Below are 115,343 nucleotides of genomic sequence, written 5' to 3'. Positions count from 1 at the left end.
TATTGACGACGTAATTCTTTCATAACACCTTTTCCTACCACATGATTGGGCAGACAGCCAAATGGTTGCAGACAAATGATATTGTTGACATTATTTTCCAATAGATCAATCATCTCACCGGTCAAGAACCAGCCTTCTCCCGTATGATTACCAATGGAAACAATCTCGCTCGCTTGCTCCGCAAGCTGATGGATCGAATGGATACCATCAAAACGCGTTGACGCCCTCAGTGCTTTATCCATCGGTTTTTGGAGCCTTTCAATCGCCATGATCGCAAAATCAGCGATCATTTTACTTTTCTTCGCCATCCCCAAATGCTCGTAGCGCCAAATCTGATTGTAGAGGGAATAATTCATGAAGCCGACAATATCTGGTACGACCGCTTCCGCTCCTTCTGCTTCTAACAGGCGAACGACATCGTTATTGGCAGTCGGTGAATACTTCACTAAAATCTCTCCCACGACACCGACACGCGGCTTCTTGATATCTCTTATCGGCACTTGATCAAAGGCTTGAATGATTTTTTTCATATTTCGATTAAACAGACTGAAGGAGCCATTACGAACGTTTTTGGCAATTTTTTCCAGCCATTCTTGATGGAGCCGATCGACAGCCCCTGCTTCTTGCTCATACGGACGGGTGCGATAAACGACCCGTTCAAAGAGATCTCCGTATAAAAATGCCACCGCCAAACGCTTCATCATCGGTAAGGTAAAGCGAAAGCCCGGATTTGATTCAACCCCGGTGTTGCCCATCGAAATAGATACCACCGGCACTTGTGGAAATCCTGCATCGTTCAGTGCTTTACGTAACAAAGGAATATAGTTCGTTGCACGACATCCGCCGCCCGTCTGAGTCATCAAAACACTGGTATTTTCAACATCATATTTTCCGCTTTGCAATGCTTCTACTAGCTGTCCAATGGAAATGATCGCCGGATAGCACGCATCATTATTGACAAAGCGTAAACCGACATTAACCGCCTCACGATCTTCACTAGGTAGACAGACCACTTGATACCCAGAAGCTTGCAAAGCAACATCGACTAACCCGCTTTGATGGATGGGACTCAACATCGGCAATAAGAGCGTGTGCTGCTTGCGCATCTCTTTGGTAAAAATGATCTTTGCCGGTTCCTCGTATTGCTTTTTAGGTACAAAGTGCTGTTTGTCCCGTTCGTTGACTGCTGCTTTCAAGGAACGCAACCGAATCCGAATTGCCCCAAGGTTCGCTCCCTCATCGATTTTCAACACCGTATATAACTTCCCATACTGCGCCATAATCTCTTCGACTTGATCAGTAGTGACTGCGTCGATCCCGCAACCGAATGAGTTTAATTGAACCAGTTCTAATTGTTTGTTTTTCGCGACCACTCGAGCTGCCGCATACAATCGCGAATGATAGACCCATTGATCCACAACCCGCAGATCGCCGACATTTGCTAAATGAGCAATACTATCCTCGGTCAATACATGGAAGCCTTCTTGGGTAATGACTTCTGCAATCCCATGGTTGATTTCAGGGTCCAAATGATACGGTCTTCCAGATAAAACGATCCCTTTTTGATTGGTCGTCATCAGCATACGTAGCGTTTCTTCTCCCCGTTGCGCAATATCTGCCTTGAACTGGTCCAGCTCCTCGAAACCGCTGCGTAGGGCTTGGGCAATTTCTTCTTCTACAAAACCAAAATCTTGAAAAGTACTCGTTAAAGTTTTGACCATTGAGGCTTCATCCGCCAAATTCAAAAACGGACAGCGGTAGTCAACCGCCCCTTCACGAATCGCATCGACGTTGTTACGAATCACTTCTGGATAGCTTTGCACAATCGGACAGTTAAAATGATTCTCAGCGGCAGTGTTCTCTAATCGCTCAAAAATGACCCCTGGATAAAATATCAACGGTACGTTTTGATCAATCAGTGCTTGGATGTGTCCATGGGCTAGTTTGGCTGGGTAACAAACCGTATCACTAGGAATCGTTTCGATCCCTTGCTCATATAGTTCTTTGTTGGAACGTGGCGACAAGGTTACTCGAAACCCTAACTTGGTGAAAAAGGTATGCCAAAGCGGATAATTTTCATAAAGATTCAATACTCTTGGTAGGCCGATTTCACCATGGACGGCCTCTTTTTTACGCAAGGAACGGTACTTAAACAAGCGGCGATATTTTTCATCCACAAGATTGACTTTGCGGTCTTCTTTCTTGATTTTGATTCGCGCACCACGTTCGCAGCGATTTCCGGTAATAAATTTTCGACCGTCAGAAAAGAGGGTCACCGTCAACAAGCAATTGTTTTCGCATAGACCGCAATTCGTAAATTCTTTTTCTGCTTGGAAATCGGCCATTTCTGCAGGAGACAACAATGTACTAACATCGTCAAGGGCTGCTTCTTCTAAAGCGATCAAAGCGGCACCATATGCCCCCATCAAACCGGCGATCGATGGTCGAACGACTTCACGGCCGCTGATCAATTCAAAAGCGCGCAGAACCGCTTCGTTATAGAAAGTCCCTCCTTGGCAGACGATTTTCTCGCCGAGGTCTTCAGGTCGCCGAACCTTGATCACTTTATAGATGGCATTTTTTATGACCGAGTAAGACAAGCCGGCTGAAATGTCGCCAACAGAAGCCCCTTCTTTTTGGACCTGTTTCACTTTTGAGTTCATAAAGACGGTACAACGCGAACCAAGGTCAACCGGTGCTTGGGCTTTTGTCGCTGCCAACGCAAATTCTTTGACATCCTGATTCATAGATTTGGCAAAAGTCTCAATGAAGGAGCCGCATCCTGAGGAACAGGCTTCATTCAATTGAATCGAAGATAACGCGCCATCTTTGACCGTCATCGCCTTCATGTCTTGCCCACCAATATCTAGGATAAAATCAACCCCCGGCTGGAAATGTTCGGCAGCTTTGTAATGGGCCATCGTTTCCACTTCACCGATATCGACTTTCAGTGCATGTTTGATCAAATGCTCGCCGTAACCTGTGATCGTTGACTTTGCGATGTAAACGTCAGAAGGCATCTGACGATAAAGCTCTTGTAAAACCGCCATCGTTGTCGCTAACGGTTCGCCTTCATTATTGCCATAAAAAGAAAACAATAATTCCCCTGCATCATTGATCAAAACCACTTTCGTTGTGGTTGATCCTGCATCGATGCCTAGATATGTAGCGCCTGTATGCTCAGACAACGCTTTTTCTGTGGCCACCGCTTGAGCATGGCGAGCACGAAAAGCAGTCAATTCCTCCTCGTCTTTAAACAATGGGGCTAATGTATCAGTTGGCGCGAGTTTGCCATCTTCTCCGTTGGCTAAGCGGGCCAATAGCACGGAAAGCTGTTGCTCTTCTTCTGCATACAGTGCGGCCCCCATCGCTACAAACAGTTCTGGGTTCTCGGGAAAAATGATATCTGCTTCTTGCAGGTTCAACGTATCGATAAATCGTTGACGCAGTTCCGACATAAACGTCAGTGGACCGCCTAAGAAGGCTACCTTGCCTTTGATTTTACGACCAGCAGCTAAGCCAGCAATCGTTTGATTGACCACCGCTTGAAAAATACTCGCCGCAATGTCCGCTTTTGCCGCTCCTTCATTGATCAGCGGCTGCACATCGGTTTTGGCAAAGACCCCGCAGCGTGAGGCAATCGGATAAAGGGTTTGATAATCTTTGGCTAGTTCATTGACCCCATTGGCATCCGTTTTCAATAAAACCGCCATCTGATCAATAAACGCACCCGTTCCACCGGCACAACTGCCGTTCATTCGCTGCTCCAATGCCCCTTCAAAAAAGGTGATCTTCGCATCTTCGCCGCCTAACTCGATAGCCACATCGGTTTCGGGAATCACTGTCTCAACTGTTTTGGTACAAGCGATGACCTCTTGGACAAATGGGATCCGCAAAACTTCCGCCAGACCCATCCCACCCGATCCGGTAATCGCCAGCGCCAGCTGCTGATCTTCGATCACTTCTTGCGCTTCTCTAATGATTTTTTCCGCTGCCTTCTGGATGTCTGCATAGTGTCGTTCATATCTTGAAAAACACGTTTGATTGCCTTCATCTAACAGAACCATCTTGACTGTTGTCGACCCGACATCGATGCCCGCTTTATATTTTTTCATTTGTTGCCTCCATCTAAACAACACTTTGTTGATTATCTAACAAGCCGTTTGTTATAATACTTATGTTCATTGTAATTCTTTTGATTGATAATTCAACAAACAATTCTAAGGAAGGTGTGGGATAAACAACAATTACCCGTTTTTTGTTGTTTATTTTGAAAGGAAATTCACAATATGAAAAAATTGGATTTACGTGTCAAACGAACCAATAAGTACATTATTGAAGCTTTTATCCGCTTAGTGGAAGAAAAAGGCTTCGAGCAAGTGACTGTCCAAAATATCGCCGATGAAGCCATGATCAACCGTGCAACCTTTTATGCCCATTACAAAGACAAACAAGACTTGTATGAAAAGATATTTGACTTGGCTGTCGAATCATTTACCGCGATTCTTGATTTTGAAGATTTTGTTCAAGGCAATCGCATCAAAATCCGCAAAATCGAAGCGGCCATGACCGAACTTTTTTTACACATTCAAAACAATCGTTCCTTTTATTTGACGATCATGGATGCCTCTGCCATTGAGATCATCCGTAAAAAGTTGGGCCTGATTTTGACTGAACGTTACCAAGAGATCTTTTCAACGTTGAGAATCACCGAAGGAGACATTGAAGTGCCCTTAGACTTCATCATTGACTATATGACCTCGATATTTGTTGGTACCTTGCATTGGTGGCTAACGGCAGAAACAACGATGACACCCGACCATCTAGCAAAACTTGTCATCAAACTGGTGGCAAACGGCCACCTGACTGTCTTGGGGATTGAGATTGAGGAATAGCTGCCAAACCCACTTTACTGGTTTGCCCAAAGAGAAGGGGGTCGCTCCCTTTTTGCGAAGAGCATTCATTTTAACAACGTTTAACCGTTTATTTTTTTCTAGAATCATGGAAAAACCCGTCCAGATCGCTTGATCACATGGACGGGTTTCTTACCGATTATTTACGTTCTTTTTGACAGATTTGCGTTCAATCAATTCGAAAGGAATGATTTCTGAGGTGATTTTTTTCCCGTTAAGAATACAGTCAAGCAGCTTTAAACAAGCGCGTTTCCCCATCTCATGAAAAGGCTGGGAAATGGTGGTCAGCGGTGGACTGACCATTGCGGCAATCCGAGAATTATCATAACCGACTACCGAAAGATCATCGGGGACGACGATCTTGTTTTCATAACAAATAGAGATAATCCCTAGTGCTGTTTCATCACTCGCACAAAACACAGCTGTAATCGGTTCTTTCCTCTCCAAATACCCGCTCATTGCACGTCTTCCAGATTGAAAACTAAAGTAGCCATAATCAATAAATTGTTTATTTACGGGAATCTGATTCTTCTCTAGGGCGTCGACATACCCTTTGATCCTAGGCACACTCGTATTTTCATCATCATAGCTTAATCCTGCCAAGCCAATATTGTAGTGCCCCTGTTTGATCAGATAATCAACAGCGGTAAAAGATGCCAAATAGTCATCCACTTTTATCGAAGGAATTTTTTTGTTTGTATCAGTACTAGAAACTAGAACAATCGGGATATTCAAGCTTTCGATCGGTGCTAAATCGTATTTAGACAAAAAAATGGAAAACACAATAATACCATCGACTCGACGTTCAGCCATAAGATCTAAACTTTTCTGAAACCCTTCTCCACCAACACCTGCATGAGTCACGATCACACTAAACCCTCTAGCGTGTGCTTCTTCTTCAATCCCCTCGATGATTTTTACATAAAAAGAGGTGTCGGAGTTCGGCATAATGATCCCCACCGTCTTTGTCGTTTTCGTTACAAGACTGATAGCAGTTTCATTCTTACGGTATCCTAACTTTTTGACTGCCGAAAGAACACGTTCTTCAACTTCTTTGCTATATCCGCCAATATTATTCAGCACTCTCGACACAGTGGCAATTGAAACGCCTGTTTCTCGAGCAATATCTTTGATAGTTGCCGCCATATCAAAACTCCTTTTATCTGCTTTCATTGCCTTTTCTTTCGATCGAATAGAAAAAGGCTTGTTCCTTCCATACTTGGCCGACAATTTCAGCCAAGTGTCTCTTCCATTCTAACAAATATTGAGAAAAAAACGATAGTTAGAAGAAGTAAAAACGACTTCTAGCTATCGTTAATCGGAGGAAAACGATGGAAATTGGTTCTAAGATACCTGCTTATTCACCCGTGATCCCAGACTTGTCGATACTTTCAACAAACCATTTCTGAACAAAAACATAGAAGAAGATCAATGGAAAAATACTCAGAATCGTTCCCGAATAGGCTACCGCCTCTGTATAACTAAGATTGGGATTGACTCCTGGATCACCTAGATTCGAGGTATTGTTGACGACATTGTTAAATTGACTTTCCAATGAATTGAGTAACATTGGAGTTGTTTGAATGTTTCCTTCTAAATAGAAAGAAGTCAACAAGGTTTCATTCCAGTACAACGCAAACGCATAGATCCCCACAATCACAAATGCAGGTCTCACCATCGGTAAGGCGATCTTATAAAAGGTTTTAAAGGCACCCGCTCCATCCAAAAAGGCTGCTTCTTCTAATGCAGTTGGGATCATTTTGAAAAACTGATAAAAGATCAAAATGAATAAAGCGGCTTGTTCTCCTTGACCCATAAGAGCTGGAAAAATCAGCGCCCCCATATTTCCGCTTAATCCTAACGTCGTAAAGAGTTGATAGCGAGGAATAAAAAACAACACCTTCGGCGCAAGATACGTAAAAAGCAACAATGAAAAGATCAGAAATTTTCCAGGTACTTGAAAACGGGCTAACCCGTATGCAATCAAAGCAGAAGAAAGCATCAGACAAACGGTCGATACTCCTGCAACAAGTACCGTAGTGAAATAGCTCCCTGGCAAACGTAACGCCCGCCACGTAAGCCGAAAATTTTCTAGATAAAATTCTGAAGGAATCCATTCGATCGAGTGATCAGCCAAATCTAAATTTGACATCAATCCTACAGTTATCATATTGATCAGCGGGAAGATAAAGACAAAACTAAGCACGATCAAGATTGCATAAATGACGATTTTTCCTAATAAGCCGTTTGTAAAATTGGTTCCCAGTAACAGTTTTTTCATTCTATGGGTATTTCCTCTTCGTCGTATCATCATTCTTAACCCGCCTTACTTTTCTTGCGTTCTTTTATGACCATATACAAAATACCAATCATTATGAATTGGAACAACGTATATAAAATAGCAATCGCTGACGCATAGCCTTCTCTTCTCGCTCCATCGTAGGTCGATTCCAGAATGATCGAAACAATCGGATTTGCTTCAAAATTCGCTAAAAAAACCACAATAAAGACGACCGCTACATTGATCAGTGGAAAAATGATTGGTAAGGTGATTTTCCAAAAACTGACCCAAGAAGAAGCACCATCGATTGATGCGGCCTCATAAATGCTCGGGTTGACATTTTGGAGGGATGCTAGAAAAATCAATACCGGAACTGCACAATACCACAATAGTTGCGCAATCATTTCAAATAATTCTGCAACCAGCAGGACAACGGCTTGTGAAGGAATAAATAAATCTAAGATATTGAGAATCACTAGATTCTCAACGATCCCTGTACCACCATACTCACTGATCATAGTCATCAATTTGCCACTTAAGATAATGATTGGTAGAAAAAAGACTAAGCGAAAGAACCAATTGCCGTGAATTTTTTGATTCAAAAGCATGGCAATAATCACCGATAAAGCGATAATCACAGGAACTTGAAACAAGGTAGCAACAAAAAAATCTTGTAAGGCAATCACGAAGTCAATATCCTGAAACAAAATTCGGTCATAGTTCTCCCAACCGACCCAATTATAACGCCAGCCAGAACGAATGCCATAGGAGACATTATGAAAGCTAAAGAAGATCGTTCGAGTAAGCGGATAGGCCACTAATGTCAGAAACCCAATGATCCATGGACTAACAAAAAGCAGCCCTGTTAATTTCTTTTTCTTTTGCATGGATAATTTCACCGTACAACGACCCCCTTTCCTTCTACTATGACTTCTCCTGTTTCAAAGGTTGTCTCATTATAGTTGATTGTTAGTGTCTTTTGATTTGCATAGGTTACTTGAACGACTCCGTCGGCTAAGAGTTGATGATCGACCATCTCACTCCCTCTGACAACTGACAAAGCTTCATCCATCGCTTCATAATAAAACATGATTCGCTCTGATAAATACTCATATTCCGAAACAGTGATCGCACTCGCCCCAGTATTTTTCATTTTGTATGCAGGCTCTCCCGTCAAGACAAATGTGGGATAAACACCAAATTCGATCAGCCGCAAAAGAGTATCTTGATCATGGGAAACACTATTAAGATACGTAGAATACATCTCTACTTGGCCACTTAAAATCAGCTGCAATAAAGGAATCGTTTCATCAATAAACACAAAACCGGAAGAGTAGATGGGTGTATCATAATACTCATCAAGATAAGGGAAAAGATACGCATTTGGTTGATAGATATTCGTTGCTATTTCAGCTGCTTCCAACCGCTCAAGCAGCTGTTTGACACTGGTCATCGTCACAAGACTACTATGGATCTGACGTTCTTCAAAAAAAGTAAATACATTGTGATCAAAACCAGCCAAAGCCAGACTTACTCCCGCAAGATCAGCGAGTGTCGTTAAATCATTTTCTAAAGATGAAGCATAGAAGTACGGACTGTTCATATAATTGAGGGTTGCCTTTTCAGGATCAAAAAATTGAAAGTCATTCCGATTTAATTTGTATGTTTGCTGATTGCTTGCATTGTGATACGTTTTTGTATAGTCGACGTAAAAATTGAAATCTACCTCGTGTTCATGAAAGTAAGCCAGTAACGCTTGGAAATCATCGTCATTGTTCAGATTTTTTTGTGGGCCAATGCCATACGTCCAACGGTCTTGCAGAAACGCTTTGGCAGTGACGGTTAATTGCTCGATGCCATTTTCTAGTAATTGTTCCGTGATAGCTTTTGCTTGAAGAGGATCTGTCAAGGTTATTTCCTCAATCCCCAAATTCCCCATCTTTACTTCATTCATCAAAAAATCGATTTTTAAAGGCAGCGATTGTTCGGGCGTTTCTTTCTCTTTGGTTTTTCCAAGCTGTTCAATAAAGCTGCGATAACTCTTTGCCAGCCCAACATAATTTGCCTCATCTTCTCGCAAGAAAACATAGCGTTGCACGACATCATACTCGTTGGGAAGCTCTTGAAAACCTAGGATATGCTGATCTTCATTGATCCGACTTTGAAATTGAGAATAGGCGGTTCGATACGTATAAGTAAAATAGGATTGATAGAAATGTGTATCCGTATTTTTGGGTCGATAGTTATACGTGGCATAGCTTTCTCCGTTTTCAGAAATGACTAAAACACCGGCACTATTCTCTTCTTTGATCACACCATAAAGAGGCAATGTCAAAAGTTCAATTGGTTTTGAAGGATAGGCACCGCCTCGAGGATTGTCCTCATATCCTTGATCTAAACCATAGACTGGTGCCGAATACCCCACCAATGACCGCGGTGTCTCATCAAGGCGAATGGTTGCTCCAGGACCATCGGGTATGACCAAATACCCCGTTTCTTCCCCTTCTGTACTAGCAAAAAAAGGATACATGATCAATTGGTTCAATGAAATATTATTGTTTCCCGGCTGCCAAAGGTTTTCATTGTATTCTTCAATACTCTCCTTCGGAATATGAACAAGAAGATCCCCGCCTTGAATAGTGACCCTCATTTCAAAACGAATCTTTTGTGAAGTAAAATCAATTGCAACAACAAAGCCATCCTCATGAAATTGGTATTCCCTCGTGACCCCTGAGTCCATCAGGGTACGCCGTCCCGGTGTGGCTCGGTCATAGGTAACGATCGAAACACCGGACTTGATATAATTGATGATTTCTTGACTATACTGCATCTCAACATAGTCTGCTTGGTAATCATAAGACGCCCACTGCTCACCATTCACCTTATCAAAGACAAGAATTGCTGCCGTCTCCTCCTCGACATACAACACGAGTTGTTCATTTTCAGCCGCTAATCGAAAAGTGTCTGGAATTTCTGATGGTGCCTCATACCTCCCCTCAGAAACGTTTGCTGCGGTATTGACAGTCACCGCCTGAAAATCATTCATCAGCGGCTCGATCGTAGGTCTTACCTCTTGCGAATCGAACAACCAAAATCCCAGTAAAACAATCACTGGTAAAAATAGTATATAAGTCAGCCATTTCTTATTCATCGGGCACTCACCTCAGTTATCACGTCTAGAATAAAGTTGATTAGCTGGCTGCCTAATGTATAAAGGACAAACACACACAATCCAATAATCAACATGGTAAAAATACTTTTGAAGATAATCGTAAAGGTCTCGCCAACTTCATAGTTGTGTAGATCTTTGATCACAAAAAATTTTAAAAATAAGACCCAAAGACCTGCAATCGCTTGTGGGAGATAAAAAAAGACGCTTTGTTCTAAAGTAAGACCATTACTCAGCAAAATCACCACTGGGAAAACAAACAATATTGGTGTCATCGCATAAGCTGTCCCATTGACACTTTGAAGAAACGTGCCTTCCCCATCATTGATCGAGCAAATCAAGTAATTCGATACCATCCATAACAAGACGACAAAAATGAAGGTTGCTAGCTCATACAAAAGATAAGGATTATCTGCTACAAAGATCACATTCGTCCATTGATGGTACATGAGAAACAAACCGATGTAGAGAAGAAAGAGAATCATAGAGAAGAACACGGATACCCGTTTGCGACGCTTGATCGTATAGATCCCATCAAAAATTGCTTGATGAAACTCGAAAATAAACAAAAAATTATCGACGAATTTATACTTTTTCAGCCATTGAAGCTTATGAGTGAGTGAAATAGAACGCCGACTAAATTTCTTCACCAATCGCCATAAACTCCACAATATCAATCCAACCATCATCAAGACAAACAACGTATTTAAATTGGCACTCAACCAGTCTTGTCGAATCTCCCAAAAAGCCGCTGATATTCCTGGTGTAAACTCAGCACTCATAAATTCTTGGTACGCCAACTGTGCTTCACCTTCTCGCAAGTAAGCGTTACCCAATCCGATCCGTGCATTATCAAACACTGAATTATAATTCAAGGTATATTCCCAAAGTTCTTGACTGACTCGGTACTCTCCTTGTTGATAACTACTCATGGCTTGATGGACCGCTTCGGTGAAACGAGTGCGTTCATACTTCACTAGCGAAGCGGCTCCTTGATCGACGACGATCAGCTCATTTTCGGACGTTGCTGCAATACTCGTAGGTCGGCTTAAAATCCCGAAACGACTAGAGATCACATCATTCCCTCCAAATACGAAGAGCAACTGCCCTTGAGAATCGTACTCATAGATCCAACCATCTGAAGAAACTGCATAAACACTGTCCTGCTGACCGACCCAAATACTTTCCATATTAAACTCACCTAACAAATTGTCTGGAAAATAATTGGTCCCTGCAACGTTAAACTTTTTGATCGCACCATTTGCCAACGAAGAGGTCACCGTGTAAACAAATCCTTTTTGGTCAATACTCACATCCGCGATAATGTTTGGAAAGACAGTTTCCATCGCTTGTTGCTGCGTTTCTGTTAAAAAGAAGGAACGGATTTGATCTAAGAGGGGGACATTTAAGGGATTGGCACCAAAAAAAGTCACGAACTCTCCTGCACGATTCAGCATAATCAAGCCATTACTTGATTCAGAACTTCGAACATAGATGTTCCCTCGCATATCCACCGCAAGATGCGTCGGTAAGAAAGGATAGCCTTCATTGAATACAGGTGCATCTGGCGTACCAATTTCTTGTAATAATTCATGGCTCTCTTTGTCATATGAGAAAATTTTATTTTGGCTCGTATCTACTGCATAAATAATATCTTCTGTCACGAAAGTACTATGTACTTCCACTAATTCTTCACTCTCTAGAAATCCTTGATAGGACAACGTTTTATCAAGAATGATGACTTGATTCAGCCCCGTATCAGAAATATAAACATTGTCTTCATTATCAACAAAAACATGATTTGGTTCGACAAATGAATGACCATCAAACGCTGTGATTTCTTTTGCAGGTGTATAGGCTGTTTGGGTCCGCAAAAAATAATTTTCACTATCCGTCGTAAAAGTAAAATATGGAACCTCTTGGGCAACGGCTTTATTCGGTAAAATAGTTGCGAAGACCATAACAAATAAAATAAGCATCGTCATCTTTTTCATATCACTTGATCCCCGTATGCGCCATTGAATTCATGACTTTATTTTGTAAAATGATAAACAACAATAAATTAGGGACAAACATAATCAGTCCACCAACCGCTTCGACACCCGCACTTGCGACGACATTTCCCGTTTGCGAAGATAGGGTCGACATATAAAACGGAAGCGTACGGATAGTTTCACTATCCATAAAAATCGCTGAAGCTTCTACGTTGCCCCATACGGACTGAAACGTCAACAACGAAACAGTGATCAGTGCTGGTTTGATCATCGGCATGATAATACTCCAATAAATTCGGGCGAAGCTTGCTCCATCCATTTTAGCTGCTTCGATCAAAGAATCTGGGATCTGATCGATAAATTGCTTCAATAAAAACAAGCCGACAGGCATTGCCAACATTGGGATAATATGTGCCCAAATCGAGTTGTATAAGCCCAATTGAACAATGATCAGAAATCGGGGGATCGCCACCGCAACCGGAACGAACATCAGCGCCAAAGTATTGATTTTATTGAAGGTCTCCTTACCTTTAAAATGCAGTTTAGACAATGCAAAGGCAGCAGAGGAACTGATCAACAACGTCAAGACAATCAACGTGAACGCTACGAATAAACTATTGAATAAATAGCGGCTCATTGGTATGCCTGACTGATTGGAAAAATTGGTCAGTAGTTGAAAGTTTTCTAATGTGGGTTGTCGAACAAAAAAAGTCGGCGGATAAGCAAATAACTCGGTAAAAGGTTTAAATGCATGATTCACAATAAAGATCACTGGTAACCCCATGATCAATGAGACGAAGACCAAAAGTACATGTATTTTTAGTTGATCCTTATGAAATCGCTGCGGATTCACTTTGACGGGACTGGACATCTTTTCACCACTCTCTAAATAATAATTTTAGTTTTCACTAAACAGCTTATAGCTGACACGATTAAATAGAATCACAATAAGTAATAGCACAACTGTAACAGCTGAGGCATAGCCTAACTCATACCGGGTAAAGCCAAAATCTTGGGCATGATCGACGATCAACCAGCCGGAATATTGAGGTGGTGGATTGCCACCACTCAAAGCTGCCGCCAAGCCAGCTGTGTTAAACGTGCCAACGATGGCCATGACTGCGCCAAATAGCATTTGTGGCTTCATGGAAGGAATGGTAATAAAGAAGACTTCCTGCCATCTATTTTTCACTCCATCAATACTTCCTGCTTCATAAAGTGAGCGATCGATATTCAATAACCCGCCTAGCATAGCTAAAAAGCCGACCCCCATGCTACTCCAGATCCCGATAAAAATCATAATGACAAATAAAATCGTTGGCTGTTGTAAAAATTGAATCGGCTCTCGCACAATGCCCCACTCTAAGAGCCAATGATTCAAGTAGCCGGTCTCATCACCACTGAATAAAACCCGCCAAACTGTCCCCATCATGATGGAGCCTGTAATCGAAGGTGAGTAAATGATCACTGTATAAATGGTCCGCATTCGATGGGTAACTTGCGAAATATTCCAGGCGAGAAAAAAAGCGAGCATATAGCCGACAGGCCCAACAATCACACCATACAAAATCGTATTCATCAGCGCATTTTGTAAAAAGATCGTATCTCCCATAATCAAATCAATGTAATTTTGAAACCCGATGAATTCTGGAAATTGAACAGTATTGAAATAGGTAAAGGACAAAAGAAATGCGACGATGACTGGCAATAAAATTAACAAGCCAAATAATAGCGCATAAGGCGAAAGAAAGAGAAACGATGAATTCAGCAGACGATCTAGCCAGCGATACTCTTTTTTGGCTGTCTTTTGATTTGATTTAGTTATCCCCATCATGACTTGGTATCCACCTTTCAATTGTTTCTAGTACGGGAACATTAAAAGGCCGAACCAAGACGTCTTCTTGGATATACCCAAACTCCCTCAATTTTCTTTCCAACTCTTTGTCGATTATCCTGACCGCATGATCGATGGCGATCCGCGGATTCTCTCCATCGAGAACTACTTTGTTCCAAGCATTGCTAAGCTCTCTTTCTACAATATAATCACCGGGAACTCTCCCTGTTGTTTGAATCCATTGCCATTGCTCTAAAATCACTTGCTTTGATTCTTGCGGCCAAGCACTTGCTTTGAATCCTTCTAGGTTGGCTGGCAAATAGAGAAATTGGTGTCCCAGAGTCGCCTGCAGATCATAGGAGAACGTCGCCTGTGTTTGGCTGCTGTTCCACCATTGTAAGAAAGACCAGCTTTCTGCTTTTTTCTCACTATCGCTAAAAATAATCGACGCAGAACCATAGGTAGGATCCCATCGTTCGATCTCTCCACTGTCATTTTCGATCCCAGGAATTGGGATCATCCCCCACTGACCGGCAATTTCAGGCGCTGCATGCTTCAATTGCACATAGAGATTAGCATCGCCGATCCCAATAGGAGTTTTCCCATCACGAAAACTCTGATAGAATTGCGCAGTAGTCAAGGGCATGTTGTAGACTGTAAAAAGACTGGTCATAAAATCAAACGCTTCATAGGAACCACCTAAATGAATCTCCGTCTGACTCCCAGTGTCATCGAACAACCGCCCGCCATACTGATAAATAAACGGCGTGGTCGTGTCGAATCCTTTATGTGAACTGTCGGATCCTAAAGGGATATAAATATTCATATCGTATCTTTGTAATAATGGAATGATGCTGATCATTTCTTCCCATGTTTGCGGTGGTTCTTCTCCGATCATCTCCAACAGATCCTTACGGTAATAAAGTAACTTGACTGTCTGTGTTTCTGGAATCGCATAGACTCCTTCGTCATAGATATATTGCGTAAAGGAATTTGGGTTGTATTCAGCGGTAAGCTGCTCAAATCCTTCCAGCTCACTTAGATCTTCGATGATTCCTCGCAGTCCCAACTCAAAAGGCATCCCATGACTGACACTTAAGGCCGCATCCGGCACACTTCCTGCAGCATTGTTTAAGATGATTCGTTGTTCATCAGGCAACAAGGATAAATTCACTTGGATGCCCGTTTTAGGTGTAAATTCTTCATCAACAAGTCGCTGAATGATCTCTAAATTTAAACGCGATTGATTGACCCAAACCTCTATTGCTTCTCCCTCAGTTTCATTTATTTGACGATATCTTGGATTGATAAACGTATAAGCAAATGCCTTTACGCTTTCCAAAGCTGTGGTAAAAATCCCTACTCGCTCCCTTGGCAGTTCGACATTCGCATCATGGATAAAAATTCGATCCATTGATAAGGGACTAGCAATTAAAGTTGGTAAGACAGATTGGATCCTTCCGTAGGCCGAGGAGTAGCCTTGATTAAAACGGGTTAAATAATGAGGCAATGTATCCGGCTGTTCATAGAAACTCTCGACCATAGCGATTGCAACCGCTAATTCTGTCAAAATCGGTAATTTTTCATTGCCTAATAAATCGATCAACACTTCTCTTTGTGCGTTCAATCCATCTAGGATCTCTGCTAATGATGTTTTGAGTTCTGGGAAATAGGTTTCGATCCGCCAGTCTCTCTGACGATCAACCAATCCACCCGTCAAGCGCACCACTTCCGCATCGATGCCATCCATCTTTGCCAGTAATGCCAACAATTCATGGTATGGTGCTGCAACAAGCGTGCTGTCAATGACAAGCGATAGCGTATGTTGTCCCTCTTCTAAATAAAATAAAAAGGCGTTTCCCTCATCATCACTCAGTGTTTCATGGATCCACTTATTTGAATAATCAAAGGAATAAGTACTCAATTCTTCAAACGGAACTTCGCCATTTAACTCGATTCGTCTTCTAGCAGGCATTCCGTTATTCATGTTTTGTAAGTATTTGAAGGTGATTTGGTAAAAGCCACTCTCTTCCACAGTCAAAACATACGACACTTGGTCCCCAGGCTCAGAAAAAGAAGCACCATCTAAAACATTCAATAATCGGGTTTGATAGTCATAGGGACTTAATGCTGGGTTACGAAGATATTGACCGCGGATACTTCTTCGACTTTTAGTCACAGGATTTTCTGTCTCGATCGTCAATAATTGTTGATCATTTTGTTTTGATGCGCCTTCGTGCACGACAAGATATTCCTCATAGGAAAGGATGGATCGTTGCGTGTTCTTGATAATGATATCTCCTAGTAAAATAGCTCCTTCAATCAATTCGAAGGAAAGCGTGTTCTCACCTTCTGTTAGTTCAAACTTCAACGGATCAGCAAAGAAATGATTTGGGTCTTTCAATGGTTGTTGGTCCCATTCCCCAGCTAGCTCTGATCGCACCTGAAGCTGATCGCCATAACGATCAAATTGAATTGCAGATTCCTCGTGCGCTTGTTGCCATTGCAAGGGCAACGTTAAGGCGTTCATCTCATTAAACTGAGTCGTATCGTTGATTTCGAAGGACAGTTCTGGGTTTAAAAATGTCTGCTCTTCTACACGGTAATCCAGCCAAACCTCATACAAACCCCCAACAGGCGCATTGATGGTCAACTCGATTTTATCTCCAGCTTGAAGATTCGTGACATATCCCTCATAGTTCTTACTCTGAGAAGGAGGCACCAATTCACCACCCAGGCGCTCTTGCGCTAAGTTAACTGACTCCTCAGTAGGTATTTCAAGCCCTTCTCGTAATCGTTCCATCGCTACCGCATAGTAATGATCTGCTTCGTGGGAAAAAGCCATTAATTCTTCCGTACTCCTTAGATCACTCCGACTTACTTCCTTTTCTTGTTCGGTATCATTTCTAGAAAAAAGAACGGATGCCAATACGATCACTGTTGTGATGCCGATTGACCAGGCTATTTGAAACATACTTCTTTTTTTCTTTGTCATAGAATCCCAACCTATCACTCATTTTTTGATGTAAGGAAACCTTGTTATGGTTCAAATGACCATAACAAGGTAGGTACTGATAGAAGTGATCAACGATTGTATTGTCGTAAGTATTCTTCGATCTGTTCATTGATTCTGCGGTCCCATTCGCTAGCGATGTCACTATAGCGAACTCCTTCATCCTTGATTTGATGCATGATTTCCCAAGGATCAACATCCCCTTGGACATTAGAGAAACCAGGCATTTGTCTCGGATAAGCGACAGGGTTAGATAATTGTTGCTGGAAGGCTTCTTCTTTAAAAGCGGCGAAATTGTAGTTAGCTAATCCACTCTCTTCATCGAACCCTTTTACCAATGGATGATTCGCTAACACCGTTGGATTAGTCGTAATTGGCCATCCTTGAATGAAGTCCATCAAACGATCCTCAGCTCGTAATGGTGCATCTTCTGGAAGACCTGAGTATTCATCGATCAAGGCCCATCTTGAAAGTAAGCCTTCCTCGCCATAAGTTAGCCACTTCAACAGCTCAAACGCCGCCTGAGCCTTCACCGGATCATCTTCTAACTGACTAGAGATACTAAAAGTATCATAGTAACCAGGAATGTATGTTTCGCCACGAGGAGCAGTTGGCATTGGATAAATATCGATCTCCATGTCTCGTGTTTCAATCAATTCAGAGACATCGCCGCTTAATGCCCACAACCAACCACTTTCTAAGACTTGCAAGCCATCACCAAATGCCCAACTCAAGTTGCCGACTTTTGCAACTCGTTCTTCTTCACTGAGATCATAAAAATGCAATCCTTCGATCGCTTCACGGGCAAATCGCTCATAGTACTCGCCAAAGTTTGTCGCACTAGCTAAATCCCATCGTTCTGTTTCAATATTGAACCCTTTCCACCCATTGGGAATATCATCAAAATAATTAGGTCCTATTTCCCCAAACCCAACAACGCCGGGAAAGATCGGGCTATTGGCTGTCAAAACTGCAATTTCACTTCGAAGCTCTTCATACTCTTCATAACTCCAGTTATAATCTGGAATCGAGAGATTATTTTCTCTCAAAAGACGTGTATTCACTAATACATATTGGGAAACAGACTGCCAAGCCAAGCCATAGATTTCTTCACCATCATGGGTACGTAAAAACTCCATCGCATTATCAGAGATCCATTGCGCTTCATCATCTGCTTCTAAATAAGGTGTTAAATCAAGCGTAAACTCACGATCATAAACTTCAGCAGACATCGGCGAAAAGTAAATGTCTGGTAAGTCATTGTCTTGCGCACGGGCATTCAGCATTTCCAATTGTTCAAAGTTTCCCTTCTCGCCATTGGCAAATTGCGCATCGCGAATAACGTTGATATTTGGATACTTCTCCATAAATTTCTCAATATTTAACCACATTGGATTTTCGCTATTTTCTTCCCCATAATAGCGGCTGGCAAAAACCAGATCGATCTCCTCTTCTTGCCATGCCAAATCCCCTTCTTCATCAGATGTAACATGGTTTCCAGATTCTGTGGTATCTGGATCATTGGAATTACTACAAGCTCCTAAAAGGAATAAACTTGAGAACAAACAGACCGACCTTACTATTTTGCTTTTTTTCATACAAAACACTCCTCATTTATATTTTTGTCTTTTATTTTTCTTATGGAAATGGAGGTACTTTCCTTAAGGACTTAAAAAATCACTTTTAGTTAAACGTTTACGTAAGTAATACGTAAACGTTTAACTATTATTCATTACTTGCTTCATTTGCTTCCAATCTACTTCTAACTTTGCAATGCACGCTCTTAAACGATAGAGATTAGAACGTTATTGCCTTTTTCTCCTGATTCTTCTGTTTATCAGGATGCCGAAGTATGTGATTACCTGTCATCCTCTTTCTTTTGATCAATAATCTACCCAAGCGAGGATGAAGCAAGAACTTTTAGCTCTTCTTTTAGTCCTCAACTGACGATAGAAAAGCCTCTCTCACCTATGAAAGCGCTTAATATATAAATCAATAGTACCATATGATAACAGATACTCAATATAAAACTTATAATTTGTATAAATAACCCACCTATTTCGTTTAACATATCAGATTATTTTCGTCTAAAAGAGCCTTAAATAATTAAAAAAATATATTTTTAAGACAATTTTAATGAAATAGAAAAAAACTGATTAATAATAATATAACATAACATTCTATAGACGACCTGAACGATTAATTAATCAAACCATTTAACTCCTGCTGCTTGCTGGTTTTCTATTTCAGGCAACAAAAAAAAGCATTGATGCTTGCATCATGCTTTTTTCTCATTTTCTTCTGCTCATTAAAAACTATTTATTGTTGAAGAGGATATTAGTGATTCTTTGAACGCCATTTGATCGTGTCTTTCGTCTTGCGCTGTTTCGTTACTTTGATTCCTTTTGGAGCCACACGAATCGCATAATCTTCCTTTTTCACCACATCATAGACATGCTCTGCAACTTCCGTTACTTTTTCTTTTAGATTCAATTTAAATTTCATGTGTTTTCATCTCCCGAATGCTTTACTAATAGCCTATCGCAAATAAAAAAAATCTTCAACTTATAGCCCTTCATAAAAAAGGATTTTTAGGGTTTTCGTTCCTCTTTATTGGACAAGCGATTTAGACGCAACCAATGCTTCGTAATGCTGAACTGTTTTTCTAGGTTTAGAAGAAAATTTGTTGAACAAACGGAACGATCCTTTCTTCTCCCCTTCACCGTTCCCCATTTCTGGCAATACAGCATTATTGACATAGCTTTGGTTTGAAGGATGTTTGCAGAAACTTATCTTTTTCATATGCTCCTCGTTTCTTATCAAATGAGACTGAGTTTGATCGACAGATTGTCTCCAGTTAGACGCACTTATTTTCTATTTTCAATAAAAAAGTGTCAGTAGAAAATCCAACGATTTCCCACCAACACAAAATAGTGTAGTTTCCAACTACCACAAAGTTCGATTAATAAATTAAATAGTCAGAAGCACCAGCTTGCTTGATCTCGATCACTAGCTTATGAGGCAAGCAAATGCTCGTCTGTCCATTGCGATAGATCCAGCTGGTTTTGACAGCAATTTGGTCGGGGCTATTGTCTTCACGCACTCGGATAGCACCATCTTTGATCTCGACGATATTGTACTGACCTTCTGCTGGATAATACGTTTTTTCCATCGCATCGATTTCTTCCAAGTTAAAACGGTCAACTTCTTCCCCATTGATTCGCACGATCGCATAACGATCCCCAGTATCACTTTGGGCTTGCGCTTCAAATAGAAAAAGCGGTAAAAAAGAGCCAACAACTAATAGAACAAACAACAGATAATCATAGGGCTTTAAAAGTTTTAAAAATGGCTGGATCGTCTTTTTCATCACATGTACGCCTTTCACTGTTCATTCACTGTTCCTTTTTAGAAGGTAATCGCTCTTCGAAAAAAGCAGTTAGATCAATGATCTCTTCCTCTGTGAAGGTTTCTTGCTCCCATTGGTCAAGAATTTGTTCTTGCAAAGCCAAATCCATTTCCCAAAAATGATCTATCTTCTTGAAATACTTTGGGTCAAAGGAACGAAACACGGGGTAGATCATCAAAAATTCTTCAAAGGTAAGATCCCAGTCCTCAGTATAATCTTTAACGACCCCTTCTGACAAGGCTTTTTCCGTTGGATCGCCATTTTCTTTGATTAAACCAGCTTCGTAAAAATGGCGATAGATGGCCTCTTTGGTGATCTCTGGATGAAATTTTTTACTGTGACGATAGGCTTCTTCAATCAATGACGGATAGATGATCTCCATTTTCCCCCTGCTTTCTGGACGGCGTCATAAGACGGCGTTAATTCTTTTCGATTGGGTGCTGTGCTTTGTATTCTGCTAAAGATACATGGTGGCTGCGCTTGAAGGTTCCTGTTGTCCCATCAAACGAAATCGCTGGGGATTTGACGCCATGGTGGGTCCGACGCTTATTCTTTTTTGCTTTTGATGTTTTTCTTGCAGGTACTGCCATGTCATTTCCAACTTTCTGTCACTTTTTCATTATGCACGCAGCTGCAATGCATTTTTTCGTTTGTTTCGTTTAAATTCATGAATGATTTTTAATGCGCGTTTCCTTGTTTTGATGTTCGGGCTCTTTAAACGTCGATACGCACTAGACAAGTCCGTTTTTTCCATGTTGACTCCTTTCTGTTACCAGCTTGCTTTTGTAACGCCGGGAATTTCTCCGAGGTGTGCATGCTTACGGAAATTGATCCGTGACATGCCGAATTTATTCATGTAGCCCCGAGGACGACCATCGATCATATCCCGTTTCTTCAAACGAGTCGGATTCGAATCCTTCGGTAGTTTGGCCAATGCTTGGGTATCTCCTTGCGCTTTTAATTCTTGACGCACTGCTCGGTATTGTTCGATCAGTTGTACTTGCTTGTTGTATTTTGCCATTTTTGATTTTTTTGCCATTCAGTTATTGTCCTTCCTATTTCTTGATTTCACGAAAAATCGCTCTGCGCCGCAACTTTGGTGAATATTTTTTTAATTCTAAACGTTCCGGCGTATTGCGCTGGTTCTTATTGGTCAAATAAAGTCTTTCCCCTGTCTCCACACATGCCAAAATAATATTGTTTCTCATAATAACCAGCTCCTTCCTCTTGCGTCACACCAAAAAAGATTAAAGTGTAACGATTACGTTTTGTATCATATCACACTCAAACATAGTAAGCAAGCAAAACTATTTCTTCTTTTTGTTATTTAACACGTGAAGAAAACGTCATATGAATTTGTTTTCAATCGTTGCTGTCATTGGCGGCAAGGTAACAGGAACCTGTAGCTTTTGATCGCGCAAAAAAACCACCTGATCTTTAAGGAATCACTGGTCGGGCTTTTCAAGCAGCCCATGTCGTGATCCTTTATCAGGTGATTTCTTTCGGTTAATTTACTGATTTGTTCTCATGTGATGCAAGCCATTCACTGATCGCCTGCAAGCGTTCTATCCGCAAGTTCGGCAAGCCATTGCGTGATAAACCATGAGAGGATTGAGGAAACAGTATCAGCTTCGTATCGACGCCTTTACGCTGCAACGCCATGTAAAACTGCTGTCCTTGTTCTTGCGGACATCGCAAATCATTTTCCCCATGGAGGACTAGCGTAGGTGTCTTGACTTGGCTGGCATAGGCCAAAGGCGACATCTTCCAAAGTCCTTCGGTCCCATCAAGTTCCCGCAACAATTGGAATTTGACAAAGGCAGGTCCAATGTCGCTCGTCCCATAAAAGCTGATCCAATTTGAGATCGAGCGTTGCGTAACTGCCGCACAAAAACGATCGGTATGACCAACGATCCAGTTGGTCATAAAGCCACCATAGCTGCCACCAGCTACATGGATCGTGTTCGTATCGATTTCTGGATGGTTTGCCACCACGGCATCAACCCCCAACAGCAAGTCTTGATAATCTTTATTGCCATAATCACCTAAAATCGATTTGACAAACGCCTGACCGTACCCTTGCCCGCCACGAGGGTTCAACAAGATGACCCCATAGCCGTTAGCGGCATGGACTTGCATCTCGTGGAAAAATGTTTCGCCGTAGCAGACTTGCGGACCGCCATGGATGTACAAAATTGCTGGATGACTTTCTTGTGTTTCGGTCGGGGGCAAATACCAGCCTTGAATTTGCCACCCATCTGCTCCTTCGTACCAAAACGCTTCGGGTTTACTGATCGCTAACTGTGACATAATTGCTTGGTTGGGATCGTATAGATCAGTTACTTCGCCACTTGCTAAGTCAATCAAGCCTAAGCGACTAGGGATCGTTGTGGTCGCATAAGCAACAGCAAGTTTGGATTCCGAATAGATCGCCGCATCAAGGATATCCATTTTTTCATCAAGCAGTTTGGTCCATTCTCCTTGGATCGAGGCGCGGTACAATTGTAGCTTGCCATGCTCCGTTACGGGTACAAGGAATGTGTCATCCGTCAACCAGGTGATCGCTACGCCGCGATTTTTTTGTTGAAAATCACGGATGATCGCATTGCCAAAAGCAACATCTAACTCCTTGGAAAGATTTTTGACTGCTTTCGTTTTTAAATCGATCAAAAATAAATCATCCAAGGTCACAAATCCGTAAGAGAGGTCATTGCCTAATAATAGCAGCTGATCATTGCGCGCTGCAGCAAAAGTATACGTTCCTTCTGGCAGAATGTTTTCTAAACTTTCTGTCTTTTTCGTCTGGCTATTTAGGAGACAAACCTTCGATCCATAGTCCCACTCGTCTTCTTCCTCTTTGTCAAAAGTGAAAAACAAAGTCTCTTGATCATCCGCTAAGCCAGAGAACACAAAGGGATACTTATGCTCAAAAATCAGTTCCGTTTCTTGTGTCGCGATCGTTTTTTTGATGATCGAATGTTTTTTTTCTTTTAAAAAGCCGACGCCATCCGCCAAATAATTGACTTTCGTAGTAGCTTTTACTTGTGGAAATTCCTTTTGCTTGTCCGTCTTTTCTTTGTCGTCTTGATTCTCTGAAACCGTCTCCTCTTGTGCCAGCTGGTAATAGATAGCCGTTGCGTCTTGCTTCCAAAAATAGTCGCCCAGACCTTTTTCAGTGACAAGTGCTTGGGGCTTGCCGCCGGACACTGGCATCGTCCATAACGTACTTTCACCTTTCTTTGGATCGGTCGTCACAAAACTGAGCCATTGCTCATCTGGCGAGACCTTTAGGCTGTTGTGGGTCGTCGCTTCGGTGCCCCACTCACGCCGTTCGTTGGTCTTTGGGTCAATACTATAAATCGCTGAATCATACGTATTGGTCTCTTGGTTGACTGCTGTTTCCAAGTAAAAAACCTGATTTTGCCCCACTGCAGGCTGCGCAATCGTTTTCAGTTCAAACAGTTTCTCATTCGTTATTTTTTCCATTCATTTCCCTCCAAATATACGTATTTTCGCAGTAACTATCTACTAGTATATCAAAAGAAACGAATTTTTCTGCATTTTTTAATAGTGAAATCCTCGCAAATTCGCTACTTCTTCAAAACCAGCCGACTTCCCTGTCTGCCTTAAGATCTCTTGCCCATTTTCTAAAAGGGTTAAGGTGATTTCCGTACTGGCGCTTTCGCGAATGATCCGATTCATTTGTCCAATAGAAGGTGCTAACAACGAATGGCCTTCTTTCGTCAAAACTTCGATCGTCAGCAGCCACTGTTTTTGTTTGAGATGGATCACTAAACGGTCTTCCGTGCGTTTGACATCATGAATCTTTGCACCATGATAAGTAGCAAAACGATATTCTTGGCTGCCGACTTGCAGAACACAAATCGTTCCCAAAAAAGCAAAACCAGCAAAGGGAATGTCGGCTGCGGAGAAAAAGAACCGAACATCTGGCGCATCAAAGCTGTTGCACTGAACCCAAATATAAGCTGCTGGAAAGGAGGTTCCCCAATCTTTTTCCAAATAACCGATCCCGTTCGTAAAATCGATTGGTTCTTCGTTCCAGTACAGCGTACCTTCTAAGGTATGACTCATGCTCAAGACCCCGTGGTAGCACTCCATAAATGACAGATACGAAAAAGGACCCATGATACTCGGCGCATAACGTGTCCGCTGAATCGGTTTGTGGTCGTTATACTTTACTGACCCTTGTACTTGAAGTTCGTTATTTTTTAAAGAGACTTGGATGCCTGCTTCACTAAAGATATTGTCACCAATCGTTACTTTACGCTCCTCTTCTGACACTTGAAAGTCAGTTTCTGGAAAGGAAAAGTAATGCGCACCCTCATGATTGATCACTTGAATGAATACTTCTTTGGTCCCGTCTTTTTGAATCGAAAAACCAGGAATAAAAGCATAGACTTCTTCACCGATTTGGTGTTTATGGTACCAGCCTTCAAAAAAAGCGGTCTGCTTGTCGTGGCCGTGAAAGAACTGATCTGTTGTCAACATCTTGATTTCCCTCCGTTTCTTTTTTAGTGTAGCATGAAGCAGAAAGATTCCTCAGGATAATGCTTTTTCTATGTAAAAAAAGCCAGAAACAAGTAAGACACTTGTTTCTGGTTTTGCTTATTGCTCTTTCATCACTCGACGGGTCCACCAGAGAAAAATAAGAAACCCTACAACTAACAGTGTCTAAAATCCGCCGGTCATCCACGATCGCTCACCAATGTGATAAAATACCAAAGCTTTTTGCAGGCAACCAAGCAACACAAATACCCCCAGTAGAAAAACGATCGGATAAAAAGCTTTTTCTTTGAGTGATACAACAAAAACGATCGCCGCTACCAGCAAACTGCCAACCAATACTACATCAAATGGAAATGCGATCGTCAGGAGCCACCAGTTTGGGGTCAGCAGATTGATCAGCAGTGAAAGACCAATCCAGCCACTCACAACGAGCCACAGGGAGCCGAAACGAATCACTTTGCTTGTGCCCTTCTTTTGATAGATGGTTTTGCTGATGATCGCAAAAATCCCGATGATCGCTAACACAGTTACCAATCCTGTCAAAAGATAATCCAGAAGGTTAAGAACCAGTGGTCCTTGATTTGTAAAATCAGCTATAAATTTGATTCCCCAACTGATGCCAACCGCTAGATACGCCAATTTGAGGCGCTCTTTGAGATTACTCTTTGGCGTGTTTGCCAATAGTTCATCTGCCACCCCTTTCGGATCATTGCCAAAATAGTGTTGCGCCTCTTCCCCATGAGTTTGTGCTTCTAATAAATCCATTGCAATCGCGTATACCTGCTCTGTGACTTTATGCTCATCGTAAAAAAGGCTGGAAAGTAAGAGGTAGCTTCGAAAATCATCAAAAAATTGGCGATTTTTCTCATTGAATTGTTGCTCGATCAGATTGGTTTGCTTTCGCCAATAGGTCGTCTCTTGTTTATTTGCCATGTTTCCTCACTCCTTAAATAATCCTTCGACTTTCTTCATTAGGTTCGTCCATTGTTCTCTAAATTGTGCCAAATAGTCTATGCCTTTCGGGGTGATCGAGAAATACTTGCGATCAGGTCCTTCAGGTGACTTTTTCATCTCAGAGGTAATAAGTTCTTGTTTTTCCAACTTCTGCAGCAAAGGATAGATCGTGCCGCCAACGATCGTTTCAAAGCCTCTTTGCTTCAGTTCCTGTACCAGTTCATAACCATAAATCTCTTTTTGAGCAATCACTTGCAAAACACACCCTTCCAAAACCCCTTTTAGCAATTGCGTCTCTTTCACGATTTCCCTCCTTTGGTTCCCTTTATCTAGTTTGTTATACAAACTAGTGTTGTACCTAGTATACGTGTTTGCCACTAGTTTGTAAAGCATACTAGCAGTGGAAATAAAAACGGCCTTTTAAATAAGACCGTTTTTGACAAACCCGATGCTTTTTTCTAGATGACAATATCGATATCCTCGGGTAAGAGGCTCTTGTAAAAATATACTTTATTCCGCTTTGATTCTAAAACCATTAGAATAATTTTTTCGGTGCAGTCTTTCAATACCTGTTTAAATACTGCTTCCCCTTCAGTATTCTCAGTGGCTCCTTTTTCTTCATCGTATCCTCTACATGAGAGAAGTGCAAGATCAAAATGATAGGTTCTGAGCTGGTTGACTGCTGTAACTGAATTAACGGTAAACTTTTTGTTCGTTACCGTCCCGCCAACGATGGTCACCTCAGCAGCAGTATGTTCCGATAGTAGTGCGGCAGTTAGCACACTATTGGTTACCACTCGTAACCCATGAATTTTTTTCAGGTAAGGGATCAGGTGCAAAGCTGTGGTCGAACTGTCCACGAAAATGGTCATATCGTCCTCAATATACGTCACTGCACGTTCTGCAATTCTGCGTTTTTCTTCATCATTGACATAATTCCCCACTTTTGTCAGATAAGCCGCATCGACCTTCTCTGAATCGATCAGCACAGCACCACCTCGGGTACGTCTGATTTGTTCTTCGTTTTCCAGTTCAATCAGATCGCGTTTGACCGTAGCATCACTATAATGTAAGAATTCAACTAATTCCCCCAGAGAAGCAAATTTCGTTTCATTTAAATACATCATGATTTTCTGCTTACGCTCATCTTTTGCTTTCCCCATACATTAAACTCCTTTAAAAAAGAGATTCCCACCAATTTAATCCTGTACCAATCAATCATTTCATTTATTATCTCTGATAAAAACGTGCTTTGTCAACCGTATTCAGCAGGGTCAACTTATGGCGTACAACAGCTTTCACATCTTTTATTGGTTGTACATATACTTGATTTGGTTCATACATAGCAGGGTTTTCCGTCAATACTTTTCTGACTGAATCAAAAAATACGGATTTCAAATCAGAACTAAGATTTACTTTACATACGCCATATTTTACAGACTCTCGCACTTCATGATCTGGGTTTCCTGACCCACCATGCAATACAAATGGTAAAGCAATACGATCGTTCAACTTTTTCAATAAATCGATGTTCAACTTAGGGGTGATATTTTTTGGATACAACCCATGAGCCGTTCCAATTGCAATGGCAAGGGTGTCAATGCCGGTAGCACGTACAAAGTCTTCGGCTTGGTCGACATCTGTGTAAATAATTTCTGCAGCTCCCCCTTCTGCGGAACCGTTGTTCCCAATCGTACCAATTTCTGCTTCAACGCTGACACCAACCATATGTGCCAGTTCAACAACTTCTTTCGTGATTTTTTTATTTTCTTCGTAATCGGCTAATGATGCATCGATCATCACCGAGGTATAGCCATTACGGATCGCCCGCATGACATCGTAGATTGATCCCCCGTGATCCAAATGAATAACGACTGGTACCTTACTTTTTAATGCGTACTCCCGCACTGTCGCTATGAAACAATCTCCTAAGTATTCGATCTCATCAGGATGAATTTCTAAAATGACTGGTGCATCCTGTGCCTCAACTTCTTCCATGATTGCTTTTAACATATCAAAACTGCAAATATTAAATGCTGGAACAGCAAATTTATGTTCTTTTGCTACAGCAAGTAATTCTTTCATTGTCATTAACATTGTGACATTCCTCTTTTCTTTTGATTCGTTTCGCTTCAACTTATAAATAGTTTCTAAATCAGTTTTCCTTCATCGGTTGGTTGGCGTTCCATTTCAGTTCTAGATTTTTTCAAAAACCCTAACATCAATGCTGTAACCACCGTTCCAGAAACGATTGCCACGACATACATCAACGGATTGTTCAATACATTGGGAATCGGTAAGATCCAGATACCACCATGTGGAGCTAATGAAGTTACGCCGACACCCATTGATATTGCAGCAGCGGTTGCTGAACCTGCCATCAAACTAGGTATTACTCGTAATGGGTCAGCGACAGCAAATGGAATCGCACCTTCAGTAATATAAGATAATCCCAAAACCCAGCAAGACTGAGCAGAAGTTCGTTCTTCTTGAGTAAATTTTTGCTTAAACAAGATAGAAGCCAAGGCAATGCCTAGAGGAGGTGTCATCCCGGCAGCCATACAAGCCGCAATTGGTGCATTAACTCCTGCCGACATCAAACCAATACTAAAGGTTGAAATCGATTTATTGATGGGACCGCCCATATCAGCTGCCATCATAATGCCTATCAGTAAGCCGAATACCACACCACTCGTAGAACCAAGTCCATTAAGCCAATTCGTCAAAGCATCCAATACATAAGAGATTGGTTTATCAATGAAATAAAACATGGCAAAGCCAGTCACAGCAACTGAGATCAAAGGAACAATAATCAACTGATAGAGTGCCGCAAATGATTTTGCTACTGTTACTTTATTCGCTAAATAATCCGTAGCATACCCAGCGAGTAAACCACCAACCATCCCACCTAAAAAACCAGATCCTCCACTTGCCGCCATCGTTCCCGCAACCAAACCAGCGGCAAAGCCCGGTCTACCGGCAACGGAAGTGGCAATTCCTGCTGCAAGTGCAGGAACCATCAATGCAAAAGCCGTATTCCCACCAATCGTGCTTAAAACTTCGGCAATTTGATTGTATGATGGATCGCTAGGATCAGCTGCATTGATCCCAAAAGCAAAACTAAACGCAATTAAAATTCCACCAGCAATAACCAAAGGCAACATGTAATTAACGCCATTCATGAAATGATTATAAATGCCAGCTTTCTTTCCGGATTCGTTTGAAACATGCTCGGCTTGGGCAACCGTGGTCACTTCTACCCCATCAATTGCCTCTTGAATTACTTTTTCTGGTTCTCTGATTGCTCTTGCGGTTGACACTCTTTTAACTTTTTTTCCAGCAAATCGGTCGGTCTGTACTTCTTTGTCAACCGCTAAAATGACAACCTCTGCCTGTTGAATTTCTTCTGTACTCAAAATGTTTTCGACTTTTACTCCTTGTGTCTCGATTTTGATTGTATATCCCAATGATTTTGCCGTTTTTTCCAGTTTTTCAGCAGCCATATACGTATGCGCAATTCCAGTCGGACAAGCAGAAATACCGACAATTTTCATACAGGTTCCCTCTTTTCTGATTGATTTGATTGAATATTATTAATAATATCTGAGGCGTCTTTTGCCTTCTTTACTGCATTTCGAAATCCTTCGTGCATCAACAATCGTGCGAGTTTGCTTAAGATGATTAAATGATCGTCAGTACTCTTTTCAGGTACTGCGATGACAAAAGAATAGGTGACAGCCGTTCCGTCAATTGCTTGATAATCAGTAATTGGACTCGACTTTACGAAGGCGATTGCGGGCCTTAGTACTGCCTTACTTTTTGCATGAGGAATACCAAAATGATCTTCAATCCCAGTAGAGGTTTGTTTCTCGCGACGAAATAAATCTTTTTTGTACTTCTTTATATTACTGATAACTCCTGAGGACTCGAATAAAACAGATGCTTGAGTAAACAATTCTTCTTTTGTCCGAATTTGCTCATCAAATAAAATGAATCGTTCATCAATCAGTTGACCGATATCCAATTTCAACACCTCCATTTTTTGTAATCGTTTTCGAAAACTTGCCTAAACTATACCATCGTGAACTAAACAGTTCAACACTATGAGCTATTTAATGCAAAAGAACGAAAAAAAGTGGGATACGTTCATAAAGTTGATCTATAAAAGTCAAAAAAAGAACAAGGAACGACAAATCATCGTCCATTGTTCTCTTATTTCGATTAATACCTATACTAAAAATTTTCTTGAAAGAAAAACCGCAAGTAAATCTCTACTTTTCTTCCATTCCCGATCTCTACACTTACAAGACATTCTTTCGAATCAACTCTCATGTAATAAAACATGATTCAACGTTTCACCCCACGTTGATAGGAATCATTGTACGCTTGAAAGGACTTATCGTGAAGTTTAGCCGCTGCATCTGCCAACCAGTTGGCATTTCTGATCAATGCGCGGCCTTGTAAAACCAAATCCACTTGATTGGTTTGCAAAAGATATTCACAAAGATCAGGATTATCCAATAAACCGACTGCTGCTACGGGAATATCGACCACTTGCTTGATGGCTGCAGCAAAGGGCACTTGGTAGCCATCATAGATCGGAATATTAGGCTTTTTATCCACCACACCACCGGTTGAGCAATCAAGACAATCAAAGCCATCTGCTTGAAGCCATTGGGCTACTTGCTGCCAATCTTCCAACGAATTTTGGCGTCCTGGTTCTTCATAGTCTGTCAGTGACAAGCGCATCCACAATGCCCCAGAAAAGACCGCCCGAACTGCTTGTACCGTTTCTTTTACAAAGCGATACCTATTCTCTAAGGAACCACCATACAGGTCGGTGCGTTGATTGACGAGAGGGGAAAGAAATTGATCCATCAAGTAGCCATGAGCCCCATGAAGTTCGATCATCGTGACACCCGCTTTGGCTGCTCGTTGGGCAGCCTGAACAAAACTATCTTGCACCCGTTTGATTTCCGACAGGGTCATTTCTGACGGTAACGGGTAGCGTTCGTTAAAGGCAACGGCACTTGGTGCCAAAGGATTGGTGGCATCAACTGCTTTTCGTCCTGCATGGCTTAGTTGGATGCCTACTTGCGCATTGAAACCATGCAGCAGTTCCACCAATTTCGTCAGTTCTGTTTGCTGTTCTTCATTCCATAACCCTAGATCATTGTTTGTGATTCGTCCGTCTGGTTCAACGGCAGTTGCTTCGATAATGATCAATCCGGCTTTGCTTAATGCTCGTGCCCCATAGTGAACAAAATGAAAGGGCTCCGCAACACCGTCTTCTTTTTTTACTTCATACATACACATCGGCGACATAACGACGCGGTTGGCCAATGTTAAATTCGCTAGCTTCACTGGTGACAATAGTTTGGACATGTTGACACTCCCTCAACGATTTTTCGCTTTGTATTTTTCTCTATATTCAGTATAAACAGCCCCTTCAAAAACACAAGCAATGACCCTTTTTCTCATTTTTAAAACAAAAAAATAGACGCATTCTGCTTGCTCCCATGACATTGGAACAATCAGCTGCCTCTTCCCACTATTATTATACCGCATCCAGAGTCAAAAAAATAGACTAGTATTTTTGGTGGATGCCCGTATAATTGAGTTACTTTGGAGAATGGATGTGAGTCTGAATGAACAACCTAAAGGCTGAAAAGAAGCATCTCGCAGACACGTACCAGCAATTGCTGACACGAAAGACAGTGCTGAACAGTTTCTTGACTGAAGGCAGAAAAAAAGATCGCCTTGCGATGCAAAGCATCGGCGAAGAGATTCGCTTAAACTTTGATAATTTTGCTGACCGTTTAGATACTTTTGCTGCCATCGAAAGTAAGAATCGTGAGATCGACCAAATGAACGCCGCTCTTCAATCTGCTGAACGTGAATTAGCTGCCATCGACCGTCTTCTGGATAGTCCCTACTTTGGTAAAATCTCCCTACAATTTGAAGATGAGGAAACGATAGAAGATTTTTACATTGGGATCAATGGTTTTGTTAATGAAAATAAGGAAGGGCTGATCTATGATTGGCGCTCCCCAATTGCCGAATTGTTCTATGCCAAACGCTTGGGTCCGGTCTCTTATCAAGTGAACAATCAGACGATTTCTGCCGTTCTTGAACAACGCCGTCAATTTATTATCGAAAAAGATCAATTGAAGCAAGCCTTTGATACCTCAGTGGCGATTCAAGATGACGTGTTACTGGCAGCCCTTGAAGCCAATAATAGCCAAAAAATGCAGGATATCACTGCTTCGATCCAACACGAACAAAACGTCATCATCCGTGACTTAGCGCATAAAAACCTACTGGTCAACGGTGTTGCTGGAAGCGGAAAAACTTCTGCTGTCATGCAGCGGATCGCCTTTTTGCTGTACCATTTTCGTGAAGAGATGACCGCAGAGAATGTCTTGATCCTCTCCCCGAATTCGCGGTTTATTGATTATATTTCGCAAGTGCTGCCTTCCCTCGGTGAAAAAAATCCATTGACGTTGACCATGCGGCAGTTTTGCCAAGTATTTCCTAGCGTTGACTTAGAACCGGAAGAGGCTTATTTTGACCGCATGTTGACCATGCGGCAGTTTTGCCAAGTATTTCCTAGCGTTGACTTAGAACCGGAAGAGGCTTATTTTGACCGCATCCAGCAAGCACCCAGTGAAGCAATCGAACTTTTACGCAGTGCTGACTTCAGCCGCTTTCTTCAATCCTTGAGCAAACAGCTGCCAGAAGAACTTGTGCTTCAGTTTAAACCAATCAAAAGAAAAAACGTCGTCCTTTTTTCTGAAGAAACGATCGACACTTTCTTCCAAGAAACACCGAAACAGGCACCCTTGCGCGATCGCATCCAAGCTGTCAAAAAGAAATTGGCTTACGCTTGGGAGGAACGATTGCAAAAAAATGCCTTAGCAGCGAATGTTCACGACCAAGTTCGTTCTTTGACTGAAGATGAACAACGATCCCTTTTAGGGACAGTTTTAAAAGATGATTCAGAAAAAACGATTCAGAAAGCAGCCCTTCGCCTCCTAAAGAAAAAATATGCAAAAGTTACGAAACAAATCAACGACCTTACGTGGTTTGATACGAAACAATTGTTAGCAGACAGTGCCGACTATTTTACTCATGGACAGATCACTTTGACGCAAACAACAGATAGTTTGGATTATACTGTTTGTCTATTGCTGATACGTCATTTGGTGGCCGAAAAACAACCTGTCCCTGCTTTGCGCTATCTCTTTATCGACGAAGTCCAAGATTATACGCCAGCACAACTGCAGTTTCTATTATGTCTTTTTCCTATGACCGCTTTCACCCTCGTGGGGGATCAGCAACAGGCGATTTTTACAAGTGCCATCACCGTATCAGAAATCCAAACGATATTTCAACAACAGGCGAAATCCCTCGAAACGTATCAGCTGACTACGAGTTATCGGTCTAGCGGTGCAATCACACGGTTATTTGCTCAAATGCTACCAAAAGAAACCAATTTAAAAATCTCTGCCGTTCGACCAGCAGGAAAGTTGCCACAGTTTTATGCCAATCTGACTGACGTTGCCTTGGTAGACATAGTAAAGGAACTTAAGCAGCCAGTAACGATCATCACAAAAGATAGTCGATCCAGTGAAGAGCTTAAACAATTCTTCGATAAACAGGCCGTGTCATTTCATGGAACGGTTTTACCGATTCATCTTGCCAAAGGATTGGAATTTAAGCAGGTTCTTTTATATGCTGTTTCAGCAGAAAATTATCATACCGATCAAGATCAGCGGATTCTCTATACGGCGATTTCTCGTGCAATGGAAGAACTGATGGTAACTTCAAAAACGACCTTTTCACCGTTTCTCACTATTTGATAGTAGAACGAGAAACCTCCTATTTTCTATAGAATCTTGATAAGATTTGAGAGAACCCTGTCTTGTCTCTCTAGGTAGTTCTCTCACCTAACTGATCAAGAAGTGAAAATGCTATCGATCAAATAAAAAAGCATCAACGCGATTGCGTTGATGCTTTGCTTTTGATTTGATTAGCGATGGATGTAAGTATATCCAGATGCGCTCAATGTTGCAGTGTTTGGTCCACCAGGACTGTCAAAGCCCATTCCGCCTTGAGAGATCGTGATCGTATTGTTTGATGGGTTGTATGATTCAACATAGGCTACGTGACCATAAGTTGGATCAGCAGTCCAAACGCCACCAACTGATTGACCAGCGGCAAAGACTACAACAGCACCGGCTGCTGGTGTACCATTGACAGTGTACCCATCAGCTGCAGCTGACGCACCCCATTGGGCCCCGTTACCCCAGTAAGTACCTACCCAAGGAGCACGGTTTTTCACGTACCAAGTACATTGACCCCAAGCATACATGTTCCCTGAGCTTGAATGATCTTTTCCGCCGCCTGTAGAAGTACTTCCGGTAGAATCATTGTTTGATGAAGAGTTTGAACCTGAGTTACTTGAACTTGAATTGCTTGAACCAGTGTTCGAAGAGCTTGTGTTCGATGAACTTGAGCTGTTAGAACTGCTAGTATTGCTTGAACTTGAGCTTGTGTTGCTTGAAGAACTACTTGTTGCTGTTTCAGTAGAAACAACTGTATTTTCTGTCGTGCTCTCTGTTGATTGGGCAGCAGCTTCTTCTTGTGCTTCTTTCAAAGCAGCAGCTTGTCTTTCTTCTTCTGCTTTTTGAGCAGCAGCAGCTTCTTGTTGTTCTTTCAAGATACGGGCTTTTTCAGCTTCCGCTTCTTGTTTTTTCTTGTTCAATGCATCTTTGTCTTTTTCAGCAGTTGCTTGTTCTGCTGCTAAGTTTGCTTTCAAGACATTTAAATCAGCTTGTTTTGCTGCAATGGCATCTTTTTGTTGGCTAAGTTCTGCTTGGTTTGCAGCAACTTCTTGGATCTTGCTTTCGTTTTCTTTGACTTTGTCTTCAACATCTTGTTTGTCTTGTTTTTGTTGTTCAACTAAATCATTGTTTGCATTGACGATCGTTGTCATCGCTTGTACGCGACCGATAACATCCGTTAAAGAATCTGCTTCTAAAACAGCATCAATGAAATTGGTGCTTTGACCGTTAACTTGTACATCACGGGCTTGCTTTTGAATTGCTTCTTCACGTTTGGCAATACGCAATTTCAATGTTGCGATTTTGTCTTGCAATTTCTCAGCTTCTTGACCTAACTCAACTTGTTTTGCTTCTAATGAAGCAACTTTTGCACTCACTGTTTCAATTTCTGCTTCTAGAGAATCGATCTGTGATTGGGCGTCAGCTTGCTGACCTTTAAGAGAATTGATTTTTTGGTCTTGCTGCTCGATTTGAACATCAATGGAATCTGCAAATGCTAATGCAGGTGCTGCAACTGCGGTTAATGTTAGTGAACACACCATTAATGCTGATAACAAACTATTCTTCACTCGTTTTTCCTCCGACTAGCTGGTTGATTTGACAGATGAACTGCCTTTATAAAAACTTAATTTTGTCTAAGAAAGTTTAATGTTCGATTTAACGACAAATGAATTCTACCATAATGATATGACACACAGATAAAGGAAATGTTACAAAAATGTTTCAATCTAACACTTCCTTTATCTCAGCGATAAATAACAGAACAATTAAAGACCGTTAAATCAATGTTTCTGAATAAAACACCGCGTTTTCTTTTCATTTTCAAAAAATGATGTTCTTTCTATTTTAGTTATTTTTATCACATAAAAGCACCTAAATAAGAGCACTTATAGTTTTTTCGGAATTATCTTAACAAGAAAAACTATGAAAACAAGAAATCTTTCAAAAAAAGACCCTTTATGTGACAAGATTCCTTTTCCTTCCTATAATAAATAAAACAAGCGAGGAGGGAATCGCGATTCGTACACACAAAAAATGGTTTTGGCCATTGGCACTTCTTACACTTTTTGTCACCTGTTTCCTGTTATTCTTTCAATTTCGTAAGGTGCATGAAGCCGATACACCTTTGCAACAGGCAAGCAACAGTGAGTTTTGGCTCTTAAGTGATATTCATTTTCTTTCCTCCACGCTTCATGATAATGGCGAAGCCTTTCAGACCTTCACGCAAGGAGCTGCTGGCAAAGAGATGATGTATCAAGAACAATCAATCGAGGCCTTCACCGCTCAAGCCTTAAAGGAGAAACCAACGGGAATTATTTTGACCGGTGATATGACGCTCAATGGCGAGAAAGCAAGTGCTCAAGAGTTGGCAAGATTGCTTGAACCATTGCAAGAAGCTGGCATTATGGTTTTAGCATTACCTGGCAACCACGAGATTTACAATGGTTGGGCGCGAGCATTTCAAGGTGAAAAGGAATACTATGCCGATCAAATCAGTCCTGAGGATTTTCAAACGATTTTTGCTGAAGGTTACGAAAAAGCCAACAGTATCGACAAGTCTTCCCTTAGCTACAGCATTCAGTTAAATGACAAGTATCGCCTCTTTTTACTAGATTCATGTATCTACGATTCTGAGGTTAATTGGGATGAGCCTACAACGAATGGTGAGTTGAAACCAGCTACTCTAACCTGGTTGGAGGAGCAATTAACCCTGACAAAAGAAGCAGAGCAAGTACCACTGGTCTTTTTACACCATAACTTGTTCAGTCATAATAAATTGTTACAAGACGGTTATGTTCTCAACAACGCCTCTGAGACTGTCGCTTTGTTGGAACGCTTCAACGTGCCAGCCGTTTTCTCTGGTCATATCCACATTCAAGACATTAACGAAGGGAATGATTCGCTTTATGAAGCAGTCACTGGGTCTTATTCAACAGCAGAATTAGGCTACGGCGTCCTTTCTCTTTCTGACAAAGATATCGACTACGAAGCTCGGCAGATTGATCTCGATGCTTGGGCGGCTGAAACGAAGCAAACTGATGAACAGTTACTGGACTATCAAAACTACCAGAAAAGTATTTTTGAAAATGACACCGACCAACTGGTCCGCGACCAATTGTCCGCCGTGTCTGAACTGTCAGAAGCCCAGATCACACAACTTTGCACGTTTGTCACGAAGCTGAACACGGCCCTTTTTACTGGCAATGATACTTACTCAGTCGAGGAAATAGCTGCCATCAAAGACTCCGAGGAGTATCAGTGGTTATCGACCTATTCTTACTTTTTGAAGCAATATGTCGATTCAATGCTCGACGATCAAACCGATGATCGCAAGCTGACGATCCCCCTCACAGCAGAATAAAGCCAAAAAGTGTCTTCTTCCTTTCTTTTAGGAAAAAGACACTTTTTCTTTTCTAATGAACGATAGCCCTCTCGTTTGGGTAAACGAGAAGGCTATCTGACGAGTCAATATTTATTCTTTGAAAGTGCAGCATACTATTACTACTATTATTTATTTCTCATTTAAACGATACAATCCCTAACCTCTATTGTATCCTTGTAACTCTGAAGTTACGCCAGGTTTGAATAAATTTCTTCAAAACAAGTAACGTGTGGTACAAAAATATTTGTCGCTTATTAACAACTATACCACGAGACAGAGTGCAAATGGAAGAAAACGTACTTATTCTTAAACATTACTTAAACAAAAAGCTTTGTTTTCATACAGTGTTGCCCTTTAAGAATTTTACGTGAAGCGATTAACCTTCCTGTCATGCATATCTGCTAACCATTCCTATACGGGGATTCCTTTTATTCAATAGGCAAGTCGTGCTGTTTTAAAAAAGATAATTTATCCCAGTAGCCTCTTTGAAATAAAATTTTATCATTTACTATTTGAAAAAAACCGCAGCCTCTCAAACCTAATGGGTCACGCCACTCTAAAATTGCCCATTGTCCATCTTCGAAAATGTTCTCAACGATACAAACCATTTTTGCGTTAGAAAAATCTTGCTCAAACATCTGCTTTATCGCTTCTTTCCCAATAACTGGCTCATTGGCAACCTGATGGTTTATTGCATTGTCATCATATAATTCTGAAATACATTCTACATCTGCTTGATTAAACGCATCAACCCATTGGCAAAGTATTTCTTTTGGCTTCATATAGATTCCCCCTCGATAGGTAATCATCTTTGTTCCCATCTGCAATAAAAAAAGTATCTAATTTGTATCAATATATTCTACTTTTGCAATTGATTCAAGACAATATCGATGAAACGAATAAGAATTATCGATCTTGCACATCGATTACTCTTGTATAAGTACGGGGGACCATACATTGAATCGTGGCATTTTCCACTGTACCTGTTTCTTTATTCTATTCAAATGAGACATGCCATTTGAATCACTAGCGATCATTGATTTTATTGGTAGCGATGCTACTAAACCTGTTCAATCACTTTTTCATTTACTGTGAAAAGCATTTATTTATTGAATACGGTATAGTGCCCTCTTTCTCTTTTCCTCTTTTTATACGCTTATCATCGAATGAGAAATCATGGATAAGTAAAACGCAACGCTTAGGGTTAGTTGACTATCGAAAGCAAAGATGTACTATTTACCATGCCAGGCCCTCAAAGCCTGCAACTATTCTCTTGTAACAGATCCTGGAAACCTTATCAATTTCAATATTTACATAAAATAAAACAAAAAAAAAGCGAGAACCCAATGGATTCTCGCTTGTTAACGTCAATTAACCTTTAACGATGTTTGTTGCTTGTAAGCCACGTTGGCCTTCTTCAACGTCGAAAGTCACTGCTTGACCTTCTTCTAAAGTTTTGAAGCCGTCGCCTTGGATAGCTGAGAAGTGAGCAAATACATCATTGCCGTCTTCACCTGTAATAAATCCAAAACCTTTATCTGCATTAAACCATTTTACTGTACCGTTATTCATAAACGTATACCTCCATATTACACATCGACTGTGTTTATTTGTTTGTAATAGAAAATGATGTGTAATTGAAGTGTGTATCAATAGAAAAGATAAACAAGTATTAACATATCAGAACTTTACCTATTCATCATAGCACGGTTAAAATAAAATAGCAAATAAATTTGGGCTTTTTTCTTGATAATAAGCGAAATTGTTAAGAAACCTTATGATTAAGCCTAGGAATTGCTTTATCTGGAAGAATCAAAAATCAAAGAGTTGCGCCGTTTGAAGCAATTACTTTTTTGTACCAATCAAAAGATGCTTTCTTGATGCGTTTCTTTGTGCCATTGCCTTCATCGTCTTGGTCGACGTAGATAAAACCATAGCGTTTCGACATTTGTGAGGTCGAAGCACTGATGATATCGATGCAGCCCCATGCCGTATAGCCAAAGACCTCGACGCCATCATGTAAGGCTTCATTGATTTGTTCAATATGCTGACGCAGATAGTCGATTCGATAAAAATCATCGATCGTGCCATCTTCGTTTACGACATCCTCTGCTCCCAAACCGTTTTCGGCAATAAACAAAGGTTTTTGGTAGCGATCATAGAGTTGATTCAATGCTGTTCGCAACCCTTTGGGATCGATCTGCCAACCCCATTTACTGCTTGGCAAATAGGGGTTTTTGATCCCACCAGTAATCAAATTCCCGACAGCACTTTCCAATCGTTCTGGATGCGCGCTGACTGCACTGGACATATAGTAACTAAAGGAAACAAAATCCACAGGGTTTTCCCGGATGACTTCTAAATCTCCTGGTTCGATCACCAATTCCACTCCTTTTTCTTCAAACATGCGGTTGGCATATGCTGGATAATAGCCTCTTGCCTGCACATCACTGAAAAAGAGTGAGGTTCGTTGACTTTCGACTGTTTTTTGGACATCATCTGGATCACAGCTGTACGGCGTTAATAATTGATAGCTGATCATACAGCCGACCTTGGCATTGGGAATCAATCGATGGCAAAAGTCAGTCACGATTGCGCTGGCGACAAATTGATGGTGCGCCCCTTGGTACTTGTCTTGTTCAATATTTGGATGGCCTTCTTCAATGATCCCAACACTAACATATGGATGGTGTTTGACACAGTTGATTTCATTAAAAGTCACCCAGTATTTGACTTTCTTTTGGTATCGCTCAATCACCGTCTTGGCAAAACGGACATAAAAGTCGATCACTTGCCGATTCGGCCATCCTCCATACTCAGTCACTAAATACAAAGGCATCTCATAATGGGATAGTGATACCACTGGTTCAATCCCATACTTCAAACATTCATCAAAGACTGCGTCGTAAAATGCCAATCCAGCTTCGTTTGGCTCTACCTCATTCCCCTTTGGAAAGATCCGTGTCCAAGCAATTGACATCCGATAGGCTTTGAAGCCCATCTCAGCAAATAAGCGAATATCTTCTTTAAAGTGATGATAAAAATCGATGCCCTGTCTTTTCGGATAGTATTTCGTGCTGTTAGGATCCTGTGCTTCTGCAACTTGCTGATGAGTCATCATATGCCATTGGTCAGTCCAACGTTCTTTCGGCATTGAGGAATCGAACAGATAGACATCAGAAACCGACAAGCCTTTTCCATCGATCCCAGAGCCTCCTTCAACTTGGTTGGCAGCTGTTGCTCCCCCCCAGAGGAAATCTTTTGGAAAATAACTTTTCATTTTACTTGCCTCCTTTCAAAAATGATTCGTACGCCAACGCTTCCCCATTCGTGGCGATCACTTGCTGATAATACGCAAAACTAGCTTTTTTCTTGCGGGAAAGATCTCCGCTACCATCATTTTGCTTATCGACATAGATAAAGCCGTATCGTTTTTCCATCTCTCCTGTCCCCGCAGAAACGATATCGATCGGTCCCCACCATGTATAGCCTAGAATCGTTGCGCCATCTTTGATCGATTCCGCCATTGCCTTTACATGGTCTTTCAAATAAGCCATCCGTTCTTCATCGACGATCGATCCATCTTCATTGACAACATCCTTTAAACCAATTCCGTTTTCAACGATAAATAATGGTTTTTGATAGCGATCAGTCAATTCGCTGCAAACATAGCGTAATGCCAACGGATCGATCGGCCATCCCCAAGCAGTTTCTTTTAGGTAAGGATTCTTTTTCCCCAATAATCCGCCAGTATTACCTAAAATTTTCATGCCCGCTTCATGTAATGAGCTGCGGTAAAAACTAAAGCCTAAATAATCGCAGGTCCCCGCTTTAATGATCGCTAGATCTTCTTCTGTAATGTCCAGCAACAGATGATTATCCTTCACGATGCGGTCGAAGTATTCAGGATACGCTCCTCGCAATTGCACATCACTATAAAACAAAGAACGACGGCGCAGTTGATACGATTCAAAAACATCTTGCGGGTTGCACGTTGCAGGATAAATCGGACTCAGTGACAGCATACAGCCAATCTGATTGTTTTCATCTACTGCCTTCCCATTCAGAACTGCTTTGGCACTTGCAACAAACATATTATGACTCGCTTGATAAAGTGCCTGTAATTTTTCTTCTTCAGTCTCGAAAGAAAACACATCGATACCTGCTGCGAGTAAAGGGATCGTATGGGTATGGTTGATTTCATTGAAAGTCATCCAATATTTCACTTTCCCTTTATAGCGTGCAAAAACCACTTTTGTATACCGATCAAAAAAATCGATCAGTGCACGATTTTGCCAACCACCATATTTCGTTACCAAATGCAGTGGTGTCTCAAAGTGAGCTAACGTAACAACTGGTTGGATCCCTTTTTCATTCAAGGCATCAAATAAATCATCATAAAATTGTAAACCTGCTTCATTCGGTTCCGTCTCATCCCCATTCGGAAAAATGCGACTCCAAGCAATTGAGGTACGCAAACACTTCAAGCCCATTTCCGCAAACAGTTCAATGTCTTCTGGGTACCGATGATAAAAGTCGATGGCTTCATGGCTCGGATAAAAGTTTTCCTCTTCAAGCTGCAGTGAAACTTGCTCAATACGTTTTTCACCAACTGGTAAAATATCTGCTACGCTTAATCCTTTTCCTCCTTCCAAATAAGCTCCTTCGGCTTGATTTGCGGCGATTGCGCCGCCCCATAGGAAATTTTTTGGAAATACACTCATGAAATCGCTCCTTTTAATAAATCATTTGCTACCAATGCGGTAACGTCTTTTTTCGCTTGATCCACAACTGTCAATGCATCTTCTTTGATCACACTGGTAAAGACCAACATGGTTGTCGGATCATATCCTTTTTCAATAATTTTTGCTAAGTCAAAGGTGCCAATTTTTTGCCCCTTCACGACTTGATCCCCTTGTTTCACCGAAATCTCAAACACGTTTTTTGCTAAATCAACCGTGTCTAAGCCGATATGAACCAACACTTCCGTCCCAGCAGCTGATTGGATCCCAAAAGCATGTCCAGTTGGAAACACTGTCACAACCGTACCAGTAAGTGGCGCATAAATATCGCCGGCTGATGGATAAACGGCTAATCCATCTCCCATTGCTCGAGAAGAAAATACTTCATCTTTGACATCATCAAGCGTGATCGCTTCACCAGCAACTGGTGTCATCACTTGCAGCCCTGCACCTTCTTCTAAAACAGGTTCTAGCGTTTCTTCAAATCCTAATACATAGGTCAAAATAGCAGTACCGAAGAACGCAAAGGCAATGCCGATCAAATAGTACACAAAGGTGTCCCCAAAGAAAGCTGGCAATGTCGTCAATGCTGGAAAAACATAGACGATGGCCTTGGTTTGCATCATGCCCATAAACGCACCAGCAATGGCACCAACGATGGTTTGAGCAATCAACGGCTTTTTAAATTTTACCGAAAGTCCATAGACGATGGGTTCTGTAATTCCTCCAAGCAATGCTGGAAGCAAGGAAGATAGCGCCAGACCTTTGGTTTCTTTTCTGCGAGAGCGTAAAAATACACCTAAAGCAACCCCAGCACTCGCAAATGTTGCTGCTGCGATCATCGGGCGCAGCGTATCATAGCCATATACCGCTAGGTTATTGACCATGATCGGTACAACTCCCCAATGGATCCCGATCATTACTAAGAATGTCCAACCGCCACCGATCAACAAGCCAGCCAACAGCCCACTCTTATCGCTGATAAAGTTCATGGCATTGCCTAAACCGTCCCCAAGCATTACACCTACCGGTCCAATGATCAAAACGGTCAGAGGCACCATGATCAAAAGAGCCACTAGCGATAGAGCAAAAATCTCGATACTCTTAGGAATGATCCGTTTGAGTAGGCGTTCCAAGTGCGAGTAGATATAGATCGAAACGATCGCTGGAATCACGGTACCCGAATACCCCATCAGCACAGCTGGGATGCCAAAGAAATCAACCGTCACACCGTTTTCCGTCACCATTGCTGTAAAATTCGGCTCCAGCAACGCCCCAACGATTGCTAAAGCAATAAACATATTGACTTTGAAAATCCGCGCTGCACTGATCGCTAAAAATAAAGGCAAGAAATAAAAGACACTATTGCCAGCAGCAGCTAATATTTTATAGGTGCTTCCTTCTGCGTCCATCAAATGATAGGTCGTAAAAACAACTAGTAAAGCTTTCAACATCCCTGCCCCTGCAAGCGCAACAATGATTGGATTAAAGATCGCAGACAATACATTGAAGAATCGGATAAATACATTGCCTTGTTTTTCTGTTGATTCTTCGGCATCTCCATCACTTTCCAAAGCGTTTTGGATCGAATACTTGCTCATGATCGTTTGAAAAACATCTGCCACATGATTCCCGATCACGACTTGAAACTGGCCATTTCCTTCAATGACTGACAATACCCCATCAAGCTGCTGGATTTTGTTCTTATTTTTTCGTGCCAACTCGACATCTTTCAACTTAAAACGCAATCTAGTGATGCAATGATACAGGCTAACGATATTTTGTTCCCCACCGACCTGTGCTATAATTTCACTAGCAAGTTTTGAATAATCTTTTGCCAAATGACTCACTCCCGTGTTTGATTTATAAAGCGCTTTATGGCGTTACTATAGCAGATTTTTTTCTCTCACCTGCGAAAGTTCGCAATTTGGAAACTGCTTACAAGAAAGGAAAGAAAATGGGCCTCTTAATCATTCGTTTATTGAATCTTTTAAATAATGCACCCACTGATTCCACCAACTACTATATCGGTTTGACCATGATCAACTATTACGATCAGATCCAAACTCTAAGTATTGGTGAATTCGCCGCTCTTTGCCATGTGTCAAAGTCAACCGTTTCAAAATTCGCCCGTACCTTAGGCTTTGATGACTATGGTGATTTAAAAGACAACGCAGCTTTCATCGAGAACCGCTTCAACAATCCGCTAAATTATCGCTCGAATATTTTGTCTGCTTTGGAGCAAGAAGGCGTAGACTCCTATTTTGACGCAGTGATACAAGACATCGATTATCTGCGGCATCATCTTGATCTGCCAGCCATCGAACGGGTCGCACAAGCAATTGTTTCGCATAAAAATGTCTTTGCTTTTGGAATATTATTCTCAGAATCGGCTGCTATTGATTTCCAGATCAAACTAGCTTACAACGGCAAGTTCATTCGGACCTTCCAAGACGATCTCGTACAGGAAGAAATCATCAAATCTGCCGATGAAGAATCGCTTTTTATTATTTTTACCAATTCCGGTGACTACCTGACCAAGCAACAAATTCGAAATGGAACGCCTCGAAAAGATTTCTTTGATCGAACCAAAGCCAAAGTCATCGTGATCACCGCCAACCCACAGATCTCGGAACTTCCCTTTGTCCAAGAAGCCATCATCTTCCCTCATCAAACCCATTTCCAAACCCATGCCTTTATGTATCAGTTCATCATGGATTTGATCGTATCGAAGTTCAAGCAGTTGACTGATCGAAAGCGAATGTAGTAATGACCCTCCATTATAGAAGAAGGGCATTTCTTCCATAATGGAGGGTTCTTTGTGAATGAGATGTCTCATTCATTCGTAAGCGTCACGCATTTATTCCTAGTTTCTTTGAAATTTTTTTAATCCTAGGCTGATATTTATTAAATTTCTCCTCATTTATGTTTTTTGTTTCACAAACTTCACTTCGGTATGGTATAATCATTTTGTTTTTAAGAAAACTATGGGAATACAAAGGAGAAGGAAACATGAAAAAAACTAAAATCACTTTAATCGCTGCATCATTGCTTATGGGAGGCACTCTTTTAGCTGCATGTAGTTCAGATAACGACACAGCTGCAAGCTCATCATCAACAGCAGCTTCAACTGCTGCATCAACTGAATCATCAGATGATGTTGTTTCAACTGCTTCTATCAGTGACCAAACTTCAGTCATTGAAAAAGCATTGGGTGCAGATGGTAACTGGATCGTTGCTGTAACTGCTGACATGACATTTGATAACGATGTAACCGTTGATGGCGAATTCCATGATAAAGGCGATGACTCAGCTGATATCTACCGTAAATTTGCATTGTACTCACAAGATGAAGACCGCAACGTAACAGCTGAGTACACAGTAACTGTTCCTAAATTGATCGTTAACTCAGAAAACTTCAACATCGTTCACGGTGTAATCAAAGGTGACGTTGAAGTGAATGCAAACGGCTTTGTATTGAACGGTGCAAAAGTTGAAGGTAACGTAACATTCACTTCAAAAGAATTCCAAGATTCAGCAACACTTGACGAAGATGGCGCTTCTGTAACAGGCGACGTAACAGTTAGCGAATAATCTTTCACTGGATTTCTGTGAAATAGATGAAGAAAAAACGAGGTTGACAAGTTGATCATTGATCCTTGTCAACTTTTTTTTGTTTTTTTATAAACAATTGCATCCGTTCTCATTACTAACATTGTGTAAGTAAGAACAAAGCACAAGAAAAAAACTGGCTTGCTTACGCAAAACCAGCTTCTTCTTTAGGCGCTTATTCTTCAATAACTGCCCACTTGTAATCGTATTGCGCACCGGCACCGTGAGAAACGACCCCTTTTACTTTTGGTGCACGTAAATGAGCTTCAACGTTTTGGTACACAGGGATAACCCCTTGTTGATCCATAATGATTTTCTCTGCATCCAACAAATCTTGCCAGCGGGCATCTGGATTGCCAGCATTTGTCGTGGCAGATGATTTCACTGCTGCATCGTACTCATCGCTTGTCCAACGACCTCGGTTGTATGAATTATCGGTTACAAATAGATCTGTAAAACTGCTGGCATCCGCATAGTCAGCACCCCAGCCACCCATAACGACATCAAAATCACCTGAGTTTGAACGATCAAGGCGAACGGAGAAAGGTACTGGACTTAGGCTAACTTTCACCCCATCAAGCGTATCTTGAATCGCACTTTGAATATATTCAATGGCTTTTTTGGTTGAGTCTGTGTCAGAGGCCAAAATTTCAAAACTTAAAGAATCGATTCCCAAAGCCTCTTTGGCTTTTTCCCAATGTTCTTTGGCTTTTTCTTGATCGTATTCAATGACACTTTCCGCTTCATCGACAAAATCAGTATTATCAGTTGGGTTAAAGGTCATTCCTTTTGGTATCAATCCTGTGGAAGCCAATGAACCATCACCTAAAATCGATGTCACTAATGCATCACGATCGATGGCATAAGAGATTGCTTTACGCAGATCCTCATTGCGAAATGGCGAATCTTCTTCTCGCTGATTCAACTCGATATAGGAAGTACGGGCTAATGGTTCTGACACAAACGCTTCATCATTGGCCATTTGCTGCGCCAATTCTCCTGTTAAGATGACGTCGTCCGCTTGCCCATCCTGGAATAGATTCAAGGAGGTCGATGATTCTTTTACAACACTGACATTGATCGTATCAAGTTTCACCGTATCTTTATCCCAATATTGGTCGTTCTTTTCATATGACCATTCTGTATCGGTTCCTGGACCATCAAAGCCAGCTAACACAAACGGTCCATTGTAAACGGCATTGTCGCTTGTTGAAGCATATTGATCGCCGTTGTCTTCTACGACTGCTTGGCTTTGTGGGAAGAAGGATGGAAATGCCAATAAGTATTGGAAGTATGGCGTAGGTGTCGTCAGCGTGATTTCTAATTCATAGTCGCTGACTGCTTTGATCCCCAATTCTGAGGCATCTTTTTCACCTGCTGTTATCGCTTCGGCATTGGTTACGGGCGCAAATAAGTACGCATATTCAGAACCTGTTTCCGCACTTACGGTGCGTTGCCAGCCAAAGACATAATCCGCTGCTGTTACTGGTTCTCCATTTGACCATTTGGCATCTTCACGTAATTTCAATTTATAGGTCAGACCATCTTCACTGACTTCCGCTAATTCGGCGGCACCTGCTGGTTCGGGCTTACTATCAGCATCTAAGCGGTACAACCCTTCATACACATTATTTAAAGCACTGAAACTGATCGTATCGGTGGCTAAGGATAGATCGGCACTAGGCATTTCTTGTTGAACCACAACATTAAAAATTTGTTCGGCAGCTGCTGTCCCACTACCACTTGAACTTTCACCTGTACTTGATGTCCCTCCTGTTGAGCAACCTGCTAATACGATTCCACAAACAGCGATGACACCATATCCCCATTTTTTCTTCATCTTACCTACCCCTTATGAAAATCCAAAATTTTCAGAATTATTACAAAATTCTGAATGTAAATAAGATTTTAATAAATATTAATTATAAAAGCAAGCTATTTTTCTCATTTTATTATTATTTATTTTTTATGTTAACACTGCATGTTATTATTTATGACACAAAAACAAAAAACACAAAGCTAAAGAGATCGCGCTTTGCGTTTTTTTATCTTTGGATAGAAAAGTGGATTACTCCATTTTATAGCTTTGACGCGTCACTTTACCCTCTCGTACCGCAGCGATAATAGTTGGAATAGCCCCAATCGCCGTAAAGAGATAGACCAGACCTAAGTTCCCGTAATATTGACTCGCTTCCAAATACCCTTCACGAATCAAATCAGGTAAAATACGGAAAGCGTAGAAGACATCAACGTCCGTGTAATAATTCGCTACACTGATCGACCAGTCGATACGATTCCCGACATAGACCATAATGATCATGACGATGATACTACTAATAATACCTTTTGTACTGAGTTTTCCACCTAATAATTCATACCCTTTGATGGCACAGATCGCCATTGCGATTCCAGACAATGCAGCTACATATCCCAGTTGTCCTAATAAAATAATTGCGCCGGCACCAATCAGTGAACCAAGAAACGCGCCCACTGTTCCAGCTAGCCAATTTTCTTTTTTCTGCCCTTTTTCCCGTTCTTGTGCAAGGACCGCTTCTTGTTGTTTCTTAAAGCAAGCTTCACACGCAATGACGGGAGTGCCGCCAATAGCATACAGCGAAACCGGCTCAGTGATCGTTCCGCAGAAGGTACAAGCATTTTGGTAACCTTTCGTCTTCAAGAAATTCGTCAATTGGTCCAACGCAGTACGGATCTTGTCCACAGTTTTCCCTGCAGTCATCGCTCCGCGTAATGTATAGGCAACTTGATATCCTTGGATCACACAGTCGGTGATCTCTTTTGACTCACTTAAAACTTCTTTGACTTCTTCTTGGTTCGGAAGTTCCCCCTCTTTGCTAAGGGAAAAATGAGCCACAAGAGAATAACTATTGTTATTCTCTTGAACTAAAAAAAGTTTATAACTATGATACGTTCCATAAATCACCCCGGTGGAAGTATCAACTGAGAGCCCCAACGGCTCGGCAAATTTGGTCAATGTCTTCTCGATCTTCTTATTCATTTTTCTCCTTCTTTCCAACAAACACTTACCTTTTTAGGTATAGCTAAAAGTTTAAGGAGAGTAGAAATGAAAGTCAATCAATTTGTTCAAAAAACCTAGTTTTTTTATTTATTCTGTGACAAATCGCCGCAATGCATCAGCAACCCCATGGTCTGTATTGCTAGCCGTCACAAAATCAGCTTTTGCTTTGACCAAATCGGGCGCATTCTCCATCGCAACACCGATACCGGCTGAAGCAATCATTGGCAGGTCATTAAAATTATCGCCGATCGCTAAGGTTTGCGCCAGCGGCACTTGGAAATAGGCCGCTAATTCATTTAGCGCCTTATCTTTTCCCACAGCTTGATGAGTGACTTCCAAATAATTCTCTTTGGATAAATAAAAGGCGCTTTCTAAAAAGTCAGCGTTCTGGCAGGCAGCATGAAGCGCTTGGATTTCTGCCGTTGTGCCGATCAAAAGAAACTTATGTACCTCAAAAGCTTCTTGTGCCAACAGTTGTTCCAATGAAGTTTCCAAAGGGGTCTCTTTGGTGATCGCCGCTTCTGCCTGTGCCCACTGATCCACTCTTTCGTAATACCACTGATCACCAGAGTAGACATTGATCGAAACGGCAGGAAAATCAGCTTTGATGCGAGCAACCAAAGTCTTTGCTTCTGCTTTTTTGACCTCATGACTAAATATTGGTACAAGCGTACCCGTATGATCGTACCGTCCAATCAGGGCACCGTTGTAGCAAGCCAAGGGCCAGTCTTCTATCTCTAATTCTTCAGCTATCGGTAGCATTCCTTTCGGGGAGCGAGCGGAAGCCAAAACAAAAGGAATCGCTTGCTGCTTCAACCGTTTGATTTCTACAATCAAAACCGGATCGATTTGATGTTTATGATCCAAGATCGTCCCATCGATATCACTTAAAATAAACCCAATCTGCTTTTTTTCCAAATAAACCATCCTTTCCCATTCCCCATCCTTTTTACGAAAGCGAATTGATCCATCGCTTTCGACCAAAACAAGCGCCGTTTCCATAAAACGAAAACAGCTTTCTTGTCCTTCTTTGCTTCCAGTTTACCATACTAGCCAATGAAAAAAAGAGTGCATCGCTGCACTCTTAGGAAGTATAGATATAAAACTCGATTTCCTTCTTGATCGGCTTTTTGATCCAGCGTTTCACAGCAGCTGCCCGCTTCAAGCCCATATGCTCATAAAAACCGTAATTACAAGTGGTATCGGTATAAAGGAAAAACGGAGCTGTTTTATCATGCTGGACCATCGCTAAGAAGGAAGTAAAGAGTTGCTTGCCTACACCCAATCCTTGTGTTTTGGGACTAACGGCAAACAAACCAACTTCGGTCTGAAAAGGAATTTTTAAGTCTTTCAACATCGCTTGATTTAACTCAGCCACCTCTTTGGCATAATGCAGCAGCGTGTTTCTCCCTTGATTAGAAAGCATTAAGCAGCCAGCATGCCACATCGTTTTCCCCCAATAGCGCATTGGATGAAGCTTCTTCCCTCTTTTACTGTCTGCTAATAAGATACCGACAGCTTCACCATTTAAAAGAGCCACACGTGAATAGGTAGCACGGGCAAGTTCATAACACAAAAAGACATGAGCAAAGTGTTTGGCGGTCTTCTGGTCAAATTGCTTGTCGTAGTTCCAGCTATCAATAATTACTTGCACAAGCGCAGGCAGATCTTCTCGTTTAAATGGTCGATATGTTACTTGTTTATTCATTCTATCTTCCTCCCAGTAGTTGACTATCTTTAGTATAAAGTTTACAGTAACTGTAAAGTCAAGGAGGAACGCCATGAAAACCAAATTAAAAGTATCGGAAATGGCACGCTTAGCGCGAATCAATACTCGGACACTCCACTATTATGACGAGATTGGGCTATTTCAACCAAACAGCAAAGACGAGAACGGGTACCGGTATTATTCCCTTGATCAACTTTTGGATCTCGGATTGATCCTGTCATTGAAAGAATTATCGATGCCCTTAAAAGAGATTCAAACAGCGTTGCAGGGGGATGCCGAGACCATGAGAAACTTATTGGAAGCCAAGCGGCAAACCATCGATGAAAAAATTCAGCAGTTGACCAACATCCAAAAAATCATCGAACGAAAAGCAGCGGACTTGCGTCTGGCTGCAGAAAAAACTTCCCCCTTCACCTTGAAGGAACAGCCAGAGGAGTATTTCTCCCTTAGTCCTAGATTAAACGGCAGCAGCATCCCAGAGATGATCACCCAAGCCTACGACCTTTTGATGGCACAGCCTTATCTTTTCTCGAATAACGAATACGGTTTTATGATTCGGACGAACAAAGACAATACGCAGGACATCGACTACGTTTATGTGCGGCAAGAAGAACCACAACGAGCTTCCTTCGTGAAACCGGCAGGTTGCTATTTAACCACCATTTATCAGGGGGATGACGAAGGATTGAAGCAGTTCTATCAAAAACTCAAGCAGCTGATTGCAGCGCACCAATGGCAAATCGATGACTACTTCTATGAACGATCGATCCATGAAACGACCCTTAGCAACGAGCAAGCTTATTTGACAGAGATCCAAGTCCGGATTTTATCTGAGGAATAAGGATTCGTCTAAACAACACTAAAAAGTAAATGAAAAAACGCAACGACCACGAGCAGTTTCTTTCGCCTCGTCGTCGTTGTGTTTTAATTAAATCAAATGGTTTTCTTTCAACAGATCGCCAATGTAGGTATGTTCAGTTTTCTTAACGAAGCCTTCCAATAGTTTCCGTTCGATAAATGGTAGCTCCATTTCCGTGATTTTTTTCTTATCGGTCAGATAATAGACAGCTTTGGCCAAGGTACGCAGATCATAAGCGGAAGCAAACACTTCTGGTACCCCGCGTTCCACATCTAATAGCTGATAAACAGCCTCCATTGCAGTCCGAACGGAATACTCTGTTGTAAAAACAGTGTCTCTTTCAGTCTCTGCGAAATTACCGATAAAAGCTAAGTTTTTGGAGCCATTTGGAATAACCAATGGCCGATCCCCTGGCTCACGCAGCATGAAGTAGGAAGTGATAAACGGCATGTAAACCGGAACTGCCACACTTGATTCTTTTGAAATGCGTTGGATTTCTGCTTCCGGCACGCCTAAATGGTAAAGCAGTTCTTGCACGATTTCTTGTCCAGAACATTGCTCAATTGGTTTTTTGATGTAGTTTCCTGGCGTATTTGACAACAAGCCATACACCCATGTGATCGTTTGTTGGTCTTTTTGTTCTTTAAAGTGCGGTTGGCGATGGGTCGCAAAGCTCATCATCCAATTGGAATCTTTGATGGTGACGATCCCCCCAGTGACGATTCTGCCTGTTCGCAACTTGCGATGGGTCAATTTTTCTAAATAAGGTTCAACATCAAAATTTTGCCAAGTGACAGTTGCCGAAACAAACCAGCTTTCTTCAGGTAAGTTTTCATAAAAGACTTCTGGATGACCAAAATCAGGCGATTGCGCCGCCAAGTTTTTCCATAAACGCCAGCTACCACCAGGTGCTTTTGAGATAGGCGCTGGAGTATAATGGTCCCCTTGCGTGGAACTTTCAGTGATCGATCCGTTGGTAACAAAGACCAAGTCATCTTCTGACAAAGGAATTTCTTCGATTGCCCCCGCTTTTTCTAGCACAAGTTTTTGAGCAACTTTTTCCTCGCCCACGATCCGAACATCGATATTGCTGACTGTGCATTCATATTGGAAGTCGACTCCTTGTTCTTCCAAATAAGCAAGTAGTGGTTTGACCAATGACTCATATTGGTTGTAACGGGTAAATTTTAACGCGGTAAAATCAGGCAAGCCATCGATATGATGCACAAAACGCAACACATAGCGACGCATTTCAATCGCCGAATGCCATTTTTCAAAGGCGAACATCGTACACCAGTATAGCCAAAAATTGGATTCAAAGAATTCTTCGCCAAAAACATCTTCGATTTTTTTCCCGATCAATTGATCTTCTGAAGTCATAAATAATTGAGTCAATTCTTTTTGTGCTGTAGCAGACAAGGTAAATTCTCCATCATCTGCTGCTCGTTGGCCGCGATTGTGGATGATCCGACAGTTAGACGAATTTGGATCATCGTGATCCAACCAGTAAAACTCATCTAACACCGAAGCATCTTCCACCTCCAAAGACGGAATCGAGCGAAATAAATCCCACAGACACTCAAAATGATTTTCCATTTCTCGACCGCCGCGGGTCACAAATCCATCATGGGGAATGAATTTTCCGTCTAATGAACCGCCTGATAAAGAAAGTTCTTCAAGGATGTGGATTTTCTCACCCGCCATATGGCCGTCACGGATCAAGAAGACTGCCGCAGCAAGTCCTGCTAATCCACCACCAACAATATAGGCTTCTTTCTTTTCGACATCTTTCGGTTTTCTGCTTCTTGCAAAAGCTTCGTAATTTCCGTTCGTATATCTCATGTAGATCCCTCCTAATATTGGTACGTTTTTATGGTATCAGTAACTATTTTTTTTGACAAAAATTTGTACTAGTAAAATCAAGTGATTTTGACAAATCGGCCTTTTTGTCAAAAAAACAAGGGCAAAGTCCCACCTTTTAGAAGATCTGCGCCCAGCACAAAAAGCGCCCCTAAGAAAACTGATTGCAGCTTTCTTAGGGGCGTTTCTAACAAAGGACAAACCCTTTGCCTTTTCAATAAAATATTTATTTCACGCGTAGAGCGAAGCTAGCAGTCGAAAAGCCTGATTGTGCTTCGGTGACTGTATAACCCGTGCTTGGCGCATGGATATAGCTTGTATTACTTGTAGCGATCGCTACATGGTAGGTATTCCCTTTTTGACCCCAGAACAGCAAGTCGCCAGCTTGTGCTTGCGAGACAGGAATGATCGTCCCTGCGCTTTCTTGTGGGACTGTCCAATCACCGATGTTTTTGCCCGTCACTTTTAAGAAGACGTAGCGTGTAAACCCAGAACAGTCGAAGACATCTGGTCCTTTGCCTCCCCATTGATAAGGAGTGCCGATATGTTTTCTAGCTTCTGCAACGATCGCTGCTCCGTTCACGCTCATCGGAACATTGGTATTGCCTGCGTTGTTATTGTTGCCAGGAGTCGTCGCACTGACTTCTTTGACATATGCTGCAGATACCCAGCCACCAGTTGATAACTTATACCAAGTGGTATTGCCATTGACTGACGTGCCTTGTTTTTGAGCCACTGCTTTGAAGGTCGCATTACTGCCCAAACTGCTGACCACACTTGCAGAAGTCGATGCACTTGAGCGCACATTCATCCCAGTGGTTGTTTGGAACGTCTTATTGATGGCTTGCTCACTCGCATTGCTTGAGCCGTTTGATGAACCAGTATTGTTTGAACCTGTGTTTGAATTATTGTTATTACTTGTATTTCCAGAACTAGACGTGACGTCACGCACATATGCCGCTGTGATCCAGCCACCAGTCGATACTTTGTACCAAACATTGGTGCCGCCAACGGATGTGCCATTTTTCTGGGCAACGACCTTCACCGTCGTGCTGTTGCTTAGGCTGCCAACGACACTGCCGCTTGTTGACGCACTCGAACGAACATTTAATGCCGCTGTTGTTTTCACGTTCTTGCTGATAGCCGTTTCTGCAGAAACACTTGTATTGCCGCCAGAAGAACTATTGCCTGTGGAGCTACTGGAAACATCTTTGACATAGGCTGCCGTGATCCAACCGCCTGTGGACAATTTGTACCAAGTGGTCGTGCCATTCACCGATGTCCCACTCTTTTGTGCAACGACCTGTACTGTCGCATTACTGCTCAAACCGCGTACGACACTAGAACTTGTCGTTGCATTTGAACGGACGTTCAATGCAGTAGTCGTTTTCACTGATTTCGAAATTGCTTTTTCCGATGAAGAAGACGACGAATTGGACGAGCCTGTATTGGCAGAAGAAGAGCCTGAGGTGCTCTTCACATAAGCCCCTGAGATCCAGCCGCCTGTTGATAGCTTATACCATATTGTATTGCCATTCACTGAGGTACCGTTCTTTTGAGCCACCGCAGTGATTGTTGTATTTGCTCCTACACCACTTACGATAGAGGCACTTGTTGAAGCATTTGAACGAACATTCAGTGAAGCTGTTGTTTTAAATTGTCGATTGATCGCCGTTTCAGCTGACGATCTGGCAAGAGTAGCAGTTGTGTTGGTTGATGACGAAGCGTTCGTCGTTTCGGTCGCATGAGCAAGAGACGTAAAGACACCTGATGTTGATGCTAACGCTGCTGTGATACCCAATCCTTTTTGTACGAAAAGGGACCGTTTTTGTTTCACTAAACGCTTCCGTTTGATTTTCCGAGATTCCAATAAAACACCCCCTGTACCCCATTTTAACAAAAATTAATATTTTTTGATATTGTTTTCGTTTTGTATTTTTTTAATTTGCGTTTAATAAAACGTGTCATTTATTTTCCTGCGTTATTCTTTTTAATCACTTTCTCTTTGACGCTGACCGTTGGCACTATATTTACAAAGATTTCTATAAACAACAAAAAAATGCTATTTCATTCAACGTTATTTTAATTCGCGAATAAAAACAGGATTTTTTTTACAAACAAACCCACTTTTTGAAAATCAAGACTGTTATTTGAATAACATTTCTTTCCTGATCCCCTTTTTCAAAAATCGATACTAAAATCACCCATTTATCATTCCTTTTTTACACAAGGGATTCTGTGAAAAAAGTTTTTTCAAAAAGAATGCTTCTTTCACCAGTGTGATCGACGCTATGATGAAATCCTGTTACATCGCTTCCAACCGGATACGAATTTTTTGATAAAGAAGTCCCTCACTTCTACCGAAAGAAATATTTTCACAATGTATTTCATACGAAAGTTTATAATACCAAGGAGAAAACCAAGAATTTGCATAAGTTTGTGAAATTATGCTATACTAAAAAAAAGGAAGAGGTGACCGAGTATGAAAACAAAGACGAAAGAAAAAGTTTATGCTGAACGACAACATAACTATAAAACGAAAAAAGAAGAGATTTTCAAAAAAGCCCTAGATTCCGTACCGACCACAGACAAGAAAAAAGAAGAACAGAAAAAGAAAGCGTAGACTCCTGCGTTTTCTTTTTTTGTTGATCTGTAAAAAGACGAGGCTTCGCCGAAGGGTGGCGAGTCTCGTCTTTATTGTAATCGAAAAAAAGCAGGCTATGATACTTTCTATCTCAACCATTGTCAATTCACCTTGAAAATCACCGAATGACTACCATCAATGCAATAAAGGGAAACTCTTCCTCAAAGGAAGCGACAGTTTCTTATTCCAACGGGTCTTAAACACAATATTTAGTAGGCGAAAACACGTTCCTACAATATATTGTGGATAAACCTGTTGAAACTGTGCATAACTAAAAAGCCTGCGATTTTTTCGCAGACTTTTTAGTTATTGACATGCTTGAATTAATCTAGAGATAAATAATAGCTCACATTATCTGGTAACGGTTTAAAGCCATTCTTTTTGTAAAAATCCGCTGCGGGCATACTTTCTTCGGTATCTAACAGGATCGTTGGAATCTCTTTCTTGAGCAGATCCTCTTTGATCATTTCTAAGAAAGTGGAACCCAAGCCCTTTCCTTGGTGCGTGCCTGTAATTAAAAAGGTGTCGACTACATACTCTTTTCCTTGATACCAGGGCTTGATAAAGCCCAATGAAAGACCAATCAATTCATTCGATGCTCGGTTTGTTAGTCGATAACCAATAAAAGTATTCATTGCCATCATTGATGATACATAGTCGGTGATTTGCGGCACTGTCAATTGGTCATTCCATGGTTCTGCTGAAAATACAGCAATATAGTGGTCCACGACTTCTGCTAAATCTGCCGTTGTTAATTCACGCATGCTTACGTTCTTTTCCATCCTATCTCCTGCTTCCCTTTCTATTTCGGTCGAGCCTATACTCGAAGAATCCACTAATTTTTGTGCGTGTATCAATCATCGATTCGTTTTGCATAGCCATTGCCATAACTGATATAACGGCGCTTTTGGTTGACGGCCATTTTTTTATGAATCTCTGCTTCAAGATCAATGGAAAGGATTTCTGCTAACCCAAGAAGATAAATCGCCACATCCGCCAATTCTTCTCCTACCTCTTGTTGCTTCCGATAGGCATCAAAGGCCTCCCCTATTTCACCATATAAAGCCAAAAACTCTTTTTCAATATTGGTGACATTGAATTGGTGATCAATCTTGTTTTGATAAATCGCTTTTTGCATTTCTGATAGTTTCATAGTCGCTCCTTTTGGGATAGTATACCATTTAATTAAAATTCAAAATAGAAACTTAGTAAAAAAATCACCTCAAAAAATAGTGACCCCAAAACGTTAGAATTTTGATCTAACTTTTGTAGGTCACTATAATATAGGATTCCCTTTTTTTATTCTGCCCGCTCCAATTCAGCAGATTTGATTGCAACCCGTTGAGCGATTTTTAGAAATGGAAAATAGATTGCTACACAGACGACGATGATGATCACCTGAACTAAGACAACTTTGAAATCCCCTTTTGATGCCAATAATGCACTAAGAATTGGCGGTGTCGTCCAAGGAACCATGACTGAAAGTGGCTCAATGAATCCTACTGCGGTAGCAAAGTAGCCAATCAACGTCGCAACAATTGGACTTGCAACGAAGGGAATGATCATTGGTAAATTGAAGACGATCGGTAAACCAAAGATGATTGGCTCGTTGATATTAAAAATACCCGGAGCTAGGGATAGATTGACGACATCCCGAAAAGGTTGGTAATTGCGGACGAATAAGAGCACTGCAATGATCAAACTGATCGTAAATCCAGTCCCGCCTAGTTGTGCGAAAACCGTCACGAATGCTGAATTTAAGATATTGGGCGGCGCAGCACCGTCCTGCACGGCTTGCATGTTTTCATTCATATTGACTAACAGCAATGGATCTAATAAGGTGCCATTGATGACGGTTTGGTGAATGCCTAAAGTAAACAGAAAGTTGCCCGTTGAATAGATGATCAAGAACCCAAAAATCGATGTGTTCAATAAACGCAGTGGTTCTTGGATCACTGTGGAAATGATTTGAATCAGATCGGTATCAAAGGCTGCTAGCACAGTCGCAACTAAGGCAAAGAAAGAAATCACTAAAATAGCAGGGATCAACGTGCTGAAGGATTTGCTGACGGCAGGAGGAACTTGATCCCCTAAATTGATTTTTAAGTGCTTGTTTTCTGACAGTCGAATAAATAATTCCGTGGCAACTAACCCACAAATGATGCCAGAAAACATCCCTTTGGTCCCGACATCGTCAAACAGCATCACACCACTGATGGTTACTTCTGCTTGAGCGCCTTCTGGCATCACGGCATGAGCCATCGCCAACATGACCACTAAGCAAGTCGTTGCCACAAAAGTTGCATTGATAGCGCTTGGATTATTTTTGTTGCGACAAAGGAAGTAGGCGATCATCGGAGCAATCAGCAAACCGGCGATATTCAATGTTCCATTGGTGATGGAATTGCCAAACACTTGCATTCGCGCCAAGGCAGCCCCTTCTAAGAACCACGGAAAGAAGACATTATTAAACAACACAGCGATCCCTGCGATAATAAAGGCAGGCATTAAGGTCGCAAACGCATCACGAAGACTTTTAAGATGAACCTGATTGCCGAGACGGACCGAAAACTCTGTAAATTTATCTAAAAACGTGCGCTTTTCTGCTGCCATTTTCTGTTCCTCCTATTCTGCATATGGGTTTGTATAGATCGTACTACCATTCGTTTTGATCACTTCTTTGAACCATTCATACGATTTTTTCGGCACACGTTTCATATCTCGCAACTCATGATTGCCACGATTGACATACACAAGTCCGTATCGTTTCTCCATATCACCTTGAGAGCTCAAAATGTCGATCAGTCCCCAGCCAAGATAACCAAGACAGACCACTCCATCTTCCACCATCGCTGCAAACATCGCTCGAATATGCTCTTGATGGTAGGCAATCCGGTAATCATCTTGAATCGGTTCGTTGCCATTCCAATGCTCTCTGACACCAATTCCGTTTTCAATCGGAAACACTGGCAACCGGTACCGCTGATAGACTTTATTTAAGACATCACGGAAGCCGAGCGGATCAATTTGCCAATTCCATTCCGTCGTTTCAATATACGGATTGTCTTGTTTTCCAAAAGTCATGTACCGATTTGGCGGCGTTCCTTCAGGGATTTTTTCAGCGTTCAAGGTAGAAGAAGCATAATAGCTAAAGGCAATGTAATCATTTTTCTGCGCTGCGATCGCTTCTAATTCCCCAGGTAAAATATTCATATTGAGTTGATGATTTTTCACGTATCGGTCTTGTGCTGCCGAATACTTGCCGTGCGCATAGCAATCTAGTAAAGTAAAATTCGCAAATTCATCAAACTCTCTTGCTGCTTTGATGTCTTGTGGACGACAAGTCGCTGGATACGCTTCAGAATACGCCAGCATGCCGCCAATCTTCGCATTTGTTGTTTCATGAAGATAGTTACAGATCTCTGCATGGCAAACCATGACATTGTGGAAAATTTGATACAATTCTTCTGTTGTTTCTTCCCCTTCTAAATAGCCGCTGATCTTAAAACCATGGTCTTGGTGGAAAAGATTTTGTTCGTTAAAGGTTAACCAATAATGGACTTTATCCGCAAAACGATCCACCATTTCTTTTCCAAAGCGAATGAATGCGTCCTTCACTTCTTTACTGATGAACCCGTTATAGGTTTTCGCTAGATGCAGGGGCATATCAAAATGGTACAAACAAATCATAGGTTCGATTCCTCTAGCTAACAGATCATCAATAAAACGATCGTAATAGGCGATCCCTTCTTCATTAAAGGCACCATATCCATCGTGAACGACCCTTGACCAAGAAATTTGAAAACGATACATGTTCATCCCCAAATCTTGCATATAATCAAAATCTTCTGTATACGCATGATAGTTATCATTTGCTACATGCCAATCGCTAGCCTGTTCCGAAGCTTCCCGTATATCATAAACGGATAAGCTTTTACCACCTTCATTCCAACCACCTTCTGTCTGCATACTGCTGACACTGTTCCCCCAATAAAATGTTGTCATAGTGATTCCTCCATCATTTGTATTCGCTTACAAAACCTATTATAATTAGGTGAAATCGGCATGTAAATTTTTCAAACACACATGTAAAGCTTTTTCTGTACATTTGAATTGCAGTTGATTCTTTAATGATATACCTTGTTTTTATCCCCTTCAAACAAAACTCAAGTCCATGAATTTCTTTACATAAGGAGTGATGACTATGACAAAATACAAAGAGATTGTTGATCAGTTGCGGACGAATATTTATGAAGGTGTTTTTCCAGCTTTATCAAAACTACCGGAACAAACGGCGTTAGCCAAACGATTTCAAACCTCGCGAATGACGATCCAAAAAGCGCTAAATCAACTGAAGCAAGAAGGCCTGATTTCCACCAAAAGAGGTCATGGCACCTATGTCAATTCAGCGACCTACCAAGGACAGATCAATGAGTATATCGGTCTAGTCAACCGATATGGCGGGCGCCATAAAGTGCAAAGTAAAATCATTAGTTTCAATGTTCGTTTCCCAGAAGCCAACGAAATGGATTACTTGTCCTTGCGAGAAAACGAACCTGTTTATGATATCGTACGACTGCGCTATGTTGATAACGAACCCTTTGAATTGGAGTACACGATCATGCCCATCAAAACCATTCCCGATATTGATATGGCGATCCTTGAACACTCGATCTATCGATATATCACTGATTCCTTACACCTCAAAATAGGCCCCGCCATACGTAAAATCCGTGCCGACAAAGCGGATTCCTATGATATCAAATATTTAGAAGTTGATCCCAATGATCCGATCTTAGAATTAGAACAAGTTGCTCGTCTCTCCGACGGGCGGCCCTTCGAATTTTCACAAACTCGTTATCCTTACCAAAATCGTGAGATTTACTATCTTTCTGAACCTTAATGGCAAAAAAACAAGTCTGAAGAAAACTCAGACTTGTTTTTATTGTCTAGGAAAGGTGAACTCGTTAAGATTCTTCGTTTTTTTTCGCCGTTCGCTCGGGACTGACCCAAACGCCGCTACCGTAGCCAAGGATGGTTTTGACGGCTGGAATAAAGGTAGTGACGATCGTTATGGCATTAATCATCCAGTAAAACAGCATGTAAAAAGGGGCAAAGCGGAAATACTTCAGCTTGCTGCGGTTGTCATCCGCCAAAAGGCTGGTAAATAGCTGCATGACCCCTGCAATCATCTCAAAACAAACAAAGAGAAAGGCCATCGTAAACATATGGTAGATCCGCTCGTAATTCCCAGTTGCCCCATAATAAATCAGATAAAAAACAAACAAAGCCGAAGACAACCAGAAAAAGAATGACCAGATAATACTTAAGGACTGATCCACAAACATGGCGGTTCGTCCGATATTTTCAAAAGGGTGTAAGAAAACTTTTTTAAAATTGGTCAACCACACTTCCGTCCCGCCTTTCGCCCAACGTTTCCGTTGCCGATAGAGCATCTTGAGGGTTTCTGGTACCTCCATGAAAAACATCACTCGTGACGCAAATAAGGACAACCAACCATGGAATTGATGATCCCAGGCAATACTGATATCTTCCGTGGCACGATTTTGTCGAAAAAGACCAACATCCATCAATGCAGCTCTACGATACATCGTGTTGGCACCGCTATAGGCATAGATGACGCCGAAAACAGCTTGCTGGGTCCGTTTAATAATTCCTACGATACTTGAAAACTCAACAGTTTGTGACTTTCCGACGATGGTTGTGCGATTTTGAACGTCCATATTCGCCGTAATAGCAGAGATATTGATGGAATCTTGACGAATGAAATAATTGACATATTTCCACAATGCATCAGGTTCAGGGACCGTATCTGCGTCGTTACTCAAGATCAATTCCCCTTTGGCAAACCCTACCCCAATATTAAAGGCATGGGCTTTCCCTTGGTTTTTTTCGATACGCAAAACCCTTAGATTCGGGTACTGTTCCATTAAGCGATCTAGTATCATAGGAGTTTGATCCGTTGAGCCGTCATCCGTCACCAACACTTCATAGTTGCTGTAGTTTATGTTATTCATTAAGTAATGAATCGTGTCTTCAATAACGATTTCTTCATTGTGAGCCGGTACCATAATGGTGATCATCGGTTCGATTTCTTCGGGAATCGGTATCCACTCCAACTGACGGTAGCGGAATAAAAACCGATTGCAGATCACCCCGATGAACCAAGCAAAACCTCCTAATATCGGATACGTGAACAGAATCATTAAAACAACCGTTAAAAATGTATCCAACCACGGGAACCCAGTATCAAAATTGACAACCATCAGCCCACCCCATTTCTACGGTAAAGATCCTGTATCTCCGTTTCTCCGATGTTTTGTTCAGGAGCAACGGCATAGTATTTGGCAGCGTGACGCTCTTCTTTCGTTCCGAAGCGTTCTTCGTAAAATCCTTCTAATACTTCTTTGCGTTTTTCTAAGGCAACTTCGTCATGCATCGATTGCTTTTGTAGCAATCGTTTGAAACGGCGATTGTTCCTCAAGGTCAACAAAGTAAATGTCAGAACCAAGACCAAAAAAGAAATTCCTAAGAACAACGCCAAAAAATCAAAAGTCACTGCTTCTTCCAGATATGTCCGAAAGGCGATCCGATCCGCCAGATTCGGTAAAGTCAGCGGGATGGCCAGCCAGACAAACGGAACCAAGACCATCAGCCAAGCAAGAATCGTCAAAATCGTTTGGCGGGTCTTCAAAGCAGAACGACCTTTTTGAAAATACGCATCGGTGACCAACCGTTCTTTGACTTCTTCCCGTGTCACTCGTTGTTTCATTTTACTCACTCCTTAAAAAGTATTTTTTTGCTGTGAAGAAAAAGAAGCAACAAAAGCAAGTCGTCTTTTGATGGACCTGCTTCGTTCTTCTTTTTGACCTACTTGGATTTCTTGCCAACTTTCAACGCATTGAACAGCGTGTGAAATTGGCCTTTAAAGGACATCACTTGCTCAAACACATCTTCCCCATCATTCAGCATCTTGACAGTCACCCAGCCTAATGCTTCGGTGATACCACTAGCCACACTGGCATTGATCGCAGCTCCAGCAACGGTGCCGACTGCTGGGACAAATTTCAAGATATTGCCAACGGCACTGCGTCCAAAACTCACCACCACTAACTCTTTCGAGATACTCTTCGCTAACCCTTCACGCCACGTTCGCCCAAAAATGCGATACAAACGTGCCATCATCGTCATTTGAACCGGCACAAGTAACACTGCATCTGAAAAAGGAATCGGTGAACAGCCGATGATCGCCGCCGTCAAAGAAGCCGCATGGATCGTGCGGTGGGCTTTTTTCCGCGTTTCATCATCTACTCCAACCAAAAACTCTTCAAACACCTGATCAAATTGATCCTTGCTTTTCGCTAACACTTTTTCCGCTTGGGCTTTTGATCCGTCATAGCCTTTCATCACAAGGGCAGCCGATTTTTTCGGCATTCGCATCATGACATCCGCAAAAAAAGAAGTAAACTCCGCTTCTTCTTGCAGCTCCTCTCCCGTTTGACTTTGCTCGACTTGAACGGACTGTTCCGTTAATAATTCATTTTCGTTTTGTTTCTTTTTGCGTTTTATCCATGGTTTTTTCAAAGAAATGTCTCCTTCTTTCGACTCGTTGTTCATTTAAAAAATCAAAGTGAGCCATGATTTTGTTCCTCTTTCTATTTTAGCTCAGGTTTTTCAAGATAGCGAAAATGTAGCTTGAGAGAGCTTACACTTGCTAAAAAATGCATATTTGCATCTTAACATTATTTATTTATATTATCGTTTTTTTATGCTATGATACACAAAAGGAGTGGATCGAATGAAAAAGAAATTGAATTGGAAAGTCCTTTTTTATCTAGGCTTATTGACTTACTTTCTTTTAAGCGGGATCTTCGCATTCTTTGGAGTCGAAATACCGTTTCTTTATAAACGTTGATCTTCACGTTTTCTCAGAACCATATCATTCAACTCTTTGCTCTATGTTGAGAGAATCCATCATTCTATCGTCCATTCAATCTAATCAGAAAAGGTGATTTTCTTGTCCATTTTATTTGATCTATTGCAGCTGCTTGCCGTTATCTGTATCGCGTATTTATTGTTCACAAAAAACCATTTCCTCAAACAATTAACTGCTGTTCAGAAAATGGTCTTTGTCGTTTTATGTATTTCGGTGATACTGCCGGCTCTTTATGAATTTATTACTGGTTTTGCGCAAGGATTTTGGGAACGGTTGTAATTCACGGTTCCTTAGGAAACACGCTGCCTTTACAAGACAAACAGATAGATCATATCTACCAGTCCTTTCTCCTTTTATTCAAGCAATGAACCAATTCTTTGGTGCTTAGAATACTAAGAAGAGAGGTTTTTTGTCTTTTTCTGTGTTAAAGTATTTTTTGATCGTACAAAAAAAGAACCCCTCAAAAGAGGAGTTCTCAAGGCTTGCTTACATCATGCCGCCCATACCCATTGATGGGTCCATTGCAGGAGCTGCTGGCGCTGCTGGTTCTGGTTTGTCGGCAACGACTGCTTCAGTTGTTAACAATAATGCGGCAACAGAAGCTGCGTTTTGTAATGCAGAACGCGTCACTTTTGTTGGGTCAACGATCCCAGCTTCTAGCATGTTTACCCATTCGCCAGTTGCTGCATTGAAACCAACACCTAAGTCAGCGTTTTTCAATTTGTCGATGATGACTGAACCTTCGTAGCCTGCATTTTCAGCAATTTGACGAACGGGTTCTTCTAATGCACGTAAAACGATTTTGACACCTGTTGCTGCATCGCCATCTGTTTCGATTTCTGCAACTTTGTTGATGACATTGACTAAGGCAGTTCCACCACCAGAGACCATGCCTTCTTCAACAGCGGCACGTGTTGCGTTCAATGCATCTTCAATACGTAATTTCAACTCTTTCAATTCAGTTTCAGTTGGTGCCCCAACTTTGATCACTGCAACTCCACCAGCAAGTTTTGCTAAGCGTTCTTGTAGTTTTTCACGGTCAAAGTCAGAAGTTGTATCAGCGATTTGGTTTTTGATCAATTGAACGCGTGCGTCAATTGCTTCTTTTTCACCAGCACCTTCAACGATCGTTGTGTTGTCTTTATCCACAACCACTTTGCTTGCTTGACCTAAGTTATCGATGGTTGCATCTTTCAACTCAAGACCTAAGTCTTCAGTGATCACTGTACCACCAGTTAAGATCGCAATGTCTTCTAGCATTGCTTTACGACGGTCACCAAATCCTGGTGCTTTCACTGCGACAACGTTGAATGTTCCACGGATTTTGTTCAAGACAAGTGTTGGTAATGCTTCGCCATCAACGTCATCAGCGATGATCAATAATGGTTTTGATTGTTGTAAGATTTGTTCTAACAATGGCAAGATATCTTGGATGTTAGAGATTTTTTTGTCAGTGATCAAGATGTATGGATTTTCTAACGCTGCTTCCATTTTATCGTTGTCAGTTACCATGTATTGTGATAAGTACCCACGATCAAATTGCATTCCTTCCACAACATCTAATTCTGTTTCGATCCCTTTTGATTCTTCAATAGTGATAACACCGTCATTGCCGACTTTTTCCATTGCATCAGCGATGTATTGACCAACTTTTTCACTACCAGAAGAAACAGCACCAACTTGTGCGATTGCTTCTTTTGAATCAACGATTGATGAAATGTTGTGTAGCTCTTCTACAGCCACTTTTGTTGCCATTTCGATCCCACGACGAATACCTAATGGGTTCGCACCAGCGGTGACATTTTTCAATCCTTCACGAACGATTGCTTGTGTCAATAACGTAGCAGTCGTTGTTCCGTCACCAGCGATATCGTTTGTTTTTGAAGCGACTTCAGAAACAAGTTTTGCGCCCATGTTTTCAAAATGATCTTCTAATTCGATTTCTTTAGCGATCGTTACACCGTCATTTGTAATCAATGGTGAACCGTAAGATTTTTCTAAAACCACGTTACGACCTTTAGGACCTAAGGTTACTTTTACTGTATCTGCTAATTTATCTACCCCACGAAGCATTGCTGCGCGTGCGTCTTCTGCAAATTTGATTTCTTTTGCCATGATTTCATCACCTCAAGTATTTTTTATTTTTCTTATTCTACTACTGCAATGATATCTTTTGCAGCAACGATCAAATATTCTGTTCCTTCATATTTCACTTCTGTGCCAGCGTATTTTTCAAACATTACTTGTTCGCCAACGTTGACAGCAACAGGAGCTTTTTCACCGTTTTCGAGCGTGCGTCCTTCGCCGACTGCAATAACGGTACCCGTTTGTGGTTTTTCTTTTGCTGCTGATGCAAGCACGATTCCGCCTACAGTTTTTTCTTCTTCTTTTGCGACTTCGATAATCACACGATCACCTAATGGTCTTAACACGATAAATCCCTCCAATGAATGTTATAGAATTTAGTATTAGCACTCTCTTGTATCGAGTGCTAACTTACAGTTTCAATATTACTCATTTTCCCAAATTTTTGCAAGCCTTTTGCTAAATTTTTTTTGCATTTCTATTTGATTGATAAAAATAGTAGGATTTTTTGTTTCTAGAAGCAACCTAGTCTATAATGAAGCAAAGGAGTGTGAGGAAACAACTATGTCTTTATCAAAATATTCTTTGTCCACGATTCTTACTTACGGCATCGTCTTTTTTCTACCGATCGCCTTCATCCCTAGCGGACATCAAGTGGCCGCAACAACGATTGGTTATTTAGTTGGTGCTGCGATCATGTTTTTCTTGTATTTCAAACAAACGGAACCGTTATCGTTTGAACACAAAAGATCAAAAATTTCATCGATTCTTATTTATGGACTGACAGGTATTATTGCAGCGATCTTGTTGCAAAATCTAGCCATTTTTATCGAATCGCTTTTCGGTGAAGTCAGTGCTTCGCAAAATACCGAAAATATCATTGCTATTGTGCTGCAAAACCCACTGTTCGCCCTCGCGGCAATGGTTGGTGGACCAATTATGGAAGAATTTGTCTTCCGCAGAGCCTTAGTTGGCATCATTGGGAAATACAGCAATGTTTGGGTCGGTGTAGTGGTCAGCGCTGTAGCCTTTGCCTTTGCCCATAATGACAATCATCTCTTAGTCTATATTTTCTTAGGACTGTTCTTTTCTGGGCTTTATGCCTTGACCGGCAGCATTTGGACTTCCATGATTACCCATGTGGGAATGAACACTTTAGTTATTATTATTCAGTTGTTGCTTCATTACGGCTATATCCAAATGCCCTAAAGAAAAAAACGCTACGCAGAAATTTTGCGTAACGTTTTTTTCTTTATACCTTCATGCCATTGGACGCAATCACTTGCTGATACCATGCAAATGAATCTTTCTTCCGACGATCAAGGGTCCCATTTCCTTCATTGTCTTTGTCCACATAGATCACACCATAGCGTTTCTTCATTTCCCCTGTACCAGCAGAAACCAAGTCAATGATGCCCCACGGTGTATAACCCAATAAGTCGACGCCATCATAAGCTACTGCTTCTTTCATCATTTCGATATGGGCTTTCAGGTAATCAATACGGTAGTCATCATGGATCTGTCCATCCTCTTCCACTGTATCTACGGCACCAAAGCCATTTTCTACAATGAAGAGCGGCAATTCGTAGCGTTCGTTGAACCAATTCATGGCGTAGCGTAAGCCCACGGGATCAATCTGCCAGCCCCATTCGGAAGCATCAACATAGGGATTATCCACCAGATCTTGGCTCTCATCATAGTCATAGGTTGGATCATTTTCCTTACCTTTGATCGCAAAAGACATATAGTAACTAAAGCCGATGTAGTCAACACAGCCGTTTGCCAAAATTGCTTCATCTTCAGGGGTGATATCTAAATCAAATTGTTTTCTCTCAAAATAGCTGCGCATATATCTCGGATAGTGTCCACGGGCATGCACATCTGAAAAACAATAGCGGCGCTGCATGGCCACCGTGGCTGCCATCATGTCTTTGGGATTGCAAGAATACGGATAGATTGGACACATCGCGATCATCGATCCGATTTGAAACGCAGGATTGATTGCATGCCCTAGCGCCACCACTTTCGCACTAGCAACGAGTTCGTAATGGGCTGCTTGGTACATGATTTTTTCTCGGTCTTCTCCTTCGGTAAAGAACAGACCGGAATTGGTAAACGGCGCAAAATCTTCTTTGTAGTTTGCTTGATTGTTGATTTCATTGAAAGTCATCCAATACTTCACTTTCTTTTGATAGCGCGTAAAACAAACTTCTGCAAAGCGGACAAACAAATCGATCAACTTACGGTTACGCCAACCTCCGTATTCGGTAACTAAATGATAGGGCATTTCAAAGTGAGAAAGGGTAATAACCGGCTCAATGCCATAGCGTAAACACTCATCGAATAATTGATCATAAAAGGCCAAGCCTTCCTCATTTGGCTCGCGTTCATCACCTTTTGGAAAAATACGGGTCCAGGCAATCGATGTTCGGAAGCACTTCAACCCTAATTCGGCAAAAAGCTTGATGTCTTCAGGATACCGATGATAAAAATCGATCGCTTCATGATTGGGATAACTTTCGCCCGGTTGGATACCTTCCGTGATTCGGCGAGGAATTCCGTTGCCTCCTACAGTCATGACATCAGCGACACTCACGCCTTTTCCGCCCGAACGATAGCCGCCTTCCAATTGATGAGCAGCGACTGCGCCACCCCATAAAAAATCGTTTCTAAGTTTATTCATTTCTTTTCAACCTGCTTCCTTGGTATTAAACGATCTCTGTTTCTTGTTTATAGTTCAAACTATCGACCTTACGAATGAAAGGATAGTAAATAAAGAAGCCGATTGCTAAAACAACAAATTGTAAAATAGCGGTACGAATGCCACCTACTAGAAAACCTGAAATGATCGGCGGGGTCGTCCAGGGAACTTGCACAGCAGTAAATAGCGGTACGATACCGGTATAAAGTGCAAAATACGTGATCACGCCTGAAACCATCGGTGTCAAAATAAATGGTAATACCATGATTGGGTTCATAACGATCGGTGTCGCAAAAATAATTGGTTCATTGATATTAAAGAATGCCGGGATCAAGGAAAGACGTCCTAATTGTTTGAACTGCGCCGAACGGGCAAAAGCCACCATGTATAGCACGATCCCAATCGTCATTCCTGCGCCAGTTACCGTCATAAATTGATCCAAAAACTGCTGGGTCACGATGTGTCCGCCATTTTCTAATGTCAATGCTTTACCAGATTCAAGAATAGCCGTATTGGCTAATGAATTGGCTTGTAAAATTGGTCCCATGATCCCGCCCACGATCGTCGAACCGTGAACCCCAAAGAACCACAAGAATGGCACTAAGAAGCCTAGCATCATTGCACCACCAAGGGAATCCGTCACCCCTTGCATTGGACTTTGAATCACGGTGTAGATCCATTCGACCACGGTTGTCTGAAAGACTTTATCAAAGAAAATATAAATGCCTAATGCGATGGTCGTCAAAACAGCGGCTGGAATCAATGCTGTAAATGAGTTTGCGACATTGGTGGGTACTTGCTCTGGCAGTTTGATTCGGATGTCGCGTTTCAAGAACCATGTATAGCCCCAACCCACAAAAAGTCCCACTAAGATGGCACTGATCATTCCTTGTCCACCGGTCCACGTCTTATCAATGACATTTGCGATGGTCACATTTGCTTCAGCATCCGTCACACTTGACTCCATAGTTAATAAGAAAATAACTAAACCAATCATTCCTGCAGGGAGTCCTTCGTAACCTTCTGCTTTTACATATGAATAGGCGATGCCCATTACGGCGAAAAAGGCCATAATTGCAAAAGAGGCGCCATAGGCTTGGTTGAAGTATTCACCTAAGCCGCTATTCGTTACCCAATCCGCAATCGACTGGACGGGAAAGTTTGCTAATAGTAGGAAAATCGATCCTACGATTGAAAAGGGCATCGTATAGAGCATACCGTTTCTTAATGCAGTGATTGCTTTCGTATTGACAAATTTTAATATTGGGGGTAATAATTTCTCATTGATCCATTCGTTCATCTCACATCACTCCTAAAATAAAATTCCATCCACCGGCCAGTGAATTCGCTTACAAATAAATCTTAATGGATAATATTCCCCTTGCCTATAGCTTTTTTAAGTTATGAAACATGTTCCAACAAAAAAAACAGCCGAAGCTGTTTTTTTACGATCGCTTAGATTTGCTTGTAGACTTGATGGGCTAGAAGTTCGATCAATGTAATCACCGGGACTTGCGTTGTCAGGTTCAAATCGACTTCTTTTCCGCCACTTACGACGGGCATATAATACGATATATTGTAGTCTGCCATTTGGGCGATCGTCGATTTTTCATCATTGGTGATGCTGAGTACTTTTGCTCCATAGCGTTTGAAGTCCTCCGTTTGCTTGATCATTTGAATGGTTTCACCCGACACCGATAAAATGATCGCTAACGTATTTTCCATTCCGCGGGGCGGTACTGGCAAAAAGGGATCAACGATGCTATAAGCATTGATGCCTAAGTTGGCAAAATAGCGACTGCCATAGGTGCCCAGAATGCCGCTTGTGCCGATACCGGAAAACGCCACATGGCGTGCGGAAAGAATCAATTCTACTGCCGGCTGGATAAACTTACGGTAATCTTCATTATTGACTTTTTTTAAGAATGTATTGACTTGAATCGTTGCATCATAGAAAAGATCAAACGCTCGTGCGTCTTGTTCCTTTTTTTGACAGATTGCATACTTTAACTCTGAATATCCACGATAGCCCAATTTCGTGATACATCGTAAAATCGTCGACGTTGAGACGTGGCATGCAGCTGACAATTCGCGAATCGTCAGCTGATCGATCTCTTCAAAATGCTGGACAATGTATTTATAAACTGCCATTTCAAGCTCGTTCAAAGTCTTGATTTTTTCTTCATCAAACATCCCACTGCCTCCACCCAACAAATTCATCGCTCTGATGATCGATTAGATCGCAAATAATTCCGTCGCTTTGTCAGGATCGGTATCAAAGACTTCAAACGTTTCTCCAACACCTAGATCATGTTCTTTCATGGTGTTGACCATCGTTAAGTGCGCCAACTCTTTCAGGTTGTTTTCTTTACTTAAATGACCAAGATAGACCCGTTTGGTGTTGTCGGTCAAGATATCCGTCATGACAAGTGCGCCATCTTCATTCGATAAGTGACCGCGATCTCCAAGAATCCGCTGCTTGAGACTCCATGGATAAGGACCCATTCGCAACATTTCTAGGTCATGGTTGCTTTCTACAAGGTATGCATCGGCGCCTTTGATGATGCCTCGCACATGATCGCTGCAATAACCGGTATCCGTCAACATCACGAATGATTTGCCGTCTTTATGGAAACGATAAAATTGCGGCGCTGCAGCATCGTGAGAGACGCCAAAGCTTTCAATGTCCAAGTCACCCAAGGTCAGCACTTTTCCCATTTCAAAGATATGTTTTTGCTCGACAGCGACGTTACCGATCATTGGATCCATCGCTTGCCATGTTTTTGTATTCGCATAGACATCAAGTTTGTATTTTCGTGCCAGTACTCCAACACCGTGGATGTGGTCCCGATGTTCGTGGGTCACAAGAATGGCGTCCAAGTCTTCTGGTTTGCGCCCTACTTCATCCAATAATGAAGTGATCTTCTTGCCGCTCAAACCGGCATCCACTAAGATCCGCTTTTTATTGCTTTCGATATAGAGCGAATTCCCTGAGCTTCCGCTGGCTAGAATACTTACTTGAAAGGCATTTTCCTTCATCATGGTTTACGTGACTTCCTCTCTGGTTGTTTCAACGAGTTCCATTATACCCGCTTTTTTATGGATTTTCTACCTTTTGAACGGCATTATTCGTGATGATCCGATTGCTGAAGGCATTGACCGTTTCGATTTGGATGGTGTCATCGCCATCTAATTGGAAAGCAATAAACCATGCAGGAATATACACGTTTTTTTCCCTAACCTTCAAAATCATCGTATAGGCTAATTCCGTCCAGAGAATTTTCGAGTGACTTGGCAGCTTGTTGTTCAGATAAAGCGTATTTACTGCTTCTTTTTCTGAATAGACCGTCATCTTTTCCCTTAGAGGCGTAATATTGGAGATATGTGTTTGCGTATAACGGGCAATCTGCAGTAGATCATCCGTTTGTTCTAAGGTGATATCGATCCGACTTGAGCTGTCATTGAAAGGAATGTCTTCATACGACTGGACCGCCACCACCGTCGGATGATTGGCGTTCAAGACAGAGAGGTTTTCCAAATAGTCATATTCATCCCCAAACAGGACTTGGTCTTTTCGTTGCAAGAAACCATTGACGGTTTCTTCCGTTTGAGAATCATCACTGATATAAAAGCCATTGGTTGAGACATGGATCAACTGCTGCCCTTTGACCGTAGACCCTCTTTTGAACTGAGTATTGAGTTGCGGATTTCGTAGTTCCGCATCAAAATCCGTCTGTTCACCGCTCAAATAATAGCCACTCAAGACCTCGTCTGATAATTCGCCAGAATACCGAATGTCCTCAGAATCAAGTCGTTGTTCGATAGGAATCGTTTGGTTTGATTGTGAAACCATCTGATGCTCGCTGCGAGCCTCACTATAAACATTGAATAAAAAGACATTCAGACCAAGAAAAGCGAGGAAAAAAATCCATTCGATTCGTTTAAAATCCAATTAATTCTCCTCCGTTTCTGCTAATTTTGTCATTAATGCATCATAGCTAATCCAAGACGAGTCATAATTGACATACCAAGCAGGCGTCAAATCAACCAGTGGTGCATCTTTGATCTCCCCCCACTGATAGCCGACGATGATCTGTTGCAACAACGCTGGGTCAGCCCCTGCCGCAATCAAATCATTTTTGACTGACAAACTAGAAGGCAATTCAATCTCCGTTTCAGAAGGAATCGGCACTTGGATCGCATTCAAGCTGGCAGAAATCGTCATTTCACGACTGCCGGTCTGACCACTTTCTGAAAAAGCGACACTGATCACCCCCTGGCCGCCAGTACTAAAGACTGGATAGCCTTCGACGAAAACCCGATAATCCAAGTGTTTGTCTTGTTGATCAAAATAGCGGATCGTCCCAAAGTTATTGCCTAGACGAATAATGTAATCCGCACTCAACATTGCCAGATCCATTTCATCGGAACCGTCTGTGGTGGTTTCAAACTTGACTTGCTGCTGATCTTGCAAGACAGTCATGTTTTGCCCACCTTCATAATAGTAGGTATCGACACTTTCGTCGTTGATCTTGACATTTTTAGGATTGCTGAAAAAGGCTTCTCGGAACAAACTCTGAGACTGTGTCGAAGAATAGTAGCTGTATTTTTTTAGCTTGATCGAATCCTGCGTATAGTATTGATTGCTAGATCGTTCTTGATCAGTCCTCATTGCCGTCCATTCCCGAGGATTGTCTGCTAGCAAGTGTTTTACTTGGCTTTTATCCCAGTCGATCTTGCCTCGAACTACTCGTTGATGGGTAAAGTCAACAAATTGGATCGTATTTTCTTCGAGATCAAACTGGATGCGAGAAAACGGAAAAGCCTCTGTTTCACTTTCGTCCTCTAAGGACAGTTCTTTATCAAAGGTTTTCTCGTAATCTTTCAAGTAAAATGTCGTATAGTAGTTTAAGGATATTCCTTGATCGACCTCTTGGGCTTTCGAAAAAGCCTGTTCTTCACCATAGGTTCGCAGGGTCAAATCACTGATCGTTGCCTCGTTGATCACCTCTTGGATCTCTCGAATCACCGCTTCAGAGTTGGTTTCTTTGATATCCTCTTCATCATTCCATGTTAGATATAGGGGCAAAAACAAATCGCTTTTTTGTTTGTACGTTTGAACCGAAGGATTGACGCCAGTATCTGTTTCGGTGCTGGCATTGTTGAACCCGGTCGGATTTAGCCAAATCATATAGGAGAAATAAAAACTCAATGCGATCATCACGATTAAACCTGCTCGAATGATTTTTTCTGAGATTCTCATACCCACCAATCCTCCTCATACGGTTCATACGGCAACATAATGTAAAATGTTGACCCGCGATTTTCTCGACTTTCCGCCCAAATCGCACCGCCATGAGCTTTGATGACTTCACGTGAGATCGCCAACCCTAAGCCGGTACCTCCTTGTTGCCGGGCTCGAGCTTTATCGACTCGGTAAAAACGATCAAAGATCTTCGTGAGATCTTTTTTCGGAATTCCTAGTCCTTGGTCATTGATGCTAAGGACGATGTTGTTATGAGTCTCCATCAATTTCACCGTAATAATCCCACCATCTGGCGAATATTTGATGGCATTATTCATGATGTTGTCGATCACTTGGATCATTTTGTCCGTATCGACTTCCACCCACAATTCTCGTTTGGTGAACTCCCGACGAATCAGATATTTTTTGCTTTCATTCGTCACCATCATGTCAAAACGGTCCAACACGAAATTAACCATCTCATTGAAATTGATATATTCCAATTGTAGTTGCGAATTGCCGCTATCCATCCGCGACAAACTCAATAGGTCATTGATCATGCGAATCATCCGATCCGTTTCATCCAAGGTCACTTTTAGAAAGTTCGGCGCAATTTCTGGATCTTTCCAAGCACCCTCACTCAGCGCTTCGATGTAACTACGCATACTCGTTAGAGGTGTTCGCAACTCATGGGAAACGTTGGAGACAAATTCTCGCCGTTCCTGCTCATTTTTTTCTTGTTCCGTGACATCGTGCATTACCGCAACTAGACCGGAAATGAACCCGGACTCTCGACGGATCATGGAGAAATCGATGCGCAAGATCAGATTTGTTCCCGTCAAATCATTGCTAGGACGTTCCAAAAGCATGTCTTCAGGATTTTCCAAAAGTTTTCGCAACGTGTATTCTTCATCGATTTCCAATAACGTCAAAATCGACTGCCCGATCGCTTCTTCGTTAGTGACATTCAACAAGGACATCGCCATCTCATTGATGGTTATGACTTTGCCTCGTCGGTCGGTGGCAACAACGCCGTCTGTCATGTGGGATAAGACACTATCCAAACGATTTCGCTCGGACTCCATCGCCTCTTGAGTCTCTTCGATTCGTTCCCCTAGTTGATTGAAGGTTTCCGCCAATTGTCCCAATTCATCTTTCCCATGAATCGCGACCTTGCGGCTATAATCTCCTTTAGCGATGCGAATCGCTTGTTCCCGCATCTCTCCAATTGGTTGGGTAATCGAACGAGAGACCAATAGTGCCACAATGATCGAAATCACTGCCGCTATCAGCGAGGCGGTAACAAAAATGACCGCCGTCGTACTGACTTCATTGTACTTTGACTCTAGATTGCTCCGTAAATAAAGGGTTCCTAAAACGGTATCCCCTGTCGGTGATTGGATCGACTGGACGATATTGAACACCCGCTGACCGCTGGATTCATCATAAAGGACTTCACTGCGGTTCGTATCGTAATCACGGTAATCATTTTTTTCTCCCACCGAGCCACGATCATTGATATTGGTGGTTGCACGAATAATCCCTTGCTCATCCACCACCCGCATCTCCAAAATTTCTGAAGAGTTGGTACTCGTTAAGATTCGATTCAGGGAAGCATTCATGGAATCCCAATCCAACCCGTCATCATTATCCATGCGACTCAATTCAGAGCCTAATGTCACCACTAACGTGCTGGCCCGTGCCTCCATGTCGCGTTTGAAGGCATCGACCGTTGTTCTTTCCAATTCGCGAATAAAATACGCCCCGATAATCTGGATCGCAATCAATAAGATCAAGATAAAAGTCAGGGCGATTTTGAAGTTCACCGATTGAAAAAAGCGAACCTTATTTTTCATAGCTTATTCCTGTTCTGGGTTCCGCAAGTAATAGCCCACTCCGCGACGAGTAACCAAATAGTTTGGATGGCTCGGGCTGTCTTCGATTTTTTCACGCAAACGGCGCACCGTCACGTCAACGGTTCGGACATCACCAAAGTAGTCATAGCCCCAGACAGTTTGCAATAAATGTTCTCGGGTCATCACTTGACCAAGATGTTTTGCCAAGTAGTGCATCAATTCAAACTCCCGGTGCGTCAATTCGATGGCTGCACCATTTTTAGTGACCATGTAGGCATCCGGATGAATTGTTAAATCACCAATCGTTAATTCGCTGTTGGCATTGTCGTCTGCTTCCTTCGCAGCTGCCGAGCCGCGACGCAGATTGGCTTTGACGCGGGCCACCAATTCCCGGTTTGAAAATGGTTTGGTTACATAATCGTCCGCACCAAGCTCAAGGCCTAGTACTTTATCGATTTCAGAATCTTTGGCTGTGACCATGATGATCGGCATGTCATGGGTTTTGCGCACTTCCCGTGCAACTTCCAATCCATCCATTTTTGGTAGCATCAAATCAAGCAAAATCAGATCAGGATCGACCTCGGCTACTTTTTCTAATGCCTCTTCTCCATCATAGGCGGTATATACTTCATATCCTTCTTTGGTTAAATTAAATTTGACGATATCAGAAATTGGTTTCTCATCGTCCACGACTAGGATCTTTTTCAAAAATGTCACCTCAATTTTTTTTGGTTTCTTACTTATTATACATTATTTAAACGGGCTTTTCATCTTTCCCAAAAACCGCGGCCTTATTCTTAAGGAAAGCACAAAAAAAGAAAGGCACGGGGCCTTTCTTTTTTACTCTTCTAAAAGCTGGATACCGATCCCTAACAACCCAGGACCCGTGTGGACGACTAATGCGGGAGAAATTTGTCCAAATAAGATTTCTTTGACCTTAGGAAATTCGGCTTCTAATCGTGCTTTCATTTCTTTGGCTTCTTGCAGTGCATCACCTTGCGCCACAGCTAAACGCACATGGCGATGATCACCGATGAATTGCTTGATCAAGTCAACGGTTTTGTCCAAGCTTTTCTTCCGTCCACGAGATTTTGCGACCGTATAGTAGATCCCTTCTTCATTACAAGAGATAATTGGATTCAATTTCAAGGCATTGCCTAAGATGGATGCGACCAGACCGATGCGGCCGCCTTTTTGTAAATACTCTAAGGTAGCTACGTTGAAAAAGACTTTGTTTTTCGGCACTTCATTCGTTAATTGTGCCCGCAGTTCTTCCCAAGTCACGCCTTTTTCTAACAGTTCTGCTGCACGAATCGCTTGCAGCCCTGCACCGATTCCGATATTTTTCGTATCAAGCACGAAAACCTCAAGATCCGTCCGTTGTTCACCTAACAGGCGAACAACATTAAACGTTCCACTCAATCCGCTGGAGATGGTTACAGCAAAGACTTTTTCATACCCATCGGCTTTGATCCGATCAAAGATTTCCCCGATCGCCGCGCCATCAGGTAATGAAGTACTAGGAATCTCTTGCGGCAAACGTTCGTAAATTTCTTCGGCAGTAATATCAACTTTATCGGTATAGGTCCGATCCTTGTAAATAATTTGCAATGGCAGCATATACATGCCGTATTGCTCCATGATCTGTGCGGGAACATCGGTACCTGAATCAACTAATAGGGCAATTTTCTCTTTATTCATGGGCTTCTCCTTTATGTGTTTCTAAATAAATGACTTCTAATTCGATGGTTTTTTCTGCCAACAATTTATTAGCAAAGGAACGCGTTGCACCTTTCATGGCCACTAATTCAATCGGGATTGGTTCCGATGCCATTTGCTCGGGCTCTCCCATTGCTTCTTTGCCAACAAGATGAATTGCTTTTTCTTGTTCTTCACAAAATACATTATAGGCATTTCTGATTCCGACAGCTTTCCCTTGAAAAAGGATGCCTGTCTTTATTTCTGGAATTGTCAACACTTGCTTCAGCATCGTGATCGCGATCAAAAATGCGAGATGCTTTTGGTTGTAACGTTTTTTTTCTGGTGCGGGGATCATCCCTTTTTTGACATAATTATTGACCATAGAAGAGGTCAATAGCGGATGTTTTTCTGTTTGGATCACAGGTGATAAATATTGGTCAATCAAAGTGATTACCTGATCCATATACAGTTCCAGGGTTGGCAACTCTTCCCACCTAGGCAGATGGAATTCCAGCAGCGATTCACCCCATGTTTTCATGTCCGATTGTAATTTTTCCATGTCATCCTCCATTTTGACTAACAGAAGGTTAGATTATCACAAACTAATCATCTAGTTTCGATAACTAGATACATTTTATCACGGTTTTCTGAGTTTTTAAAGCAATCTGATCAATCTTTTAAGAATTTCCTATCATTTGAAATTGGGGAACGAATGGTGTTTTTTTAAGATAACCCCTGTTTTCCAACTGAAAAAAGCGCACATTTTTTTCAAAAGAATGATTGATTTTTAAACACCGGAGTGCTAAGATAATGAAGTACTTTTGGTACGGGCCGTTAGCTCAGTTGGTAGAGCAGCTGACTCTTAATCAGCGGGTCGCGGGTTCGAGCCCCTCACGGCCCATTGGGTGCCAAACCCACGGAACAGGTAAATGTTGGTGCGAAAGCATTTCGAAAACATTTATGCTGTTCCATTTTTTTGTTTATTATTATCACCTTGCGAATAAAGGGATTTTTTTTGATAAGAGGATTTCTTATTTGAAGAGGTCTGTGTAAAACTTCAAAAACTTTTGAGCGATGAAGAAGGCATCTCAATACGATTCTCTCCCTTACTCAAACGATGACTCATTTACCGATCACGAAACGAGTATTCTACAGATTTAAATCATTTGAGAACATGAGAATTAGAATCATTTTGATCAATCAACTAATCAAAGTAAGCTAACAAAAAATCTGAGCCAGAATGCTATTTATTCTGACCCAGATTTGATTTTGTACGACTCATCAGTCCTTATTGACAAAGAGTCGAAATAGTTTAGCATATTATATCCCACGTTCATAGTGTGACCAAACAGAGAGAATCGTGATCGTTTTACTCTCTTCTTCCACGCTGTATACCAACCTGTGTTTGATATTGAGACGTCTTGAACAGTAAGGTAATCCTGTTAATTTTTCGTAAGGCGGCGGTGTTTGAAAAGGATTTTCCTTAATGACTTTGATCAGTTCATCAAACTTACTAGTTAGATTGATACTCTTCAATTTAGACAAATCTTTGCGAGCATTCTTTTTGATCTTTACATTCTATCCCAATCAATTTCACCTAAGTCTTCACTTTCTTCATTCTCAAAGTGTTTGATCCGATCAAGTACACCCACATTTTGTAAGTTGAGCGTTTCTTGTAAGGAGTTCCAATCGCTCTTACTAATCATGATGACGCTTTCTTCCTCTTTTGTACTCGCAATTTCTACAGGTTGACTGTCAGCCACAACATGCTTAATGATTCCATAAAGGTTTTTTCTTGCATTCGTTGGTGTAATTACTTCCATGTTTTCTCCTCCTTCTATTTAAAAATCTTAAGCATATTATAACGTACGTAAATAAAGAGGAAGAATATATTTAATTTTTCTTACAAGTCTTCAAGTCTTGTAGTAATCGTTTTTTGAGCCTTAACTTGTGGTTTCGATTGCTCAAAGTGCTTACTGTTTGCCGTCCTATTTACCAAATGGGCGGTTTCTTGTATTGATTCTTGGTCTTTAACAGCTGTCATAGTCATTTTGTCTTCAGCGGATTGCTTTTTGATCCGTTTATTAATCGAAGAATGCAACAAGAAAAGAAATTGCCAATCACTGTTTTGCTTCTAGTATGACTGTCCTTTGTGTCCTGCACAGTAATAAGACTAAATGTATTGAAAAGGAGTAAAAACATTTTGATGCTACTTCATTTATTCTTTTGCTCAATCACTACTTCATCTTCATTTATCGGTTCTTCGAATCCTGAAAAAAACCGTTGAAGGATTTCTTCTGTAATAGGAAAAGCGGAATTTGCAGTCTGGACTTTATTTCTGATCGCTAATCGTTTTCGTAAAGTATCATAATCAGCTTTTAGATAGATTACTTTAATCGTCACATCATATGCTGCCAGTAGTTCTCTATAAGCGTCTCGGTGACTTTTAGCCCAAAAACTAGAATCGACAACTACGTTTTTTCCTTCTTGAACAGCCCTTACTGTAAGCTCTTTCAATTTAACTGAAGATAATGACGAAACTTTTGCATATTTTTCCGAAGGGTAATCAACACCATAAACGCCATAGTCTTCCCAAATTAATTCATCTATTGCTAATCTTACATAACCTTCTTGCTCTTTTTGTTTTGAGTAAGTGGTTTTGCCTGCACCACTAACGCCACACATCAAAAGTACCTCAACCATTATTCTCCTCCTACCTTTTCTGATCAATAAACAAAGAGAACGAAAAAACCTTATTTGTAATCAACGCTCGTGTTTTAGACCACTGTTCGCCACCCACATCTGATGATACAATGATAACATTGTTTTTATGAACAACAAGCAGATTGGGAAACAATCGCAAGAAAAATAGTAAGTAAAACCATATATTAGAGAATAGAAGCGTTAGCCACTTAAGCTAACGGATAAATCAAATTTTTGTCCATTTCCACTCTACTATAAAAAAATTATTTTCTACAAAAAATAGGAACGCAAGCCAAAATACGAAAGAAACATCATGGCTAAAACTTATGTATGTAATGGTATCTTTATTTCTATTATTCCAATTTTAAAATAAAATAAGCCACCACTCCAAACTATGATAGAAAAACAAGAATAGACTCTTGAATAGAACTTGAATGCAAAACTACCTCCAAAATCAACGCAAGAGTCTATCTGTATAGATAAAGATCTTTATGTGCAAGTTCTTTTGCACCAATAAAGATCCTTAGAATCAAACAAATCAGAATGCTTTCAAATCAAATGTGATAGTGTCATTGTTCTTTAAAATCAACGCTTGTGTCCCTTTATCGGTCATTTCGTCATTGACGGTATAGACCCAAAATAGATTGGCTTTTTGATCTTGGCTGATGCCGTTGATCGAGGTGATAAAGCCATCTTTTTCTTTGATCGCAAAGTTTTCTTTCATTACTTCCATCAGCGACTCATTTTCTCGGAACGTTACTTCTTTTGAGGTCACATCTTCTTGATTTTGGATGACGATCGTAGCTGTTCCTTGTTCTTGCTTCAAGGAACTTTGCTGCGTGCTTTCTGACGTTACACTTGCCTGTTGGCATCCTGTAGCGACGAGTAATGTGCTCACTAGCATAAATACGACAAATACTTTTTTCATCTATTTCTTCCTCGCCAATAGTCAAAATACAAATCTTTTTTATCCAATATGCGGATAAGACTTGCTCTATCAATCCTGTATCCTTTTAGAGCCCGCATTTTAATTGGATTTTACAGTTTGTGCAGGTACTACAGCCGCCGATTTCCTCAATGGTTCCTTCATGGCAGATGGGGCAGATTTCACCAGAGACGACGGGTTCATCTACTTGAACGACAGGCAGCGGTTCAACTTGTGCGGTCAGCTCATTTTCTACCGCTTCTAAGGTAAGTACTTGTGAATCTCGGCTGCCATCTACATAGACGGTTCCTCCTTTGGCTCCTCCTTCATAAAGATCTCGATAAACCTTGGCTACTTGGCTTACTGTATATCCTTTTGGTGCATTGACCGTTTTTGAAATGGAGCTATCCACCCAACGTTGAATGGTGCATTGCACACCGACATGTTCTTCGGGCGTCAACTCCATAGCGGAAATGAACCATGCCGGCAACTGCGCTTTGGTTCTTTCAGGATGATCCATCAGGTATTCGTCAACGATCTCCGCATTGATTTCAATAAACTTACCTAGTCGACCGCTTCTAAAATAAGAAAAGGAGTAGTAAGGTTCTAAACCGGTTGAAACTCCCGTCATCGTGCCTGTCGATCCTGTTGGTGCAACGGTCAAAAGATGAGAGTTACGAATGCCGAATCGCAGCACGCCTTCGTGGATGTGCGCTGGCATTTTTTTCATGTATCCTGTATCGACAAATTTCTTCCGCAACGCTTGCGTCTCTTGGTCATTTTTTCCAATCAGGAAGGGAAAGCTGCCTTTTTCTTTCGCCAATTCAATGGATGCCTCATAGGCAGTGACTGCCATTGCCTCGAAAATTTGATCAACGAATTGATTCCCTTCTGCCGATCCGTATTTTTTCCCACAGTAGATCAATAAATCTGCCAAGCCCATGATCCCTAATCCAACACGTCTTTCCCCTTTCGCCTGCTGCTCATTTTTGTCAAAAAAGTAAGGCGTTGCGTCAATAACATTGTCTTGGAAACGAACTGCTGTTTTCACGGTTTCTTTTAGTTTGGCAAAATCAACGGTGCCTTTCTGGCGATCCGCCATGTTTGCGAGATTGATGGCTGCCAAGTTACAGACGGCATAAGGGGTTAGGGGCTGTTCACCGCACGGATTGGTTGCCACGACTTTTTGTCCGTATGCTGTAGCATTCGTCATCTTGTTGGCATTATCGATAAAGAAAATACCAGGCTCAGCAGAATACGTTGCACAAAAAGTAATCAACTCCCATAACTCACGAGCTTTGATCCTTTGATAGGTTTTGACTTTATGACCAGCTGCTGCCCATTCTCGCACATCCCCGACTTCCGCCCATTTTGCATCATATTGCGCCATCTCTGCTTCTGAATAATTATCAATATCTGGAAAGCGCAGCTCATACCACCCATCTGTCTTCACTGCTTCCATGAATTCTCCTGTCAAGCAGACTGAAATATTCGCACCAGTTAAGAAATCACTTTCTTTTACCGTATAGCTGCCACCTATTCGCAATTTTTCTTTTGCCTTTTGGATCATGTCATTATGTTCCTTATCTGACGATTCAGGCAGTTGCGCTAGATAAGTGAACATTCTTTCTTCCATTTTTGTCAAAGGATCAAATTGCAGTTTTTCATTGATCAGTTGTTTGATTGCTGTATTCGTGACTGTTTTTTTCAGATGAAGCAATACAGCAGGATTTTGAACTTTAGAAAGAATAAACGTAAAAATATCTGGATGCCAATCTGCCATCATAATCATCTGCGCTCCGCGACGACTACCTCCTTGTTCGACAAGGTTCGTCAAGTTCGCCAAATCATTCAACCAAGAAACTGCCCCAGAAGACCGACCGCTGACGCCGTGGACCACACTTGATTTTGGTCGCAAGGTCGACCCATTGGTTCCAACCCCACCACCACGACTCATGATTTCCATGACTTCTTGTCGATGGACAGCAATCCCTTTTCGGGAATCATGGATGAAAGGCATCACAAAGCAATTGAAGTAGGTAACTTGAGAATTTGTTCCTGCTCCATAAAGTACTCTGCCTGCGGGAATTAGGTTTTGCGCCACGATTTGTTGGTAAAACGTCTCAAGGAAGCGCTCCTGGTCATGGGACTCGTTGGCAGAAATCCCTTTGGCAACACGATGCGCCACTTGCTCAAAAAAGAGTTCTAACGGTTTTTCAATGTCACTTTTTCTTCTTTTCACAAGTCCACTGGCTTGTTCATCAGTATCTTCTAACGCTGAACGATAGGCCTCTTCCACTTCGATAGAGACTAGTTCCCCATCGATTGCTTTCACAATACCGATTCCTCGTGCAGGATATTTAGGATCAGCTTTCGTTGTCAAAATCACCAAATCATCCTTACCCAACGTTTGATGGGTTTGATCCTTGAATGAGTAACGATCCAACATAATCAAACGAGCGATTCCCTCAAATGTTTTGGTCATTTCCGGTGTGATCGCCGAAACTTCTTGGAACAACTTGATATCCTCGTTCAATTTCTCAATCGTTTGTTTTTTGTAGTCCATTTCTTTCCCTCTCCTTCTAAAAACACAACATATTGTGCTCCGTTTTTATTATCGTACTATATGATGTGTATTTCAATCTTGAATTATATTATTTTCCATGTATAATGAGAATGATTATCAATTAGAAAGTCGGCGATTTTCATGCTTCCTCCCCAATCCAAGGTATTCTCCGTTCAAAGAATTTCTCATTTAGCACTGCTCACCGCAGCGTGTATCGTTGGACGGTTGGTTTTTGTCTTTATCCCTAACGTTCAGCCTATGAGTGCCCTTTTATTTTTAGTGGCTTTTTCTTACTGCTTAACCGATGCGTTGATGATTGCCTTGCTAAGTTTGCTCGGAACAAATATCTATTTAGGCATGGGTCCCTGAACGATCAGTCAATTGGCTGCACTTACCGGCACCATCGTTCTTTTTCAACAGCTTGGAAAAATCCCGATCATCAAGAAAAATCGTATCCTGCAAGCTTTCTTTGCCTTTCTTTGCGGACTTCTTTATGGCTTGATCGTTTCGTTGATGGAGGTTTGGCTTTATCAGTTTCCTTCGTTTCTTGCCTATTACCTTCAAGGACTACTGTTCGATTTCTTTCATGCCAGTGGAAACTTCGTCTTTTATTTGCTTTTATGGCCAGTATTTGAGCGAATAACACCCAACTCCTATAAATTGAAGAAAAAAAACCAGTGATTTCGATGGAATGAAGAATCCGGCTAACTTTGTTTTCGTGTTTCTTTGAAAGAATGTTAGCGTAAAGTTATTGTTAGAAAAACAAAAAAGCTACGACTACTCTTCTGTTTCCTTTGCTTAAAAATCTATCCAAAAAGTACCAGCTAAAAGCCTTTCGAAAGGGTTTCTTTCATCTTTATGCGTCCATTCATTTAAATGAAACGTTCTCTATTTCATCCACGCCCTTGACCGAATGTAGTAGCATTTCTTTCAGATTATTAATGAATGATGATGTTTGCTTTTTCTATCATCAGAAATTTATTATTTTTTTTAAATAACAATTTAATTTTTCTTGACCAAAAGAATTCAGAGGTTTATCCTAACTATGGAAAATCAATGACTGGATAAAAAAGAGCAGCTGAAATTTTTTTATTCAATTTGACCTTTGACATTTGTGAAAAAGTGCATAAGAAACTTGATAGTGATCAAGCGCTTATGGAAAGAAATTTTTTTCTCACTAAATTTCAAAAAACGCTCTATTTTAACCAGTCAGAAAAATCATTTTAAGAAGGAGAAAGCGATGAATGAGAAACAATTACGCTGGTATAATATTGCGCTGATGGCGTTCGTCTCTGTTTGGGGACTGGGAAATGTTGTAAACAATTACGCTCAACAAGGATTGACTGTTGTTGTTTCGTGGCTATTAATTATGGCTCTTTATTTTGTACCCTATGCATTAAGTGTTGGTCAGTTAGGATCGACCTTCAAAGAGTCAAGTGGTGGGGTCTCCTCATGGATCAAAGAAACCTCAACAAAGCGGTTGGCTTTTTTTGCTGCTTGGACTTATTGGGTCGTGCACGTGCCCTATTTGGCACAAAAACCTCAAGGAATCTTAGTGTCCTTGAGTTGGTTATTTAAAGGAAATGGTACATTTGTATCGACGATGGGTTCCATGGAAGTCTCGTTGATTTGTTTAGCTATTTTTCTATTCTTTTTATGGATTGCCTCTAAAGGATTGACGACCTTAAAAATGATTGGGAACATCGCGGGAACAGCCATGTTCGTGATGTCGATTCTTTTTATTCTTTTAGCAGTCACCGCTCCAGCAATGACTGGTGCTGAAATTGCTACACCAAACATGTCATCTGTTTCAACCTATATCCCTAAATTTGACTTTACCTATTTAACCACGATCTCGATGCTGGTATTTGCGGTAGGCGGCTGTGAAAAAATCTCGCCTTACGTAAATAACACAAAAAATCCTGCAAAAGAATTTCCAAAAGGCATGATCTTTTTAGCCGGTATGGTGGCGTTATGTGCCTTGCTCGGCTCGATTGCTATGGGGATGCTTTTTGATGCCAACCATATTCCAGAAGATTTGATGGTCAACGGCGCTTATGAAGCCTTTCAACGACTTGGAAACTTCTACGGAATCGGCAACTTCTTTGTCATTCTTTATTCCATCGCCAATGCGTTGGCGCAAATCTCTGCTTTGGCCTTTTCAATTGATGCCCCATTGAAAATATTACTGTCTGATGCTGATTCAGAATTTGTACCAAATGGCTTAGCAAAACTAAACAAAAAAGGAACACCAGTAAATGGATATATTATGACTGGTATCCTGGTAAGCATTTTGATCATTATTCCAGCACTAGGAATCGGCAATATGACCGAACTGTACCGTTGGTTGCTGAACTTGAATTCAGTTGTCATGCCACTGCGTTACTTATGGGTCTTCTTAGCCTTTATGCTAGTCAACAAACACGCCAATCGCTTTACTTCCGATTATAAATTCGTGAAAAACACCAAAGTTGGCTTTGGGATTGGCTTATGGTGCTTCTTGTTCACGGCCTTTGCCTGCATTTTAGGGATGGTTCCTAAGCTTGATTATGCGGCAGATCCGCAAGCTTGGTTCTTCCAATTGGCCTTAAATATCATTACGCCGATCGCCTTTCTTTTGATTGGCTTGATCTTGCCAATCATTGCGAAACGTGTAAATAAAAAATAATCATTTGCTCAAAAAAAAGGTGTCCGACAACTATTTCGGTTGTCGGGCACCTCTTTCTTTGTAAATGAACTTCTCCGCCGCGTGCGGTATTTGATCCATCCTCTTGCCGAAGCGTTCATTCCTCTTTGTTGTACTCTTTGTTGTACTCTTTGTTGTCCTTTTTGATTCCATACTTGATCCACTGCACCTTATAGCGGAAATCTTTGATCAGCTCTTTTGCGGTCCATTCATTCGAAATAAAATCTGTCAGACTATCCATCACGACCGCCATAATAAAGTAAAGGAAACTGACGGCTTCTTGCGTATCATGGATCGTGAAGCGATTTTCTTCCAACAGCTCCAACCATTGGCGAATCATGGGCGAATCGTCAGGGATCGCATCGCGCTTCGTCCAGGCATTGCTTTGGGTACATAAGTGGATCATTTTCCAATGATCATCTTCAGGTGACCATTGACTGCACCAAGCCAAGTATTCTTCGATCCCTTTGAAAAAATCATTTTTGTTGCGATTGATAAACGTAAAAATCGCAGAATGGATTTGGTTGGAATAGTTGGTGATCGCATAGTCATAGGCATCTTCTAAGTTTTGAAAGTACTTGTAAAACGCCCCTCTAGAAATGTGCGATTTTTCGACGATGGCAGAGACCTTGACTTGACTGATATGCTTGCTAAAAAATTCTTCTAAAAGCACGGCATCGATTTTTTCTTTTTTCTCTTGTTTTAAATGAAAAAATGTTGTACTTGGCAAGGGATTCTCCTCCATCATTCGCAATCTACTCCCTCTATTATAAACAAATCCCTCTACTTTTCCACTCAGACTTGTGCAGTTTCTCTTGATGGGGCGTTTTGTTCGATCAGATTGCCATCTTCCATTCGGAAAATGCGATCACTCCATTGGATCATTCGCTCGTCGTGGGTGACCATAACTGTCGCTTTCTTTTTCTCATGCGCTTCTTTCACTAATAACTTCACGACTTCATACGCATGATCGGTGTCTAAGCTGGCAGTTGGTTCATCCGCTAAAATCAAGCTTGGGTCATTAAACAAGGCCCTGCCGATCGCTACTCGTTGACGTTCCCCACCAGATAAATCGCGGGGAAACTTGTCTTGAAGATCGAGAATATCTAATGAAGCAAGCAATTCATCAATCCGTTCCTTTTCCTTGGCTTTTCCTGAAACTTTGTCGACCAAATAAAATTGTTCCTTTACTGTTAGAAAAGGGATCAAATTCGAGCTTTGCAAGATAAACCCAATCTCTTTAAAACGCAACTTCCCTCGTTGCTTTTCATTTAATTGGGAAAAGTTGACCTGGTTGATGATGATCTCTCCGGCTGTTGGACTTTGTAAGCCGCCAGCGATGGTCAAAAAGGTACTTTTTCCTGAACCAGAAGGACCGATGATACTGACAAACTCCCCTTCTTGAACGTGAAAATTCAGTCCTTTTAGTGCCGTTACTTCGGTATGCTGCTTGCCAAATTTTTTTATAATATCCTTCATTACTAAAATGTCTTTCATCTTTGTTACCCTCCTATTGCCGTTATTGGATCGACTTTTGTGACCGTCCGAATGGAGAATAAGCCGCCTAGAACTGCCACGAGAATCAAGATGCCGCTATAAAGCAGCCATTGCTTTAATTCAAAGAAAAATGGCATGGCATCTGGTAAAAACAAGCTGGTGCCGTATGCCGCCGCAAAGGCTAGGGCTACCCCGATCACTCCTACCATAAATGCTTGCGCAATAATTGATTTGGCAATGAAGCTGGTCCGAATCCCTTGGGCTTTCATCACACCAAAAATCGCTGTTTTTTGTAGGGTGATCACATACATGAAAATCCCCACGATTGCCGTTGCAACAACAAACAAGAAGTAGATCATGGCATTTAAGGTCAAGTTTTGGGCAGAAAATCCGGGAAGCTTTTCAATAAAGTCTTCCGTTGCCAACACTTTGAGCTGGGTTCCTTCCTGGTTATTGACTTTCGGATCACTTGATTTGGTCACAATGATATTGATTGGCTGCTCCTTGTCAGATGCAAATGGTTGATTAGCAAACTTCATTTTCGTCCAAGTATCGAGGGAAGTATAAATCACTGGTGACACCGTATAAGACGTTTCTGGGGTGATCCCAACGACTTTGAAGGTTTCATCTGAGCGTCCGATTTTCACTTGATCCCCGACCTTGATACCTTCTTCTGCTAAGTTTTCTGAAATCGTGATCTCATTTTCTTTTGAAAACAGCTTGCCCTCTAAGACTTCTGGTAACAAGAACGCATCGTCTTGTGTACCAAAAACAGTCACATTGACTTGTTCATCGTTGACCGTAATGACACTGCTGTATAAACCAATTGGGGCTTTTTGTGTCCCTTCTACACGGTCTAAATCCCCTCTCGTCAATTGCGAAGCCGCAAATGTGTCATTCGCATCTTCTGATAAAACGATCGCGGATGAATCCCAGTCGACGATGGCCTTTTTAAAATCCCAGTTAAGTCCGGTAGCTAAGCCAGACAATATAAAAACAACATAGGCGATCAAAAACATGATTCCTACGATCAACCCATATCTTAATTTTGAATAACGCATTTCTTTTATAGCCAGAAACATTGTTCTTTCCTCCTACTTTCCAAATATTGACAAAGTGTCACTTTTTGAAGAATACCACATAAGGTGACACTTTGTCACTTTTTACAACTCGGAAAGTTTGTAAGGTTGATCGATCATTCTTTTTCTGTCATTCACTGAGGATGTTTTTTCCTAAAGGAGTGTGAATAAAGAGAGTTGAATATTGGGCGTTTCGCGTAAAATACGCCATTTCCTTTTAACATTCTTTGCTAGATGAAAAAAAGCATGGCAGACCGTAAATAGTCGAACCATGCTTTGGCAAAAACGAACACGAGGATTTCATTATTGGTGTTCTAGAGATCAGCTGACTTTGCTTTGTCCAATTGTGGAAATTACTGCTCGTAACTGATGACACGAAGTATCAAATTGCCGTTTTTCCTCAGGTGTAAGCGTCAATTCAATAATTTCGCGGACGCCGTTTTGGTCCACGACTGCAGGAACCCCTGTGAATAAATCGTTGATGCCATATTCCCCATTAAGGTAGGAAGATACCGGCAGAATCGCTTGCTCATCATTTAAGATCGCTCGAACGATTCTTGCGACACTCATCCCTATCCCGTAAAAAGTTGCTTGTTTTCGATCGATGATTTCATAGGCAGCATTTTTTACTCGTTCAGAAAGAACCGCTAGATCGGCAACGGTCAAACGATCCTTTTGCTTGATCAATTCTACGATCGGTTTCCCACCGATCGTTGTATGGGACCAGACAGCGACTTCCGAGTCACCGTGTTCCCCAATGATGTACCCATGAATATTCCGTGGATCGATGGCTAATTTTGCCGCCACTTCTTTTCGAAGTCTTGTGGTATCGAGGGTCGTTCCCGTACCAACGACCCGATTGGCTGGCAACCCGGACACACGCCATGCTTGATAAGTTAAGACATCGACTGGGTTTGAAGCGATAACAAGCACGCCATCAAAGCCTGAATCCATCACTTGTTTTGTGACGCTTGCCATAATTTCGGCGTTCACATCAATCAATTCAAGCCGTGTTTGTCCTGGCTTTTGGTTGACCCCTGCGGTAATAACCACGATGCCAGCATCTTTACATTCCGAGTACTCTCCAGCCCAAACTTTGATGTTTTCTTGCCCCCATGACATACCGTCTAACAAATCGAGGGCTTCTCCTTCTGCTTTGTCCCGATTGACATCGATCAAGACCAATTCATTGATCAGTCCTTGATTGATCATGGAATACGCAATGCTCGTTCCAACGAAACCTGTTCCGACAACGACAACTTTTCTGCTTGTACTTTTCATGTGCGATCCCTTCCTTTTCTTTTCAAATACTTGTGCTATTGTTTTGCGTATATTACGTATTTTCTCAAAAAATGTATGTTCTCTTGTGTACTCTTGTGTTTCCTTAATAACTATGACCGGCAATCAGCGCTTTGGCTTGCTGATACAAATGAATTGCATATTTTCCTAACACATAGCTGACAACAATCACGGCAAAGCTGGTTTCAATAATCGTTAAGGCTTGTAGAAACCCAAATATCAGTGGGTGATTCACAAAAAACAGCGCTGATTTGAACATAGCCGTCGCTGAAATCACAAGAGGAAACGTAAATGCCGCATAGCTTGGGTAAAAGCCGACTGCCAGCATGTTTTTCATATAAGCGACGACACAGAAATAAATCGTTTGTGACAATAACAGCATAAAGGCGACAAACCAAGCAGAGCCTTGTTCAAATACGGAAAGGTAACCTGCTAAGCAAAGAGACCCTGGTGCTGTTAAAATCGTGATCAAAGGAACTGCCGCACGTTCCGTCAGCTTCTGATGGACGATTCGTTTTAAAATAATCGGCAAAAGCGCAAAATACAATACCAATGCGATCCAGACGATCACTTCCCCCAGCTCTTTAAAAAAGACAGCAGAAGTATTGGGAATGACGCCAATACCGACAAAGGTAATAAACCAGCTCGGATAAATGTATTCCAGCGAAAGGTCGACAGGCAAAATATGCACGACAACAAAATAGATCATTAAAGCAAAATGTAAGCCGATAGCCCCCCACCAGAGCAGATCATTCACCACTGCATCGGGAATGACCCGTTCAAAAACAGTGGAAATCACCATCAGCGCCATCGTAAAGGTCGGCGCCACAGAAGCAACGATTGGGTTTTGCAACTCTGACATCGTGTGCTTAAATGTAAAGCATACTTTCAGAAGGAAGAGCCCCATGATGAAAATACCAAGGGTGCAAAACGCATTTCCAACCGTCTCCATTCCTTCTGAATACAATAAATTCCCCAAAGACACAGTGCCTAAAATCAAGCCACAAATCGGGATTGGCAATGAATGTAAAAAATGCTGGATCGATGTTTTCATCAACTCATCCTTTCTAAACGTATGAAAATTTCAACTAAATTTGCTTTCTTTTTTCTCTACACTTATACTATAATCACCTGATAACTATTTGTAAAATTGTACTTTTAAATACTAATTATAAATATTATTAATAATAAAGGAGTCCGCAAAATGATTGAATTGCTCAAAACCTTCATTGTTGTTTATGAAACGAGAAACTTTAGTCTTGCCGCCAAACAACTCTATAAAACTCAACCAACGATTTCCTTGCAAATCCAACGCTTAGAGGCCGAACTTGGCTTCAAACTTTTTGAACGTAAAGGAAAACAATTGATTTTACCCACCAGCCAAGCGGAGTTTTTGTATCCTCGTGTGGTCGAGTCTCTCCGCTCATTGTCCACTATTTTTTCGCAAGCCAAAGACACCAAAAATTTTAAAACAGAGTGTGTGCTCGCTTGTTCGAATACGACCGCCGTCTACTTACTGCCCAGCATCATGGCGCAGCTGATTGAAGAATTTCCAACGTTTGCCTTTGAAATCAAAATCATGAATTCTCAAGAAGTAATCGATGCCGTCGAATCAAACAAAGCCCATATTGGGCTGATAGAAAAATCAATCGTTTCGCCATTGATCCAAAAAGAATTCGTTTATCGCGATGAATTGGTGTTAGCAGGCAACCTCGCTTCTGATTTTTGGGTCTTGCGGGAAAACGACTCGGGGATGTACTACATTAACGAAACCTATCTGTACGCACAGCACTTGCATCCGCAAATCATCAAAGCCAATAACAGCGAAGTGATTTTGTCCCTACTAAAACAAAACATCGGCAAATCGATCATCTCGAAACTTTCATTACCAGAAGAGTTGCCTTGGCAGGAACTTGATCCAGAGTACCGCTATCGTGATCTTTTTATCATTCAGAATCGTCAGCGTGCGACGCCGGAGACCGGAGAGATTTATGAGGAGATTAAACGGCTGTTGTTGGAAAGGAATAGAGCTGCTGGTACTGGTGAATCGAGAAGATAACAAAATATCCTTTATACTGATTCTTAAGAAAATTTCTCAGAATCAGTATAAAGGATTTCCATCAGACAACTTCGATTTTTTGCAAAAAAACAAAATACATTTATGCGACGTTAAATACTAAAGAATATCTCGTTTCCATACTTAAATCATACCCACATAGTTCTTTAAAATAGCTTTGATAGTCATTTTCAATGATACGGATAATTTCTTCGCTTGGTAGTTCTTCAAATTTAATCAATTCAACTAATAGGTTTAATTTTGCATCAATTCCCAAAATTCTTGGCAGCACACTCCAAAAATTTTCTTTTGAGATTTCATCAGTTAGTTGGTTTAAACGCCGCAACAAATCAATTAAATAGTCTTTCAAATCTTTTTCTTTTCTTGATGCATTCCTAAATTCTTTTTGATAATAGCTGCTATATTCTTCTTTCATTGTGAATAGCATGATTCATAAGGTCCTCTCTATGTGATTATTTCTTTCTAATGCGTTCCAAAAAATAGTGAACATTTTTTGGAAGCTAATAAAATACATGCCTCTCGATAAAGTAGTTTAATAGGTGAGATAATGTATGAATGATACTCTTGAAACCTCTTCTTTAAAAAAATTTCCAGATGTAATTTATGAAGAAGCGACAATAGCCAATAAAAATCTCCTTCATTATGGGAGTCACTCTTGATCAACAAAAAACGATCAAGATGTAAAAGTGATTTTAAACATGCTATTAACGTCGGATTCATTGAATCCCCCTTGAATCCGAACGAGTTGGAAAGAGAAGATCCCCCAAAGAATACTGATAACCGCCAGTCTACTATTAAACATTTTACTTTTATTTTACATCACTGCCGATACCACTAAGCATTCATTTTGAGCAACTGACGTTCTTCTTTTAATACTTGTAAGACTTTTGATGTTAAGGTTCTATCGAGCATTTTCTCTTCCTGCTTTACTACCTTCATTTCCTTATTGACTCTTTTAGTTACACCTTTCCATAATAAGATTCATTCATCTTTTACTTGCCTCTTTTATTATTACTTATTTCGGTGTGATATATTGAACCAACGAGGAACGAGCTAGATCATTGCCAATCACTCGGTAAGAAATCGTTGTACCACCATAAACGTTTGCTTCGGAAATTAAAATACCATTCGGTCCAACCGCTTCTACAAATGCGACATGACCATACCTGGGATCCGACCCCGCTGTCCCGTGGCTGAAAGAAATCAAGGTTCCGGCTTTGGGGGTTCGACTAACTTGATAACCTAATCTAAGACCAGTAGTTCCCCAATCTCCCCCATTTCCCATGTAATCATCTACACGACCACCTAATTGTGCGACTCGATTAAAGGCATACCAAGTACACTGACCTACAGGATAAGAACCAGAAGTATTATAATCTTTCCCATTATAAGCTGGGAAAGTCATTAACTCCCGATATTCATTTGGAACTTCTTCCAATCCTTTAATGAAGACACCACTTTGTTGTGATTGATCCTCATCGTATTGGGTCAACTCGTAAACAGCAATCAAAGAATTCAATTTCTGATTATAGCTAGTGTCTGTTGCATAGGTTCCGGTTAAAGCATCAGTTGCACGCAAATAGTTTTTTGCTTCTGAGCGCCAGACTGATTTATAAAAAGATGAATCGTGGGAAACGCCTCCGCGGATCAATGCAATATAATCTGTTAACGATTCATCGTAACTTGGATAAACACGAAAAGCATCTTGAATTTCAATCATTTCGCCATTTCCTAAATCCTCTTTGGTAGTCATCACTACTGCACCTTCTCGATAACTTCCTTTAATACCGAAAAGGTTATAATAGGGTGCCTTTGATAAAAGACTACTACCGTTGCCACTTTCTAAAATAGCTTGCGCAATCAAGACTGAAGCAAAGACGTCATACTCTTGCCCTAGTTTCCGAGCTTTTTCACTAATTTGTTTGATAAATTCATGTGTAGCAGTATTAAATTGGAAATCAAGTTGTGCTGGATAATTTTTCACCAACTCTTTACCTACTTCAGTTAACTCTGGTGATTGCGCACGTTTAATCAATAATGAAATGTTTTCTTCATCCCATTCTTCTTGATCGACCTGTTGATAGGACAGCTTCTCAAGATAAACCACTGAAGTCGCTGATTGATTTAAATCAACGTCTTCATTCACTTCATCTTCTTGAGATTCTTGTTCCAATGTTTCTGACATTTCTTGTGTACCAATTGTCCCATAATAATCGTTTCCTAGCCAAATTCCCAATAATTGATTCCCTTCCGCAGTTTCCTTATAGAGAATATCACCAGGCTGTAATGAATTATAGGTTGATTCTTTCATATCAAGATTTTCTAGATTTGTCGCCAGTACTTCGTTATAAAGTTCTTTCAGCCAAGTATCGACTTCTTTACTCTCTAAGTCATCTGCGCCAACCTGTCGAATTGTTTGATACACCAACGCAGCTTGCCAGGAGTGGTCAAAGCTAGCTAATAACGGTAATGTGAAACTCCCTAACGTTGATTCAGCCACTTCACTACTTCTAAATGCATCTGGAAGTTGATTCTCTGCACTATTGAGTAAACCTTCAAAAATAGTATCAATCTCTTGATCTGTAGCAGGTGGTCGAGTCACCGGAGCACTCGGTGGAAATGGATTAGCTCCTGAATCAGAACTTTGATCCTCTTGATTTGTTGAGGAAGTTGGTGCATCGGGCTGCACTGGTGCCTCAGAAGAAGGTGGTACTGTTTGTTCAGCTTCTGGTACTTCAGACGGAATCGTTTCTTCTATTGGGATATCTGGTTGCTGCGATTCTTCAGGTTTGTCTGACTCTTGTTCTTCAGTGTTTTCTTCCCCCAACTCTTCATCTTCCCAATGAGACTCTTCTGGAAAGTCGGTACTTTCATCGGAAGATTCACTTGACTCTTCTATTATTGGAACATAACCACTAGACAATTCGGTTTTGGAGCTGGTACTCATTGCTATATTCGATGTTACATTAGACGCTTGTCGCATACTCGAAACTAACTCTATGTTGGGTTCTTGCAAATCAACATTCGATTGCTTCCTTTCCTTTGAGAAGGTGGATTGGCTTGCGTCTTCTGATTTATCAGAAAGATGATCAGTTAAATTGCTTGCCAACAAAGTTGGTGTGGTAAAACTTTGTGCTGCTAATACACCTAGGCTGATTAGTGTGATACCTATCTTCTTATTTTTCATCTTAATACCTCCTCGCGCTTCATTCTCTCTTTCATTGTTTCTTGCTTTCCTATTTCTATTCAAATAAACGCTTTTTTTAAAATGTTAGATTATTACACAAAAATTTATCTATATTAAATATTCTTTGTTCTTAGTATTTTGCAACAGTTGACCATAAATGACCGATATCCGATAAAAATGGTATGATTATCTTGTTTCTGTTGACTGTTGCAAGAATGCTCTTTCACAAAAATTATTTGTATTCTTCAAAGTCATTAAATTGTAATTTATTATGTGCTAGCTGTTTTACTTTAAATTGCAAATCTTCAAAAAGATTTGTCACTTCGTCTTTTGTTTCATCTACGTCGAATAGAATCTCTTTTGCTCTCTCATGAATAGAACTAACACGTACTTCTGCTAATCGAATCATTTTATTGGCTTCTAACTGTGCTTCTTCGACAGTTCTTTTAGCTTTTCGTTTTGCGAATGCTAATACTTCACCAATTTCCTCTTCGAACTCTTCTTTCTCTTTTTGCAACTTCTCTTTTTCTTTTGTTAATTTACTCAACTCTTTTTTTAATTCTTGAACTTCTTGAATTTCTTCAAGTTCTGTCTCTAGTTCCTGAAGGTCCTGGATTGCTTTTGGAATATCTTTTTTTGTAATAACTAATTCTGCTATTTCTTTCTCAGAAAGCTTATCTTTCAAAGTATCAATCTCATGTTGTTTTTCTTCTAATTTTTCTTCATAGCTTTCTTCAACTTTGTTGATGGTTGCCTTTAACTGCTCTTTCTCGACCTGCCATTCATCATATCTTTTTTGTGTATCAGCAATAACATTGGTTAATTGGCTTTTTAGTTGTTCAATTCGATAATCTTCCGTATTTTCTTTTTCTAATTCTTCACTATTTAAATGATTAGGGCCGTATTGCTCTAATGATTGTGTTAATTCAATTACTTTTTGTGTTGCTTTATTTAGTTCGTGTGTAAGATATTGGTTATCCTTCTTACTAGTTTCGAATTTATTTTTTAACTCCTGATACGCTTCTTTTATTTCTGAATTTTTATTTTGATTTTCAATCTCTTCTAATTTTGTTCTTAACTCTAGGTTTTGTGTATTCAATTCACTTTCAACCATATTTTTTTGACTAACCATTTCTTCTAACTTAGTTGAAAGTTCATTTTTTTCATTTATTGCTTTTTGAAGTTCCTTTTCAGTCGTTTCCTTGACTTCAATAGCCAATCGTAATTGTTCCTTCAAATTACTTCCGTCTTTAGTCTCTTTGTTCTTTGATTCCAAGTCATTTTCAATTTTTTCTTTTTGGCTTGTAATCTCTTTTACTTTAGTTGAAAGTTCGTTTCTCTCTTTTAATGATTTTTGTAATTCCTTTTCAGTCGTTTCGTTTACTTCAAGAGCTAGTCGTAATTGTTCCTTTAAATTATTTCGATCTTCGGTAATCTTTTTTAAATTATTCTCCTGCTGCTTCTGGATTTCTTTTATTGCGCTAAGATCATTATTTATTCTTTGATGGTTTTTCTTACTCATCTCTAGTTCTTGAAGCAAATTGTTCTTCTCAGCTACTAATGTATTGACCTTTTTTTCAAGTTGTTCAGTTCGCTCTTGTTTCTTATTGTTATTCTCCTGAGAGTGCTCTTTGACTAATTTATCGCTTTCTAACTCAGACTCAGTGTCATATAGATCAATAGACTCAACATTTACTTCTTGAATTTCATCTAATAATTTTTTGTAAAAACTTTTTTCTTTCTTAGCCATTCGTTATTACTTCTCCTTTTTGCTCTACTTTTTCTTTGACTTCAGTCTTATTTTCATTTTCTTGCTCCACACTATCATCGCCCTTTTCAAGCAATTCTAGTTCACCAGAATCTGTCCTTAAAAATACTTCATCAGAAATCATAGTTTCTGTATCGCTATCAAAAATTTGAATGTTTGCCTGATTTAAAAAACTTATGTCTTGAACTTCGCTTAAATAAACTTCGATATTTTCCTGTATCTTTGGTAGATCTTGTTGATTATTTACTTCAATATAGATTGACAAAATTAAGTATTGTAAAGGTACATTATTAGTGATGATTGACACAGTACGACCAAAATAGGGCGTAAGATCCCTGCCTATTTTTTCTTCATAAACAAAACGTTCTTCTGGCGTTATCTGTGCAAGGAGATCTTTCCAATCAATCTCAGAAAGACCAATACCTTCTTCCGGATAGCTATAGATTGATAGTTCCAAAAATTTTTCTTGTGCTTTTGATAATTCATCTACTTGTTTTTCTAGTTTCGTTAATTCTCCCGAGACATTTTCTACATACTTCTTATCTTTCATTTGTAATGTTCCTAATGTAATTAGGCTAAGGAGCATTGTGGCAGTCACACCTAAAATAATCCAGATATTTACACTTTGCTGTATTTGCTTAAAAACTATTAATTTTTTTTTTAGCAGCAAATCATTTCCAATTGCTAATTCTGTTTTCTTTAATTGTCGCTCTTTAAAAATCCTCCATGAGATGAGTATTAATAAGGCTATGCTCACGAGAAGCACAGATAAATAGATATACAATTTTTTCACCCTATCTTAATTGAGTTTTTTGGTACACAGTCTGTTCCATTGGAAAAGTAAGTATTAATTTAATTTTTAAGTAGATTCAAAAAAATCATTATGATATTCCACTGTCTCTATCAATTCTCCTTGAATTACTAGTCTTCTTGTTCCTCTGGCATCATCACATGTCACAAGAGTAATCATCTTCCGATCGGGGATATCTTCAATTAAATACGTACTTTCTGGGTTTACGATTTCTTTAAAAGAAACACTGTAGATATAAACTTGTTCCAAGTCTGTTATGTAAATCAAATCATTGATTTCCACATGCTCTAAAGGCCTAAATAATAAGCTTCTACTTTCACTTCTATGACTTGCAAGACTATAGTTTCCCTCTCCCATAACTTGGTCTTGTTTCATAGTTCCTGCTCCAAAACTTAATGTAAAATCTGTTACTCCAAAAAAAATAGGTAAATCAATACCTACACTTGGAATTAAAATTGCGCCCATCGTCCTATCCTTAGCTATTGTTTCGTTATTTTCATCTAGCTGTAATCTGACAATCGAAGACAAACTTGTTAATGAGATTGACTCAAAATCAAAACTGTTTTCTTCAATGGGATCATTTTCTAATTCTGTTAATTTTTCATGATTCTCCTTCACTTGTTCCTTTGTCATATTTTCGATGGAAAACTGTTTTACATTCATATTAATGATTTGATTTTTTAGAGGAACACTAAAAATAGCTATTGCCCCTAAAATTATTAAAAATACTATGAGTATATTGGATATATACTTCTTCAGCGTGTCTTTAGCCATATACATTGACCTCTAAACTATTAATCCTTAAAATTGTTGATAGAACACGAAGAGTGTGTTCTATCAACAATCCAATTTTTATTTCTTTCTATTTTTATTTCTTTTTCTTTTTCTTTCTATTCCACAATCCAAATCCAGCACCTACAGATGCTAAACCACCAACAACTGAGGCTGCAATCGAGGAAGAACCTGTTTGTGGTAATTTGCTACCCGGTTTCTTATTGCCAGAGCCTGAATCGGAATCAGCATCCGCATCTGAATCGGAATCCGCATCTGAATCTGAATCAGAATCGGCGTCCGCATCGGAATCTGCGTCGGCGTCGGCATCGGAATCTGAATCGGCATCTGAATCCGCATCAGCATCGGCGTCCGCATCGGAATCGGAATCAGCATCAGCATCTGAATCGGAATCCGCATCAGCATCGGCATCGGCATCTGAATCGGAATCGGAATCAGCATCAGCATCTGAATCGGAATCGGAATCGGAATCTGAGTCGGCATCAGCATCCGCATCGGCGTCTGAATCAGCATCAGCGTCTGAATCGGAATCTGAATCTGAATCGGAATCTGAGTCGGCGTCCGCATCAGCATCGGCATCAGCATCGGCATCAGCATCGGCATCAGCATCTGAATCGGAATCGGAATCAGCATCCGCATCGGCGTCCGCATCTGAATCGGAATCTGAATCTGAATCTGCATCCGCATCGGAATCCGCATCGGCGTCCGCATCCGCATCGGAATCGGAATCAGCATCGGAATCGGAATCAGCATCAGCATCGGCGTCCGCATCCGCATCGGCATCCGCATCCGCATCAGCATCTGAATCGGAATCGGAATCGGAGTCGGCATCCGCATCTGAATCGGCGTCGGCATCGGCATCGGCATCCGCATCTGAATCGGCGTCCGCATCTGAATCGGAATCTGAATCTGAGTCGGAATCTGAGTCGGAATCCGCATCCGCATCGGCGTCTGAATCAGCATCGGCGTCCGCATCGGAATCTGAATCAGCATCTGCATCTGAATCGGAATCGGAGTCGGCATCCGCATCGGCATCGGCGTCGGCATCGGAATCGGCATCTGAATCGGCATCGGCATCCGCATCTGAATCGGCGTCCGCATCTGAATCGGAATCGGAGTCGGCATCCGCATCTGAATCTGAATCGGAATCTGAGTCGGAATCTGAGTCGGCATCCGCATCAGCATCGGCGTCTGAATCAGCATCAGCGTCTGAATCGGAATCAGCGTCTGAATCGGAATCTGAATCAGCATCAGCATCTGAATCGGAATCTGAGTCGGCGTCCGCATCAGCATCAGCATCCGCATCGGCGTCTGCATCGGAATCGGCATCCGCATCTGAATCGGCGTCCGCATCTGAATCGGAATCTGAGTCGGCATCCGCATCTGAATCTGAATCGGAATCTGAGTCGGAATCGGAATCTGAGTCGGAATCTGAGTCGGAATCTGAGTCGGCATCCGCATCCGCATCGGCGTCTGAATCAGCATCAGCGTCTGAATCGGAATCAGCATCAGCGTCTGAATCGGAATCTGAATCGGAATCAGCATCAGCATCTGAATCGGAATCTGAGTCGGCGTCCGCATCAGCATCGGCGTCTGCATCGGAATCGGAATCGGAATCAGCATCGGAATCGGCGTCCGCATCTGAATCGGAATCTGAATCGGAATCTGAGTCGGAATCTGAGTCGGCATCCGCATCCGCATCGGCGTCGGAATCAGCATCAGCGTCTGAATCGGAATCAGCGTCTGAATCGGAATCTGAATCTGAATCCGCATCAGCATCCGCATCGGCGTCGGAATCTGAGTCGGAATCTGAATCTGCATCCGCATCGGAATCCGCATCGGCGTCCGCATCGGAATCCGCATCCGCATCGGAATCCGCATCCGCATCGGCGTCCGCATCCGCATCGGAATCGGAATCAGCATCCGCATCGGCGTCTGAATCTGAATCGGAATCTGCATCCGCATCGGAATCAGCATCGGAATCTGCATCGGCATCGGCGTCTGAATCGGAATCGGAATCAGCATCAGCATCTGAATCAGCATCCGCATCGGCATCCGCATCAGCGTCGGAATCGGAATCAGCATCCGCATCTGAATCGGAATCGGAATCGGAATCTGCATCGGCATCCGCATCTGAATCGGAATCTGCATCCGCATCGGCATCCGCATCGGCGTCGGCATCTGAATCGGAATCGGAATCTGAATCAGCATCGGCGTCTGAATCAGCATCAGCGTCGGAATCGGAATCGGAATCGGAATCAGCATCTGAATCAGCATCTGAATCTGCATCTGAGTCTGAATCTGAATCCGCATCGGAATCTGAATCTGAATCAGCATCGGCGTCTGAATCTGAATCAGCGTCTGCGTCTGAATCTGCATCCGCATCGGCATCGGAATCGGAATCTGAATCCGCATCCGAATCGGAATCTGAGTCGGCATCCGCATCGGCGTCCGCATCTGAATCTGCATCAGCATCCGCATCGGCATCGGAATCGGCGTCTGAATCGGAATCGGAATCAGCATCCGCATCTGAGTCGGAATCAGCATCTGCATCTGAATCTGAATCTGAGTCGGCATCGGCGTCGGCATCCGCATCGGCGTCCGCATCTGAATCGGCATCCGCATCTGAATCAGCATCCGCATCGGCGTCCGCATCTGAATCGGAATCGGCGTCGGAATCGGAATCGGAATCAGCATCGGCGTCGGCATCTGAATCGGAATCTGAGTCGGCATCAGCGTCGGCATCTGAATCTGAATCTGCATCGGCATCAGCGTCGGAATCTGAATCTGAGTCGGCATCTGCATCTGAGTCTGAATCCGCATCAGCATCGGCGTCGGAATCTGAATCTGCGTCCGCATCTGAATCGGAATCTGCATCTGAATCTGAATCCGCATCGGCATCCGCATCAGCGTCGGAATCTGAATCAGCATCGGAATCGGAATCGGAATCAGCATCAGCATCGGCGTCGGCATCTGAATCGGAATCAGCATCTGAGTCAGTATCAATAGGTTCTTGTATAATTACAGCAACCATATCAGACTGTTTATCATCACGATTTTCCTGATGTCCGTTTACAACAATACTTACTTCATCACCAAGATTGAGCTCAGCATCTAGTGGAATTTCAAATTCACCGCTAGCATTGATTGGTACATTCTTCTCTACAAGTTCACCATTGATATAAACGTCAAGTGAATACGTTCTACCAAATGTATCATCTTGTTCATGACTTCCTGTTATTACATTGTCACCAACATAGATATCATTTAGTTTTGGTTGATTGACTACCCAGTTATTGTAGCCAGTTGTGTCATCGACATTTACTGTTGTCTCAACTGCCTTAGTTCTTATCTGACTCGGATTAGCAACATCCGGTTGTTGTCCGACAACTCTGACTGTTACTTCATCGCCATAAGAAAGATCTAGATTTAATTCATTTACATCATATGCGAATACATAACTTCTACTTGTTACTGGAATATCTTCTTCAGTATTAACGAGACGGCCATTCACCAGTAGTTCTAAGTTATAGCTTCTCTCGTACGCTCTACTCTGAAGTGGAACACTTCCACTAATCAGTTGATCGTCTTCTTTTAATGGATCAACTCTTGCAGCTTGAACTTCCCATTGATCATAGTCATCGATATTTTCAACAATCATCGTAGTTGTTGAGCTTACTTTATCTTCATGCCCATCTTGTTTTCCAATGACATATGCTTCAACAACTGCACCTTCAGGCAACGGCGCTGGTGATCCATCCACGATCCACATTGAAGAGAATTCAAAATCATTTGAGATATTTTCTCTTCTTAGGACTTCCTGCCCTTCAATAGTCAATACTAAATCATACGTTCTTCCCGCTTGACGATTTTGTGGCAAGTTTAACCCAGTAACTAAATACTCACCAGTGTACGCTTGATGAACTATTGGATTACTTACTACCCAATCTTCATAGTCTACAATATCTGTACCTGTGCTATGGTAAGTAATACCAGAATATTTTGTATACCTTTTTCCATTGCGCAATACGTATTGATGAACTCCTTTTACCCTTGCGGTAACGATATCACCCTCTCGCAGAAAACTACCAAAATCGTATTCCCAATTGCCGTCTTCATCCATACCAATTGTATCTCTTGGTACACCATTGACTAATAGTTCAACAAAATAATCGGTATCATGTTCATTAACGAGATCTTGCTTCCCATTTCCATAGAAATTTTGATCGTCAGAAGTTAATAATGTAGTCGTCTCTACCGGGTTCTCTATCCAAGTGTTATAAATCCCCTCAGAAGAAAGTTCCCCGGATATTGTTCCACTACCTCCAATAACAATCCAGTCTGCACTAGTTGTTACACTTCTAACAGAGTAATTATCCTTCCTAATCACCATGTTGTCTCGAGGATTATCTTCTTTCCATCTTGCCAAATCAATCTTTAGATCAATAGCAATATCTACACTACTCAACTGAATTAAATAGTTAGGGGTATAATAGGTGATGGAATGGGTATCAGGATCATACCCCATCGTTTCATAACCTGAGATAATGCCGGTTCTCGCATCCCATACATCTTTAATGTCTTCAGTTACATCACCCCAACCTAAGAAAGTTGACGGTCGAGAAATCGTTCCTGAAATATAGTCTGTATAATTTGGGGTTAAGAAGAATTGATCTGCTAAATCAGGATCTAAATAGATCGTTTGCTTAAATTGAGAAATCAAACCAATGTTTAGCCATGTATTAGATTCACCTGCTGTTGCTATGTGAATCCCGTCCTCATCTGCAGATAATTTATTGAACTTATCTGTGAAGCCAAAGTTAATCCCTATTCGAGGTGCAACTTCTTCATAGCCTCCTGTGCTATCTGTAACGTTTACAGACTCGGCATTTACTTTTGTTTCAGCTACAAACAAGCCGCTTGTAATTACACCAGCAATCATAGCATTGTAAATTAGCTTATTTTTAGCATTTTTTTTCTTAATATTTTTCCTATTCAATGACTGAACGTGATCAAATTGATTTTTCATTTTTTCCTCCCTTTTAGTAATTAATAAGATTTCTATTAATTGCTAAGTTCACATTCAAAATAAATATAAACTTAGCAATTAAGTGAACCTCAATTGCTTTTGAGATAATTCTTATAATTGATTAGTCCACTTAAAAAGTGCTCTGCATCATCTATTCTCATTCTAAAATTATCGTGTCTTGCAAAAAAACCACCAGCAATGATATTTGGTTTTGCCATATACATAGCAACCTCCGGATAAAACACCCCTACGTTCATTTCATGCAACGCTCGCTTATCCATAGTTGGTTTTATATCCTTCGCTTTAGGAAACTTCTCTAACAAATGTGAATATTGTTCACTTGTATCTAAGTGATCAACAAATTTAGCAGCCGCAACTAAAAGTTCTAGCATGGTAGGATAAGCAGTGTCTCGTTTGTTGATAAAATTCAAATTTTCTGTAGCATTTCGAATACCAAACTCATAATATTCCTCTTTAGGTAATAAAGCTGATAGCTCATTAACGGCATAGCTTATCCAATGGTCATGGTATTTATAATATTTTTTTTCTACTAATTTTTTCAAAATTGATTCCGCTAATGATAAAGTGGTATCATCTGGAATTTGCTTATACGCTCTAGCGAGACCGAATAGTACTTCGCCATCGTAATAAACTGTCCGGAAAGCCTCTTTTACTTCTAACTTTTCGTTTAGAACGTGAATTGTATCTCCATCTTGAATAAAATATTCTTTGATCATTTTCACCGTATTGATAAGAATTTCTTCATACTGTAAATCACCAGTTATTTCTTGATACTTTGAAAATGCTAACAGCACCATCGCATTGCTTCCAAGTTTGTATTCAAAGGCGTCGATTCTTCGATCGATAATATCTTTGAAAAGCAAGTGTCCTTCAATATCAGTCGTTAGGTTTTGAATCCCCCAGTCAAGCCCACTCTTAATTTTCGGAAGATCTTCTTCATAGTTTTCTAAGTCTTCGACTGCTTCTAACCACGCATACAAAGTGGAAAAATGTCTTACCGTATTGTAGTTGATTAGCGTTTTATTAAACTGAGGAAAATAGCCATATATGAATTTTCCTGAATCAAGTATTTGATCGCTTAAATATTTGCGCCCATCTTTAATCACTCTTTCTAAATCAGATACAATATTTTTCTTCAAATGCTGTCTCACATTGATCCCCGGTCCACGATACTGAAGCTCATAGAGTTCCGAGCCTTCATTCACCATTATTCCTCTCGTTCTAAAAATGGTGATAGCCTTGAGGGGATCGGGTAAAATAATAGGTTTCTTATATTTCCGGAAAAGATATTTGCTCAGATTTACATGATTGAAAGATAAATTTGGTTTATTTTTCCCAATTTTATGCTCTCTATCCGGTTGGAAAATCATATTCCCATTAATTTCTTCTTCCAGCAAAGAAATACGTAATTCCTCATCAAAAGCGATCCCATATCGAAAATAGTTGTTTCTTGGTGTTTCTTTTAGCATTTCGTCAAATTTTTGATAAGGAATTTTCTTTGAGTAGATGACAACATCAAATTTGAGATACTTGACCATACTCAAATTATTTCTTTCAAAAAATCTTTGAACCTTAATCCATGTTCTATCAAAATCCTTCGAGCAGAAAGACTTTACTTCTGCCCTACTTTGACCAGTTGACCACGAAATGTAGATGACCGTTTGACCTTGCATATTACTTTTTTCATAATAGCTACTAAGTTTTGCTTTAATTTGAACTAACTTTGAGTGCTTTAACATTGAACAACTCTCCAATTTAATCAGTTTGACCAGTTTTTGAGATAAATCTTCCATTCATTGCGTTAAATTTTTACCCATTGCTATGATTTCAATGAATGCTCATGACTGTTTATACATGTAGTGAGATAGCTAACTATTTGATGTACTCATCCCCCTTTTTCTTTTCCTTGAACCATTTTTCTTAAGGAGCGTCATTGAAAAATAAGGTTTTGGTTCGAAAGCTAAGATGACATGCTACGTTCTTTTCTATAGATCCTAAAATTTTATTACTTACCTGCTTCGCTTTTATAAAATAAAAAAGGATGTTTACCGCAAATAGTGAATATTTCCACGATCGAAAACAATGAATTTGATCGCTAATTAAAAGTATTGAAATTACGCATCCTCATTACACATATAAGGTTACACAGGGTAGTGAAGAAATTAAAATCTAAATTTTCATAGCATATTGCACTTTTCAGAAACGCAGATAAAAAGATGATTTTTTTAGCGTTAATATAACAAATAATAACCATATGTCTTTTTTGAAAACTTCGCTAAAAATTGGAATAAGAAGAAAACCCATTATGGTTCGATAACGTTTCCATCTACATAATCTTTTGTTAATTTTAATAAAAAGAAAGAATATTTCGCTTTGTATCGGTATATAAGCTTAATATAAATTAGCCATCAAAATCTTCATTATATAAACTTATTACTATATAATTTGCCTACTTTTATTTAAAACTTCCTAATACGATTCATGTAATAAGAGAAATATCCCTTCCATATATAACAAATGAACCCTTCAAATATTTCAACTCAATCAATGAGGCAAACCAAAAAAATACGTAGAAAAGAACTCACGTCCTTTTCTACGCAATCGTAACTGCTACTCGCTAGCTAATAATTTTTATGTTCTCACTTTACCAGTAACGGATTCCATTTTGACCATCTCATCGATTAATCGGTAATTATTATGAGATTTAATGAGCATGACTCATCATTAATTTCCCTCGTGAATCCCCATAGAAACATCACAATACCTTAATATGACGAGTTTTAAAATAATCATAGTGCACACAAAAAGTATGATGAATTCCAATCTTTCGATTTGTGTACAATTTTGCTTTTTGTACTTAATCTTTGAATAAGTAAAATCATCAACCCTAGCAAGTATTTTAATAAGATTATCTATCTTCATTTTCAAAACGTATTTTTTAATCAAGTTAACTTGTCACTAAAGTATTTAACCTCTGCATTAGTTGATCCCAATCTTTCTGATTTGGAATTGTATTAATAAGGAGATAATCTTTCTCCAACTCATAATCAAAAATATATGGTCGGTAATTCGTGACTATTAAATCTGTTTTATTAGATTTTAAGCGCTCCTCTGTCAACTCTGGTAAGGATAAAAAATTTAGCTGATAGCTTTCGCCTAACAAACGTTGTGCTTGAAGACGGATACTTTGAACCACCATTGAATCGCCCTCCAATAAAAATAAAATATTTTGACGAGGCTGATGAGAATGAATTAAAAGTTCACTAAATAAAGTAAATCCAACAGCTAATTCCTCAAGTGCTGTAGCAGATAATCTTAATTCCTCCTGATGTTTTTTCAGGAACGCTACATTTTTTTCATAGGATGATTGTTGCATGGCAATATGTCTCACTTCTATTTGCTGTTTATTCCATATTGGCCAAAGAGCGTTACTTAATTGCCATGCAATGAAATAAGACCTCGTAAAGGTTATTAACAAAGGACGATCCCATTGACTAAAGAGTTCATTTGAAAAGTAATCAGTGACTATTGCAGTAGTTTGAGGCCATTGATCAAATCGCAGCAAAAAACACTGCTCGTATTCCAAGCAACTTGTAGTACGTTTTGATACAATCATTAAATAGAGCCAGACTAACTCATCTTTCGGCAGGAGAATTCCGTATTCTCTATCAATGATTGGGATCAGTGACTCAAATAACTGGTAATCCTCATCCTGATAAACGAGTCTCTTAGCCCATTCGGGAACCTTAATCAACTGTTCTTGTTTTACTCTTACCATAGTCAAGTAAAGTAATGAATAGAAGGCAGCAATTGAAATTCCCGTTCCTATTTTATAAGTTTTCAACTCTACTGAAAGTTCTTTTCGAATAATTGCATGCAGGTCATCTGGGGGGCGAACCGTTTGTGGAGTTTGTTCGCCTCCATAATAAAAATCAAAGAAAAATTTCCTTATGTTTGACTCCTCTCCAATAAATTTTACAGGTTTAAAGCTGAGGCTAAGATCGTATTCTTCCAATGTTGGTTGTGTCTTTTTTAAAAAACGTCTTAGGGTAGTTTCTGCATAATTGTACTGATGTGCGAGTTCATCGAGGTCAGCAAAATCACCATAAAAAATTCTTTCCAATATTTCATAAAGTGCATCTTGGTCTAAAAGTTCCTCTTTTTTCTCTTGGTACATTAGACGATCGATTTCAGCAAAACGAAAACCAGTATTATTTGAATAAATAGCAACACTATCACCGAAGTGTTCTTTTATTAAATGAATATCTTTGACTAGTGTACGTTGGGAGATTGCCAATTTATCAGCTAGCGTAATAGTTGTAAAAGTTTCTTCTTGTTCTATAATAGTTAAAATTCGCATCCATCTTCTGATCATAGGACTTGTAATAAAAGCAATTTGAAGTTCACGCATCATATTCCTCGCTTTATTTGTAATCATTTTCTATCTTTCCATCTACTAACTAGTACTTAAATAGATTGCTAATACTCGCTTTAGTATCGCTTTGTTCATAAGTATCATTCGCTCTATTAGCATTCATTTAGTTCTTTTAGAACCTAGGAACTCTGGTATGTTTTAAGAAATTTCTATCACTTGAACAATGGATCCCTATCCAACACTGATCATTTTAGAAACATACCTTGATTGTAGACTTCACCACAAAGAGACCTGTTAAGCGATCAGAAAAGTATCGTAAGCCTTCAACTAAACAAAGAAAGACACCTATATTAATATCTGTCAGAATAATTTATGTGCGCCCATAAAAAAGGGAGGAATCATTGATTTATCATTATTGAATGACGTGTAGATGATCTGTCAAAATGCACGTATAGGCTATTCTGATTCTCGATTTAATACTTGTCCAAACTTAAACGAACGGTAGCATGGATAGTAGCTATCAACTCCATCGCAGACCTTTTCACTTGATATTTTCCTATATAAGCCAAAGAAACAAACTTTTTCACGAGAGAAATCAATTAGATGGTACCGAACTTAACTCCCAGGTTAATGTCGTTTTATAACTTGCAGCATCAGGATTGGCACCCTTAGGAACCTCTAAAATCACACTTCGACCAGCACTTTCAAAATCACCAAATCGATAAATCCATGTTCCCGTCCCTTCAGCTCCTTGAGCTTTTAAAACCGTGCGTTTAGCTCCACCAGGAATAAGTGTGATAGGTGTCGTCTGCTGCAAGCCAGGTTCGATGCCATCTTGTACTGAAACTAATTGTTGATTCTGGAATATAAAGCTTGCCCCTGTTAACTCCGATCCTGTTTCAGCGCTATAGAATTGCTCGTTTTGACTCACAGAGAGCTCCCATCCCCCACGAGTATTTGATGGACGGCGATCGCTGACTTGAACGTAATTTGGTCGAATCTCCTCTTCAATGAACATTCCATCAACTGATAATAATCTTTGTGGCTTAGCGTAATATCTTTTGTCTTGTGCGGAAATTGCAAAGGAGCCAAAATAAAAATTGGATGCAAAATCAATACTGAACAATCCCTGGTTTTCAGGCAGAGATGGGGGATTTTCAGGATTTACTTCTTTATCTGGAGCTAGTGGATCTAACGGAGAAACACGATCATTTTCTTTTATATAAACGAATCTGATACATTTGGGAGAGTCTCTTTGAATTTTTAAAGTAAGAGATTGCACATCTTCTAAGATTTCCTCATCATTTTGAATATATAAGAGTTCATATCCTTCAAAATATTCTGCAGAAAATTCTTTGTGTTGATTCACGGGAATTTCAACGGTTTCTTCTTTAAAAACAATCGTTCCTGGCTCGGCGACGTGCATCACTTTGACTTCATTTTTTGCTCTAGTAAAGTAATAAATAATTGTCTTTTCTTCATCTGAAAATGTGTAATATCCTTTGTCGTCAATCAGCGAAGAGGAGTCTTCACTAATTCCTACAAAATCATAGCCATTAAGAAATGGTTCATCACTTTCTTTACTTTTAGGATCGATGAAAGTGGAGTCACCCAACTTGCCCGTAAAGGATTCCCCAGACAAAATATTCTCCTGTGTATCAATATCTTTGTATTCAACGTTGACCGATCCCTCTCCAACAATATATTTAAAGTAATCTACCTCTATCTGTTGTAGATTACTCTGAGCGCCTGTTGCTGCTGAAATAATAAAAGACAAAGCAGTAACATTTCCACTAGATAGCCATTCACTGACATCATGGTGCCAAACCTGACCATTATACTCAATTGACAAAATCGAATCATACTCTCCGGGATTATAGGTCATTTTAAACTCTCTAAATAAATTATTATTATTCCTTAAGATCGCCTTTGCTGCTGAACTATCGTTATTGTTACTTACATGGCTAGTCAACATTCCATCGTCTCTGGTATAGATGAATGACCCATGTGGATTGTGGGTAACCAAAGGCCAAACACCAGTGGATCGAAACTCGTCTAAATCTGCAGTGGCAGATCCCGAATCCACACGATTGTGATAAGTATCTAATTTAAATCCCCAAGCGTTTTGCAGTCCTGCTATGCCCATCCCTTGTCCAGACTGACCTAACGTATCAAGTTCAGATTGATGGAAGCCAAAACCTATTCCATCACCGCCATCACTTCCGCTCAAAGAACTACCCGATGCTCCTTGTCCTCCGTTTCCATTCCCAATATTGACACGGCCTTTAAACTCAAAGGGATGGATATTACTCAATTTTTCTTTAAGTAAAATACTACCGTTTTGATTGCTCCTATCCTCGGTTAGTGTGACGATTCCAGTCTGGTCATTATAAATTGCCGAACCGCTCAAATGAAAATGGTCCAAAAAATTGGTCCGATCCCCTTCAATAAAATCATATTCCGTAGCTGCTGCCACATACTCAAAGCGATCAAGACGAATTTGATGGAGGTTGACTGACCCACCTGTCGCAGCAGAAATGATAAAAGATAAGTCTTCTGTGTCTATCCACTGAGAAACATCAACTCGCCATACTCTTCCTTCATAGCTAATACTGAGTATTTTGTTGTCGACACCGGGATTGTAAACTAACGAGAAATTTCGAAAAGAGTTATTACTGGGATTTGTTGTGACTCGAGGAGGCGCTTCATTCCCTTGATAGTTTCGCAGGATGCCTGAGTTTGAGTCTGTATAAACAAATGCACCAAATGCAGAGTTTGAAGTTCCATCTATTGACGAGGGGTCCGCTTCAGTTAGAGCTGTTGCGCTACTGTTTCTATACGTATCAATTTTAAAGCCAAAAGAAGAAGCCAATCCTGCAAGCCCCATCCCCTGACCTGTTTCACCTACAGCATCTAAGTCATCCGCATGAAAACCAAAGCCGACCCCATCGCCACCTCTACTCGAACCTAAACCCGTATTACTGAGACGTCCAGTATTAATCGAGCCAGTGACTCGCATAGGATAACCAGAGAGCATTTTTTCTTTTAGAGTTATGGCACCGGCTTGATTGGTTACTTCTTCCGTGAGTGTCACTTGACCAAAACCGTCATTCTTTGCGTTGCCAATAAAATGAAAATAGTCTTGCAGATTGTTCACATCTACGATAACTTTTCTGTTCTCGTTTAATGGTGTGCCTTCAAAAACTTCATTGAATAACTCAAGATGTTCACTGTATGCTTCATAATCAATACCCGTTTCTACACTTTCTTGTCCAGCAATTCCATCTTCATCAGGAAAAATACCATTGTTTTCCTCTGACTCTGTGTCCCTAGCCTCATTTGTAGGTTGCTCTTCTTCTATTTCAAGAACAAGTATTTTTTCTAATACAGATACTTGATATTTCCCTGGAACTTCGAAAAACAAAGGAATGTCAAATGTATCTTGAGGACGAACGGATTCAATTAGCCACCGACCTAATTGTGCTTCTTGTTTTATAGAAATACCCTCTGGTAATTTTTCTTCAACAATCTGTGCCTCTTCTGGCAAAGTAATAGGAACAGATAGATACTCACTGTTTGAAAAAATCTTTACGATTATCGGTTCTGATACTTTTCCTTTAAGATAAGTATCAGAAAAATGAAAGGTTTCATCCTTTAATTCGTCCGCTTCTGTTTGCTCCACGATAGAAGGAAATTCATTAGTTTCAGACACATCATCAAAATCAGTAAGCGTTTCTGCAAAAGCCATGTTCAATGGTACAGAGAATGATTGTGCAATCATTTTGAAAGCGATAATATAAATTACCGCTTTCCTAAATAATTTACTCATCCGATCTCACACCTCCTTACTTTCTTTTAAGCTTTTTCTTATAGAGTTCGTAAACGATCATCCCCAATAACGCAAAAAATAAAACAAGTGATCCTATCATCCACCAGTTTGTGCTTGCGTCAATCGTGACATCTGTACGGTTATAACTTCGCGCTTTTTCAGAATCAATCGTAAATTTTTGTTCCCAGGACCACGTCTCCCCTTTAGAAGTTGCTGTCAGTTTCAAAAGATAATTGCCAGCTTCAAAACGATCGCCTCCCAAAGGAATTGGAAAATGAAAGTGGGAATTAGGTGCCATCTGCATTTGCTCGTCACTTGCCTCATAAAGAATTTCTGTTTCACCTTCGCGCTGAACACTCGCTTTAATGGCTAGTCGATTCACAAAGGTTGGCGTCACATTTTGAATCGTCGCGCTAATTACATTGCGAAAGTTCAATTGATTTGGGAAAACATCTAAGAGTTCTAAATCTGGTTCTACAGAATCTCGAGTATTGCTGACCACAACTCCTATGACATAAGCAAATTCATTTTTTACTGCAACCCCCTCTTGCTCACTAACCGTTTCTTCTGTCTCTTCCTTCACTTCACTAATACGCAGCCCACCAGCTAGAAATCCATCAAAGGAAGCGTCTGGCATTTGAAGTGATAAGTTCACTGTTTTTGTTTCATTTCCACTGAGCTCGACCACATCTGGTGATTCAATCAATTCGTCAAGAGAATATAGTAATGTTGGGTCCGGTTCTTCTGCCTTTTTGCCATACTCCACGAAACCATGCACATTGGTATAAGCAGTATGAGGGGTGATTCGCACTTGAATGGTTTCTTCACTCCCGTTATGAAGATTTAAGGACAATTTCTCTTTTGAACCTGGTGCTAGATTCAGATCAAAGTAACTATTTGTACTGTCTACTTGGCTAGCAGGTAATTCCGGTACAACATGAAAATTCAGGCTACTTTCTTCGGCTTGGACCAATGCTGGAAACAAGAAAATCGAAAGAAGAAAAAAAACCTTATATTTAAGGAACAAATGCTGTAAATAAGTAGATATATGAGTATGGTTCAAATGAATCATCCTTTCTAAAAAAAACAACGCTACACATTCATGCAACGCTGTAGAGAATTTTTCATAAAGTTTTCTGGTGCCTGCTCTTACTAAATATTATTTTCTTCATCACCAACATCGCCATTAGGAGTCGTTGTCAAATCCCATAACAGTGTTGCCTTATACGTGGTCGCATCTTTAGCAGTAGAACCCGGAACATGCAATTTGATGGCACCATTTTCTACAACATCATTTTTAGAATCAAAATCTTCTGAGGAAAATTGATTTGTCAGTTCTTCTTGATTTCCCCAGACAACTGAAGAAACCCCGGCGCCTTGACCTTTTATCGCTCTCATCACTGAACGAGCAGCCCCGTTTGTGAGTAGTTCTAAATTATCTTCATGAGCGCTAGGTGAATTTAAATTATTGCTTCCCTCGTACCTAATCTCAGAACCAACAAACTCTATCCAAGCACCCGTCAAAATATTGTTTTGTGTTTGTGACTCAAAATTACTTAAACTAACTTCTAGATCCCAACCGGCATTTGTTCCTCGTAGATCATGAACCTGAGCAAAACTGACATAAGGTACTTTATTATCGTCACCCGTTGTTCCAGATTTTTGCTGCATTTCTGCAACCATGTTATATTCTCTATCTTGATTAGATATTACTTGTGTACCGAAATTCATCGTTGCTACTTTCATGATGGATAATTCTCCAGTGGTCCCAGGAATTTCGGGTTCAATCTCCACATCTGGATTTGGTACTGGATTCACCACCTCTAGCTCTCCATCCTCTTCACCCGCCGGACGAAACTCAACTTGTCCATTCGAGGTTACATCTCGAACCTCTTGTGAATAAGCTTTGGTCGCACTTCCAGCTAAAATAGTGGTAGATAATACGGCAATTGACGCTAAACGAATAAATTTCATATTTCATTCCTACTTTCTTTTAATTCATATATGTTTTTCAATGCTTTCCCCCACCAACAAACGACAATGATAAGTAAACTTAATCCAATCGATTTCCACCAAGTGTTTGTGATCATATTTGTTTGTGGAAAAGTTTTTTCCAAACTTGAACTACCATCTGAAGGTGGCTTGACAACGTGAACTGGTGGCTTAGGCTCTGGCGCGCCAATGGGTTCGTATGTACCAGTGAAACTAATCATGCCTTCAGTTTTCACTTCTTGAGTTTGTGTACCATAAACAATAGTTGGAAAATGGATGAAAACTACTATGCAAAAGACCAACATTCCCTCACCTATTTTTGATTTCATTCACCACCCTCCTTTAGTGAAAATTAGCCATCAATTTAGATAACTCATTGTATTTTTCTTTTATAAAAGCTGAATCACTTCTAACAGATATTTTTGAAAAATAAATCTTTTAGTCTACCTTTTAAAATTAGTGATTCAACTTTTCGAAAAAAAACGGTGCGTTCTGTTTGCTTCTTGCATCTAATAGATTACAAGTGGGTAAGAAAAAATCAAAATCGAAATTTTCATAGCGCCATGCATTTTTGAGAAAAATAACAATTATTTATAACCCGTATATTCATTTATTATTTCTTGCATACTAAGTCCCCCCAGAGAAAACAATTGTTTTTTAATAAAAAAATAGTAAAAATCATTTTTAAAATGGCACCAAATTCGCAAAAATACCGTGCAAAAAAAAACAAAAAAAGCAGCTTTTAAAAATTTTAGGTCTTGCTTTTTTTAAGTTGTTGCTTTCCTATGTCATTCCCTTGATATAGCTAGGCTATTCATATCAATACCGGGTATTTCTTCTAGTTATTAAAAATCAGTAGATAAGAAAAAAAACTTTCTTGCTAAAATAACAGGCCATAAATAGAGGGAACTTCCATCATAAACTCATCTCTTTTTCAATATTTGCATAACACGAAGTAAATATCGAATGGCAATTTTGTATCTTCTTTACTACTATATTTTAAGAAGAAAGGGTGATTAAATGAGGGTCGAAAAAGTAAAATTGACTGCTTTTATTTATAAAATGAGCTGTCTGGAATATTCATATTCTTTGATTAAAAGCGGGTATTCCCCTATCAAATTAACCACAGAAGAAGAGAATGAAATTGAATCTATCATCAATACTCGATTACATCGATCCTTGCTATCAGCCAATCGAAGACGATTTAAATTCAGCAAAGTGAAACTTTCAAGAAAAGGAAAATCAGCTTATCAAAAACTAAAAAAGTTTGAGTATCTGATTGATCTTTAGCAAACATTAATACATTCCTATGATTAGACGGATAAAAAGGTAGCAATTAAATGGGTTTACCTAGTG

Annotated in this window: 92 protein-coding genes, 1 tRNA gene and 2 pseudogenes (1 of these 95 cut by a window edge); 15 read left to right on the top strand and 80 right to left on the bottom strand. The window is 40.7% G+C overall.

What is annotated here, in order from left to right; all coding sequences use genetic code 11:
• Positions 1-4,115, bottom strand: the 5' portion of a protein-coding gene (locus IGK63_RS04110; RefSeq protein ID WP_016613812.1) for a 2-hydroxyacyl-CoA dehydratase. The gene continues 112 nt to the left of window position 1, outside the view; 4,115 of the gene's 4,227 nt are visible here — the first part of the coding sequence; its start codon is at positions 4,113-4,115; its stop codon lies beyond the left edge, outside the window.
• 174 nt (positions 4,116-4,289) lie between these two features.
• Here IGK63_RS04110 and IGK63_RS04105 point away from each other — a divergent pair, with 174 nt between their 5' ends.
• Positions 4,290-4,895: a TetR/AcrR family transcriptional regulator gene (locus IGK63_RS04105; RefSeq protein ID WP_005237309.1), complete on the top strand. Its 606-nt coding sequence runs from the start codon at positions 4,290-4,292 to the stop codon at positions 4,893-4,895.
• Positions 4,896-5,045: 150 nt separating this feature from the next.
• Here IGK63_RS04105 and IGK63_RS04100 read toward each other — a convergent pair whose 3' ends face one another.
• From IGK63_RS04100 to IGK63_RS03975, 26 genes are all read right to left on the bottom strand, one after another.
• Positions 5,046-6,059 (bottom strand): LacI family DNA-binding transcriptional regulator, encoded by a 1,014-nt coding sequence (locus tag IGK63_RS04100; RefSeq protein WP_034872458.1) that lies wholly within the window; start codon positions 6,057-6,059, stop codon positions 5,046-5,048.
• A 211-nt stretch (positions 6,060-6,270) separates the two neighbouring features.
• Positions 6,271-7,194 carry a carbohydrate ABC transporter permease gene (locus tag IGK63_RS04095; protein WP_016613811.1) on the bottom strand — a complete coding sequence of 308 codons (924 nt, stop codon included), beginning with the start codon at positions 7,192-7,194 and terminating at the stop codon, positions 6,271-6,273.
• A gap of 35 nt (positions 7,195-7,229) precedes the next feature.
• On the bottom strand, positions 7,230-8,093 hold the full coding sequence (locus IGK63_RS04090) for a carbohydrate ABC transporter permease (RefSeq protein WP_139843242.1): 864 nt from the start codon (positions 8,091-8,093) through the stop codon (positions 7,230-7,232).
• Complete coding sequence (locus IGK63_RS04085; protein ID WP_016613809.1) at positions 8,090-10,345, bottom strand: DUF5696 domain-containing protein; 2,256 nt, start codon at positions 10,343-10,345, stop codon at positions 8,090-8,092. The genes IGK63_RS04090 and IGK63_RS04085 overlap by 4 nt, the downstream gene beginning before the upstream one ends.
• Positions 10,342-12,357, bottom strand: coding sequence for a hypothetical protein (locus IGK63_RS04080; protein WP_429972443.1), 2,016 nt, complete (start codon positions 12,355-12,357; stop codon positions 10,342-10,344). Before IGK63_RS04080 ends, IGK63_RS04085 begins: the two co-directional genes overlap by 4 nt.
• A gap of 1 nt (position 12,358) precedes the next feature.
• Positions 12,359-13,228: a carbohydrate ABC transporter permease gene (locus IGK63_RS04075; protein ID WP_005237316.1), complete on the bottom strand. Its 870-nt coding sequence runs from the start codon at positions 13,226-13,228 to the stop codon at positions 12,359-12,361.
• A gap of 27 nt (positions 13,229-13,255) precedes the next feature.
• Positions 13,256-14,191: a carbohydrate ABC transporter permease gene (locus IGK63_RS04070; protein WP_005237317.1), complete on the bottom strand. Its 936-nt coding sequence runs from the start codon at positions 14,189-14,191 to the stop codon at positions 13,256-13,258.
• A complete protein-coding gene (locus IGK63_RS04065) occupies positions 14,175-17,186 on the bottom strand; it encodes an extracellular solute-binding protein (protein WP_016613806.1) in 3,012 nt (1,003 codons plus the stop codon). Before IGK63_RS04065 ends, IGK63_RS04070 begins: the two co-directional genes overlap by 17 nt.
• 89 nt (positions 17,187-17,275) lie before the next feature.
• Positions 17,276-18,802 (bottom strand): ABC transporter substrate-binding protein, encoded by a 1,527-nt coding sequence (locus tag IGK63_RS04060; protein WP_016613805.1) that lies wholly within the window; start codon positions 18,800-18,802, stop codon positions 17,276-17,278.
• Positions 18,803-19,541: 739 nt separating this feature from the next.
• Positions 19,542-19,709 carry a hypothetical protein gene (locus IGK63_RS04055; protein ID WP_005237320.1) on the bottom strand — a complete coding sequence of 56 codons (168 nt, stop codon included), beginning with the start codon at positions 19,707-19,709 and terminating at the stop codon, positions 19,542-19,544.
• Between the two features lie 105 nt (positions 19,710-19,814).
• The gene (locus tag IGK63_RS04050) at positions 19,815-20,006 is read right to left on the bottom strand and encodes a hypothetical protein (protein WP_005237321.1); all 192 of its coding nucleotides are present in this window, start codon (positions 20,004-20,006) and stop codon (positions 19,815-19,817) included.
• Between the two features lie 160 nt (positions 20,007-20,166).
• Positions 20,167-20,574, bottom strand: coding sequence for a NusG domain II-containing protein (locus IGK63_RS04045; RefSeq protein WP_005237322.1), 408 nt, complete (start codon positions 20,572-20,574; stop codon positions 20,167-20,169).
• Positions 20,575-20,599: 25 nt separating this feature from the next.
• Positions 20,600-20,995: a hypothetical protein gene (locus IGK63_RS04040; RefSeq protein ID WP_429972442.1), complete on the bottom strand. Its 396-nt coding sequence runs from the start codon at positions 20,993-20,995 to the stop codon at positions 20,600-20,602.
• 37 nt (positions 20,996-21,032) lie between these two features.
• Complete coding sequence (gene rpmF, locus IGK63_RS04035; protein WP_005237324.1) at positions 21,033-21,203, bottom strand: 50S ribosomal protein L32; 171 nt, start codon at positions 21,201-21,203, stop codon at positions 21,033-21,035.
• 29 nt (positions 21,204-21,232) lie between these two features.
• Complete coding sequence (locus IGK63_RS04030; protein ID WP_005237325.1) at positions 21,233-21,367, bottom strand: putative metal homeostasis protein; 135 nt, start codon at positions 21,365-21,367, stop codon at positions 21,233-21,235.
• A 15-nt stretch (positions 21,368-21,382) separates the two neighbouring features.
• Positions 21,383-21,652, bottom strand: coding sequence for a 30S ribosomal protein S14 (gene rpsN / locus IGK63_RS04025; protein ID WP_005237326.1), 270 nt, complete (start codon positions 21,650-21,652; stop codon positions 21,383-21,385).
• A 16-nt stretch (positions 21,653-21,668) separates the two neighbouring features.
• Positions 21,669-21,821: a 50S ribosomal protein L33 gene (gene rpmG / locus IGK63_RS04020; protein WP_005225339.1), complete on the bottom strand. Its 153-nt coding sequence runs from the start codon at positions 21,819-21,821 to the stop codon at positions 21,669-21,671.
• A 298-nt stretch (positions 21,822-22,119) separates the two neighbouring features.
• Positions 22,120-24,099: a S9 family peptidase gene (locus tag IGK63_RS04015; RefSeq protein WP_016613803.1), complete on the bottom strand. Its 1,980-nt coding sequence runs from the start codon at positions 24,097-24,099 to the stop codon at positions 22,120-22,122.
• A gap of 78 nt (positions 24,100-24,177) precedes the next feature.
• Positions 24,178-25,122: a tocopherol cyclase family protein gene (locus IGK63_RS04010; protein WP_016613802.1), complete on the bottom strand. Its 945-nt coding sequence runs from the start codon at positions 25,120-25,122 to the stop codon at positions 24,178-24,180.
• 183 nt (positions 25,123-25,305) lie between these two features.
• The gene (locus IGK63_RS04005) at positions 25,306-26,073 is read right to left on the bottom strand and encodes a hypothetical protein (RefSeq protein ID WP_429972441.1); all 768 of its coding nucleotides are present in this window, start codon (positions 26,071-26,073) and stop codon (positions 25,306-25,308) included.
• 6 nt (positions 26,074-26,079) lie between these two features.
• Complete coding sequence (locus tag IGK63_RS04000; RefSeq protein ID WP_008377296.1) at positions 26,080-26,397, bottom strand: PadR family transcriptional regulator; 318 nt, start codon at positions 26,395-26,397, stop codon at positions 26,080-26,082.
• Between the two features lie 155 nt (positions 26,398-26,552).
• Positions 26,553-27,257, bottom strand: coding sequence for a DeoR/GlpR family DNA-binding transcription regulator (locus IGK63_RS03995; protein WP_016613799.1), 705 nt, complete (start codon positions 27,255-27,257; stop codon positions 26,553-26,555).
• A gap of 67 nt (positions 27,258-27,324) precedes the next feature.
• Positions 27,325-28,191: a ketose-bisphosphate aldolase gene (locus tag IGK63_RS03990; protein WP_016613798.1), complete on the bottom strand. Its 867-nt coding sequence runs from the start codon at positions 28,189-28,191 to the stop codon at positions 27,325-27,327.
• Positions 28,192-28,244: 53 nt separating this feature from the next.
• Entirely contained in the window at positions 28,245-29,648 is a 1,404-nt protein-coding gene (locus IGK63_RS03985) for a PTS fructose transporter subunit IIC (protein ID WP_016613797.1), read from the bottom strand.
• The gene (locus tag IGK63_RS03980) at positions 29,645-30,127 is read right to left on the bottom strand and encodes a PTS sugar transporter subunit IIA (RefSeq protein WP_429972548.1); all 483 of its coding nucleotides are present in this window, start codon (positions 30,125-30,127) and stop codon (positions 29,645-29,647) included. Before IGK63_RS03980 ends, IGK63_RS03985 begins: the two co-directional genes overlap by 4 nt.
• A 314-nt stretch (positions 30,128-30,441) precedes the next feature.
• Positions 30,442-31,479 carry an NADH:flavin oxidoreductase/NADH oxidase gene (locus IGK63_RS03975; RefSeq protein WP_034872452.1) on the bottom strand — a complete coding sequence of 346 codons (1,038 nt, stop codon included), beginning with the start codon at positions 31,477-31,479 and terminating at the stop codon, positions 30,442-30,444.
• Positions 31,480-31,742: 263 nt separating this feature from the next.
• Here IGK63_RS03975 and IGK63_RS03970 point away from each other — a divergent pair, with 263 nt between their 5' ends.
• Entirely contained in the window at positions 31,743-33,956 is a 2,214-nt protein-coding gene (locus IGK63_RS03970; RefSeq protein ID WP_429972440.1) for a HelD family protein, read from the top strand.
• Between the two features lie 170 nt (positions 33,957-34,126).
• Here the strand turns inward: IGK63_RS03970 and IGK63_RS03965 are convergent, their stop codons facing one another.
• Complete coding sequence (locus IGK63_RS03965; RefSeq protein ID WP_034872450.1) at positions 34,127-35,509, bottom strand: CHAP domain-containing protein; 1,383 nt, start codon at positions 35,507-35,509, stop codon at positions 34,127-34,129.
• Between the two features lie 392 nt (positions 35,510-35,901).
• On the opposite strand from IGK63_RS03965, the gene IGK63_RS03960 reads away from it, so the two are divergent.
• Positions 35,902-37,302 (top strand): metallophosphoesterase, encoded by a 1,401-nt coding sequence (locus tag IGK63_RS03960; RefSeq protein ID WP_016613791.1) that lies wholly within the window; start codon positions 35,902-35,904, stop codon positions 37,300-37,302.
• A gap of 449 nt (positions 37,303-37,751) precedes the next feature.
• On the opposite strand, the gene IGK63_RS03955 is transcribed toward IGK63_RS03960, so the two are convergent.
• The 5 genes from IGK63_RS03955 to IGK63_RS03935 all read right to left on the bottom strand — a co-directional run bounded on the left by IGK63_RS03955 (position 37,752) and on the right by IGK63_RS03935 (position 43,915).
• Positions 37,752-38,105: a nuclear transport factor 2 family protein gene (locus tag IGK63_RS03955; protein WP_005237337.1), complete on the bottom strand. Its 354-nt coding sequence runs from the start codon at positions 38,103-38,105 to the stop codon at positions 37,752-37,754.
• A gap of 589 nt (positions 38,106-38,694) precedes the next feature.
• Positions 38,695-38,895: a cold-shock protein gene (locus tag IGK63_RS03950; protein ID WP_005225331.1), complete on the bottom strand. Its 201-nt coding sequence runs from the start codon at positions 38,893-38,895 to the stop codon at positions 38,695-38,697.
• Between the two features lie 247 nt (positions 38,896-39,142).
• Positions 39,143-40,603, bottom strand: coding sequence for a glycoside hydrolase family 1 protein (locus IGK63_RS03945; protein ID WP_016613788.1), 1,461 nt, complete (start codon positions 40,601-40,603; stop codon positions 39,143-39,145).
• A 1-nt stretch (position 40,604) separates the two neighbouring features.
• Positions 40,605-42,047, bottom strand: coding sequence for a glycoside hydrolase family 1 protein (locus IGK63_RS03940; RefSeq protein WP_005237340.1), 1,443 nt, complete (start codon positions 42,045-42,047; stop codon positions 40,605-40,607).
• Positions 42,044-43,915 (bottom strand): beta-glucoside-specific PTS transporter subunit IIABC, encoded by a 1,872-nt coding sequence (locus IGK63_RS03935; protein ID WP_016613787.1) that lies wholly within the window; start codon positions 43,913-43,915, stop codon positions 42,044-42,046. Before IGK63_RS03935 ends, IGK63_RS03940 begins: the two co-directional genes overlap by 4 nt.
• 107 nt (positions 43,916-44,022) lie before the next feature.
• On the opposite strand from IGK63_RS03935, the gene IGK63_RS03930 reads away from it, so the two are divergent.
• Positions 44,023-44,832 (top strand): MurR/RpiR family transcriptional regulator, encoded by an 810-nt coding sequence (locus IGK63_RS03930; RefSeq protein WP_008377267.1) that lies wholly within the window; start codon positions 44,023-44,025, stop codon positions 44,830-44,832.
• A gap of 245 nt (positions 44,833-45,077) precedes the next feature.
• A complete protein-coding gene (locus IGK63_RS03925; RefSeq protein WP_005237347.1) occupies positions 45,078-45,659 on the top strand; it encodes a polymer-forming cytoskeletal protein in 582 nt (193 codons plus the stop codon).
• A 193-nt stretch (positions 45,660-45,852) separates the two neighbouring features.
• On the opposite strand, the gene IGK63_RS03920 is transcribed toward IGK63_RS03925, so the two are convergent.
• The 4 genes from IGK63_RS03920 to IGK63_RS03905 form a co-directional block, all read right to left on the bottom strand.
• Positions 45,853-47,517, bottom strand: coding sequence for a peptide ABC transporter substrate-binding protein (locus IGK63_RS03920; RefSeq protein WP_005237349.1), 1,665 nt, complete (start codon positions 47,515-47,517; stop codon positions 45,853-45,855).
• A gap of 228 nt (positions 47,518-47,745) precedes the next feature.
• Positions 47,746-48,693, bottom strand: coding sequence for a hypothetical protein (locus IGK63_RS03915; protein WP_016613784.1), 948 nt, complete (start codon positions 48,691-48,693; stop codon positions 47,746-47,748).
• A 108-nt stretch (positions 48,694-48,801) separates the two neighbouring features.
• Positions 48,802-49,641: a Cof-type HAD-IIB family hydrolase gene (locus IGK63_RS03910; RefSeq protein WP_034872507.1), complete on the bottom strand. Its 840-nt coding sequence runs from the start codon at positions 49,639-49,641 to the stop codon at positions 48,802-48,804.
• A gap of 157 nt (positions 49,642-49,798) precedes the next feature.
• Complete coding sequence (locus IGK63_RS03905; protein WP_034872445.1) at positions 49,799-50,422, bottom strand: GNAT family N-acetyltransferase; 624 nt, start codon at positions 50,420-50,422, stop codon at positions 49,799-49,801.
• A 73-nt stretch (positions 50,423-50,495) separates the two neighbouring features.
• Here IGK63_RS03905 and IGK63_RS03900 point away from each other — a divergent pair, with 73 nt between their 5' ends.
• On the top strand, positions 50,496-51,284 hold the full coding sequence (locus tag IGK63_RS03900) for a MerR family transcriptional regulator (RefSeq protein WP_016613781.1): 789 nt from the start codon (positions 50,496-50,498) through the stop codon (positions 51,282-51,284).
• Between the two features lie 87 nt (positions 51,285-51,371).
• Here IGK63_RS03900 and IGK63_RS03895 read toward each other — a convergent pair whose 3' ends face one another.
• Entirely contained in the window at positions 51,372-53,144 is a 1,773-nt protein-coding gene (locus tag IGK63_RS03895; protein ID WP_016613779.1) for an oleate hydratase, read from the bottom strand.
• Between the two features lie 244 nt (positions 53,145-53,388).
• Positions 53,389-55,032 carry an SH3 domain-containing protein gene (locus tag IGK63_RS03890; protein WP_034872443.1) on the bottom strand — a complete coding sequence of 548 codons (1,644 nt, stop codon included), beginning with the start codon at positions 55,030-55,032 and terminating at the stop codon, positions 53,389-53,391.
• Between the two features lie 612 nt (positions 55,033-55,644).
• On the opposite strand from IGK63_RS03890, the gene IGK63_RS03885 reads away from it, so the two are divergent.
• Positions 55,645-55,785 carry a hypothetical protein gene (locus tag IGK63_RS03885; RefSeq protein ID WP_005237363.1) on the top strand — a complete coding sequence of 47 codons (141 nt, stop codon included), beginning with the start codon at positions 55,645-55,647 and terminating at the stop codon, positions 55,783-55,785.
• Between the two features lie 344 nt (positions 55,786-56,129).
• Here IGK63_RS03885 and IGK63_RS03880 read toward each other — a convergent pair whose 3' ends face one another.
• The 4 genes from IGK63_RS03880 to IGK63_RS03865 all read right to left on the bottom strand — a co-directional run bounded on the left by IGK63_RS03880 (position 56,130) and on the right by IGK63_RS03865 (position 59,811).
• Positions 56,130-56,588 carry a GNAT family N-acetyltransferase gene (locus tag IGK63_RS03880; RefSeq protein WP_008377253.1) on the bottom strand — a complete coding sequence of 153 codons (459 nt, stop codon included), beginning with the start codon at positions 56,586-56,588 and terminating at the stop codon, positions 56,130-56,132.
• A 71-nt stretch (positions 56,589-56,659) separates the two neighbouring features.
• A complete protein-coding gene (locus IGK63_RS03875) occupies positions 56,660-56,959 on the bottom strand; it encodes a MazG-like family protein (RefSeq protein WP_005237365.1) in 300 nt (99 codons plus the stop codon).
• Positions 56,960-57,105: 146 nt separating this feature from the next.
• On the bottom strand, positions 57,106-58,419 hold the full coding sequence (locus tag IGK63_RS03870; RefSeq protein ID WP_005237366.1) for a PTS sugar transporter subunit IIC: 1,314 nt from the start codon (positions 58,417-58,419) through the stop codon (positions 57,106-57,108).
• Positions 58,420-58,431: 12 nt separating this feature from the next.
• Positions 58,432-59,811 (bottom strand): glycoside hydrolase family 1 protein, encoded by a 1,380-nt coding sequence (locus IGK63_RS03865; RefSeq protein WP_429972439.1) that lies wholly within the window; start codon positions 59,809-59,811, stop codon positions 58,432-58,434.
• 199 nt (positions 59,812-60,010) lie between these two features.
• On the opposite strand from IGK63_RS03865, the gene IGK63_RS03860 reads away from it, so the two are divergent.
• Complete coding sequence (locus IGK63_RS03860; RefSeq protein WP_034868333.1) at positions 60,011-60,709, top strand: GntR family transcriptional regulator; 699 nt, start codon at positions 60,011-60,013, stop codon at positions 60,707-60,709.
• Between the two features lie 64 nt (positions 60,710-60,773).
• On the opposite strand, the gene IGK63_RS03855 is transcribed toward IGK63_RS03860, so the two are convergent.
• From IGK63_RS03855 to IGK63_RS03845, 3 genes are all read right to left on the bottom strand, one after another.
• Positions 60,774-62,093, bottom strand: coding sequence for a glycosyltransferase family 2 protein (locus IGK63_RS03855; protein WP_016613774.1), 1,320 nt, complete (start codon positions 62,091-62,093; stop codon positions 60,774-60,776).
• Complete coding sequence (locus IGK63_RS03850) at positions 62,093-62,599, bottom strand: hypothetical protein (RefSeq protein WP_016613773.1); 507 nt, start codon at positions 62,597-62,599, stop codon at positions 62,093-62,095. The genes IGK63_RS03855 and IGK63_RS03850 overlap by 1 nt, the downstream gene beginning before the upstream one ends.
• Positions 62,600-62,697: 98 nt before the next feature.
• Positions 62,698-63,444, bottom strand: a complete 747-nt coding sequence (locus IGK63_RS03845; protein ID WP_016613772.1) for a YcjF family protein — start codon at positions 63,442-63,444, stop codon at positions 62,698-62,700.
• Between the two features lie 400 nt (positions 63,445-63,844).
• Here IGK63_RS03845 and IGK63_RS03840 point away from each other — a divergent pair, with 400 nt between their 5' ends.
• Positions 63,845-64,042, top strand: a complete 198-nt coding sequence (locus IGK63_RS03840) for a hypothetical protein (RefSeq protein ID WP_016610551.1) — start codon at positions 63,845-63,847, stop codon at positions 64,040-64,042.
• A gap of 207 nt (positions 64,043-64,249) precedes the next feature.
• Here the strand turns inward: IGK63_RS03840 and groL are convergent, their stop codons facing one another.
• Together groL and groES are read right to left on the bottom strand one after the other, a co-directional pair.
• On the bottom strand, positions 64,250-65,878 hold the full coding sequence (gene groL / locus IGK63_RS03835; RefSeq protein WP_005237384.1) for a chaperonin GroEL: 1,629 nt from the start codon (positions 65,876-65,878) through the stop codon (positions 64,250-64,252).
• Positions 65,879-65,910: 32 nt separating this feature from the next.
• Entirely contained in the window at positions 65,911-66,195 is a 285-nt protein-coding gene (gene groES / locus IGK63_RS03830) for a co-chaperone GroES (protein WP_005225291.1), read from the bottom strand.
• 217 nt (positions 66,196-66,412) lie between these two features.
• Here groES and IGK63_RS03825 point away from each other — a divergent pair, with 217 nt between their 5' ends.
• The gene (locus IGK63_RS03825) at positions 66,413-67,057 is read left to right on the top strand and encodes a CPBP family intramembrane glutamic endopeptidase (protein ID WP_008377239.1); all 645 of its coding nucleotides are present in this window, start codon (positions 66,413-66,415) and stop codon (positions 67,055-67,057) included.
• 43 nt (positions 67,058-67,100) lie between these two features.
• On the opposite strand, the gene IGK63_RS03820 is transcribed toward IGK63_RS03825, so the two are convergent.
• The 10 genes from IGK63_RS03820 to IGK63_RS03775 all read right to left on the bottom strand — a co-directional run bounded on the left by IGK63_RS03820 (position 67,101) and on the right by IGK63_RS03775 (position 77,910).
• Positions 67,101-68,531 carry a 6-phospho-beta-glucosidase gene (locus tag IGK63_RS03820; RefSeq protein ID WP_008377237.1) on the bottom strand — a complete coding sequence of 477 codons (1,431 nt, stop codon included), beginning with the start codon at positions 68,529-68,531 and terminating at the stop codon, positions 67,101-67,103.
• A 25-nt stretch (positions 68,532-68,556) separates the two neighbouring features.
• Positions 68,557-69,849 (bottom strand): PTS sugar transporter subunit IIC, encoded by a 1,293-nt coding sequence (locus IGK63_RS03815; RefSeq protein WP_005225288.1) that lies wholly within the window; start codon positions 69,847-69,849, stop codon positions 68,557-68,559.
• 155 nt (positions 69,850-70,004) lie between these two features.
• The gene (locus IGK63_RS03810) at positions 70,005-70,742 is read right to left on the bottom strand and encodes a MurR/RpiR family transcriptional regulator (RefSeq protein ID WP_034872439.1); all 738 of its coding nucleotides are present in this window, start codon (positions 70,740-70,742) and stop codon (positions 70,005-70,007) included.
• 42 nt (positions 70,743-70,784) lie between these two features.
• The gene (locus tag IGK63_RS03805) at positions 70,785-71,591 is read right to left on the bottom strand and encodes an MBL fold metallo-hydrolase (protein ID WP_005237390.1); all 807 of its coding nucleotides are present in this window, start codon (positions 71,589-71,591) and stop codon (positions 70,785-70,787) included.
• 55 nt (positions 71,592-71,646) lie between these two features.
• Positions 71,647-72,501 (bottom strand): two-component system regulatory protein YycI, encoded by an 855-nt coding sequence (locus IGK63_RS03800; RefSeq protein ID WP_016613770.1) that lies wholly within the window; start codon positions 72,499-72,501, stop codon positions 71,647-71,649.
• Positions 72,502-73,812: a YycH family regulatory protein gene (locus IGK63_RS03795; protein WP_016613769.1), complete on the bottom strand. Its 1,311-nt coding sequence runs from the start codon at positions 73,810-73,812 to the stop codon at positions 72,502-72,504. It lies immediately after the preceding gene.
• Positions 73,809-75,650, bottom strand: a complete 1,842-nt coding sequence (gene walK, locus IGK63_RS03790; protein WP_008377228.1) for a cell wall metabolism sensor histidine kinase WalK — start codon at positions 75,648-75,650, stop codon at positions 73,809-73,811. The genes IGK63_RS03795 and walK overlap by 4 nt, the downstream gene beginning before the upstream one ends.
• Before the next feature lie 3 nt (positions 75,651-75,653).
• Positions 75,654-76,358 (bottom strand): response regulator YycF, encoded by a 705-nt coding sequence (yycF, locus tag IGK63_RS03785; protein WP_010747607.1) that lies wholly within the window; start codon positions 76,356-76,358, stop codon positions 75,654-75,656.
• A 132-nt stretch (positions 76,359-76,490) separates the two neighbouring features.
• Positions 76,491-77,351 carry a DegV family protein gene (locus IGK63_RS03780; RefSeq protein WP_005225280.1) on the bottom strand — a complete coding sequence of 287 codons (861 nt, stop codon included), beginning with the start codon at positions 77,349-77,351 and terminating at the stop codon, positions 76,491-76,493.
• On the bottom strand, positions 77,344-77,910 hold the full coding sequence (locus IGK63_RS03775; RefSeq protein ID WP_034872437.1) for a DUF1836 domain-containing protein: 567 nt from the start codon (positions 77,908-77,910) through the stop codon (positions 77,344-77,346). The genes IGK63_RS03780 and IGK63_RS03775 overlap by 8 nt, the downstream gene beginning before the upstream one ends.
• 269 nt (positions 77,911-78,179) lie before the next feature.
• Here IGK63_RS03775 and IGK63_RS03770 point away from each other — a divergent pair.
• Positions 78,180-78,252, top strand: a tRNA-Lys gene (locus tag IGK63_RS03770).
• A gap of 151 nt (positions 78,253-78,403) precedes the next feature.
• Positions 78,404-78,573: pseudogene (locus IGK63_RS03765) on the top strand (ISL3 family transposase); the annotation flags it as partial.
• A gap of 98 nt (positions 78,574-78,671) precedes the next feature.
• On the opposite strand, the gene IGK63_RS03760 reads toward IGK63_RS03765, so the two are convergent.
• The 5 genes from IGK63_RS03760 to IGK63_RS03740 all read right to left on the bottom strand — a co-directional run bounded on the left by IGK63_RS03760 (position 78,672) and on the right by IGK63_RS03740 (position 83,545).
• The gene (locus IGK63_RS03760; protein WP_016613766.1) at positions 78,672-78,896 is read right to left on the bottom strand and encodes a Txe/YoeB family addiction module toxin; all 225 of its coding nucleotides are present in this window, start codon (positions 78,894-78,896) and stop codon (positions 78,672-78,674) included.
• Between the two features lie 26 nt (positions 78,897-78,922).
• On the bottom strand, positions 78,923-79,174 hold the full coding sequence (locus IGK63_RS03755; protein ID WP_005237397.1) for a type II toxin-antitoxin system Phd/YefM family antitoxin: 252 nt from the start codon (positions 79,172-79,174) through the stop codon (positions 78,923-78,925).
• Positions 79,175-79,565: 391 nt separating this feature from the next.
• On the bottom strand, positions 79,566-80,054 hold the full coding sequence (locus IGK63_RS03750; RefSeq protein ID WP_005237399.1) for an AAA family ATPase: 489 nt from the start codon (positions 80,052-80,054) through the stop codon (positions 79,566-79,568).
• 538 nt (positions 80,055-80,592) lie between these two features.
• A complete protein-coding gene (locus tag IGK63_RS03745) occupies positions 80,593-80,982 on the bottom strand; it encodes a DUF4430 domain-containing protein (protein ID WP_016613764.1) in 390 nt (129 codons plus the stop codon).
• Between the two features lie 85 nt (positions 80,983-81,067).
• Complete coding sequence (locus IGK63_RS03740; protein ID WP_016613763.1) at positions 81,068-83,545, bottom strand: vitamin B12-dependent ribonucleotide reductase; 2,478 nt, start codon at positions 83,543-83,545, stop codon at positions 81,068-81,070.
• Positions 83,546-83,686: 141 nt separating this feature from the next.
• On the opposite strand from IGK63_RS03740, the pseudogene IGK63_RS03735 reads away from it, so the two are divergent.
• A pseudogene (locus IGK63_RS03735) lies at positions 83,687-84,226 on the top strand (hypothetical protein).
• 559 nt (positions 84,227-84,785) lie between these two features.
• A complete protein-coding gene (locus IGK63_RS03730; protein ID WP_005225272.1) occupies positions 84,786-86,213 on the top strand; it encodes an APC family permease in 1,428 nt (475 codons plus the stop codon).
• A gap of 115 nt (positions 86,214-86,328) precedes the next feature.
• On the opposite strand, the gene IGK63_RS03725 is transcribed toward IGK63_RS03730, so the two are convergent.
• The 5 genes from IGK63_RS03725 to IGK63_RS03705 all read right to left on the bottom strand — a co-directional run bounded on the left by IGK63_RS03725 (position 86,329) and on the right by IGK63_RS03705 (position 91,160).
• Positions 86,329-86,979 carry a TetR/AcrR family transcriptional regulator gene (locus IGK63_RS03725; RefSeq protein ID WP_429972438.1) on the bottom strand — a complete coding sequence of 217 codons (651 nt, stop codon included), beginning with the start codon at positions 86,977-86,979 and terminating at the stop codon, positions 86,329-86,331.
• A gap of 47 nt (positions 86,980-87,026) precedes the next feature.
• Positions 87,027-87,728: an ABC transporter ATP-binding protein gene (locus IGK63_RS03720; protein WP_008377215.1), complete on the bottom strand. Its 702-nt coding sequence runs from the start codon at positions 87,726-87,728 to the stop codon at positions 87,027-87,029.
• Between the two features lie 5 nt (positions 87,729-87,733).
• Positions 87,734-88,810: an ABC transporter permease gene (locus IGK63_RS03715; RefSeq protein WP_016613760.1), complete on the bottom strand. Its 1,077-nt coding sequence runs from the start codon at positions 88,808-88,810 to the stop codon at positions 87,734-87,736.
• Between the two features lie 318 nt (positions 88,811-89,128).
• Positions 89,129-90,088: an L-lactate dehydrogenase gene (locus tag IGK63_RS03710; protein ID WP_008377211.1), complete on the bottom strand. Its 960-nt coding sequence runs from the start codon at positions 90,086-90,088 to the stop codon at positions 89,129-89,131.
• 103 nt (positions 90,089-90,191) lie between these two features.
• On the bottom strand, positions 90,192-91,160 hold the full coding sequence (locus IGK63_RS03705; RefSeq protein WP_008377209.1) for a TDT family transporter: 969 nt from the start codon (positions 91,158-91,160) through the stop codon (positions 90,192-90,194).
• Between the two features lie 150 nt (positions 91,161-91,310).
• Between IGK63_RS03705 and IGK63_RS03700 the strand changes: the two genes are divergently transcribed.
• A complete protein-coding gene (locus IGK63_RS03700; protein WP_008377207.1) occupies positions 91,311-92,165 on the top strand; it encodes a LysR family transcriptional regulator in 855 nt (284 codons plus the stop codon).
• Between the two features lie 100 nt (positions 92,166-92,265).
• Here IGK63_RS03700 and IGK63_RS03695 read toward each other — a convergent pair whose 3' ends face one another.
• From IGK63_RS03695 to IGK63_RS03640, 12 genes are all read right to left on the bottom strand, one after another.
• Complete coding sequence (locus IGK63_RS03695) at positions 92,266-92,610, bottom strand: DUF7006 family protein (protein ID WP_005237412.1); 345 nt, start codon at positions 92,608-92,610, stop codon at positions 92,266-92,268.
• Positions 92,611-93,198: 588 nt separating this feature from the next.
• A complete protein-coding gene (locus IGK63_RS03690; RefSeq protein ID WP_016613757.1) occupies positions 93,199-95,433 on the bottom strand; it encodes a glucosaminidase domain-containing protein in 2,235 nt (744 codons plus the stop codon).
• Between the two features lie 169 nt (positions 95,434-95,602).
• Entirely contained in the window at positions 95,603-97,120 is a 1,518-nt protein-coding gene (locus IGK63_RS03685; protein WP_008377200.1) for a hypothetical protein, read from the bottom strand.
• Positions 97,113-97,931 (bottom strand): hypothetical protein, encoded by an 819-nt coding sequence (locus tag IGK63_RS03680; protein WP_016613756.1) that lies wholly within the window; start codon positions 97,929-97,931, stop codon positions 97,113-97,115. Before IGK63_RS03680 ends, IGK63_RS03685 begins: the two co-directional genes overlap by 8 nt.
• A gap of 66 nt (positions 97,932-97,997) precedes the next feature.
• Entirely contained in the window at positions 97,998-98,723 is a 726-nt protein-coding gene (locus tag IGK63_RS03675; RefSeq protein ID WP_225869262.1) for a class A sortase, read from the bottom strand.
• Positions 98,724-98,817: 94 nt separating this feature from the next.
• Positions 98,818-103,770: an LPXTG cell wall anchor domain-containing protein gene (locus tag IGK63_RS03670; protein ID WP_429972437.1), complete on the bottom strand. Its 4,953-nt coding sequence runs from the start codon at positions 103,768-103,770 to the stop codon at positions 98,818-98,820.
• Positions 103,771-103,859: 89 nt separating this feature from the next.
• The gene (locus tag IGK63_RS03665; protein ID WP_422708615.1) at positions 103,860-105,530 is read right to left on the bottom strand and encodes a poly alpha-glucosyltransferase; all 1,671 of its coding nucleotides are present in this window, start codon (positions 105,528-105,530) and stop codon (positions 103,860-103,862) included.
• 1,208 nt (positions 105,531-106,738) lie between these two features.
• Positions 106,739-108,229 (bottom strand): helix-turn-helix domain-containing protein, encoded by a 1,491-nt coding sequence (locus IGK63_RS03660; protein WP_016613053.1) that lies wholly within the window; start codon positions 108,227-108,229, stop codon positions 106,739-106,741.
• Between the two features lie 532 nt (positions 108,230-108,761).
• The gene (locus tag IGK63_RS03655; protein ID WP_016613052.1) at positions 108,762-111,995 is read right to left on the bottom strand and encodes a lectin-like domain-containing protein; all 3,234 of its coding nucleotides are present in this window, start codon (positions 111,993-111,995) and stop codon (positions 108,762-108,764) included.
• Between the two features lie 16 nt (positions 111,996-112,011).
• On the bottom strand, positions 112,012-113,067 hold the full coding sequence (locus tag IGK63_RS03650; RefSeq protein WP_016613051.1) for a DUF916 and DUF3324 domain-containing protein: 1,056 nt from the start codon (positions 113,065-113,067) through the stop codon (positions 112,012-112,014).
• Between the two features lie 80 nt (positions 113,068-113,147).
• Positions 113,148-113,969, bottom strand: a complete 822-nt coding sequence (locus IGK63_RS03645) for a WxL domain-containing protein (protein ID WP_005237417.1) — start codon at positions 113,967-113,969, stop codon at positions 113,148-113,150.
• The gene (locus tag IGK63_RS03640; RefSeq protein WP_005237418.1) at positions 113,966-114,316 is read right to left on the bottom strand and encodes a hypothetical protein; all 351 of its coding nucleotides are present in this window, start codon (positions 114,314-114,316) and stop codon (positions 113,966-113,968) included. The genes IGK63_RS03645 and IGK63_RS03640 overlap by 4 nt, the downstream gene beginning before the upstream one ends.
• Between the last annotated feature and the right edge of the window lie 1,027 nt (positions 114,317-115,343).

Origin of the sequence: Enterococcus sp. AZ040 (assembly GCF_050499185.1) — a bacterium.
Classification (GTDB): Bacteria; Bacillota; Bacilli; order Lactobacillales; family Enterococcaceae; genus Enterococcus_D; species Enterococcus_D entomosocium.
This window is presented reverse-complemented; position numbering and strand designations above follow the sequence as displayed.

Excerpts from the sequence above, each read along its gene's own strand:
- IGK63_RS04105 (WP_005237309.1), top strand. The coding sequence starts at position 4,290 with ATGAAAAAATTGGATTTACGTGTCAAACGAACCAATAAGTACATTATT.
- IGK63_RS04100 (WP_034872458.1), bottom strand. The coding sequence starts at position 6,059 with ATGGCGGCAACTATCAAAGATATTGCTCGAGAAACAGGCGTTTCAATT.
- IGK63_RS04095 (WP_016613811.1), bottom strand. The coding sequence starts at position 7,194 with ATGAAAAAACTGTTACTGGGAACCAATTTTACAAACGGCTTATTAGGA.
- IGK63_RS04085 (WP_016613809.1), bottom strand. The coding sequence starts at position 10,345 with ATGAATAAGAAATGGCTGACTTATATACTATTTTTACCAGTGATTGTT.
- IGK63_RS04080 (WP_429972443.1), bottom strand. The coding sequence starts at position 12,357 with ATGAAAAAGATGACGATGCTTATTTTATTTGTTATGGTCTTCGCAACT.
- IGK63_RS04075 (WP_005237316.1), bottom strand. The coding sequence starts at position 13,228 with ATGTCCAGTCCCGTCAAAGTGAATCCGCAGCGATTTCATAAGGATCAA.
- IGK63_RS04070 (WP_005237317.1), bottom strand. The coding sequence starts at position 14,191 with ATGATGGGGATAACTAAATCAAATCAAAAGACAGCCAAAAAAGAGTAT.
- IGK63_RS04065 (WP_016613806.1), bottom strand. The coding sequence starts at position 17,186 with ATGACAAAGAAAAAAAGAAGTATGTTTCAAATAGCCTGGTCAATCGGC.
- IGK63_RS04060 (WP_016613805.1), bottom strand. The coding sequence starts at position 18,802 with ATGAAAAAAAGCAAAATAGTAAGGTCGGTCTGTTTGTTCTCAAGTTTA.
- IGK63_RS04055 (WP_005237320.1), bottom strand. The coding sequence starts at position 19,709 with ATGAAATTTAAATTGAATCTAAAAGAAAAAGTAACGGAAGTTGCAGAG.
- IGK63_RS04050 (WP_005237321.1), bottom strand. The coding sequence starts at position 20,006 with ATGAAAAAGATAAGTTTCTGCAAACATCCTTCAAACCAAAGCTATGTC.
- IGK63_RS04045 (WP_005237322.1), bottom strand. The coding sequence starts at position 20,574 with ATGAAAAAGACGATCCAGCCATTTTTAAAACTTTTAAAGCCCTATGAT.
- IGK63_RS04040 (WP_429972442.1), bottom strand. The coding sequence starts at position 20,995 with ATGGAGATCATCTATCCGTCATTGATTGAAGAAGCCTATCGTCACAGT.
- rpmF (WP_005237324.1), bottom strand. The coding sequence starts at position 21,203 with ATGGCAGTACCTGCAAGAAAAACATCAAAAGCAAAAAAGAATAAGCGT.
- IGK63_RS04030 (WP_005237325.1), bottom strand. The coding sequence starts at position 21,367 with ATGGAAAAAACGGACTTGTCTAGTGCGTATCGACGTTTAAAGAGCCCG.
- rpsN (WP_005237326.1), bottom strand. The coding sequence starts at position 21,652 with ATGGCAAAAAAATCAAAAATGGCAAAATACAACAAGCAAGTACAACTG.
- rpmG (WP_005225339.1), bottom strand. The coding sequence starts at position 21,821 with ATGAGAAACAATATTATTTTGGCATGTGTGGAGACAGGGGAAAGACTT.
- IGK63_RS04015 (WP_016613803.1), bottom strand. The coding sequence starts at position 24,099 with ATGGAAAAAATAACGAATGAGAAACTGTTTGAACTGAAAACGATTGCG.
- IGK63_RS04010 (WP_016613802.1), bottom strand. The coding sequence starts at position 25,122 with ATGTTGACAACAGATCAGTTCTTTCACGGCCACGACAAGCAGACCGCT.
- IGK63_RS04005 (WP_429972441.1), bottom strand. The coding sequence starts at position 26,073 with ATGGCAAATAAACAAGAGACGACCTATTGGCGAAAGCAAACCAATCTG.
- IGK63_RS03995 (WP_016613799.1), bottom strand. The coding sequence starts at position 27,257 with ATGGGGAAAGCAAAAGATGAGCGTAAGCAGAAAATCATGATGTATTTA.
- IGK63_RS03990 (WP_016613798.1), bottom strand. The coding sequence starts at position 28,191 with ATGTTAATGACAATGAAAGAATTACTTGCTGTAGCAAAAGAACATAAA.
- IGK63_RS03985 (WP_016613797.1), bottom strand. The coding sequence starts at position 29,648 with ATGAAAATTGTCGGTATTTCTGCTTGTCCGACTGGAATTGCGCATACG.
- IGK63_RS03975 (WP_034872452.1), bottom strand. The coding sequence starts at position 31,479 with ATGTCCAAACTATTGTCACCAGTGAAGCTAGCGAATTTAACATTGGCC.
- IGK63_RS03970 (WP_429972440.1), top strand. The coding sequence starts at position 31,743 with ATGAACAACCTAAAGGCTGAAAAGAAGCATCTCGCAGACACGTACCAG.
- IGK63_RS03955 (WP_005237337.1), bottom strand. The coding sequence starts at position 38,105 with ATGAAGCCAAAAGAAATACTTTGCCAATGGGTTGATGCGTTTAATCAA.
- IGK63_RS03950 (WP_005225331.1), bottom strand. The coding sequence starts at position 38,895 with ATGAATAACGGTACAGTAAAATGGTTTAATGCAGATAAAGGTTTTGGA.
- IGK63_RS03945 (WP_016613788.1), bottom strand. The coding sequence starts at position 40,603 with ATGAAAAGTTATTTTCCAAAAGATTTCCTCTGGGGGGGAGCAACAGCT.
- IGK63_RS03940 (WP_005237340.1), bottom strand. The coding sequence starts at position 42,047 with ATGAGTGTATTTCCAAAAAATTTCCTATGGGGCGGCGCAATCGCCGCA.
- IGK63_RS03930 (WP_008377267.1), top strand. The coding sequence starts at position 44,023 with ATGGGCCTCTTAATCATTCGTTTATTGAATCTTTTAAATAATGCACCC.
- IGK63_RS03925 (WP_005237347.1), top strand. The coding sequence starts at position 45,078 with ATGAAAAAAACTAAAATCACTTTAATCGCTGCATCATTGCTTATGGGA.
- IGK63_RS03920 (WP_005237349.1), bottom strand. The coding sequence starts at position 47,517 with ATGAAGAAAAAATGGGGATATGGTGTCATCGCTGTTTGTGGAATCGTA.
- IGK63_RS03915 (WP_016613784.1), bottom strand. The coding sequence starts at position 48,693 with ATGAATAAGAAGATCGAGAAGACATTGACCAAATTTGCCGAGCCGTTG.
- IGK63_RS03910 (WP_034872507.1), bottom strand. The coding sequence starts at position 49,641 with ATGGTTTATTTGGAAAAAAAGCAGATTGGGTTTATTTTAAGTGATATC.
- IGK63_RS03905 (WP_034872445.1), bottom strand. The coding sequence starts at position 50,422 with ATGAATAAACAAGTAACATATCGACCATTTAAACGAGAAGATCTGCCT.
- IGK63_RS03900 (WP_016613781.1), top strand. The coding sequence starts at position 50,496 with ATGAAAACCAAATTAAAAGTATCGGAAATGGCACGCTTAGCGCGAATC.
- IGK63_RS03895 (WP_016613779.1), bottom strand. The coding sequence starts at position 53,144 with ATGAGATATACGAACGGAAATTACGAAGCTTTTGCAAGAAGCAGAAAA.
- IGK63_RS03885 (WP_005237363.1), top strand. The coding sequence starts at position 55,645 with ATGAAAACAAAGACGAAAGAAAAAGTTTATGCTGAACGACAACATAAC.
- IGK63_RS03880 (WP_008377253.1), bottom strand. The coding sequence starts at position 56,588 with ATGGAAAAGAACGTAAGCATGCGTGAATTAACAACGGCAGATTTAGCA.
- IGK63_RS03875 (WP_005237365.1), bottom strand. The coding sequence starts at position 56,959 with ATGAAACTATCAGAAATGCAAAAAGCGATTTATCAAAACAAGATTGAT.
- IGK63_RS03870 (WP_005237366.1), bottom strand. The coding sequence starts at position 58,419 with ATGGCAGCAGAAAAGCGCACGTTTTTAGATAAATTTACAGAGTTTTCG.
- IGK63_RS03865 (WP_429972439.1), bottom strand. The coding sequence starts at position 59,811 with ATGACAACATTTTATTGGGGGAACAGTGTCAGCAGTATGCAGACAGAA.
- IGK63_RS03860 (WP_034868333.1), top strand. The coding sequence starts at position 60,011 with ATGACAAAATACAAAGAGATTGTTGATCAGTTGCGGACGAATATTTAT.
- IGK63_RS03855 (WP_016613774.1), bottom strand. The coding sequence starts at position 62,093 with ATGGTTGTCAATTTTGATACTGGGTTCCCGTGGTTGGATACATTTTTA.
- IGK63_RS03850 (WP_016613773.1), bottom strand. The coding sequence starts at position 62,599 with ATGAAACAACGAGTGACACGGGAAGAAGTCAAAGAACGGTTGGTCACC.
- IGK63_RS03845 (WP_016613772.1), bottom strand. The coding sequence starts at position 63,444 with ATGAACAACGAGTCGAAAGAAGGAGACATTTCTTTGAAAAAACCATGG.
- groL (WP_005237384.1), bottom strand. The coding sequence starts at position 65,878 with ATGGCAAAAGAAATCAAATTTGCAGAAGACGCACGCGCAGCAATGCTT.
- IGK63_RS03825 (WP_008377239.1), top strand. The coding sequence starts at position 66,413 with ATGTCTTTATCAAAATATTCTTTGTCCACGATTCTTACTTACGGCATC.
- IGK63_RS03820 (WP_008377237.1), bottom strand. The coding sequence starts at position 68,531 with ATGAATAAACTTAGAAACGATTTTTTATGGGGTGGCGCAGTCGCTGCT.
- IGK63_RS03815 (WP_005225288.1), bottom strand. The coding sequence starts at position 69,849 with ATGAACGAATGGATCAATGAGAAATTATTACCCCCAATATTAAAATTT.
- IGK63_RS03810 (WP_034872439.1), bottom strand. The coding sequence starts at position 70,742 with ATGTTTGATGAAGAAAAAATCAAGACTTTGAACGAGCTTGAAATGGCA.
- IGK63_RS03805 (WP_005237390.1), bottom strand. The coding sequence starts at position 71,591 with ATGATGAAGGAAAATGCCTTTCAAGTAAGTATTCTAGCCAGCGGAAGC.
- IGK63_RS03795 (WP_016613769.1), bottom strand. The coding sequence starts at position 73,812 with ATGAGAATCTCAGAAAAAATCATTCGAGCAGGTTTAATCGTGATGATC.
- walK (WP_008377228.1), bottom strand. The coding sequence starts at position 75,650 with ATGAAAAATAAGGTTCGCTTTTTTCAATCGGTGAACTTCAAAATCGCC.
- IGK63_RS03780 (WP_005225280.1), bottom strand. The coding sequence starts at position 77,351 with ATGAATAAAGAGAAAATTGCCCTATTAGTTGATTCAGGTACCGATGTT.
- IGK63_RS03775 (WP_034872437.1), bottom strand. The coding sequence starts at position 77,910 with ATGGAAAAATTACAATCGGACATGAAAACATGGGGTGAATCGCTGCTG.
- IGK63_RS03755 (WP_005237397.1), bottom strand. The coding sequence starts at position 79,174 with ATGGAAGTAATTACACCAACGAATGCAAGAAAAAACCTTTATGGAATC.
- IGK63_RS03750 (WP_005237399.1), bottom strand. The coding sequence starts at position 80,054 with ATGGTTGAGGTACTTTTGATGTGTGGCGTTAGTGGTGCAGGCAAAACC.
- IGK63_RS03745 (WP_016613764.1), bottom strand. The coding sequence starts at position 80,982 with ATGAAAAAAGTATTTGTCGTATTTATGCTAGTGAGCACATTACTCGTC.
- IGK63_RS03740 (WP_016613763.1), bottom strand. The coding sequence starts at position 83,545 with ATGGACTACAAAAAACAAACGATTGAGAAATTGAACGAGGATATCAAG.
- IGK63_RS03730 (WP_005225272.1), top strand. The coding sequence starts at position 84,786 with ATGAATGAGAAACAATTACGCTGGTATAATATTGCGCTGATGGCGTTC.
- IGK63_RS03725 (WP_429972438.1), bottom strand. The coding sequence starts at position 86,979 with ATGATGGAGGAGAATCCCTTGCCAAGTACAACATTTTTTCATTTAAAA.
- IGK63_RS03720 (WP_008377215.1), bottom strand. The coding sequence starts at position 87,728 with ATGAAAGACATTTTAGTAATGAAGGATATTATAAAAAAATTTGGCAAG.
- IGK63_RS03715 (WP_016613760.1), bottom strand. The coding sequence starts at position 88,810 with ATGTTTCTGGCTATAAAAGAAATGCGTTATTCAAAATTAAGATATGGG.
- IGK63_RS03710 (WP_008377211.1), bottom strand. The coding sequence starts at position 90,088 with ATGAAAAGTACAAGCAGAAAAGTTGTCGTTGTCGGAACAGGTTTCGTT.
- IGK63_RS03705 (WP_008377209.1), bottom strand. The coding sequence starts at position 91,160 with ATGAAAACATCGATCCAGCATTTTTTACATTCATTGCCAATCCCGATT.
- IGK63_RS03700 (WP_008377207.1), top strand. The coding sequence starts at position 91,311 with ATGATTGAATTGCTCAAAACCTTCATTGTTGTTTATGAAACGAGAAAC.
- IGK63_RS03695 (WP_005237412.1), bottom strand. The coding sequence starts at position 92,610 with ATGCTATTCACAATGAAAGAAGAATATAGCAGCTATTATCAAAAAGAA.
- IGK63_RS03685 (WP_008377200.1), bottom strand. The coding sequence starts at position 97,120 with ATGGCTAAGAAAGAAAAAAGTTTTTACAAAAAATTATTAGATGAAATT.
- IGK63_RS03675 (WP_225869262.1), bottom strand. The coding sequence starts at position 98,723 with ATGGCTAAAGACACGCTGAAGAAGTATATATCCAATATACTCATAGTA.
- IGK63_RS03670 (WP_429972437.1), bottom strand. The coding sequence starts at position 103,770 with ATGAAAAATCAATTTGATCACGTTCAGTCATTGAATAGGAAAAATATT.
- IGK63_RS03665 (WP_422708615.1), bottom strand. The coding sequence starts at position 105,530 with ATGTTAAAGCACTCAAAGTTAGTTCAAATTAAAGCAAAACTTAGTAGC.
- IGK63_RS03660 (WP_016613053.1), bottom strand. The coding sequence starts at position 108,229 with ATGATTACAAATAAAGCGAGGAATATGATGCGTGAACTTCAAATTGCT.
- IGK63_RS03655 (WP_016613052.1), bottom strand. The coding sequence starts at position 111,995 with ATGAGTAAATTATTTAGGAAAGCGGTAATTTATATTATCGCTTTCAAA.
- IGK63_RS03650 (WP_016613051.1), bottom strand. The coding sequence starts at position 113,067 with ATGATTCATTTGAACCATACTCATATATCTACTTATTTACAGCATTTG.
- IGK63_RS03645 (WP_005237417.1), bottom strand. The coding sequence starts at position 113,969 with ATGAAATTTATTCGTTTAGCGTCAATTGCCGTATTATCTACCACTATT.
- IGK63_RS03640 (WP_005237418.1), bottom strand. The coding sequence starts at position 114,316 with ATGAAATCAAAAATAGGTGAGGGAATGTTGGTCTTTTGCATAGTAGTT.